The sequence below is a fragment of the Vibrio sp. 1F279 genome, from assembly GCF_041439815.1.
Lineage (GTDB): Bacteria > Pseudomonadota > Gammaproteobacteria > Enterobacterales > Vibrionaceae > Vibrio > Vibrio tasmaniensis_A.
Window position 1 is genome coordinate 1 of sequence record NZ_JBGOOU010000006.1, and the last position, 115,343, is coordinate 115,343.

General features: G+C 43.5%; 89 protein-coding genes, 1 rRNA gene, 1 pseudogene and 2 other annotated features (1 of these 93 running past the window's edge). Of the genes and pseudogenes, 39 read left to right on the forward strand and 52 right to left on the reverse strand.

Going from position 1 to position 115,343, the window contains the following annotated elements; all coding sequences use genetic code 11:
• From ACED60_RS06390 to rluD, 4 genes are all read right to left on the reverse strand, one after another.
• A 16S ribosomal RNA gene (locus tag ACED60_RS06390) occupies positions 1-156 on the reverse strand; the annotation flags it as partial.
• Between the two features lie 568 nt (positions 157-724).
• The gene (clpB, locus tag ACED60_RS06395; RefSeq protein ID WP_017098368.1) at positions 725-3,298 is read right to left on the reverse strand and encodes an ATP-dependent chaperone ClpB; all 2,574 of its coding nucleotides are present in this window, start codon (positions 3,296-3,298) and stop codon (positions 725-727) included.
• 142 nt (positions 3,299-3,440) lie between these two features.
• Positions 3,441-4,175 (reverse strand): peptidoglycan editing factor PgeF, encoded by a 735-nt coding sequence (pgeF, locus tag ACED60_RS06400; RefSeq protein WP_032499186.1) that lies wholly within the window; start codon positions 4,173-4,175, stop codon positions 3,441-3,443.
• Between the two features lie 8 nt (positions 4,176-4,183).
• The gene (gene rluD / locus ACED60_RS06405) at positions 4,184-5,158 is read right to left on the reverse strand and encodes a 23S rRNA pseudouridine(1911/1915/1917) synthase RluD (RefSeq protein ID WP_371727167.1); all 975 of its coding nucleotides are present in this window, start codon (positions 5,156-5,158) and stop codon (positions 4,184-4,186) included.
• 137 nt (positions 5,159-5,295) lie between these two features.
• On the opposite strand from rluD, the gene ACED60_RS06410 reads away from it, so the two are divergent.
• From ACED60_RS06410 to yjjX, 6 genes are all read left to right on the forward strand, one after another.
• Positions 5,296-6,024 carry an outer membrane protein assembly factor BamD gene (locus ACED60_RS06410; protein WP_009848466.1) on the forward strand — a complete coding sequence of 243 codons (729 nt, stop codon included), beginning with the start codon at positions 5,296-5,298 and terminating at the stop codon, positions 6,022-6,024.
• 157 nt (positions 6,025-6,181) lie between these two features.
• On the forward strand, positions 6,182-7,606 hold the full coding sequence (locus tag ACED60_RS06415; protein ID WP_309598818.1) for a lytic transglycosylase F: 1,425 nt from the start codon (positions 6,182-6,184) through the stop codon (positions 7,604-7,606).
• A gap of 424 nt (positions 7,607-8,030) precedes the next feature.
• Positions 8,031-8,366, forward strand: coding sequence for a ribosome hibernation-promoting factor, HPF/YfiA family (hpf, locus tag ACED60_RS06420; protein WP_004735034.1), 336 nt, complete (start codon positions 8,031-8,033; stop codon positions 8,364-8,366).
• 110 nt (positions 8,367-8,476) lie between these two features.
• Positions 8,477-8,598, forward strand: a sequence feature (Phe leader region).
• Positions 8,599-8,610: 12 nt separating this feature from the next.
• Positions 8,611-9,786, forward strand: a complete 1,176-nt coding sequence (gene pheA, locus ACED60_RS06425) for a prephenate dehydratase (protein WP_009848464.1) — start codon at positions 8,611-8,613, stop codon at positions 9,784-9,786.
• A gap of 353 nt (positions 9,787-10,139) precedes the next feature.
• Positions 10,140-12,518 (forward strand): EAL domain-containing protein, encoded by a 2,379-nt coding sequence (locus tag ACED60_RS06430; RefSeq protein ID WP_371727168.1) that lies wholly within the window; start codon positions 10,140-10,142, stop codon positions 12,516-12,518.
• Entirely contained in the window at positions 12,481-13,002 is a 522-nt protein-coding gene (gene yjjX, locus ACED60_RS06435) for an inosine/xanthosine triphosphatase (RefSeq protein WP_009848462.1), read from the forward strand. The genes ACED60_RS06430 and yjjX overlap by 38 nt, the downstream gene beginning before the upstream one ends.
• A gap of 117 nt (positions 13,003-13,119) precedes the next feature.
• Here yjjX and trpR read toward each other — a convergent pair whose 3' ends face one another.
• Both trpR and ACED60_RS06445 read right to left on the reverse strand, forming a co-directional pair.
• Positions 13,120-13,416 (reverse strand): trp operon repressor, encoded by a 297-nt coding sequence (gene trpR, locus ACED60_RS06440; RefSeq protein ID WP_009848461.1) that lies wholly within the window; start codon positions 13,414-13,416, stop codon positions 13,120-13,122.
• Between the two features lie 172 nt (positions 13,417-13,588).
• Complete coding sequence (locus ACED60_RS06445; RefSeq protein ID WP_371727169.1) at positions 13,589-15,538, reverse strand: transglycosylase SLT domain-containing protein; 1,950 nt, start codon at positions 15,536-15,538, stop codon at positions 13,589-13,591.
• Positions 15,539-15,801: 263 nt separating this feature from the next.
• Here ACED60_RS06445 and ettA point away from each other — a divergent pair, with 263 nt between their 5' ends.
• From ettA to ACED60_RS06460, 3 genes are all read left to right on the forward strand, one after another.
• Positions 15,802-17,469, forward strand: a complete 1,668-nt coding sequence (ettA, locus tag ACED60_RS06450) for an energy-dependent translational throttle protein EttA (protein ID WP_009848459.1) — start codon at positions 15,802-15,804, stop codon at positions 17,467-17,469.
• A 90-nt stretch (positions 17,470-17,559) separates the two neighbouring features.
• Positions 17,560-17,928 carry a PilZ domain-containing protein gene (locus tag ACED60_RS06455; RefSeq protein WP_371727170.1) on the forward strand — a complete coding sequence of 123 codons (369 nt, stop codon included), beginning with the start codon at positions 17,560-17,562 and terminating at the stop codon, positions 17,926-17,928.
• Positions 17,929-17,977: 49 nt separating this feature from the next.
• Entirely contained in the window at positions 17,978-18,988 is a 1,011-nt protein-coding gene (locus tag ACED60_RS06460; protein WP_017103007.1) for a M23 family metallopeptidase, read from the forward strand.
• A 156-nt stretch (positions 18,989-19,144) separates the two neighbouring features.
• On the opposite strand, the gene tyrA is transcribed toward ACED60_RS06460, so the two are convergent.
• The 3 genes from tyrA to nagZ all read right to left on the reverse strand — a co-directional run bounded on the left by tyrA (position 19,145) and on the right by nagZ (position 22,699).
• Entirely contained in the window at positions 19,145-20,272 is a 1,128-nt protein-coding gene (gene tyrA / locus ACED60_RS06465; RefSeq protein WP_371727171.1) for a bifunctional chorismate mutase/prephenate dehydrogenase, read from the reverse strand.
• A 117-nt stretch (positions 20,273-20,389) separates the two neighbouring features.
• The gene (locus tag ACED60_RS06470; RefSeq protein ID WP_017100675.1) at positions 20,390-21,463 is read right to left on the reverse strand and encodes a 3-deoxy-7-phosphoheptulonate synthase; all 1,074 of its coding nucleotides are present in this window, start codon (positions 21,461-21,463) and stop codon (positions 20,390-20,392) included.
• A 246-nt stretch (positions 21,464-21,709) separates the two neighbouring features.
• Positions 21,710-22,699, reverse strand: coding sequence for a beta-N-acetylhexosaminidase (gene nagZ / locus ACED60_RS06475; RefSeq protein WP_017103005.1), 990 nt, complete (start codon positions 22,697-22,699; stop codon positions 21,710-21,712).
• 121 nt (positions 22,700-22,820) lie between these two features.
• Here nagZ and ACED60_RS06480 point away from each other — a divergent pair, with 121 nt between their 5' ends.
• Both ACED60_RS06480 and murQ read left to right on the forward strand, forming a co-directional pair.
• Positions 22,821-23,936 (forward strand): anhydro-N-acetylmuramic acid kinase, encoded by a 1,116-nt coding sequence (locus tag ACED60_RS06480; protein ID WP_009848453.1) that lies wholly within the window; start codon positions 22,821-22,823, stop codon positions 23,934-23,936.
• 45 nt (positions 23,937-23,981) lie between these two features.
• A complete protein-coding gene (murQ, locus tag ACED60_RS06485; protein WP_032555324.1) occupies positions 23,982-24,902 on the forward strand; it encodes an N-acetylmuramic acid 6-phosphate etherase in 921 nt (306 codons plus the stop codon).
• 116 nt (positions 24,903-25,018) lie between these two features.
• On the opposite strand, the gene ACED60_RS06490 is transcribed toward murQ, so the two are convergent.
• On the reverse strand, positions 25,019-25,369 hold the full coding sequence (locus ACED60_RS06490) for a DUF2799 domain-containing protein (protein ID WP_009848451.1): 351 nt from the start codon (positions 25,367-25,369) through the stop codon (positions 25,019-25,021).
• A 334-nt stretch (positions 25,370-25,703) separates the two neighbouring features.
• On the opposite strand from ACED60_RS06490, the gene ACED60_RS06495 reads away from it, so the two are divergent.
• The 3 genes from ACED60_RS06495 (at position 25,704) to btsR (ending at position 29,963) form a co-directional block, all read left to right on the forward strand.
• On the forward strand, positions 25,704-27,197 hold the full coding sequence (locus ACED60_RS06495) for a carbon starvation protein A (RefSeq protein ID WP_009848450.1): 1,494 nt from the start codon (positions 25,704-25,706) through the stop codon (positions 27,195-27,197).
• A 258-nt stretch (positions 27,198-27,455) separates the two neighbouring features.
• Positions 27,456-29,126, forward strand: coding sequence for a sensor histidine kinase (locus tag ACED60_RS06500; RefSeq protein ID WP_017103001.1), 1,671 nt, complete (start codon positions 27,456-27,458; stop codon positions 29,124-29,126).
• A gap of 105 nt (positions 29,127-29,231) precedes the next feature.
• Positions 29,232-29,963, forward strand: coding sequence for a two-component system response regulator BtsR (gene btsR / locus ACED60_RS06505; protein WP_009848448.1), 732 nt, complete (start codon positions 29,232-29,234; stop codon positions 29,961-29,963).
• 154 nt (positions 29,964-30,117) lie between these two features.
• Here btsR and ispH read toward each other — a convergent pair whose 3' ends face one another.
• The 6 genes from ispH to murJ all read right to left on the reverse strand — a co-directional run bounded on the left by ispH (position 30,118) and on the right by murJ (position 38,025).
• Positions 30,118-31,074, reverse strand: coding sequence for a 4-hydroxy-3-methylbut-2-enyl diphosphate reductase (gene ispH, locus ACED60_RS06510; RefSeq protein WP_029222924.1), 957 nt, complete (start codon positions 31,072-31,074; stop codon positions 30,118-30,120).
• A 175-nt stretch (positions 31,075-31,249) separates the two neighbouring features.
• On the reverse strand, positions 31,250-31,681 hold the full coding sequence (gene fkpB, locus ACED60_RS06515; RefSeq protein ID WP_009848446.1) for an FKBP-type peptidyl-prolyl cis-trans isomerase: 432 nt from the start codon (positions 31,679-31,681) through the stop codon (positions 31,250-31,252).
• A 194-nt stretch (positions 31,682-31,875) separates the two neighbouring features.
• Positions 31,876-32,376: a signal peptidase II gene (lspA, locus tag ACED60_RS06520; protein WP_009848445.1), complete on the reverse strand. Its 501-nt coding sequence runs from the start codon at positions 32,374-32,376 to the stop codon at positions 31,876-31,878.
• A 158-nt stretch (positions 32,377-32,534) separates the two neighbouring features.
• Positions 32,535-35,393 carry an isoleucine--tRNA ligase gene (gene ileS / locus ACED60_RS06525; RefSeq protein WP_017102999.1) on the reverse strand — a complete coding sequence of 953 codons (2,859 nt, stop codon included), beginning with the start codon at positions 35,391-35,393 and terminating at the stop codon, positions 32,535-32,537.
• Between the two features lie 63 nt (positions 35,394-35,456).
• On the reverse strand, positions 35,457-36,392 hold the full coding sequence (gene ribF, locus ACED60_RS06530) for a bifunctional riboflavin kinase/FAD synthetase (RefSeq protein WP_371727172.1): 936 nt from the start codon (positions 36,390-36,392) through the stop codon (positions 35,457-35,459).
• A 70-nt stretch (positions 36,393-36,462) separates the two neighbouring features.
• Entirely contained in the window at positions 36,463-38,025 is a 1,563-nt protein-coding gene (murJ, locus tag ACED60_RS06535; RefSeq protein ID WP_009848488.1) for a murein biosynthesis integral membrane protein MurJ, read from the reverse strand.
• A 250-nt stretch (positions 38,026-38,275) separates the two neighbouring features.
• On the opposite strand from murJ, the gene rpsT reads away from it, so the two are divergent.
• Complete coding sequence (gene rpsT / locus ACED60_RS06540) at positions 38,276-38,536, forward strand: 30S ribosomal protein S20 (protein ID WP_012603273.1); 261 nt, start codon at positions 38,276-38,278, stop codon at positions 38,534-38,536.
• Between the two features lie 220 nt (positions 38,537-38,756).
• Here the strand turns inward: rpsT and ACED60_RS06545 are convergent, their stop codons facing one another.
• The gene (locus tag ACED60_RS06545; protein WP_009848443.1) at positions 38,757-39,050 is read right to left on the reverse strand and encodes a metalloregulator ArsR/SmtB family transcription factor; all 294 of its coding nucleotides are present in this window, start codon (positions 39,048-39,050) and stop codon (positions 38,757-38,759) included.
• A 100-nt stretch (positions 39,051-39,150) separates the two neighbouring features.
• Positions 39,151-40,041, reverse strand: a complete 891-nt coding sequence (gene nhaR / locus ACED60_RS06550) for a transcriptional activator NhaR (protein ID WP_009848442.1) — start codon at positions 40,039-40,041, stop codon at positions 39,151-39,153.
• Positions 40,042-40,430: 389 nt separating this feature from the next.
• Here nhaR and ACED60_RS06555 point away from each other — a divergent pair, with 389 nt between their 5' ends.
• Positions 40,431-41,576 (forward strand): Na/Pi symporter, encoded by a 1,146-nt coding sequence (locus ACED60_RS06555; RefSeq protein ID WP_017102996.1) that lies wholly within the window; start codon positions 40,431-40,433, stop codon positions 41,574-41,576.
• 306 nt (positions 41,577-41,882) lie between these two features.
• Here ACED60_RS06555 and ACED60_RS06560 read toward each other — a convergent pair whose 3' ends face one another.
• From ACED60_RS06560 to rppH, 7 genes are all read right to left on the reverse strand, one after another.
• Entirely contained in the window at positions 41,883-42,359 is a 477-nt protein-coding gene (locus ACED60_RS06560) for a hypothetical protein (RefSeq protein WP_009848440.1), read from the reverse strand.
• 217 nt (positions 42,360-42,576) lie between these two features.
• Positions 42,577-43,968, reverse strand: a complete 1,392-nt coding sequence (locus tag ACED60_RS06565; RefSeq protein ID WP_009848439.1) for a winged helix-turn-helix domain-containing protein — start codon at positions 43,966-43,968, stop codon at positions 42,577-42,579.
• A gap of 140 nt (positions 43,969-44,108) precedes the next feature.
• Positions 44,109-44,960 carry a thymidylate synthase gene (locus ACED60_RS06570; RefSeq protein ID WP_009848438.1) on the reverse strand — a complete coding sequence of 284 codons (852 nt, stop codon included), beginning with the start codon at positions 44,958-44,960 and terminating at the stop codon, positions 44,109-44,111.
• A 9-nt stretch (positions 44,961-44,969) separates the two neighbouring features.
• Entirely contained in the window at positions 44,970-45,791 is an 822-nt protein-coding gene (gene lgt, locus ACED60_RS06575; RefSeq protein ID WP_004735021.1) for a prolipoprotein diacylglyceryl transferase, read from the reverse strand.
• Between the two features lie 58 nt (positions 45,792-45,849).
• Positions 45,850-46,641 carry a sulfite exporter TauE/SafE family protein gene (locus ACED60_RS06580; protein ID WP_371727173.1) on the reverse strand — a complete coding sequence of 264 codons (792 nt, stop codon included), beginning with the start codon at positions 46,639-46,641 and terminating at the stop codon, positions 45,850-45,852.
• 8 nt (positions 46,642-46,649) lie between these two features.
• Positions 46,650-48,899, reverse strand: coding sequence for a phosphoenolpyruvate--protein phosphotransferase (gene ptsP / locus ACED60_RS06585; RefSeq protein ID WP_009848436.1), 2,250 nt, complete (start codon positions 48,897-48,899; stop codon positions 46,650-46,652).
• A 2-nt stretch (positions 48,900-48,901) separates the two neighbouring features.
• A complete protein-coding gene (rppH, locus tag ACED60_RS06590) occupies positions 48,902-49,420 on the reverse strand; it encodes an RNA pyrophosphohydrolase (protein WP_009848435.1) in 519 nt (172 codons plus the stop codon).
• A 616-nt stretch (positions 49,421-50,036) separates the two neighbouring features.
• Between rppH and mutH the strand changes: the two genes are divergently transcribed.
• Entirely contained in the window at positions 50,037-50,702 is a 666-nt protein-coding gene (gene mutH, locus ACED60_RS06595; protein WP_102249744.1) for a DNA mismatch repair endonuclease MutH, read from the forward strand.
• Positions 50,703-50,817: 115 nt separating this feature from the next.
• Here mutH and ACED60_RS06600 read toward each other — a convergent pair whose 3' ends face one another.
• The 8 genes from ACED60_RS06600 to xerD all read right to left on the reverse strand — a co-directional run bounded on the left by ACED60_RS06600 (position 50,818) and on the right by xerD (position 60,276).
• Positions 50,818-51,129, reverse strand: coding sequence for a DUF6482 family protein (locus ACED60_RS06600; protein WP_009848433.1), 312 nt, complete (start codon positions 51,127-51,129; stop codon positions 50,818-50,820).
• A gap of 194 nt (positions 51,130-51,323) precedes the next feature.
• Positions 51,324-51,575, reverse strand: coding sequence for a hypothetical protein (locus tag ACED60_RS06605; RefSeq protein WP_004735015.1), 252 nt, complete (start codon positions 51,573-51,575; stop codon positions 51,324-51,326).
• Between the two features lie 572 nt (positions 51,576-52,147).
• Positions 52,148-53,482, reverse strand: a complete 1,335-nt coding sequence (gene vpsR / locus ACED60_RS06610; RefSeq protein ID WP_135444429.1) for a cyclic-di-GMP-binding transcriptional regulator VpsR — start codon at positions 53,480-53,482, stop codon at positions 52,148-52,150.
• Positions 53,483-53,758: 276 nt separating this feature from the next.
• Positions 53,759-55,291: a lysine--tRNA ligase gene (gene lysS / locus ACED60_RS06615; RefSeq protein ID WP_009848430.1), complete on the reverse strand. Its 1,533-nt coding sequence runs from the start codon at positions 55,289-55,291 to the stop codon at positions 53,759-53,761.
• A 98-nt stretch (positions 55,292-55,389) separates the two neighbouring features.
• Positions 55,390-56,488 (reverse strand): peptide chain release factor 2 gene (gene prfB / locus ACED60_RS06620; protein ID WP_371727174.1). Its coding sequence is split into 2 segments (ribosomal slippage): positions 55,390-56,412 and positions 56,414-56,488, totalling 1,098 coding nucleotides; the frame shifts between segments, so codons are not numbered across the junction.
• A gap of 251 nt (positions 56,489-56,739) precedes the next feature.
• Positions 56,740-58,476 carry a single-stranded-DNA-specific exonuclease RecJ gene (gene recJ, locus ACED60_RS06625; RefSeq protein ID WP_009848428.1) on the reverse strand — a complete coding sequence of 579 codons (1,737 nt, stop codon included), beginning with the start codon at positions 58,474-58,476 and terminating at the stop codon, positions 56,740-56,742.
• Between the two features lie 79 nt (positions 58,477-58,555).
• On the reverse strand, positions 58,556-59,335 hold the full coding sequence (locus ACED60_RS06630) for a thioredoxin fold domain-containing protein (RefSeq protein WP_009848427.1): 780 nt from the start codon (positions 59,333-59,335) through the stop codon (positions 58,556-58,558).
• A 26-nt stretch (positions 59,336-59,361) separates the two neighbouring features.
• Positions 59,362-60,276 carry a site-specific tyrosine recombinase XerD gene (gene xerD / locus ACED60_RS06635; protein ID WP_009848426.1) on the reverse strand — a complete coding sequence of 305 codons (915 nt, stop codon included), beginning with the start codon at positions 60,274-60,276 and terminating at the stop codon, positions 59,362-59,364.
• A 150-nt stretch (positions 60,277-60,426) separates the two neighbouring features.
• Between xerD and fldB the strand changes: the two genes are divergently transcribed.
• Complete coding sequence (fldB, locus tag ACED60_RS06640) at positions 60,427-60,948, forward strand: flavodoxin FldB (RefSeq protein WP_009848425.1); 522 nt, start codon at positions 60,427-60,429, stop codon at positions 60,946-60,948.
• Between the two features lie 154 nt (positions 60,949-61,102).
• Here the strand turns inward: fldB and brnQ are convergent, their stop codons facing one another.
• A complete protein-coding gene (gene brnQ, locus ACED60_RS06645) occupies positions 61,103-62,416 on the reverse strand; it encodes a branched-chain amino acid transport system II carrier protein (protein ID WP_032555323.1) in 1,314 nt (437 codons plus the stop codon).
• Positions 62,417-62,730: 314 nt separating this feature from the next.
• On the opposite strand from brnQ, the gene ACED60_RS06650 reads away from it, so the two are divergent.
• Positions 62,731-63,459, forward strand: coding sequence for a tRNA1(Val) (adenine(37)-N6)-methyltransferase (locus ACED60_RS06650; protein ID WP_371727175.1), 729 nt, complete (start codon positions 62,731-62,733; stop codon positions 63,457-63,459).
• Between the two features lie 107 nt (positions 63,460-63,566).
• Positions 63,567-64,832 carry an ATP-dependent RNA helicase SrmB gene (gene srmB, locus ACED60_RS06655; protein WP_009848422.1) on the forward strand — a complete coding sequence of 422 codons (1,266 nt, stop codon included), beginning with the start codon at positions 63,567-63,569 and terminating at the stop codon, positions 64,830-64,832.
• A gap of 163 nt (positions 64,833-64,995) precedes the next feature.
• On the opposite strand, the gene yaaA is transcribed toward srmB, so the two are convergent.
• Positions 64,996-65,772, reverse strand: coding sequence for a peroxide stress protein YaaA (gene yaaA, locus ACED60_RS06660; RefSeq protein ID WP_371727176.1), 777 nt, complete (start codon positions 65,770-65,772; stop codon positions 64,996-64,998).
• A 278-nt stretch (positions 65,773-66,050) separates the two neighbouring features.
• Positions 66,051-67,481, reverse strand: coding sequence for a sodium:alanine symporter family protein (locus tag ACED60_RS06665; RefSeq protein ID WP_009848420.1), 1,431 nt, complete (start codon positions 67,479-67,481; stop codon positions 66,051-66,053).
• Between the two features lie 710 nt (positions 67,482-68,191).
• Here ACED60_RS06665 and ACED60_RS06670 point away from each other — a divergent pair.
• On the forward strand, positions 68,192-68,380 hold the full coding sequence (locus ACED60_RS06670) for a DUF3545 family protein (RefSeq protein WP_009848419.1): 189 nt from the start codon (positions 68,192-68,194) through the stop codon (positions 68,378-68,380).
• A 151-nt stretch (positions 68,381-68,531) separates the two neighbouring features.
• Here the strand turns inward: ACED60_RS06670 and ACED60_RS06675 are convergent, their stop codons facing one another.
• From ACED60_RS06675 to nfo, 3 genes and pseudogenes are all read right to left on the reverse strand, one after another.
• Positions 68,532-69,083 (reverse strand): hemerythrin domain-containing protein, encoded by a 552-nt coding sequence (locus ACED60_RS06675; protein WP_371727177.1) that lies wholly within the window; start codon positions 69,081-69,083, stop codon positions 68,532-68,534.
• Between the two features lie 92 nt (positions 69,084-69,175).
• A complete protein-coding gene (ung, locus tag ACED60_RS06680; RefSeq protein WP_371727178.1) occupies positions 69,176-69,850 on the reverse strand; it encodes a uracil-DNA glycosylase in 675 nt (224 codons plus the stop codon).
• Between the two features lie 662 nt (positions 69,851-70,512).
• Positions 70,513-71,109 (reverse strand): annotated as a pseudogene (gene nfo / locus ACED60_RS06685) (deoxyribonuclease IV); the annotation flags it as partial.
• A gap of 434 nt (positions 71,110-71,543) precedes the next feature.
• Between nfo and ACED60_RS06690 the strand changes: the two are divergent.
• From ACED60_RS06690 to ACED60_RS06705, 4 genes are read left to right on the forward strand one after another with little or no spacing between them, the layout of a single operon-like run.
• Positions 71,544-72,533: a cyclic GMP-AMP synthase DncV-like nucleotidyltransferase gene (locus tag ACED60_RS06690; RefSeq protein ID WP_371727210.1), complete on the forward strand. Its 990-nt coding sequence runs from the start codon at positions 71,544-71,546 to the stop codon at positions 72,531-72,533.
• Positions 72,530-74,236, forward strand: a complete 1,707-nt coding sequence (locus tag ACED60_RS06695; protein ID WP_371727179.1) for a ThiF family adenylyltransferase — start codon at positions 72,530-72,532, stop codon at positions 74,234-74,236. The genes ACED60_RS06690 and ACED60_RS06695 overlap by 4 nt, the downstream gene beginning before the upstream one ends.
• The gene (locus ACED60_RS06700; protein ID WP_371727180.1) at positions 74,226-74,717 is read left to right on the forward strand and encodes a Mov34/MPN/PAD-1 family protein; all 492 of its coding nucleotides are present in this window, start codon (positions 74,226-74,228) and stop codon (positions 74,715-74,717) included. Before ACED60_RS06695 ends, ACED60_RS06700 begins: the two co-directional genes overlap by 11 nt.
• Positions 74,707-75,810 (forward strand): SAVED domain-containing protein, encoded by a 1,104-nt coding sequence (locus ACED60_RS06705; protein WP_371727181.1) that lies wholly within the window; start codon positions 74,707-74,709, stop codon positions 75,808-75,810. The genes ACED60_RS06700 and ACED60_RS06705 overlap by 11 nt, the downstream gene beginning before the upstream one ends.
• A gap of 190 nt (positions 75,811-76,000) precedes the next feature.
• Here the strand turns inward: ACED60_RS06705 and ACED60_RS06710 are convergent, their stop codons facing one another.
• Genes ACED60_RS06710 through ACED60_RS06730 form a run of 5 tightly spaced genes read right to left on the reverse strand, consistent with a single transcriptional unit; the run spans position 76,001 to position 83,220 of the window.
• Positions 76,001-77,413 (reverse strand): tyrosine-type recombinase/integrase, encoded by a 1,413-nt coding sequence (locus ACED60_RS06710; RefSeq protein ID WP_371727182.1) that lies wholly within the window; start codon positions 77,411-77,413, stop codon positions 76,001-76,003.
• 1 nt (position 77,414) lies between these two features.
• Positions 77,415-77,936, reverse strand: a complete 522-nt coding sequence (locus ACED60_RS06715; protein ID WP_371727183.1) for a hypothetical protein — start codon at positions 77,934-77,936, stop codon at positions 77,415-77,417.
• Between the two features lie 10 nt (positions 77,937-77,946).
• Positions 77,947-80,328: an integrase gene (locus tag ACED60_RS06720; RefSeq protein WP_371727184.1), complete on the reverse strand. Its 2,382-nt coding sequence runs from the start codon at positions 80,326-80,328 to the stop codon at positions 77,947-77,949.
• A complete protein-coding gene (locus ACED60_RS06725; protein ID WP_371727185.1) occupies positions 80,319-82,757 on the reverse strand; it encodes a hypothetical protein in 2,439 nt (812 codons plus the stop codon). Before ACED60_RS06725 ends, ACED60_RS06720 begins: the two co-directional genes overlap by 10 nt.
• A 58-nt stretch (positions 82,758-82,815) precedes the next feature.
• The gene (locus ACED60_RS06730) at positions 82,816-83,220 is read right to left on the reverse strand and encodes a TIM barrel protein (protein WP_371727186.1); all 405 of its coding nucleotides are present in this window, start codon (positions 83,218-83,220) and stop codon (positions 82,816-82,818) included.
• 326 nt (positions 83,221-83,546) lie between these two features.
• Here ACED60_RS06730 and grcA point away from each other — a divergent pair, with 326 nt between their 5' ends.
• Complete coding sequence (grcA, locus tag ACED60_RS06735) at positions 83,547-83,924, forward strand: autonomous glycyl radical cofactor GrcA (RefSeq protein WP_009848415.1); 378 nt, start codon at positions 83,547-83,549, stop codon at positions 83,922-83,924.
• A 78-nt stretch (positions 83,925-84,002) separates the two neighbouring features.
• Here grcA and thrC read toward each other — a convergent pair whose 3' ends face one another.
• From thrC to thrA, 3 genes are read right to left on the reverse strand one after another with little or no spacing between them, the layout of a single operon-like run.
• Positions 84,003-85,286, reverse strand: coding sequence for a threonine synthase (gene thrC / locus ACED60_RS06740; RefSeq protein WP_017098329.1), 1,284 nt, complete (start codon positions 85,284-85,286; stop codon positions 84,003-84,005).
• Complete coding sequence (thrB, locus tag ACED60_RS06745; protein ID WP_009848413.1) at positions 85,283-86,239, reverse strand: homoserine kinase; 957 nt, start codon at positions 86,237-86,239, stop codon at positions 85,283-85,285. Before thrB ends, thrC begins: the two co-directional genes overlap by 4 nt.
• 17 nt (positions 86,240-86,256) lie before the next feature.
• A complete protein-coding gene (gene thrA, locus ACED60_RS06750) occupies positions 86,257-88,716 on the reverse strand; it encodes a bifunctional aspartate kinase/homoserine dehydrogenase I (protein ID WP_009848412.1) in 2,460 nt (819 codons plus the stop codon).
• Positions 88,717-88,745: 29 nt separating this feature from the next.
• Positions 88,746-88,864: a sequence feature (Thr leader region), on the reverse strand.
• Positions 88,865-89,181: 317 nt separating this feature from the next.
• Here thrA and ACED60_RS06755 point away from each other — a divergent pair.
• Positions 89,182-89,658, forward strand: a complete 477-nt coding sequence (locus ACED60_RS06755; protein WP_009848411.1) for a hypothetical protein — start codon at positions 89,182-89,184, stop codon at positions 89,656-89,658.
• A 29-nt stretch (positions 89,659-89,687) separates the two neighbouring features.
• Here the strand turns inward: ACED60_RS06755 and ACED60_RS06760 are convergent, their stop codons facing one another.
• Entirely contained in the window at positions 89,688-90,173 is a 486-nt protein-coding gene (locus tag ACED60_RS06760; RefSeq protein WP_017098326.1) for a putative 4-hydroxy-4-methyl-2-oxoglutarate aldolase, read from the reverse strand.
• A 576-nt stretch (positions 90,174-90,749) separates the two neighbouring features.
• Here ACED60_RS06760 and arcA point away from each other — a divergent pair.
• Positions 90,750-91,466 carry a two-component system response regulator ArcA gene (gene arcA / locus ACED60_RS06765; protein ID WP_004741534.1) on the forward strand — a complete coding sequence of 239 codons (717 nt, stop codon included), beginning with the start codon at positions 90,750-90,752 and terminating at the stop codon, positions 91,464-91,466.
• Between the two features lie 186 nt (positions 91,467-91,652).
• Here arcA and ACED60_RS06770 read toward each other — a convergent pair whose 3' ends face one another.
• The 4 genes from ACED60_RS06770 to ACED60_RS06785 all read right to left on the reverse strand — a co-directional run bounded on the left by ACED60_RS06770 (position 91,653) and on the right by ACED60_RS06785 (position 97,519).
• Complete coding sequence (locus ACED60_RS06770) at positions 91,653-92,096, reverse strand: hypothetical protein (protein WP_012603236.1); 444 nt, start codon at positions 92,094-92,096, stop codon at positions 91,653-91,655.
• A gap of 7 nt (positions 92,097-92,103) precedes the next feature.
• Positions 92,104-94,491, reverse strand: coding sequence for an aerobic respiration two-component sensor histidine kinase ArcB (arcB, locus tag ACED60_RS06775; RefSeq protein WP_371727187.1), 2,388 nt, complete (start codon positions 94,489-94,491; stop codon positions 92,104-92,106).
• Between the two features lie 230 nt (positions 94,492-94,721).
• The gene (locus ACED60_RS06780; RefSeq protein ID WP_012603234.1) at positions 94,722-96,473 is read right to left on the reverse strand and encodes a diguanylate cyclase; all 1,752 of its coding nucleotides are present in this window, start codon (positions 96,471-96,473) and stop codon (positions 94,722-94,724) included.
• 92 nt (positions 96,474-96,565) lie between these two features.
• On the reverse strand, positions 96,566-97,519 hold the full coding sequence (locus tag ACED60_RS06785; protein ID WP_371727188.1) for a TIGR01212 family radical SAM protein: 954 nt from the start codon (positions 97,517-97,519) through the stop codon (positions 96,566-96,568).
• A gap of 530 nt (positions 97,520-98,049) precedes the next feature.
• Here ACED60_RS06785 and gltB (ACED60_RS06790) point away from each other — a divergent pair.
• The 11 genes from gltB (ACED60_RS06790) to ACED60_RS06840 form a co-directional block, all read left to right on the forward strand.
• Positions 98,050-102,597, forward strand: coding sequence for a glutamate synthase large subunit (gltB, locus tag ACED60_RS06790; RefSeq protein ID WP_009848405.1), 4,548 nt, complete (start codon positions 98,050-98,052; stop codon positions 102,595-102,597).
• The gene (locus ACED60_RS06795; RefSeq protein WP_371727189.1) at positions 102,597-104,066 is read left to right on the forward strand and encodes a glutamate synthase subunit beta; all 1,470 of its coding nucleotides are present in this window, start codon (positions 102,597-102,599) and stop codon (positions 104,064-104,066) included. Before gltB (ACED60_RS06790) ends, ACED60_RS06795 begins: the two co-directional genes overlap by 1 nt.
• Positions 104,067-104,512: 446 nt before the next feature.
• Complete coding sequence (gene gltB, locus ACED60_RS06800) at positions 104,513-108,976, forward strand: glutamate synthase large subunit (RefSeq protein ID WP_371727190.1); 4,464 nt, start codon at positions 104,513-104,515, stop codon at positions 108,974-108,976.
• A gap of 16 nt (positions 108,977-108,992) precedes the next feature.
• On the forward strand, positions 108,993-110,405 hold the full coding sequence (locus tag ACED60_RS06805; RefSeq protein WP_009848402.1) for an FAD-dependent oxidoreductase: 1,413 nt from the start codon (positions 108,993-108,995) through the stop codon (positions 110,403-110,405).
• A 171-nt stretch (positions 110,406-110,576) separates the two neighbouring features.
• Positions 110,577-111,005: a DUF1499 domain-containing protein gene (locus tag ACED60_RS06810; protein ID WP_009848400.1), complete on the forward strand. Its 429-nt coding sequence runs from the start codon at positions 110,577-110,579 to the stop codon at positions 111,003-111,005.
• Positions 111,006-111,132: 127 nt separating this feature from the next.
• Positions 111,133-111,828: a 5'-methylthioadenosine/S-adenosylhomocysteine nucleosidase gene (gene mtnN, locus ACED60_RS06815; RefSeq protein WP_009848399.1), complete on the forward strand. Its 696-nt coding sequence runs from the start codon at positions 111,133-111,135 to the stop codon at positions 111,826-111,828.
• Positions 111,829-111,838: 10 nt separating this feature from the next.
• On the forward strand, positions 111,839-112,792 hold the full coding sequence (locus tag ACED60_RS06820) for a cobalamin biosynthesis family protein (protein ID WP_017098318.1): 954 nt from the start codon (positions 111,839-111,841) through the stop codon (positions 112,790-112,792).
• Between the two features lies 1 nt (position 112,793).
• Positions 112,794-113,663, forward strand: coding sequence for a vitamin B12 ABC transporter substrate-binding protein BtuF (gene btuF / locus ACED60_RS06825; protein ID WP_012603224.1), 870 nt, complete (start codon positions 112,794-112,796; stop codon positions 113,661-113,663).
• Between the two features lie 74 nt (positions 113,664-113,737).
• A complete protein-coding gene (locus tag ACED60_RS06830; protein WP_009848396.1) occupies positions 113,738-114,355 on the forward strand; it encodes a TRIC cation channel family protein in 618 nt (205 codons plus the stop codon).
• Between the two features lie 246 nt (positions 114,356-114,601).
• Positions 114,602-115,183, forward strand: a complete 582-nt coding sequence (locus ACED60_RS06835; protein WP_102571749.1) for a flavodoxin family protein — start codon at positions 114,602-114,604, stop codon at positions 115,181-115,183.
• 126 nt (positions 115,184-115,309) lie between these two features.
• On the forward strand, positions 115,310-115,343 hold the 5' end (the start) of the coding sequence (locus ACED60_RS06840) for a LysR family transcriptional regulator (RefSeq protein WP_102453233.1). It continues 812 nt past the right edge of the window; the window shows 34 of its 846 coding nt (coding positions 1-34); its start codon is at positions 115,310-115,312; the stop codon falls past the right edge of the window.

Consider the following 115,343-nt stretch of genomic DNA (forward strand, 5'->3'; position numbering starts at 1 on the left):
CCCACATCAAGGCAATTTCCTAGGCATTACTCACCCGTCCGCCGCTCGACGCCCATTAACGCACCCGAAGGATTGTTAGTGTCGTTTCCGCTCGACTTGCATGTGTTAGGCCTGCCGCCAGCGTTCAATCTGAGCCATGATCAAACTCTTCAATTTAAGATTTTGTGACTCAACGAATACTGACTTCAAAACTACTATGTAATTTTAAAGCTATTACCATTCCAACAGAATGGTAATGAATTGACTGTGCCAAAATTAAGTAAACTTAATTTTGTATTGGTCACTCAGTTCATTGAAATCAATTTTGATTCGGAAGAATCTGTTTTATCTAACGATAAAACGTTTTGATATTCATCAACGAGTGCCCACACAGATTGATAGGTTTAAATTGTTAAAGAGCTTTACTTATTGAGCGTTCCTTTTAGTAAAGAGCCTCTCTAAGTGGACGGCCATTCTAGCGAATTGGGTTCCAGTGTCAAACACTTTTTCCAGCTAATTTTTCAAAGCATCTTAAATGCTTAACGTCGTCTCGTTACTTAGTTCAAACCGCTTGGTTATCCCTGGCAACGGAGGCGCATTATAGAGAGAATCCCCCTTTGCACAAGACCAAAAACGGAAAAAAATCGCCACAGGCGATCGTTCGGACACTATTCACACAAAGCGTTCAAAATAGGTACGATTACGTCTTAATTTCGACTAATCGTACCTATCGTTCTTACCTTTATTATTGGTGAGCAATAATTCGGTCGTTATTCACTAATAGCTGCACTTTCTTATCCGGATTGATTTTCCCTGCAAGTATCGCTTTCGCTAACGGGTTCTCAACAGTTTGTTGAATTGCTCTTTTAAGAGGCCTTGCACCATATACAGGGTCAAAACCAACTTGAGAGATTAGCTTGAGCGCTTTTTCTGAAACTTCGAGTTCATAACCATTGTCTTCCATTCGCTTTTTCAAATGATCAAGCTGAATAGCGGCAATTGACTCGATGTGCTCTTGGCCTAATGGATGAAACACGACACTTTCATCAACTCGATTCAAAAACTCAGGTCGGAAATGTTTACCCACCACTTCCATAACCTCATTTTTAATCCCTTGGTAATCCAATGTATTAAAGTTCTCTTGAATACGAGTTGAACCTAAGTTCGATGTCATGATTACCACGGTATTTCTAAAATCAACCGTACGACCTTGTCCGTCAGTTAATCGCCCATCATCTAAAACTTGCAATAGAATATTGAAAACATCTGGGTGAGCTTTCTCTACCTCATCAAGCAGAATGACAGAATAAGGTTTTCGACGAACAGCTTCGGTTAAGTACCCACCTTCTTCATAACCCACATAACCAGGGGGAGCACCAACTAAACGAGCAACAGAGTGTTTTTCCATAAACTCAGACATATCGATACGAACCATGGCATCTTCACTATCGAACATAAAGTTAGCTAATGTTTTACACAGTTCCGTTTTACCTACACCTGTTGGCCCTAAGAACAAGAACGAACCAATCGGCTTATTCGGATCAGACAAACCAGCACGGCTACGACGAATCGCATTCGATACCACTTCGACCGCTTCCGCTTGACCGATAACCCGCTTATGCAGAACACCTTCCATTTTCAGAAGCTTCTCCTTTTCTGCTTCTAGCATTTTAGAAACAGGAATACCGGTTTGCTTTGAAAGGACATCGGCGATCTCAGCGTCGGTCACCTTATTACGTAATAAGGTCATTTCTTGCATTTCAGCTTGAGTCGCGAGATCTAACTGCTTCTCCAATTCTGGGATTCGACCATATTGCAATTCAGACATACGGTTAAGGTCACCAGCGCGTCGTGCAAAATCCATATCCATTCGAGCTTGTTCTAGCTCTGATTTAATATGTTGCGTACCAGACAGCGCCGCTTTTTCAGCGTTCCAAACTTCTTCAAGCTCTGCGAAATCGCGTTCTTTCTCAGAAAGTTCGCTTTGTAACGTACGAAGCCTCTTTTCACTGGCCTCATCATTTTCATTCGTCAGAGCTTGCTGTTCGATCTTCAATTGAATGATTTTGCGCTCTAACTTATCCAATGACTCGGGCTTTGAATCTATCTGCATTCGAATACTCGAAGCCGCTTCATCAATGAGATCAATCGCCTTATCTGGTAACTGACGATCTGAAACATATCGGTGAGATAGCGTTGCCGCCGCTACGATAGCAGGATCGGTAATTTCTACATGATGGTGGAGTTCATAGCGCTCTTTCAAACCACGAAGAATCGCTACCGTGTCTTCAACGGTGGGTTCATCCACGATCACTTTTTGGAATCGACGCTCCAAAGCCGGGTCTTTCTCTATATATTGTCGGTATTCATCGAGCGTTGTTGCGCCGACACAATGCAGTTCACCACGAGCTAATGCTGGTTTCAGCATATTACCCGCATCCATAGAGCCTTCGCCTTTACCTGCGCCGACCATCGTATGAATTTCATCGATAAAGAGAATGACATTGCCTTCTTCTTTCGATAATTCATTAAGCACTGATTTTAGACGCTCTTCGAATTCACCACGATATTTAGCACCCGCAACTAATGAGCCCATGTCTAATGAAAGCACTCGTCGGCCTCTTAAGCCTTCAGGCACTTCATTATTGATAATACGCTGAGCCAAACCTTCGACAATCGCAGTTTTACCTACACCGGGTTGACCGATAATGACAGGGTTGTTCTTAGTACGACGTTGAAGGACTTGAATCGTGCGACGAATTTCATCATCACGACCAATCACAGGATCTAGCTTGCCTTGCTCTGCTCGCTCGGTCAGATCAATGGTGAACTTCTCTAAAGCTTGGCGTCTATCTTCCGCATTCGGGTCATCAACCTTTTGACCACCACGAACTTGCTCGATAGCTTGAGATAGTTTTTGCTCAGTAAGGCCTAACTCTTTAAGTAAGTTACCTAGAGGTCCTTTGTCTTCTATTGCAGCGAGTAGGAATACTTCTGAAGATATGTAACTGTCTTGACGCTTTTGCGCGACCTTGTCACATAGGTTGAATAGCGTTCCCATTGCGTTAGAGAGCTGAACATCACCACCGATACCGCTTACTTTCGGCACTCGGTCTAATATTTCGCTCAATTTAGAACGCAATTGAACAACGTCAATATTCAGCATAGTGAGCAATGGACGAATCGCACTGCCATCTTGATTAAGCAAAGACACCATTAGGTGTACAGGTTCTATATATTGGTGATCACGACCTAATGCGAGCGACTGAGCATCAGATATCGCAATTTGGAATTTACTAGTGAATCGATCGAGACGCATGCCAACCTTCCTACTCTTAGATATGTTTATCTTATGGTTAGAAGATGGATACGGTAACGCAGATTTTCAAGGGATAAGGATGAAGAATAGAGCTGATATGAAAATATAAATGAACTGGATGAGTGGTTATGCTAGTCAGAGATTACTCTAACCAAATAAATGTTGCCTGACGCCCAGTAATACCATCACGACGATAAGAATAGAAAGCATCTGAATCTGCGTATGTACATAGATTCGAATCTGTCACCGAAGTCACGCCAACTTTCATTAATCGTTGAGTCGCAAGTTGAGACATATTTGCTAACCACTTGCCGGGTTCAGATTTAGCTTTAAATGCTAATTTCGCTTGAGGGTCAAAACGAGCAAAAGCGTCCAACACATCGTTGCCAACCTCAAACGCATCTTTACCAATAGCAGGACCAAGCCAAGCAATGATCTGATTATCTGAATCTAGGTTTGAAAACTTTGCGACGGCATTTTCAAGAATGCCACCAGCAAGACCACGCCAACCCGCATGAACGGCAGCAACTTGAGTGCCTTTGGTATCGCTAAGGATGACCGGTAAGCAATCGGCTGTCATCGCAGAACACACAACCCCCTTTGCAGTGGTAAATGCACCATCCGCATCAAGCACATTCGCCACAGGTTCTAAAACCGTAACGACATCCGTTGAGTGAGTTTGATTTAGCCATACTGGAGCCGTGGGCATCTTAGATTGTTGCTTTAGCCATGTTCGATTACTTTCAACAAGTAAAGCATCATCCCCAACATGCATACCAAGGTTTAACCCTTGATAAGCACCTGTAGAACAACCATCAAAACGAGTCGAAGCAAATGCTTTCACGTTTTTTGGTGCATTCCAGTCAGGGATGATCATTGACACGATTAAATGTCATCTTCTATGTTTTCGCGAGCATCAACACGCAACGCTTCAGCCATTACAACCATGTCATTTGGCACAGGTGCGTGGAACTCTACCTCTTTACCAGTAATCGGGTGAACAAACTTCAGCATAACCGCGTGTAACGCTTGGCGATCAAAAGAACGAATCATTGTCGTTAGTTCTTCAGATGCACCTTTAGGAATACGAGCACGACCACCGTACGCAATATCACCTAACAACGGGTGCTGAAGGTATGACATGTGAACACGAATTTGGTGAGTGCGACCCGTTTCTAGGCGCAGACGAATACGAGTATGTTCGCGGAAGTGCTCAGCAACACGGTAGTGAGTTACCGCAGGCTTACCCAGTTCATTAACGTCCATTAACGTACGCTTAGTTGCATGACGGCTAATGCCTTTCTCAACCACACCACCCGCTGTCATTTTACCAATAGCAATTGCTTCATATTCACGAGTAATACGACGTTTAGCAAGAGCTCGTACAAGGCGAGTTTGAGCAGGAACCGTTTTAGCCACCACCATAAGACCAGTTGTGTCTTTATCAAGACGGTGCACAATACCCGCACGAGGTACTTCAGCAATCTGAGGGTAATGGAAAAGCAATGCGTTTAGTATGGTTCCATCCGGCGTACCTGCACCTGGGTGTACAACCAGATCGCGAGGTTTATTGATAACCAATAAATCATCATCTTCATAGACAATGTCTAACGGAATATCTTGTGCTTCCCAGCGCTCTTCATCCGCAAGCTCTGCTTGTAAGATGATCGCTTCACCGCCCAAAACTATGGTGCGCGGTTTAGTGATAACTTCGCCATCCACTTGGATTTTGCCGTCAAGAAGCCACTCTTTAATACGAGAGCGAGAAAAATCGGTAAATAGTTCAGCGACAGCTTGGTCTAAACGTTGACCTAACTGGCTGCTTTTTACTGTGTCTGTTAATGTTATCTGCTGAGCCATATCGAACTTTTTTAAAAACCGTGAGACTAATACCCATTAGTATGGATAAAATAGAATAATTGCATCATTGTATCTGTTACTGGTTAGAAAGTAACGGAAGCTTACGAAATATTTAATTCAAGGAATCGACGCCTGACATGAAACACCTTACTTTAACGGGTCTATTAGCCGTATCACTCTTAGTTGGTTGTTCAAGTAGTGAAGAAATAGTACCGGATGTACCGCCATCGGTTCTTTACTCTGACGCGCAAGAATCACTGCAGAGTGGTAGCTGGCTTTCTGCAATCGAAAAGCTAGAAGCCTTAGACTCACGTTACCCATTCGGCGCCTATTCTGAACAAGTACAACTGGATCTGATTTACGCTTACTACAAAAATGATGACTTGGCGCTTGGCCTTGCGACTATTTCGCGATTCCTACGTTTAAACCCAACTCATGAGAAACAAGATTGGGTTCTTTACATGCGCGGTTTAACGCATATGGCACAAGACCGAAACTTCATGCATGATATTTTTAATATCGATCGTAGCGACCGAGATCCAGAGCCAGTGAAACTTGCATTTGCTGATTTCAAACGACTGTTAGAACGTTTCCCTGCAAGCCCATACGCTGAAGATGCACAAAAACGCATGTTCGCACTGAAAAACCGCCTAGCGGAGTATGACTTAGCAACCGCTGATTTCTACCTGCGTCGTGAAGCTTGGATTGCAGCTATAAACAGAACACAAGAGTTACAGAAGACTTACCCTGACACCATTGCTGCACGTAAGTCTTTAGACATTCAATTAGAAGCTTATGAACAACTAGGCTTAGAAGACGCAGTGTTACGAACAGAAAAGTTAATCGAGCTCAATCCACTGCCTTAGTCAGCGAATCACACTCGTCGTTAACTAAAACAATCACTTCAAAATCGCGCTAATTTGTTAGCGCGATTTTTTTTGAACTTCGTCTGGTAAACTTGATGAATGGCAACATAAGCAGTATCTTCAATAGATAACTTTTAACAAAACATCAACATGGAGTGTGGATGTGAGCAGGATGTTATTATTTATCTGGATCGGGTTATTTAGCCAACTTTCCAACGCATTAGAACTGTCCCCATTGAGCAATCAACCTTACATGGGAGACTTAGATGTACTCAAAACAAAAGGAACAGTGAGAGTATTGGTTTCGGCTGATCTGGGCTTTTACTACATAGAAGATGGCAAGCCAAAAGGTATTGTGGCAGAAATGCTCTACCACTTTGAGAAAAGTCTTCGTAAGAAGCACCCCTATCTCAACGTTCAAATCATCCCCGTGCAACGAGATGATCTACTCCCCTCGTTAGAATCTGGTTACGGTGATGTCGCTGTCGCCAACCTAACGATCACCGACAAGCGGTTAAGTGTCATCGATTTTTCCGATCCAATGATCAAAGATGGGAAAGAACTGATTATCACCGGAAAAAATTCTGCCCCTATCACCGAAATCAAGCAATTGAGTGGTCAAGAGGTCTGGATCCGAGCTAGCTCAAGTTACTTCGAGAGTGTTCAAAGAGTCAACAAAGAGCTTAACGCACTAGGTTTACCACCACTGCATGTCCACTTTATCGAAGAATCATTGCAAGACTACGAGCTGATAGAACTGGTTAATCAGGGTTATATACAAGGTACAGTTCTAGATAGCCACAAAGCTAAGCTCTGGCTCGATGTTATGGAAAACATTCAGGTACACACTGAGTTGCCGCTGCGTGAAAATGGTCAAATTGCTTGGGCACTGAGAAAAGACAGCCCTCAGCTAAAGAAAGAGATCAACAAATACGTAAAGACCGCACGAACAGGAACTCTACTTGGGAACGTTATCTATAATAAATACATCGACAACACTCGTTGGTTAGGACGAGCACTCAACCCAAATAAAGTAGACCGAGTGGCAAAACTGGCAGATGTCTTTGAAAAATATTCGAATGAATACGAATTCGACCCTTTGATGATGTCAGCTCAAGGTTTCCAAGAGTCTGGACTTGATCAAAGCAGGGTTTCTCACCGAGGCGCCATCGGTGTAATGCAGGTGTTGCCAAGTACCGCCAAAGACAAAAACGTCAATATAAAAAACATACATAAGGTGGATAACAACATCCATGCTGGTGTGAAATATATGCGCTTTATCAAAGACCGATATTTTGACGATCCAGCGATATCGCCTGACAATCAAATCTACTTCACTTTAGCTTCTTACAATGCCGGCCCCGCTAAGATAAGAAAGATGCGGAACATTGCTAAAAAAAAGGGTTATAACCCAAATATCTGGTTTAAAAACGTGGAAATCATCACTCGTAAGTACGTGAGTAAAGAACCCGTAACCTATGTCGCCAACATCAATCGTTACTTCGTCATTTACAAACAATTGCAAGCAATCAATGCCATCCGAGAGGACGGTACAGCGAGATTACTGAACACTAACGATTAACTTCGCCCTTAACATCAGAGCTTGAGGAACAAAGGTGTTAGATAAGGTTAAAAACATAAAAGCCGCATAAGAAAACTTATGCGGCTTTTGTTTATCTAATTCTGAAGAAGCTTACGCAGAGAGCTACATCATGATACCTATATCACAAAACACTATTGAGTAAATTTCAATCAAGCACTTTCTATAGGCTGTAGTCCGCCCCTAAAAACTGGTTTAATTTTTAGCGAAGCCTTGCCTCCAACTTATCGTTTTTCATAGGGATAACAAGTATTTTTCGACAAAAAGATATCAAGACTTGCGTGAGATCACATTTGATTTTAATGCTTATCCCACCCAACCAAAACAAGATCTAAATCACATTCTTTATTCCTAAAAGTCGTAATCTGAAGTTAACCCATGAGGGATACAACAGAGGAAAACTTCTATGAAAATGAACATCACTGGTAAAAATATCGACATTACCTCTGCAATCCGTGATCACATAGAAAGCAAATTTAAGAAGCTGGATAAATGGCAAGTAGACATCATTGGCTGCCAAGCGAGCTTTAGCGAAGAACCAAATAAAAAGAAAAAATTTGAAGCCGTTCTAACGGTACCAAAAGGCCAACTTGTTGCTTCATCAATTCATGACGACCTCTACGTAGCTATTAACGAAGTAGAACAAAAACTAGAGCGTCAACTCAACAAGCTGCGCCATAAACCAGAAGCGCGCCGCGCTGAAAAGCCTGAAATCGAAGAGCTAGAAGCTGAAGTAGAATAAGGAAATATGACAGATTAAAAAATAGCGCCTCAGGGCGCTATTTTTTTGCTTGACGCTCGTAGCTCGCTTGCTTATTGTGTTTAAACATTCATAAAACAATCACTTTTTATGCACTCTCACTCTTTGTTTATTTTTGACTTCTTTTTTCTTCCGTAAATCGGAGGCTAAGTCGTTTTAGAAAAACAAGTCAAAAACGAACAAGAAGCCTCCCACACTAGGGGGGCTTTTTTATAAGGACACATTTATGACTGACCGAACAATTTCACTAGATGATATCCGCCTTCGTCTCAATGATTTAGACGACGAACTCCTAAAATTACTTTCAGAGCGTCGTAAGCTGAGTATCGAAGTCGCTAAAAGCAAGGTAGAAACGTCAAAACCCGTTCGTGATGCAGTACGAGAGCAACAACTACTAGTCAAATTGATCAACAACGGTAAAGATAAATACGAGCTTGATGCGCAGTACATTACTAAGTTGTTTCATACCATCATTGAAGATTCGGTTCTGCTGCAACAGTCATACCTGCAAAACCTTGCGAATCCACAAAGCCGTAAACCACTAGCTCGCGTTGCATTCTTAGGTTCTAAGGGATCGTATTCTCACCTTGCGAGCCGTGAATACTTCAGCCGCAAGAATATGGAATTGATTGAGCTGAACTGTAATCACTTCAAAGAAGTCGCATCGACTGTAGAATCGGGCCATGCCGACTACGGTGTACTGCCGATTGAAAATACCAGTTCAGGGTCAATTAACGAAGTCTACGATCTGCTACAACACACAACGCTTTACATCGTTGGTGAACTTTCTCAACCGATTGAACACTGCCTTGTCGCGAAAAATGATATTCGTTTAGAAGACATTAAAACGCTCTATTCGCACCCACAACCTCATCAACAATGCAGTGAGTTTTTAAGCCGCCTTAAAGATGTCAGCCTTGAATCTTGTGCAAGCACAGCTGATGCTATGAAAAAGGTAAAAGATCTAGACGGTGATGATGTGGCAGCGATTGGTAATGCATCGAGCGGCAAGCTTTATGGACTTCAACCAATCCAAGGCAACATTGCAAATCAAACTGAGAACCACACTCGTTTCATCGTGGTCGCTCGTAAGCCTGTTGAAGTATCGACTCAGATCCCAGCTAAGACGACACTCATCATGTCGACTTCTCAAGAAGCCGGTTCTTTGGTTGAAACACTGCTGATTCTGCAACGCTTAGGTATTAACATGACCAAGCTGGAATCTCGTCCTATCATGGGTAACCCTTGGGAAGAGATGTTCTATGTGGATTTAGAAGCACACTTAGATTCAGATAATATGCAGCAAGCGATAACGGAACTAACAGCCATAACTCGTCACCTAAAAGTGTTAGGTTGTTACCCAAGTGAGAACATTAAGGCTACTCAAGTTAAGTTGTCTTAACTTTTTATTATCTGTTCCCCCATTTTAACTGCTATAAGCTTTTCACTAATACAAGCATTTGGCCTACTGCAGGCCAAATGCTAAAAGAAAGTAACTAATGGAATAAAACTCGAACTAAGGAATACGCAAAGTCTGTATACTTAAAAAGGAATTGGTTGTGTTACTGATTCTCACTCCTATCCACTTCAATCACCCCCACCGTACTTAAACACTCATTACTGATAATTTAATCATTAAATACAAAAACTTAAAACCCAAACAAAACTCTTCAAACACAATATAATCGATGGCAAGAACTCTCGAAATAACATAAACTTGCGCGCTAAAATTTATAAACCATGTTGTGAATAACCATGAAGCTAAGTACTAAAATATTACTTGTGATTGCCCCCGTAATACTGTTCAGTACAGCGGCTTCTAGCTATATCATCTATTCCACGCAAAAAAACAGCTTTATCAAACGTGAAGACAATGCACTGCAATTAAGCATGGAAAAATTAGCAGGCTATTTTCAACAGTCTCGTTCTTTCCTCAACAATTACTCCTACACCCTCACCAATAGTGACCTGGTTAAGCGTTATTTTATGGTTGATGAAAATGTCGACCACCAACGTGAACTGACTGATAACCTAAACGAAACGATTAAGTTACTGCAAGATGGTAACGACAGTTTTACAAGGGTCGCGTTGCTTGATAGCGATCGAGCTCTTAAATATTACGCTGACAATACCAATGATCCTTTCGCAAAAATGGATCCCAAGATATTAGAGTTCATTGAGCATCAATATCAAAAAACGTTAGCAACTTCGAGTACGGACTACATACAGAATTCCCAAGGTGAAGGGGTATTAGTTCATTATGATGTTATTGATAAAAAAACAGTTTCGACACCAATAAACGATCCACCCAACAATGTGTTTTTTGTGGTTGTATCTGTCTCTCTTGATAAGTTTAATTCACTACGAAAACAGATAGAGTTCGACTATCAAACTAGTTTGTTTTTTACCCCTACGTTAGTGACACAGGGGCGTGAGTTAACACAATCTATAAAGCTAGCACCTGGCCTCTACGCCACGCTCGATCCTGCACCATTCTTATTAGACAACAAACTCAAATCTATCTGGAATGAACTGAGCCTATCCTTTGCCCTATCTGCATTTGTCAGTGTTACCTTACTGCTGATCCTGCTATCTCGCTGGGTGATAAACCCGATCACCCGTTTAGATAGGCAGCTTCAAGAGGTTGAGAAAAAACAGAGAAAAAACATTGAGCGCCTAGGAACAAATGATGAGTTGGGGCGCTTATCCCAACGCTTTTATGATATGTACCAAGAGTTGGATGACACGTACCAACAGACTAAGTTGTTGGCAGAAAATGATCAGTTGACCCAAATAGCCAATAGGCACCAGTTTCAAACCTTCGTGCAGCAGTCGTTGTCAAAACCTAATTCGAACACCGAAACCTGGGTTCTCTACTTTGATTTAGATAACTTCAAATTTGTGAACGACAAATACGGGCATCAGATCGGCGACTCGATTCTCGTCAGTTTTGCTCAGCGTATCTCCAATATTTGTAACCACTACAAAACAGAATTAAATGCCCACTGTCTGCCAGCCCGACTTTCTGGGGACGAGTTCGTTGTATACATTAATGCTCCAAATCACCAAGAAAATATCGCACATCGATTTTCGAATGATTTACTCACCCCACTACAAAAGGGGTTTGTCACCGAGTCAGGTAATTTCCCGATTACGGTCAGTATTGGTATTGCGACCCACCCTAATGATGGCGATACAATCGAGAAGCTTCTTTCGAATGCTGATACCGCGATGTATCAAGCCAAACGTGCAGGTAAAAACCAATTCGCAGATTACTCGTTAGACTTAGATAAAACCATTCAGCGTCAAGCCAGTATTGAGAGCGCCCTCAGAGAAAATAATTTTGATGAAGAGTTTAAGCTCGTTTACATGCCTTATATGGACTCAACAGGAAGTTATATTATTGGTGTAGAAGTGCTATTACGTTGGCACTCAAAACACCTTGGTTTAGTGCCACCCGATGAATTCATTCCTATCGCCGAACAAACCGGATTATTTGAAATAATTGATCGCTGGGTTATCCAGAATGCATTTGCTTCATTCCATCAACTTCAAGCTCAATTCGATCACTCTATTCAGCTATCGATTAACTTATCTTCAGCCGGGATTAAAACCACTCACCTTGCTGATTTCATCAAAGAGCATGCGAAAATCAATCAGATTCCGCCCAATTTGATCGATTTTGAAATCACAGAAACCTTTTACTCAAACTCTCAGGGGTTCCCATTACTTAACCAGTTATCATACATGGGCTATAGATTAGCAATCGACGACTTTGGTTCTGGTTACACCTCGATCACTCAACTGGTTCAATATCCAACTCAGAAGATTAAATTGGATAAAACCTTTTTGGACACCTTGATTGAGACAGATAACCAGAACATAGTGAAACCCATTATCGGGCTATGCCATGCTCAAGGGAAAAAGGTCACAGCCGAAGGAATTGAAACTCAATGCATGCATCAGTGGTTACAAGATGCGCAGTGCGATATGCTACAAGGCTATTATTTTGGTAAGCCAATGCCATTAGAAGAGCTGACGGAATGGTACCGACAGCATCAACTCAATTTTATCGATAATAAAAAGAATCAACCACATGAAATCTGTAATCATCGCATCGCTGAATCCAGCTAAAATTAGCGCCGTTAAAAGTGCATTCTTATCGGCTTTTCCTGATACTGAATTTGATTTCAAAGGCATCAGTGTCCCTAGTGGCGTCGCCGATCAACCCATGAGCAACGACGAAACCTATCAAGGTGCGGTAAATCGTGTTTACAACACGATCCAAGCTCAGCCTAATGCAGATTTTTATGTGGGATTAGAAGCTGGAATAGAAAAAAACGTTACCTTTGCATGGATGGTGATCGAAGCAAATGGCCTACGTGGAGAATCGCGTTCAGCAAGTTTGATGTTGCCACCTGCAGTACTTGAAAAGTTAGAACATGCGAACGAGCTAGGGGATGTGATGGATGAAGTGTTTGGCACCGATAATATCAAACAAAAAGGCGGTGCGATTGGCCTACTAACGCATAACCAACTAACACGCAGCTCTGTCTATCATCAGGCTTTAATTTTAGCGCTGATCCCATTTGTGAATCCAGAGCACTTTCCTATCTAGATCTTCGCTAAACTTCGAAAGCCTCAGAGAACAATCACCAGAATTAAAAAACGCTAACATTCAGTTAGCGTTTTTATCGAATTAATAGACACACTACTCAGAGGTTGCTTAACTCAGTTATTGTTTGAGCAAAAGGTCGGCGATCACGGCTTTCTCTTGTTCAGATTTGGCCTTTAGCTCATTTGAGCCTCTGGTTATCGTCGCGACGCCTACTCCCAGCATTTGGCTAACCTGTCGTTGAGACATCTCACCTTTCATCAACTCACAAAAGATGTTAATTCGAGCAACTAAAGCATCTCGCTCGTCTGGTGTCATCATCATGGTCAACAATAGTTCATGCTGATCTTTTTCGACAGCCGTCTTTACCAAGTCCATCAGTTGTTGCCAATTCTCATATTCAGGTTGTGATGCCATATCTCTACACTTACTTTTAAATTCTGACTTTAAAGAGTCGCTTAACGATTGAAAGCGTCGAACACTTTATACCGAAACACTTGATGTGATCCAATGTAAAAAGGCAGTAAGTGGAAATGGTTCGCACTCACTGCCTTTAATATTACTCAGCTTGGAGAAAAATACAGAAAGCTTAGTATTTCGTTTTTGCCTCGTGAGGTGCTAAAAACGTCCCTTTCTCACCCAGGATATCTCGATAGTAAGTCTCAAACATCAAGATATTCTGAACGTAACCACGAGTCTCTTTGAATGGGATCATCTCGATAAAAGCAAATGCATCGAGCTTTTCATCGCTGCGAGATCGCCACTGTTTCACACGACTAGGGCCAGCATTATACGCGGCAAATGCGAAGATGCGGTTATCATCATATTGAGCGAGTAGGCCATCTAAATAATGACTGCCTATCTCAATATTCTTACCTACATCATAAAGATCATCGCTGCCCTGGTACTTAATCTTATGTTTGTTAGCCGTGTATTGCGCCGTCTTTGGCATAATTTGCATGATGCCACGCGCGCCAACTGGAGAGCGAGCCTCTGAATCCATCGCACTCTCTTGTCTTGCTAAAGACATCAAAGTAATTGGATCGAGATCGTGCTTCTCGGCATAGAAATTAAACCACCACTTATGAGCGACAGGGAAACGTAACGCAATGTTATCCCACATCTTCGCAGAAATACTCGCCGTTACCGTAAAGTGATTCCATCGCTGTGTCGCAGCATGAGCAGCAAGCATCGCTTTTTGCTCTTTATCTGCATGACTTAATAACCAGCGCCACTCACTCTTTGCAGCCGCTATTTTATCTCGCTCAATCAGCTCACCTATGCGAACCAAAGAAGTGTCGAATGGTTTCACCATTTCTGCACTGTATTTAAGGGTCGACGTTGGATAGCTAACAGGCTTATTTAATTGCTTAGCGGTAGCCACACTATAGAAATTACGCTGACCCAAAATGTCTGACAATCGCTTATTACCTTCAGCAGTATCGCCTAGCGCAATCTCAGCTCTACCCTGCCAATACTGCCAGCGAAGCGAAGCTTGATGTTTACCATCTAAGCGCGCAATCCACTCTTTCAAACCCGTCCAATCGGCATGTTGAATAGCTAAGCGAGCACGTCTTTCCAGCAAAACTTGCTTTGATGAACTCGCGAGCATTTTGTCTCGCCACGCCATCAACTCTTCAGAGTCGGTATTGATCAAGCGGAACGCTAGGTAATCCGCGAGCTCTTGGGATTTTTCTTTCGAAAATTTTTGAGCTTTCACAACATCATCAAAAACCTCTTGAGCGCTGCTTGCGGATTTCCTTACTAGCTTCTCGAAACCAAATTCGGTTTGTGCTTGGTAGAATTCATTCGCTGGGTGCTTCTTAGCAAACGCGAGTACATCTTCAGGCTTGTTGTACAACGCCTTCATCTGCTTCGCTTGAGTAATTGACTCATCATGATCTAATTGCTTAACCAAGTAGCTCATTAACTTACCGTTTCGACTCTCGAACGCTAAAAGCATTCTGTCCAGAATCAGCTGATCCGTTCTTAAGCCCGCTTCATCCCAACTTTCGAAAAGTGAATCACAGTTATCATCAACACCACGGCCACTTAACCAAAGTTGTTTCGCACCTTTAAAGGCGAGATCTTGATTACCTTGTTCATAATTAGCGCGGTAATAGATACATTGATATTTTTCACCAACAGGCTCTTGGGTTTGAAACTCAAGGATCGTCTTCCACTGTTTTTGAGCCGCCAATAAATCTAAATAAGGCGCTCGTATACGATTGGAAAACGGCAGTGCTGTGTTCTCTTCAATAAAAGCATCCACCTCGCTTGGCGTTCGATCACCTAAGCCCAGTAAAAAGGCGCGATAGTCAGTGTAAGGTGTTAACGGGTATGTTTGAATTTTGTTACGAAGTGCTGAATAAGCTTTTAGATCACGGTTGTCTAAAACCTCTTGCGCTCTGTCATAAACATCACGCTGCATTTCAAGCTCGGAAGCATTGCTGGCCATAGCCATTGGAGCCTGTGAAAATGAAAACAAAATTGCCGATGCAGCGACAGCAATTTTCGTATTACCAATGCGGAAAAACATTCGCTCTTTCCTTAGTGCGTGTATAAATACGTGAAGTCTATTTACGCCCGACATCACATCAAATGTAAAGAGTTTGAGTGTAAATATTGTTAATATTTAACACATCGCCTCGAAAGCTTATTAAATATAGTTTTAATGACCAATGTGACAATAATAGGTGAGGATTAGTTCAAGAATGGCTTTTCTGTCCTAGGAGTAACATCTTTGAGGATATTGGTATAAAATAGCAAACAATTTTGAACAATAATTAGGATCGATCGGCAATGGCTGAATACGTATATACCATGTCTCGGGTGAGCAAAACTGTTCCACCTAAGCGTCAAATTCTTAAAGACATTTCTCTTAGCTTTTTTCCTGGCGCTAAAATCGGTGTTTTGGGTCTAAATGGTTCAGGTAAATCTACCCTACTACGTATCATGGCTGGTATTGATACTGATATTGATGGTGAAGCACGTGCACAACAAGGTCTAAAAGTAGGTTACCTACCTCAAGAACCTGTCCTAGACGAATCAAAAACCGTTCGTGAAATCGTAGAAGAAGCGGTTTCAGATGTTGCTGACGCACTTAAGCGCATCGACGCAGTATATGCTGCTTACGCAGAACCTGATGCAGATTTCGATGCATTAGCGAAAGAGCAAGGTGAACTTGAAGCACTGATCCAAGCAAAAGACGGTCATAACCTAGAAACAGCTCTAGAGCGAGCTGCAGATGCACTTCGTCTTCCTGAGTGGGATGCGAAAATCGAATTCCTATCAGGTGGTGAACGTCGTCGTGTTGCTATCTGTCGTCTACTTCTTGAGAAGCCAGACATGCTGCTTCTTGATGAACCAACCAACCACTTGGATGCAGAATCAGTTGCTTGGCTTGAGCATTTCCTTGTTGATTACAGCGGTACTGTTGTGGCGATTACCCACGACCGTTACTTCCTAGACAACGCTGCAGGTTGGATTCTAGAACTTGACCGTGGTGAAGGTATCCCATGGGAAGGTAACTACACATCTTGGCTAGAACAGAAAGATGAGCGTTTGAAGCAAGAAAAAGCAGGCGAAAGCGCACGTCAAAAAACGATTGAGAAAGAACTTGAATGGGTTCGTCAAAACCCTAAAGGTCGTCAAGCTAAGTCTAAAGCTCGTATGGCTCGTTTTGAAGAAATGACGACTGGCCAATACCAGAAGCGTAACGAAACCAACGAATTGTTCATCCCACCAGGTGAGCGTTTAGGTGACAAGGTACTTGAAGTTAAGAACCTAACGAAGTCATTTGGTGATCGCGTTCTTATCGATGACCTATCATTCAGCATGCCTAAAGGCGCTATCGTTGGTATCGTTGGTGCCAATGGTGCGGGTAAATCAACACTATTCAAGATGCTAAGTGGCGCAGAACAGCCAGATTCAGGCACAGTTGAACTTGGCGAAACGGTTAAGCTTGCTTCTGTTGATCAGTTCCGTGACAGCATGGACGACACAAAAACAGTATTCCAAGAGATCTCTGAAGGCGCTGATATCATTAAGATCAACAACTTCGAAATCCCTGCTCGTGCATACTGCTCTCGTTTCAACTTCAAAGGCAACGACCAACAGAAGATCATCGGTCAGCTTTCAGGTGGTGAACGCAACCGTGTTCACCTAGCGAAACTGCTAAAAGCGGGCGGTAACGTGCTGCTACTCGATGAACCAACCAATGACCTTGATGTTGAGACACTACGAGCTCTTGAAGAAGCACTACTTGAGTTCCCTGGCTGTGCAATGGTTATCTCGCATGACCGTTGGTTCCTTGACCGTATTGCGACCCATATCTTAGACTACCGCGATGAAGGCCAAGTTAACTTCTACGAAGGTAACTATACTGAATATACAGAGTGGCTGAAAAAGACTCTAGGTGCACAAGCGGCAGAGCCTCACCGCATCAAATACAAACGTATTGCAAAGTAAATAAGCTTGTATTTTGAACAAAGGCCGCGATAATAGCGGCCTTTGATATATCTGGCTTACTATTTACCTATTGATATAGAGAGATTACCTATGCTTGAAAGACGTAAATTTTCACGAGTTATTTATCAAGTTCCGACTGAGATTTCACAAGGACAAGTAAATGTATCAGGCTCAGTGCAAGACCTATCTCTTCATGGTTTACTCATTCAATGTGATAAATTACAGCAACTCAGAACTGACACTCCTGTTCAAGTCAGCTTTAAGCTCGAAAACAGTGATATCAATATTCAGTTAGAAGCAACGATAGTCTCGACCATCAATACCTCAATGCGTTTACGTATAGAGCATTTAGATATTGATAGTATCAGCCACCTTAAGCGCCTTGTGGAACTTAACGTTGGCGACGATGAACTGCTTTATAGAGAGATTGAACACCTTACCGATTTAGGTAGTGAGTGACGTCTCCATTCCCCTTTTTCTATTAGAAGCATTTAGTTAATACAGAACCATGTCTAAGAAAGTTTCCATTACAATCCCCTTAACCCAAGGGGATCAGACGTTTTATTTCGGTCGAAAAGCCGTACTACTATGTACTACCGCAATTTTTTCAGTACCTCTATTGATTGGCGGAGCTGCATACATGCACTTTGAGGGCAAGCAAGAACTCGCCCTACAAGCCGATGATGCACAACAATTGATTGAAACACTGATTGTTGAAAAAGAACAAACCGACTTTCTTTACGCTGAGCAGGTAGAAACCAATCACTCACTGTCTCAAGCATTAACCGAGAAAGAAGGCACTATTCAGTTACTTGGTAAGCGTGTATTTGATGTGGAATCAGTGCTTGGCCTGACCGATGAAGAGCCGCTGACTGATGACGTCTCTTTAGAAGACCGAATTGATGCAGCGGCAGTAGATTCGGCAGTCAGAGCCACAATGTTTCGTTTAATTCCAAATGACAGCCCTATGGCTTATCAACGCATATCATCCTCTTATGGTCGTCGCTCTAACCCTATAACAGGTAAACGCCACGTTCATACTGGTATCGACCTAACATGTAAGCGTGGTGAAGATATTGTCGCGCCAGCAGATGGCGTAATTGAAACCGTGCGCCCAAGTAAGAAAGGCTTCGGTAACTTTATAACTATGCGTCACTCATTCGGCTTCATGAGCTCTTATGCGCACCTACAGAAGTTCAAAGTACGTAGCGGTCAATTTGTGAGTAAAGGCGATGTGATTGCGAGCTGTGGTAACTCAGGTAACTCAACCGGGCCACACTTGCACTATGAGGTACGCTTCCTTGGTCGTTCATTGAACCCTCAATACTTGATGGATTGGACACCTGAGAACTTCAACTACGTGTTCGAGAAAGAGAAAAAGGTTAAGTGGGGTCCATTGGTTCAACTGATTGATAATGTGGTTCGCTTGCAGATCAACCTGACTAACGTGCCTTACATTAGCTCGACCATAGACACCGTATCGAGTGAAGATAGTAAGAAACCTATCACGACTAACTAGTTATTGGTTATTGGTTATTGGTTATTGAGGGATATTGATTTGGCCTATGATGATCTCATTGCTTTTAGCCTACAGTAGACCAAATGCTTTCATAGCGTTCAGCACAAACAAAAAGAGCGACCAAATGGTCGCTCTTTTTTATGATTTCAAATCGTATTAACCACGATGAATCGAGTCATGTGCTTGTTTTAGAAGACTTTGGCTCTCTTGCAAGAACTGCTGCGAGTAGTCGCCAAACCAATCACTGACTTGATTAAAGCTATCAACGAATTTAGCTTTATCTTTCCCATCCAAGATTTCCAATGCTTCACCGAAACGACTATGGAAACGTCGAATCATCTCAATGTTCTCATCTGAAGAAAGAATGATATCGCCGTACAAGTTCGGGTCTTGAGCAAACAGACGACCAACCATCGCAATCTCAAGTCGGTAGATTGGCGAGCTTAACTTCAAAAGTTGATCAATGTTCGGGTTCTCTTTACTTAGGTGCAAGCCGTAAGCAAAAGAAGTGAAGTGACGAAGAGCTTGAATCAGAGTCATGCCGTGATCGTGTTCCGCAGCATCCATCTGGCAAAGGCTCGCGCCCCAAATACCAAATTGATTCAGCAACCATTGGTAGCTTTCAGAGCCACGCCCATCACTGTAAACAATCACTTGTTTCGCAAGGCTTGGAACATCAGGACCAAACATTGGGTGTAATCCAACCACAGGGCCTTGGTGCATGTCTAACATAGCTTGTAGAGGCTTTGATTTTATCGACGTCAAATCACACAGAATACAATCGCTTGGTAGGTTACCCAACTTCGCAATCACACCTTCTGTCAGGTGAATTGGAACCGTTACAACCACAAGGCCAGCATTATCTAAGATCTCATCGGCTTTGTCCCAATCTTGGCTGCCAAGGATTTTCACTTCGTAACCAGAAAGCTTGAACATACGGCCAAACAGACCACCAAGTTGACCATTACCACCAACGATAACCACTGAACGCAACTCTGGGTTAAGACACTTAAAACCAGAATCTTTTTCACTGGCATAAGACTCACGCATAGTACGACGCAAAATATCTTCGATTAACTGTGGCGGAACCCCTATTCTCTCGGCTTCTTGACGGCGAGACGCCAGCATCGCAGCTTCGCGTTCTGGTACATAAATAGGTAAACCATGTTCACTTTTTACTTCGCCGACTTTCTCTACTAGAGCCAGTCGTTGAGCCAGTAAATCCAACATTTGTTTATCGACAGCATCGATTTGGTCGCGTAATTCGTTCAGTTCAACGGCCATTTTATTCCTTACTCATCTATAAGCCCGCGCTAATCTAAAAGCCCGCACTGACGCAGGTTCGTTAGCGACAGATCTTAAAATGCCCCATTAGATGAGGCACTTAAATTTAAACTCTGACTAACCTTTCAGGCGGTTCTCTAAAAACGGGACTAACTCCGTATGTGCATGTTTCAATAGTGCCTCAGTTGACTCCCAATTGATACACGCGTCGGTAATAGAAACGCCGTATTTCATCTCATTTAGAGGAATATCTGACGGCTGATTACCTTCGTTAATGTGGCTCTCAATCATCAGGCCAATAATCGATTTATTGCCTTCACGCACTTGGTGGATAACGTCTTCAGCCACCAGCGGTTGGCGGCGGAAATCTTTACGAGAGTTCGCATGGCTGCAATCAACCATCAACGCAGCTTCTAAACCAGATTTACCCAATTCTTGTTCACATTCATGTACTGATACTGAATCGTAATTCGTTTGCTTACCGCCACGTAAAATAACGTGACCGTTTGGGTTACCTTGCGTCGTTAGCAGTGCAACCTCACCTTCACGGCTGATACCCATGAAACGGTGACTAGAAGAAGCAGCCTGCATCGCATTAATTGCAGTACCTAAGTTACCGTCAGTACCATTCTTAAAGCCGATTGGCATTGAAAGACCACTCGCCATTTCACGGTGAGTTTGTGATTCAGTCGTACGAGCGCCGATTGCAGCCCAGCTGAATGTATCTGCTAGGTATTGCGGACTAATTGGATCTAGCGCTTCCGTCGCTAGTGGGATTTCCATCTCCGCAAGTTCAACAAGTAACTCACGACCAACATGCAGACCATGCTCAATATCGAACGTACCATCTAGATGTGGGTCATTGATCAAGCCTTTCCAACCAACAGTCGTACGAGGCTTCTCAAAGTAAACACGCATTACAATATACAGTTGGTCGCTAAGCTGCTCAGATAAAGCTTTTAAGCGTTTCGCGTATTCTTTCGCAGCTTCAATATCATGGATAGAACATGGGCCACATACTACAAGCATGCGATGATCTTTCTTATGAATAATGTTTGCTATAGTTTGACGAGACTCTTGAATGAAACGACGAGCATTATCACTCAAAGGCAGTTTTGCTTTTAACTCCTCAGGAGTAATCAGTACCTGTTCGTCGATGATATTGACATTGCTTAATTCACTTTTCTGCATAACTCAACCTGTATATTTATTTTTACACCCACGATTTCCATTTGGGCTGACAATCTTTAAAAACACAATAACAGCTACAAAAACGATTGCAAGTGTAAACAATAAAAAACATTTACTGTAAATTAAAACTTACACATCTTCTTTAATTCACTCTGATACACAAACCAGCTTAAACTGCACCTCACACATACAAAAAAGGCGATATTTCTCATATCGCCTTCTTCAAACTTATAGAGTGTTTATTTATCACCCAGCGTTTAACATTCGCTTAATTTGCTCTGAGGCCTCTTTCCATCGACTATCCGAGTGAAGCGTCGATAAATCAAAGCTGTGCTTTTTAAGCAATGAGTTGGCTAAAGGCACCTCTTGAATCGCTAAATGATCAAGAGCCTCAATTTGTGCATCTCGCTTATTACACATCAGCACCATGTCACAGCCAGCATTCAAAGCTGCTTTCGCTCTGTCTGCTGGTCCGCCCATAATGGCCGCGCCTTCCATCGTTAAGTCGTCAGAAAAAACTAAGCCTTTGAATCCAAGCTGCTGCTTCAATACTTTCTGCAACCAATACTCAGAGCCGCTCGCTGGTTGATCATCATAGTGAGAGAAAACCACGTGTGCTGGCATCATGGCATCCAATATTCCGGCTTCAATTTGCGCCTTGAAAATGGCCATGTCTGTTTCAAAGATATCATCTCTAGGATCGTAAGGCGTTTCTAAGTGCGAATCAGCAATTACACCGCCGTGTCCTGGGAAGTGCTTCCCTGTTGTCGCCATTCCAACCGATTTCATGCCTTTAATAAAAGCACTGCTGTGGCGAACGATGGTATCAATATCTTCACCAAACGCTCGGCTACCAATCGCTTTACAGTCGTGACCTTTATCTAATACAGGCGCAAAGCTCAGATCGATATCATGGGCAATCAATTCCGCCGCCATCAACCAACCGGCTTGTTCTGCTAACTGCTCACCATTATTCTTAGTCGCGAATTCTTGAGCGGCAGGGATAATTGAAAAGCCATCGCGAAAGCGCTGAACTCGGCCACCTTCTTGGTCAACGCCAATCAAAATAGGACGTTTCGCGACCTTGCGGATCTCTTTATTTAACGCCGAAAGCTGTTTGCTATCGTGGTAGTTTCGAGCGAATAAGATGAGACCACCAACGGTTGGGTGCTCTAAAATTTCTCTGTCTTCAGCTGTCAGTTCGTAGCCCGCGACATCTACCCACAACGGTCCCATATTTATCCCTTATTAAACCTAATTTCATAAACTTCCCGAGATTATTCTCTTTAAATTTGCTTTACAATGTTTTTAAACCAATCTTTGGAAGACTTTAAGAATGCAGTGCAAGAGCTTAGGAATGGATCGTAAAGAACTGTATATCGGTGTGATGTCGGGGACGAGTATGGACGGTGTTGATACCGCCTTAGTTTCGATTGAAGATTCGCGCATCACATTGCTCGCTCATGATGAGTTCCCAATGCCTGATGATCTCAAAGCGCGTCTGCTTGAAGTTTGTATTGGTCAGAAAACGGATTTGATTGCCATTGGCGAACTAGACCACCAGCTTGGTCATCTATTTGCTGATGCTGTTCTGCAACTTCTCGATAAGTCAGGTACGCCTGCATCTTCTGTGACTGCGATTGGGAACCATGGCCAAACAGTATTCCACCAGCCAACCGGTACTTCGCCATTTACCATGCAGTTGGGTGACGCTAATATCATTGCCGCTAAAACAGATATTCAAACTGTTGCCGACTTCAGACGCAAAGACATGGCGCTTGGCGGACAAGGTGCGCCATTAGTCCCCGCGTTTCACCATACGATTTTTCACCCGCGAGACAGCTCGGTTGTAGTCTTGAATATTGGTGGTATCTCGAATATTTCAGTACTGCGCCCGAATCAGCCTACTCTTGGTTATGATACAGGCCCGGGCAATATGTTGATGGACGCTTGGGTTGATACGCACACGGGTGAGAAGTTTGACCGTGATGCGCAATTCGCACTTAAAGGTCAACTCAATCAAGCCTTGCTCGAACAGTTATTAAATGAATCTTATCTATCTCAAATGCCGCCGAAAAGCACTGGCAGGGAGCTATTTAATCTACCGTGGTTAGAGCAACAATTAACAGAATTTAAAGACCTTGCGGCAGAAGATGTTCAGCACACACTTTGTGAATACACTGCATTGACGATAGCGAATGAAGTGGAGACTTATCGCTTGGGTAACCAACCTGCGCTCTATGTGTGTGGCGGGGGTACGAGAAATCCACTGTTGATGAAGAGACTGTCTGAACTGCTTCCTGGCTGGGAGGTTGAGTCAACCACCAGTAAAGGCGTTGATGCCGATTATATGGAAGCTATGGCCTTTGCGTGGCTTGCTCAACGTCATGTTCATCAACTGCCAAGCAATTTACCAGAAGTGACTGGCGCGAGCAGAGCGGCCTCTCTAGGCGTTCTCTATCGTGCTGACTAAACAACTTTAGAACCATCATTTTAGAATCACCATTTAAGGATCATTATGAGTAACGACGCTCTCATATCAGCGCTCTCGCACCTCGTTTCGGAGGGGAGAAACCCTGACACTATGGATATTGATCTACTCACCTCTCTCGAAGTGGTTGAAAAGATTAACCAACAAGACAAACAGGTACCACTGGCGATCGAAGCCGAATTACCACTGATCGCGAAAGCGGTTGACAAGATCGCTCACGCCTTTCAAAACGGTGGCCGACTGATCTATATGGGTGCAGGCACCAGTGGTCGATTAGGTGTATTAGATGCCTCAGAGTGCCCTCCGACTTTCGGTGTTTCAGACAAAATGGTTATCGGCTTAATCGCTGGCGGACCAGAAGCGATTTTAAAAGCCAAAGAGGGAGCGGAAGACTCGCTGACTCTCGGTATTGAAGACCTGAAAGCCATTCAATTTACAGAAAACGATGTCGTGGTAGGCATTGCAGCCAGTGGCCGTACACCTTACGTGATTGGTGCGCTCAACTATGCGAATCAGATTGGTGCGGTGACGGTTGCGCTGTCTTGTAACCCAGGCTCTCCAATTGCTGAGATTGCTCAAATCGCAATTAGCCCAGTGGTTGGCCCAGAAGCATTGACTGGTTCAACACGACTCAAATCAGGGACAGCACAAAAGCTGGTGCTTAATATGCTCACCACTGCGAGCATGATTCGTATTGGTAAGAGCTATCAGAACCTGATGGTCGACGTAAAGGCGACCAACGAAAAACTGGTTGCCCGCGCAGCTCGTATCGTAATCCAAGCAACTGAATGTGATAAAGCCCTTGCAGTTTCGACACTTAAAAACACCGATTATGATGTGAAGCTATCTATTTTAATGATTCTGACAGGGCTAGATTTAGAACTGGCCAAGGCTCAACTTGATCAACAAAATGGCTTCTTGAGAAAAGCGGTCGAGAATAATCAGTAATCTCAATTCTGTTTGTAGCTTCTCATTTAGAGAGTGACTTTAACGACATACAACAAGACCAGTACACATGCAGTACTGGTCTTTTTTAGTTTTAATTTGTTATCGCTAGCTTGGGCTTAATAGTCGTTTGAGAACTCATCCCAGCCACGTTGCCATTCCATACGGAAACGTTGAGCGTCTTCCGTACCAGAACACACGCCTTCATACACCTGACCAGATAAACCAATTTGATAAGCATGGTTCGGATTACAATATTCCGTCACACCTAAATGGTAACCTTCTGTATAGCTAGCTTGATCGACTCCGCCAAGCTCGGCCATATCTGAATAAGAACGCTGAGTGTGGCCTTTGATACCATCACGATAGCCAATCTCTTGCCAATTGCCTTCGGCCGCTAAATCTTGAACATTGGCGCTGCATCCTGCAAGGCTAAATGCCACGGCGAATAATGCGATTATTTTTTTCATTTCAATCCTTTATATTGTTACTTCATCACTTTCTGACGAAGCGCTGCCTTTGTGGCGATTCTCCGCTGAACACTGACTGATGTCCACTTATGTCTGTTATCTGCCGTTGATATTTATTGATTACCGCTTAAAGCTGATAAGTCACCACTAACTAGAAGCATGACACTTCTCAACACCAGTAACCAACCGCTCCGCAAAGGTCACAAACCACTAAACCGGTTATAACACCACTTAATTAGCTATTCGACCACTCACTCCAGTAGCGGAAGTTTCTTCTCATACACTCCTTTAATATACACCCTGACTTAATTAATACATTCAGGGATAACAAATTATGATGTGGTTTCTTACCTGTGTTGCAGCACTCATTGGTGGCTACTTTATTTACGGTGCCTTTATCGAAAAGATATTCGGTGTCAATGAAAAGCGTCAAACACCCGCTCACACCAAGCAAGACGGCGTGGACTACGTTCCAATGTCAACACCAAAGGTTTACCTAGTTCAGCTGCTTAACATTGCAGGCGTCGGTCCAATCTTCGGCCCTATCATGGGTGCTCTTTACGGCCCAGCAGCAATGCTTTGGATCGTTCTAGGTTGTATCTTCGCAGGTGCAGTACACGACTACTTCTCAGGTATGTTATCTATCCGTAATGGTGGTGCTTCGGTTCCAACCATCACTGGACGTTACCTAGGCAATGGCGCAAAACACTTTATGAACATCTTTGCCATTGTTCTACTGCTTCTTGTTGGTGTGGTATTCGTTTCTGCTCCAGCAGGCATGATCACTAACCTCGTCAACGACCAAACTGATTTCGCAATGTCTGCAACAACCATGGTTGTTATCATCTTTGCTTACTACATCATCGCAACGATTGTCCCTGTCGATAAAATCATTGGCCGCTTCTACCCACTGTTCGGTGCACTACTTATCTTTATGTCTGTTGGCCTAATCACTGCGATTGGTCTATCTGACGAGCACCAAATCATGGGTGGCTTCGAGATGAAAGACATGTTCACCAACATGAACCCGAATGACCTACCACTTTGGCCTGCTCTATTCATCACTATCGCTTGTGGTGCTATCTCTGGCTTCCACGCAACTCAGTCTCCTTTGATGGCGCGTTGTATGGAAAACGAGAAGAACGGTCGCTTCGTATTCTACGGTGCAATGATTGGTGAAGGCATCATCGCTCTAATCTGGTGTGCGCTTGCTCTGTCATTCTTCGGTTCAGTTGAGTCTTTATCTGACGCGATTGCAAACGGCGGCCCAGGTAACGTGGTATACAGCGCTTCATTTGGCCTACTGGGTGTATTTGGCGGTATCCTTGCTTTCCTTGGCGTGGTTATCCTACCTATCACTTCTGGTGACACAGCGTTCCGTTCAAGCCGTCTTATCCTTGCTGAATACTTCAACATGGAACAGAAGACACTGCGTAACCGCCTACTGATGGCTCTACCACTGTTCGTTATCGGTGGTATCCTGACTCAAGTAGATTTCGGTATCATCTGGCGTTACTTCGGTTTTGCTAACCAATCAACAGCAGTAATGATGCTGTGGACGGCTTCAGCTTACCTACTTCGTCACAATAAACTGCACTGGGTAACAACGGTTCCAGCTGTGTTCATGACTTCTGTGTGTATTACATTCATCCTGAACAACAGTCAGCTAGGCTTCGGTCTGCCAATGCAGCTTTCAACCATCATCGGCGTAGTGAGTGCATTCGGTATCGCAGCTTACGTTATCAAAATTTCAAAAGGCAAAGGCGATATCGACCTTGCTGATGAAGAATCAGAAAAGGAAGCAAAGCCCGTAACAAAAACAGCTTAGCTTTCCCCGAAACATTCTCACTCTTCATAGAAAGAGGAGAATAAGAAAGCCAAAAACACTTCGCTTGTTCCACCACATCTTTGATGAACTGGAATCTAAGATCAAAGCCCATCATGTATGATGGGCTTTATTATTTTATCCATAACCACTGAATACGTTAGTTTCCACTTTACAAAAGAAAGACAACCAGCAAAAAGCAAAGCTACCTTTCAGCCTCAATGAGCTTTACACTTAACAAGCGTCTCAATAGGTGAAAATATGGAACTCATTCTCTCTCTGCTGCAACAAACCTGTGTCTACTTAGTAATAGCTTACATGCTAAGTAAAACCCCGTTGATTCTCCCTTTGTTGAGCATCTCTTCACGCTTAAGTCATAAAGTCAGCTGTTATGTTCTGTTTTCTCTGTTCTGTATTATGGGCACCTATTTTGGACTGCAGATTAATGACGCCATAGCCAACACTCGCGCGATGGGTGCGGTAATGGGAGGTCTGTTTGGCGGTCCTGTCGTTGGTTTTGCCGTCGGCTTTACTGGCGGTATTCACCGTTACTCATTAGGCGGCTTCACAGACTTAGCTTGTGCGATTTCGACCACAGCTGAAGGCTTGATTGGCGGCCTATTGCACGTTTACTTGGTTAGAAAGAACAAAGCTAGCCAACTGTTTAATCCGTTGGTGGTGTTCTCGGTAACCCTGTTTGCAGAAATTATTCAGATGCTAATTCTGTTAGCGGTCGCGAAACCATTCGAGCAGTCCTATGCTCTGGTTTCTGATATTGCCGCGCCAATGATCATTGCTAACTCTGTGGGTGCGGCACTGTTCATGAGCATCATCCAAGATCGGAAAACCATCTTCGAAAAATATTCGGCAACTTTCTCACGCCGCGCATTAACCATTGCCGAACGTTCGGTGGGTATTTTGCATGGTGGATTCAATTCAGATAATGCGCAAAAAATCGTGCGCATCATTTACGAAGAGACCAACGTTGGTGCGGTGGCGATCACCGACCGAGAAAAAATTCTCGCGTTTGTTGGCATTGGCGATGAACACCACATACCTAACACTCCGATTTCATCGCAGAGCACGCTTACCTCGATGGAACAAAACGACATCATCTACCTTGATGGCAAAGAAAACCCGTACCAATGTTCTCTATCGCAAGATTGTAAATTGGGTTCTGCGCTTATTATTCCACTGCGCGCGGGTAATGAAGTGGTCGGAACCATCAAACTGTATGAGCCAAAGCTGAAACTATTCTCGACCATCAACATGTCGATGGGTGAAGGTATCGCTCAGCTATTGTCGAGCCAGATATTGTTTAGTAATTATCAGCAACAGCAAACGCTGCTCACCCAAGCGGAAATCAAACTGCTGCATGCACAGGTGAATCCTCACTTCCTGTTTAATGCACTCAACACCATCAGTGCAGTTACACGCCGTGACCCTGATAAAGCACGAGAACTAATTCAGCATCTCTCTCACTTCTTTAGAAGTAATCTGAAGCAGAACATCAATACAGTGAAACTCAAAGACGAACTGGCGCACGTCAATGCGTACCTAACTATTGAAAAAGCACGTTTTACTGACCGATTAGAAGTCGAATGGGATATCGCCTCACAACTATACGAGTCGCAACTGCCGAGCTTTACCCTGCAACCGCTGGTAGAAAACGCCATCAAACATGGGATATCTAATATGTTGGAAGGCGGTAAAGTGAAGATCTATAGCGAGGCTTTCGAGGGTGGATTCAAGTTAATCGTTGAAGACAATGCTGGTAATTATCAGAAGCCATCCCAAGATCACGTTGGATTAGGCATGGAGATTGTTGATAAACGACTCACTAATTTCTTTGGACAAGATTCAGCACTAAAAATAGAATCTCAACCACAGCAATTTACTCGAATGAGCTTTATCATACCTATACTGAAATAAAGGCATTTTCGGAGACGAATCACTCCGAGTTGAAACATTTAGAAGCCGACATTTAAAAGAAAAGCGTGAAACAAGCAGGGATAGAACCAAAATGAAGATTGTAGGATGTTAAAGGCATTAGTTGTCGATGATGAGCTTTTTGCTCGCGAAGAGCTGATTGAACTACTGACTGAAACCGGACAAGTAGAAATCATTGGCCAAGCGAGTAACGCGATCGAAGGACTGAAACAGATCAATCTGCTCAAGCCTGATGTGGTGTATTTGGATATCCAAATGCCGCAGGTTACCGGAATTGAACTGTTAAGCATGCTTGATCCAGACACCATGCCCTACGTGGTATTCGTCACCGCCTACGACCAATATGCGATTCAAGCATTTGAAGACAATGCCTTTGATTACCTACTCAAGCCGGTTGAACCTTGTCGATTAAACAAGAGTGTTTGTCGTCTGAATAAGGTCATCAAGCTGAACCAGAAAGCGCCAGAACAAGATATATCTGCGATTGCTCCCTGCCACTTAGAGCAGATCCCGTGTATCGGCCACAACCGCATTGTGATCATGGCGAGCCAAACGGTCGAGTGCGCTTATTCAGATATCAGTGGTGTCCACGTACGCAGCTCATCACAAACGGCAACCTCGCAGTTGACGCTAAAGATCTTGGAAGAAAAGACCGATTTGATCCGCTGTCATCGACAGTATTTGATCAATATAAAATCGATCCAAGAGATCAAACTGTTAGAGAATGGATTAGCGGAGATCATCACACTGACCGGCTTTGAAGTACCTGTCAGTCGTCGTTACTTAAAGGCTTTAAAGGAGCAACTCGGTCTCCAGTAACCCCATAAGTTTCGACTTTTTTCCAAAATACGATCAAAAAAGCCAACGCATCAACGTTGGCTTCCTGCTGTTTACAAATCAATAGTGTTTGCAAATCGATACTGTTTGCGAATCGATAAAGTTACGAATCGATCTTGTCACCAATCCATAGAGACTAGTCGACTTGCTTAATCTGCAGCTCTTTTGGTACTTCGAAGAACATGTTCTCTTCACGACCTTGAATCTCTTCAACCTCGGTAGCACCCAACTCACGAATACGATCTAAGATTTGGTTTACTAGCTCTTCAGGCGCTGAAGCACCCGCTGTCACACCAATTTTCTTTTTCCCTTCAACCCATTCAGTTTGAATGTCTTCAGGACAGTCGGTTAGATAACCTGGCGTGCCTAGCTTCTCAGCTAGCTCTTTTAAACGAGTAGAGTTCGATGAGTTCTTAGAGCCAACAACTATCACGACATCGACATCACCAGCCATCTCACGAATTGCGTCTTGACGGTTTTGTGTTGCGTAGCAAATATCATCTTTACGTGGTCCTTGGATCTCAGGGAATACGCGACGTAACTCTTCAATCACGTCTGCAGTTTCATCAACTGACAGCGTGGTTTGACTAACATAATGTAAGTTACTTGGATCGTTCACGACTAAGTTCTGTACATCTTCTGGTCTTTCAACCAAATACATACCACCAGCTTGGCTAGCGTATTGACCCATAGTGCCTTCCACTTCAGGGTGACCCGCGTGACCAATCAATACTACTTCCATATGTTTGCGGCTCGCTCGAGCAACCTCCATATGAACTTTAGTCACCAAAGGACACGTCGCATCAAATACCGTTAACTCGCGTTCTTTCGCTTCTTTGCGAACCGCTTGAGAAACACCGTGAGCCGAGAAGATCACGATGTTATCGTCTGGTACTTCACTTAACTCTTCGACAAAAATAGCACCACGTTGCTTGAGCCCTTCAACAACAAAGCGGTTATGCACCACTTCATGGCGAACATAAATCGGTGGCTGATACAGTTCAAGAGCGCGCTCTACGATGCTGATCGCACGATCGACACCGGCACAAAAGCCACGAGGGTTAGCTAACATTATTTTCATTTCATTGCTCATCATTTACCGCGGTACTAAGGTTGTTTCTATAGAGTTCGCTGTCAGCGAGGTTCGCATTCTACAGTGAAGCGCCTAGACAGTGAAGCTCTGGGTTGCATCACACCTGTAAGGCGATGTTATTCTACTGTTAAGATAGTGATTAGCCGCTAAGATAGCTACTCCACCGTTAAGACACTTAGTCCACAGCTAAGATGTTAACGTCAAACGTAACGTCTTGGCCGGCTAATGGGTGATTAAAATCAACCGTCACTGAATCACCCGCGATCTCAGTGATAATACCTGGAATTTCCATACCGTCAGGACCAGAGAAAGCCATAATAGTGCCAACTTCGACTTCAGAGTCGCCAACAAACTTAGCACGATCCATATGATGGATATGATCTGGATTTGGCATACCAAACGCGTCTTCCGCCTTCAATTCGATAGATTTTTCAGTCCCCGTTTCAAGGCCAATCAGGCACTGTTCAAAGTTCTCACTTAGGCTGCCATCACCCATCACGAACTTAGCGGGCTTACCCATATTTTCGGTGCTATCGGCAACTGAACCATCCTTCATTTTAATCGTAAAATGTAGAGTTACTGCTGAATCATTTTTAATTGCTGCCACGTTACTTTCCTTAGATTTCTTTATTATTTGAGAATGCATTTTGCTTTGCTCTCATATTACTTGCAGCATAAAAAAAAGCGCCGTCGGAATCAACCGACAGCGCTTAGGGCTATTCTATTCTGTGAGTCATAGGCTGACTTTAGGACAATCTATTACAAAGCGATTTGCTTGATACTCATTAATGTCTGAGTAGTCTATTGGCTTTCATCTTTCTTACGGAAACCATCTAAGATGATCATCGCGGCGCCGATACAGATTCCCATATCCGCTAGGTTAAATGCAGGCCAGTGGTAAGTACCCCAATAGAAGTCTAAGTAATCGACGACAAAGCCATGTACAACACGGTCGAACACGTTACCAACAGCGCCACCAATGATGATCGCATAAGCAATGTTGTTCCACTTATCTGTTGCTGGTAGCTTGCTCATCCAGTACGTCAGCATCCCCGTTACCGCAAATGCGATACCAGTAAATAACCAGCGCTGCCAACCACTTTGATCACTCAAGAAGCTAAATGCTGCACCGTAGTTATGCACGTACAAAAAGTTAAAGAATGGCAACACCTCAATGCGGTTTGCCCAGCCATAACCCATGTTGTCCATAACAAAGAGTTTGATACCGATATCAGCAAGGAAGACTAGTAGGGCCAACCATAACCAACGCACACCAGATTGTTTTAACGAAACTTCACTCATTTCTATTCCTAGTATTTACGAAGTTGGTATTCACTGTTACTCAATTTAAGTGACCTTGATTACCAAACTTGGCTAAACACATTTCCTATAATTAAAAATAACCCCAGTTGGTACTGGGGCTATGATTTTTACAAAAAGTTCAGTATTTCTCTGAGTCGTTATGCGTACTTACGCACTTCGCCTTCACCGTCGATGTTCGACACACAACGACCACAAACTTTCTCGTGACCTTCAATTGTGCCTACATCTGGAGTGTGGTGCCAGCAACGGTCACACTTCTCAGCTTCAGTTGCTGCAACTTCAACGTACAGACCTTCAACGTCTGTCGCTTGAGCTGTATCAGACTTATCGCTAAGTGGTTTAACAACCGCAGCAGAAGTAATAAGTACGAAACGTAGCTCATCTTCTAGCTTGTTGATTTTTGCCGCTAGTGCATCGTCAGCGTATAGAGTAACTTCAGCCTGCAGAGCGCCACCGATTGTTTTCTCTTTACGAGCATCTTCAAGAAGCTTGTTCACTGCGCCACGAACTGACTGGATTTCAGTCCAGAATTCGTTGCTTAGCTCTTCGTCGTCAGCAAGACCAAATAGGCCTTCGAACCACTCGCCTGTGAATACAAACGTGTCGCGTTCGCCTGGCATCTCGTTCCAGATTTCATCTGCAGTGAACGACATGATAGGAGCCATCCAACGAACTAGAGCTTCTACGATGTAGTAAAGCGCCGTTTGGCAGCTACGTTGAGCATGGCTGCCCTGCTTCGCTGTGTACTGACGGTCTTTAATTACGTCTAGGTAGAAAGAACCCATTTCGATAGAACAGAACTGCATTAGACGTTGAGTTACACCGTGAGTATTGTACTCACCGTATGCTTTAACGATCTCTTCTTGTGCAGCTTGAGCACGGCCAACAGCCCAGCGATCAAGTGCTACCATTTCTTCAGCAGGAACTAGGTCAGTTTCAGGGTTGAAACCGTTCAAGTTCGCTAGGAAGAAACGAGCCGTGTTACGAATACGACGGTAAGCATCAGCAGAACGCTTAAGAATCTCGTCAGAAACCGCAACTTCGTTAGTGTAATCCGTAGAAGCAACCCATAGACGTAGAATATCTGCGCCTAGTTTGTTCGTTACATCTTTAGGAGCAACAACGTTACCGATAGATTTAGACATCTTACGGCCGTTACCATCAACCACGAAACCGTGCGTTAGCACTTGCTTGTATGGTGCTTCGTCTTTCATCGCGATAGATGAAATCAAAGAAGACTGGAACCAGCCACGGTGTTGGTCAGAACCTTCAAGGTAAAGATCAGCACTGTGCGTTCTTTCTTCATTCGGGAAGTTGTACTCTTCACGAGAATCCACAACAGAGAAGTGCGTTACACCTGAGTCGAACCATACGTCTAACGTATCAAGTACTTTCTCGTACTTGTCAGCGTCTTCAGCACCCATCAGTTCAGCAGCATCTACATCCCACCAAGCTTGAATGCCTTTTTCTTCCACAAGCTTCGCTACTTTTTCAATAAGAGTTGGGCTATCTGGATGAAGTTCTGATGTTTCTTTATGAACGAACAGAGCAATTGGCACACCCCAAGTACGTTGACGAGAGATACACCACTCGGGGCGACCTTCGATCATACCTTCGATACGGCTTTGACCCCATTCAGGCATCCATTCAACACTCTTTGTTGACTCTAGTGCTTTTGCACGTAGGCCAGCTTGATCCATAGAGATGAACCATTGTGGTGTTGCACGGAAGATGATTGGAGTTTTGTGTCTCCAACAGTGTGGGTAGCTGTGCTCGTAAGCGTGGTGATGCAGTAGTGCACCCTTCTCTTTTAGAACTTCTAAAACAGAGTCGTTCGCTTTGAATACGTGCTGACCAGCAAATAGCTCAGTATCTGGCAGGTAAACGCCGTTTGAACCAACTGGGTTAGCGATTTCTAGGTTGTACTTCTTACCAACCACGAAATCCTCTTGACCGTGACCAGGAGCGGTATGAACCACACCAGTACCAGAGTCAGTTGTAACGTGGTCACCAAGAACAGCAGGAACCGTAAAGTTGTAGAACGGGTGGTTGAATTGAGAAAGCTCAAGATCAGCACCAGTAGCAAAACCAAGGTTATGGAAGTGCTCGATACCCGCACGATCCATTACGTCTTTTGCTAGTTCAGAAGCAACAACGATACGTTGAGCTGGCTGTTCGCCATTCGCTTCAACTTGGATAAGTACGTATTCAAGATCATCACGTAGACATACTGCGCGGTTAGCCGGCAGAGTCCACGGTGTTGTCGTCCAGATAACAATAGAGATTTCGCCCTGACCCGCGTGACCTTCCGCTAGAGTAAATTTCTCTAGTAGAGCCGCTTCGTCAGCTGCAGAAAATTTCACATCGATAGATGGAGACACTTTATCTTTGTATTCAACTTCAGCTTCAGCCAGAGCAGAACCACAGTCAGTACACCAGTGAACAGGTTTGAAACCTTTTAGTAGGTGACCTTTGTCTGCGATTTTACCTAGAGAACGAATGATGTTCGCTTCAGTGCCAAAATCCATAGTGCGGTATGGTTTATCCCACTCGCCCATGATACCAAGACGTTTGAAGCTCTCTTTCTGACCTTCAACTTGGCCCGCAGCGTACTTACGACACTCTTCGCGGAATTCAGCCGCTGAAATCTTCTGACCAGGCTTACCTTTCTTCTTCTCAACCATCAACTCGATTGGAAGACCGTGACAGTCCCAACCAGGGATGTACGGTGCATCAAAACCAGAAAGGGTCTTAGATTTGATAATAATGTCTTTAAGAATCTTGTTCAGCGCGTGGCCAATGTGAATGTCGCCGTTCGCGTATGGAGGGCCATCATGCAGTACGAAAGATTTTTTACCTTTCTTTGCCTTACGGATCTCACCGTAAAGGTCTTCTTTGTACCAACGCTTCAGCATTTCTGGTTCACGATTTGCCAGATTGCCACGCATTGGGAACCCTGTTTCTGGTAAGTTCAGGGTATCTTTATAATCACTCATCGATTCTTAATTCCGTTATATTGGGCGAAGTTAGACATTATGTTAATCGGTGGAATTATCCGACTAATTCTTTAGCTGAAGCAGCCACACCCTTGCGGCTTCAGCATCCAATTCTATTTGATTCTTTAATGCGTCAAACGACTCAAACTTTATCTCGTCGCGCAGTTTGTGCAAAAGTCGCACTTCTAACTGTTTACCATATAAATTGGCTTTAAAGTCAAAAAAATGTACTTCTAATTGCTGCCTTACACCATTAACTGTTGGCCGTTGTCCAATATTAGCAACACCACCGACAGGAACACCGTCGATATCTAATGCTTCAACAACATACACTCCCGACACAGGAGAAACACAACGTTTTAATGGAATATTAGCGGTAGGGAAACCGATAGTTCTCCCTAGTTTACGACCATGAGAAACACGACCACTGATACTGTAGTCACGCCCAAGCATGGTAGCACTAGAAACCAAGTCATTGGCCGCTAACGCATTTCGTATCTCAGTGCTGCTTACTCGTAATTGGTTTAAGCAATAACTTTGGGTGCTCACCACCTCAAAACCATATTTTTCGCCCGCTTCTTTAAGCATAGCGAAATTACCCGTTCGGCCTTTGCCAAAGCAAAAATCGTCACCAACCACCAAGAATTTCACACCAAGCTTATCAACCAAAAGCTCCTTAATGAACGCTTTCGCAGACAAGCTTGCAAAATACTGATTGAAATTCACACACAATAAACGACTAATCTCTAGCTTGCTCAATTGCACGTACTTATCTCGTAAGCGAGTTAAACGCGCTGGCGCTCGACCTTCAGCAAACAACTCCATAGGTTGCGGTTCAAACGTCATGACAACAGAAGGGAGTCCCAGTGCTGTAGCTTGTTTAGAAACCTGACTCAGAACCTCTTGATGCCCTAAATGAACACCATCGAAGTTACCTATGGTTAATACACAGCCATGATGCTGTGCTTTAATATTGTGTATACCTCGGATCAGTTCCATTGTGATCAGCTAAAACCTGTTATTTGCATCATTTATTGTGTGAAACCGACGGATTATATACTAATCAGTATTAATCTGTCGCTGCTTTTAAATGTTTTACTCGGATACCTAAAACCAGTACCGACACAATATAAGCAAAGCCACCAAGTGCGATCAACCCTGTTAGCGTCAACGCTCTTTGGTTGAAGCTCCAATCAAGCCACAGCTGCATATTGTCTAGTTGCCATAAAATCACGCCAACCATCACAGTTCCAGATACTAATAATTTAAGGCTAAACAACAATGTAGTCTTGGTTAAACGATAAACACCCGCTATATGCAGACCACGATAAAGTAGAGTCATGTTCACGAACGCAGATAACGCCGTTGCGATTGCCAAACCAACATAACCATAGAAATAAGCGAAGATCGCGTTGAACACCATGTTAGTGACCATCGCAATGATGCCGTACTTCACAGGAGTTTTAGTATCTTGACGTGAGTAATAGCCCGGAGCCAACACTTTAATCAACATGAAGTTTAGCAAGCCTGAAGCGTATGCCACCAAAGACATGGAAGCCTGCTGTACATCGTGTGGTGAAAACTCGCCACGCATGAAGAGCACCATCAGCATCGGCTTCGCTAAAACAATAAGACCTAACATCGCAGGAATGCCTAGCAATAAAACCATGCGCACGCCCCAGTCCATTGTATGAGCAAACCCTTCCCCTTGAGCATCTACGTGTTTACGCGACAAAGCAGGAAGAATAACCGTCGCAATAGCAATACCAAACAAACCGAGTGGGAATTCCAATAATCGATCCGAATAATATAGCCAACTGATAGAGCCGGTTGCTAGAAAGCTGGCAATGAAGGTATCGAACAACAAGTTGATTTGGCTCACTGATACACCAAACAAGGCAGGGATCATTAGCGTGCGAATCTTAACCACACCGGGATCTCTCCACCCCCACTTCGGCTTAACCAACACACCCGCTTTAATCAAGAAAGGCATTTGGAAAAGGAACTGGACTAAACCACCAAGAAACACACCGATGGCCAAGCCAATTTCGGGTTGTTCTAAATTAGGAGAGATAAACCATGCTGAACCTATGATCATTACGTTCAGGAACACAGGGGTAAATGACGAAACCGCAAATTTGCCCATGGTATTGAGGATTGCACCAGATAAAGCAACAAAGGTGATAAACCATAAATAAGGAAAGGTAATCTTGAGCATAAAGCTCGCCAGCTCAAATTTTGGTGCTGCTGGGCCATCATTTAACCAATCGATAAACCAACCTGCGCCAAACATCGCAGTGATGACACCCGAGCCCAACACCCCGATAACGGTGACGATAGAAACTAGTACCCCGAGCGTGCCCGATACTTTGGCAATTAAATCTCGAGTCTTATCTTTATCACCAGCAGCGTGATATTCTGTTAATACAGGAACAAACGCTTGAGAAAAGGCACCTTCTGCGAAAAGTCGACGTAAGAAATTAGGGATTTTATTAGCGAAGAAAAATACGTCGGCACTCGCTCCTGCTCCCATCAAATTTGCTACTACTACATCACGTACTAGCCCCAATACGCGGGAAACAAAAGTCATTGCACTGACAATCAGGCCTGACTTTAATAGTCGTTTACTCACACAAACCTCTGACACTGGTTGATTACTTTCAAGCGAGGATAAATACTATCCTGTCCTAAGAAGCATATTTATTAGCATTGGTCTAAAAATGCTGTTAGAATCCCCGCCATCTTAACCGCGATGACCTTTCCATACCAAAGTTTGTTTGGCTACGATTGGTTTTTGCACAAATCATTTGACAATTAAGCGCCTATGAGGGATAGTCCTCGCCCTTAAATTGTCACCGAACTAAGTTTTTGGGAGTTAGACCTTGGCAAACAGTAAATCTGCTAAGAAGCGCGCTATCCAAGCTGAGAAACGTCGCCAGCACAATGCTAGCCGTCGTTCTATGATGCGCACTTACATGAAAAAAACTATTGCAGCTATTGAAGCTGGCAATAAAGAAGCTGCAACTGCTGCTCTTGTAGAAGTTACACCTCTTCTAGACCGCATGGCGACTAAAGGCCTTATTCATAAGAATAAAGCTGCACGTCATAAGTCTCGTTTCGCTGCTGCAATCAAAGCTCTTTAATAGAAATTTGATTACAACGCAAAACGAAAAAAACCGGCCTCGGCCGGTTTTTTTATATCTAAATTTTGAGTAACACAGAGATTTTTCTTGCTGAGCGTTACTTGGTTTACTTAAAGATATGCGGTTTGCTGATAGGCACTAACGTTCGACATGAAATACTGACACTTCCTTGTGTCGACCCTACCCCTGGTAAGAAATCACTTCCCCCACCAGCAATAAACTACTTGCAGTACATACCATGCAGTAGGTTAATCATCGCTTTTACTTCTTCACTGCTCAATGTGTAATACACTGTTTGAGCTTCTTTGCGAGTTTCGACCAAACCATCTCTTCTCAACCAAGCAAGATGTTGAGATAAAGCAGATTGACTCAATTCCAACTTGCCACACAACTCCCCAACCGACAGCTCAGTACCATGCAATAGGCACAGAATCTGTAAGCGACGCTCATTGGCCATGGCTTTGAGTAGAATCACAGCTTGTGCTGAATTCTTCTCCATCTCTTTTAAGTTCATAGTTTGGCTCCATACAACCTTTACGCCAAGTCCGGGTTATCAGTATTTCCGGCAGATTATGAAGTCATGATAATCGATATCAATTCATTAACAAACAAGCTCACTCGAACAATTTGCTAAAATCTGCGTCACATACATTTTTTACTGCTGGATGTTGGATCATCCTCTCAGCAAATATGACGTAGTACTCCTCTTTTAACTCCTCGATTCCCCCCAACAATTGCAATGACGTATCTTCCTCAACCTCTGACATATATAGCGTAGGCGCTAAGAAAATAGCGTCGTGGTGGTAACGAGCGAAAGCCTTCATCAATGCCGCGTCATCAAACTCACCCAAAATATCAGGCTTAAGTCCTTGTCTATCAAACCATTGCAGTACTTTACGCCCCATCGAAGTTCGACTTCCTGGGATTAACAGTTTCTTTTGTTCTAATACAGCAGGAAAGTTAACACCTTCCACATTACCTGAACTGAAAAAGCTCATACCACTCTCACCCAACTTTTTACTAAACAGGCCTGGGCTTTGGCTAGAATCCACCGGGCAGTCTGACAAAATCATATCGAGCTTATGCTGAGAAAGTTGTTCAAGTAGCATTTCATGAGTCGATTCAAAGCAGCGTAAATGAATGCTGTTATCGGGTGGGATTGTCGACATCAATATCTTGCTGACTAATCTTTTGGACAGTGCATCCGCGACGCCAACATCAAACAGAATATTGGAGTGCTGGCTATAATTCACGATATCCAGCATCTCGTAACTCAGGCCAAACATACGATCGGCATATTTAAAGACCAACTGCCCAAGCTCTGTCGGCTCAACACTGCGACCATTACGCTTAGTTAGCTTGCCGTCCATACGCTCTTCTAAGGCTTTTATCTGACCAGTTACCGTTTGTGGTGTTAGGAATAGGGCTTCTGCAGCTTTAGTAACAGAGCCTTGCTTGCAAACCATCCAGAAGTAATAAAGGTGGTTATAGTTGAGATGCGACATAAATGTGCCGTAAAAAAAGAGAAGATAACCTGTTATATCAAATATGCCCTCCCCACTCAACAAACTCGGAAAAACCACACCTAACTATCAATTACCACTTATTTTTACGAAGTGTCTAATTTCATAATGTAATATTTCAACGATTATTTTCAATTTTTCTCTAACTTTTAAGATCTATATCACCTATCAAAAACACGAACAAAAAACTTTAAAAACAACAAGTTAAACCACCACCATTTCAAGACCAAATATTTAAAGAGCAAATCATCACAAAAAAGTCTCACCTAAACCAAAATGTAATATTACTGAAATATTTGTTCTCTAACATCACGCTCAGATTAAACAAACAGACCAAACACAGACTAAAACGGTCCAATGGAGAAAACATTATGAACCAAGCTACTACTGCAGCAGCGCCTATCTCGAGCACAACTCGTTGGCTACGCTGGGCTAACTTGGCATTCATGCTTTACCTACTATTACTTTCAGTTTCAATGGTTGGTACAGGCTTCAAATGGGCAACAGGCGAGCAAGCAAAAGTTCTTTTCGAATTTGCTTCACATCCAGTTGCAGGCTTAATGATTGGTTTAGTGGCAACAGCCCTTATTCAATCATCAAGTACAGTTACTTCAATTATCGTTGGCCTTGTGGCAGGTGGTTTACCTGTTGAGCTAGCAATCCCTATGATCATGGGTGCAAACATTGGTACTACAGTAACCAATACGCTAGTTAGCCTTGGTCATGTTCGTTGTAAAGATGAGTTCAAACGTGCATTCGCAAGTGCGACGATTCACGATTTCTTTAACCTATTAGCCGTTGCTATCTTCCTACCACTAGAGATGGCGTTTGGTATTCTAGAGAAAATTTCTCACTGGTTAGTATCACCGATGCTAGCAACAGGTGATATGAGCATGGGTGGTCTTAACTTCATCAAGCCAATCACTAAGCCTGTTGTAAGTGCGATTAAAGAGCCACTATCAACGTTTGGCGACACTGTTGGTGGGGTTATGCTTATCGTTCTAGGTATCGCGACTATCTTCGTAGCTATCACGGTAATGGGTAAGCTAATGAAGAGCCTAATGGTTGGCCGTGCTCGTGAGATTCTAAAGAACGCAATCGGTCGTGGTCCTATCCACGGTATCGCTTCTGGCTCTATCGTGACTATCCTTGTTCAGTCTTCTTCAACGACAACAAGCTTGATGGTTCCACTAGTTGGTTCAGGTGTTCTTAAAGTACGTGACGTTTACCCATTCACTTTAGGTGCAAACATCGGTACGTGTATTACCGCGCTATTAGCAGCGACAGCAGTATCTGGTGAGTTCGCAGTATTCGCGCTACAGATTGCTCTAGTACACTTGGTGTTCAACATCATGGCAACGGTATTCATCTTTGGTATTCCGTTCCTACGTGAACTGCCAGTGAAAGCAGCTGATATCATTTCAGACATGGCAGTGAAAAACAAAGCTGTAGTAGCTGGTTATCTTGTTGCGGTATTCCTTGTACTGCCTGGTAGCGTGTTAGCACTGACAGCTTAATAGCAAAACAAACATCGCTTATAGCAAAGCCCGCAACCTCCTAGGTTGCGGGCTTTTTCTTTTCTGAAAGGCAGATGTGGGAAACAAAAAGAAGATTGGAGTAGCGAGTGACAAGTTGAAAGCAGATACAGGATGGATGCGAGTGAACGAGTAACGAAAAGCCCGTTTTACTCGCATCTATATATCCCCGTCATTCCCTACAGCGAGGAACGAGCGTGATAGGGAATGACGGGGGTTTTTGATCTTAGTATCCCGAATCTCTTCTACTTGTATCTAACTCCCCTTATCTCGCATCTAAAGAAACGCTTACTTACCTTGCTCATTACGCAGATACATAATGGCAACCATGCCAAAGCCGATAAGTTGCCATAGATACTGCCCATCGCTTGCACCTGTGATGGTTTGAGTGAAAGCCATACAAGCAGTCACAAATAAAGAAGCAAAGGCAGCATAGAGTAACCACGGACGCTCCTTGCCAGACATGAACTCACCTGCTAGTACTGAACGAAGAACCAATAAAAATGGCACACATTGCAAAGCAATCAGAATAGGGAACATAAAATCGAATGTTGGACTCAGTAGAGCATGACCGATTTGGCTCTTATCCCAAGTACCTACAATATAGCCTTTCCAGCCAGCCCAAGTATCACCTGAATAAGCGGTATCTGGCGTAATAAAGCCAAGCACAACGCCCATCACTTTATCGACAAAGCCATTTTTGAACCAAAAGACGAATAAGAAGATCTGAATTGGAATGATCTGAAAAGCAAACTTCTTCAACATGTGTGTACCCCAAATAATTAATGATTTGGTTACCAGTATGTGGAAGTCGATGTTTTTACGCTTGATGCAAGGCAATCGAGCCTGACTCCAAACAATAATCAAACATGTTGAGAAGCCTGTCGGCACAAGAAAACCTTGCAGAAGAGCCGTTACTATTAGCGGTAACTCAACGTCTTCACTTCAAAGAGAATTATGTGGTTTAGGAAAGGTTTGTTTTTTATAAAGATTCAATAAGATCAAACAGTTGGCCATTATACTCTTTTTTCACTTCGGTATAGCGCTGATAGTTGTATTGCGAACCTTCTGGGTTATCCGACAGCTTGTCAGCCACACTAAGTAGATAAAAACTGATAGGGCTCGGTGTACTTTCGGCCGCATAAAAAAGGTAAGGGAAAGCTTGATTGGCATGTTGGTTGATTAACAGTGCAAGACCCAAGGTAAGGTTGGCAATATCACAACGTGGGTTCATCTCAAAGGCTTGCTTTGCCAGTTGCAGTGCATGTTCGCGATCTTCTTGCTCATGACTTTGCAAATAAGCCAAAGATTCCGAATACGACAATAAGGCATTGACCAAATAATTGTCTCTTCCTTGCTGTTGAATCGTATCCAACTGAAGTGCGATCTCTGCAAATGGCTGTCCACCTTTGCCTTGGTAGAAAAGCGATATTCCCTCTGAAATAACCTTCCAATCATCGTAGTTATCAATAGAAGTCACTCGATGACTGACGACACCGTATTCTGAACTCATTGGGGCAATAATGGCTTTGATCTCAAGAATCACATCCCCAATGGCATCAAAGAAGTTATCTTGGCTAAAGCTCTTTTCCACTTTCTGGCTTTGATTGGGCTGGCGGTTGTTTTGTATCAGCACGCTCAGTATATAATTACTGCCCTTTTGCTTGAGCCAACCTTTGAGTTCGACACCATTATTGGCAAGTGATTGCTTGCCCTGTTTCGAGAGCTGAGAGAAGTGGTAACCCGATAAATTTCTCGCTGAGTTCAGCCCGTAGAATAGGTAGTTGTACACGCTTTCCGACATCTCATAATCGTCCGCAGAATCGAGTGTTATGTCATGGATATAAACGGGAATCACATCACTTTGAGGCGCAGAAATAACAGCTGTGTCATTGGTTGGGATATCGCTTTGCCATGCCCAAGTTGCTATTAAGCCAATAGAGAATACTGCGGTTGTAATCAGGGCGATGGTTTTATTTTTAGGCTTAGAAACAACTTTGATTTCAGGTGGGGGAATTTCTACTACGGGAGTAGTCTCAACGCTAGGCTGAATTATCTCAATATCGAACAGATAACCTTGCTTAGGAATGGTCTGAATGATGCGATACGGACGTACTTTATCCTGAAGCTGACTGCGCAGTAAACTGATGACCTGTCTGACCAAGTTGTCAGACACTTGAGTTCGTTGCCAGACATCAGCAGCTATCTGCTGCGTACTAACCACTTGCCCGCGCTTGTCGATGAAATAGCTGAGCAGCCTTGCTTGTAGTGGCTCTAAATGAATCTCTTCACTATCAATCACCAACTGGTTTTTATCAGGGTAGAAAGAAATAGGAAAGTCGTGTTGCAATACAAAGCAATGCGAGCGAGTCATAGTAGTTCTGTGGTTAGAAAAGACCACTCAAGATTATTGGTTTTACGAATAGTAAGCAAGCCAAGCATCAGAAATAAAAAAGGCTGCGCAGAGGCAGCCTTTCGATCAATCAGTCAGTCAGTCAAACAAAGCAGATTAGATTAAACCGAGAATGGGTACTTAATCGCTTCGTGGCATTCGTAGCCTTCAACCCAGAAGTCATCCATCGTCACCCACGTTTCCAAATCTTCTAAAGACTTAATCTCAGGATTGATATGGAATGTTGGCCCCGCTAAAGGCTCACGCTTCAACTGGATATCACGCATAGGTGCGAGTTGATCTTCGTAGATATGAGCATTAACCAGCTTGTGGTAAGCCACACCCGCTTTCTTACCAGTAATTTGCGCCATGATTGCTAGGAACACATACACTTGAACCATGTTGAAGTTCAGGCCTAATGGAACATCACAAGAGCGCTGAGTACTGTTTAGGTACAAAGTGTCACCAAGTAGAGAGAAGTGGTGGCTGTACATACACGGACGTAAACAACCCATGTGGAACTCACCTGGGTTATAGAAGTTTAAGATCTCGCCGCGGTCATCAATGCCGTTCGTTAGATCATCAACAATCTTCTTCAGTTGGTCGATATGACCGCCATCAGGTTTTGCCCATGCACGTCCTTGAACGCCATAAACACGGCCCATGTCGTCTTCACCCTTGCGGTAAGGGTTATTTAGCCATGCTTCATTCAGGTTAGAATTCGCATCCCAAGTTTTAGTCCCTAGCTTACGAAAATCTTCAGCATTGTCGTAACCACGGATATAGCCAAGCAGCTCAGCAACTGCGGCTTTCCAAAAACTTTTACGTGTTGTTACCAGTGGGAATTGGTTATTACCTACATCATATTCAAGGTCAGCATTGATTACGGTTAGGCAGCGCTTGCCTGTGCGTTCATTTTCAATCCAAGTACCGTCATTAACGATACGCTGACAGAGATCTAAATACTGTTTCACACCAATTCCTTACTTCGTTTGTTGTGGTAATTCATCTTTGTAGTGACCACGCTTGTATGCCCAAACCATCATCAGCACACCGATGATAACCATTGGCAGTGACAAAATTTGTCCCATAGAGATAAATCCACCGAACAAACCTAGCTGAGCATCAGGTTCACGTACGTATTCAACTAGGAAGCGGAATGTACCATATCCTGCTAGGAATAACCCTGATACAGAACCAAGAGGACGCGGCTTTTTGATGAACCAGTTCAAGATGAAGAACAGTACAATACCTTCAAGCGCCATTTCATAAAGCTGAGATGGGTGACGAGGGAGTGGACCACCGTTAGGGAATACAATCGCCCATGGCACATCAGTCACACGACCCCATAGCTCACTGTTCATGAAGTTGCCCATGCGGCCCATACCTAAACCAAATGGAACCAATGGTGCAATCATGTCAGCGACACCAAAAAAGGTTCGACCGTTCTTTTTGGCATACCAAAGCATCGCGGTGATCACACCAAGCAAACCACCGTGGAAAGACATACCGCCAGTCCATACCTTAAATAGGTAGAGTGGATCATCAATGAAAAGGCCAAAGTTGTAGAAAAGTACGTAGCCAATACGACCACCAAGCACCACACCTAGAAAGCCAGCAAACAGTAGGTCTGATACTTGCTCTCGAGTCCAACCACTACCGGGTTGATCAGCTCGGCGATTTGCTAACCAAAGAGCAAACATAAAGCCGACAAGGTACATTAGGCCGTACCAACGAACTGAGATTGGTCCTAGTTCAATAAGAACAGGATCGATATTTGGGAATTCGATAAAACCCTGAGACATACTTGGCTCTCTATCTAAAATTGAATAACGGTTAACTCAACAGCTAACAGAAAAGACACTACAGCAGCATAGTGGCTGCTATAAACATTAAAAATACCGCAAAGAACTTCTTCAGCACGGGGGTTGGCAATTGAGTGGCCAGTTTCGCACCCACTCGAGTGGTCAACACTGAGGTACAAGATATCGCAATCAAAGCCGGCAGATAAACATAACCTAAGCTATACGCAGGAAGATCATCGACAGAAGATCCATGCCAAATGAAACCTAGCATTCCCGAAATCGCGATAACACAACCGCATACCGAAGATGAGCCGACGGCTTTACGCATTTCCACACCGTGATGGTTGAGGAAAGGTACCGACAAAGACCCACCGCCAATGCCCGCTAAACTTGATACCAAACCAATACCGCCACCACACAACACGGCTTTAGCTGAACCCGGCATCGACTTTTGACTCTTAGAGCGAATCGACAACAGCATTTGCAACGCCAATACCAAGACAATCACACCAAAGACTTTTGGTAAGTATTGAGCTGGAATCACATCGGCCACGAAAGAACCTAGGAAGCCACCTATCACGACACCTGGTATCAACCATTTAACGACAAAAATCTCTACATTACCCAATTTTAAATGGTTAATCGCAGACGATCCCGACGTAACGATAATGGTTGATAACGAGGTAGCCAATGCCATTTGCATCGCAAACTCTTGAGGGATACCCGCTTTAGGAAGCAAAAAGAGTAAGGCAGGAACCACCAGCAAACCACCACCAATGCCCAGCAAGCCAGCTAAAACACCAACAATAGCACCAAGGCCTGCTAGCAAGCCTATCAGTTCATATGACACGTTAAATCCTATTTTTTACCCGCTCGAATGAAGCCTGTAAATTCACGCTCTTCGAAATAGTTGAGCATCATACTATAGATGTCACTTCCATACGGTTTTGATAGCGCCTCATTTGCCAAATCTTGCAGTTCACTAAGCTTAGATTGACGAATCAAATACTTAGTCCTTGCGACATTTGAGGTGTTCATACTTAACGTCTCATACCCTAACCCAATCAAGAGCAATGCACCCATTGGATCACCCGCGAGCTCTCCACATATACACACAGGCAATTGATATTGCTTACAAGTATCATGGATGTGTTTCAATGCCATGATCACTGCAGGGTGCATGGATTCATAGACATCAGAGACGCGGGAATTGTTCCGGTCAACCGCCAATAAATATTGAGTTAAGTCATTGGTGCCCACCGAAACGAAATCAACTTTATCCGCAATAAGCGGAAGAAGGTAAAGCATTGATGGCACTTCAATCATGATACCGATACGCGGCATACGAACTCGACTGTCGAGTTCATGCACTTCATCGTAGGCTTGCTCGATAAGTTGAACAGTATCATCCAGTTCTTGAGTGCTAGAGATCATCGGCAACAAGATACTCAAGTTCTGGCTATCACAACTCGCACGTAACATGGCACGTAACTGAATAATAAAGATGTCAGGATGATCGAGCGTAAAACGAATACCACGCCAACCAAGGAATGGATTGTCTTCTTCTATTGGGAAGTAAGGTAACGCCTTATCTCCACCAATATCCAAGGTTCGCATCACCACTTGCTTCTCAGGGTAACTCGCAAGCACAGAACGATACTGCTTGAATTGTTCGTCCTCTGACGGAAACCTTTGCTGCAACAAGAAAGAAATTTCGGTTCGATACAGACCAACCCCATCAACCCCTTGGTTGATAGCGATGTTAGTGTCTGCACTCAAACCCGCATTAAGCAGAATCTCGACTTGCTTGTCGTCTTTCGTTTTTGCCGGTAAGTACAGTTCTCGATTGACCATAGAGGAGAGCTCACTCTCTTCTAGAATCAGCCCCCGATACTCTTTGAGCAGGTTTTTAGTCGGCTCAATAAAGATCTCGCCGCTATACCCGTCAACAATCGCTTGCTTACCATTAGCTTGCGAAAGATTAAGGTTAACTCCCATAACAGAAGGAATACCCAAAGCTCGAGATAAAATCGCTGCGTGCGAGTTCGCCGCCCCTTCCAAGGAAATAACCGCTAATAGTTTTTCTTTAGGAATAGACGCTAATACAGAGGCCGTTAACTCACGAACCACCAAAATAATCGGTTTATCTAACGTGCGAAGTTCATGTTCAGAATTGTGGAGGAAATAGAGCAGTCTTTGACCAAGCTCTCGGACGTCTTGCGCTCTCTCCCGAAGGTACACATCTGACATACGAGCAAAACGGTTAGAGTAACTCTCAACAACCTGTCTCAATGCCCAATCGGCTTTGTCGCCTTTCTGAATTTGACTCTTGAGATCCTTACGTAACATGGGATCGTTGAGTAAGTGAGTAAACAGATCAAAGATCGCCAACGCGTCTTTATTGATTTCACTATCTAAACGCTTTCGCATTCGCTTAAAATCATTGAGAGCATTTTCGACAGCGACTGCCAACAGCTCATGCTCCCTTTCAACATTGAGCGTCGAAGCAGGGTAAACATCGGTGAGTTCAGGCTGAGTGTTGTCCCACCATAAGTCACCAATCGCCACACCCGATGAAGCTGCAATACCTTTGGTCGCAGGTAGCTTCTGTTGCTCTAACAGCCAATGGCCTTGAGTTTGGGCATGCGCCACAATAACCGCAAGTTGTGCTGAGAGTGTAACAAGGAAGGATTCTTCCATCTCACTGAATAAACGGGGGGACTTCTGTTGAATGACCAATACGCCAAGCACTTGCTTGCGATAGATAATCGGAGTGCCGAGAAAAGAGTGATAAACCTTTTCTCCAAGCTCGGGAAAAAACTTATAAGCAGGGTGAGCAGACGCTTGTGCAAGGTTGATCGGTTCAGCACTTCTTTTAACAAGGCCAACCAAACCTTCGTCAAAACCAATGTGAATACTATTGCCTTTGAAGATCAGGCCTTGAGTTGCCATCAACTCAAGACGCTGCATATCATTATTTGCCAAATACACGGTGCAACATTCCGTCTGCATCGCGCTGCATGTCTCTTTAACCAAAATATCAAGAGCCGTCGACACATCTTCAACTCTTGATACGTGTTCAACTATTTCCCTTAGTTGGCTGAGCATGCTTAACCTCTACGCAATTTGCGCTTTCCTTTTGTTTTTCGCTCTTTAAACGGCATTGCTAAAGATGCGAATTCTTTCATCGCTCGACGGTAAACATCTCGCTTGAAAGATACAACTTGTCGAACTGGGTACCAGTAACTCACCCAACGCCAACCATCAAACTCAGGTGTGCTTCCACGCTGCATATTGATATGCGATTCATCGCAATCTAAGCGTAAAAGAAACCACTTCTGTTTTTGTCCAATACAGACAGGTTTAGAATCCCACCGAACCAGTCGTTTGGGCAGCTTATAGCGTAACCAATGACGACTTGTCGCGACGATCTTTACATCCTTTTTAGTAAGGCCAACCTCTTCATATAACTCGCGGTACATTGCCTGTTCCGGAGTTTCACCTTCATCTATTCCCCCTTGAGGGAATTGCCATGAATGTTGCCCGTATCGTTTAGCCCAGAAGACCTGACCATGGTTGTTACAGATTACAATACCAACATTTAATCGGTAACCATCGCCATCTATCACTGGCCAACCTCTATCTAAATTTTTAATTACACTGATTTTTCCACATATCCCCAATCGGAGCAAACTTAGTGACGTGACAAGCGCTATATTTATGAATAATAACTACGAATATGGATAAGTTTTGCTCAAATCTTAGTTACCCACACAAGAGTGAGACATAGACCACATTTATTCACCTTTTCTGTGAATAACTATGTGAAGAATTACCCTCAATCGTTTTTTTTAATCCATAGATTCATCAGAACCAAAAACAAAAAATCACCCACACCAAAAGAAAACAATTAAAAATCAATAAATTAAAATAAATCCATCAATTTTAAAAACATGAAAAAAGCAAAAGATCTTTTAAAAATCACCCATGGTTAAAGATCAACCACTCCGATGTTTATCCACACTAGTAAGTGAAAGATTCATTTCAAACCCTATTTAGCAAGCATTTTATCCCCTGCAAACCCCTGTTTATTTATCCACTAAATTAATATTTCAATTAATTACCTTCATGTCCTGTGGATAACCATGAGTTTGATCCCTTCTCTAGCTAGGCGACCATTTCTTAACCAGTCGTCATATGGTGATAACTTCTGGTAAAATCATTTTTTTGATCATGCCTTTTATTATGAAACCAGAACCACAAACACAACAAGAGCTGTTAGACAGAGCATATGCTATTGCAGGAATGACCTTCAAAGAGCTCGCCGATGAAGCCAATATGGTTGTACCAAACGACCTAAAGCGAGATAAAGGCTGGGTTGGACAACTATTGGAATGGCACTTGGGTGCGCCAGCTGGCAGTAAACCAGAACAAGATTTTGCCAAGCTCGGGATCGAGCTAAAAAGTATCCCGATTGGCTATTCAGGGAAGCCACTCGAAACCACCTTTGTTTGTGTCGCGCCATTGATGGGCGTGCAAGGCATAACTTGGGAAACCAGTCACGTTCGAAACAAGCTGTCTAAAGTGTTGTGGATCCCAGTAGAGGGAGAAAGAGAGATCCCGCTGACAGAAAGGCATGTAGGATCCCCTTTATTGTGGACACCAACCCAAGCGGAAGACGAGATCTTAAAAAGGGATTGGGAAGAGCTCATGGAGCTGATCGTGTTAGGTAATGTTGAACAGATAACAGCAAGACACGGCGAAGCACTGCATTTGCGACCAAAAGCCGCCAACAGTCGAGTGTTAACAGAAGCTTACGGTGCAAGTGGAAAACCAATAAAGACCAAACCTCGTGGTTTCTATCTACGAACTCAATTCACCCACAGATTGCTGACAACCCATTACGCATAGAAAGCCATTACGCATAGAGGTTTTATCTAGCATAGATAGGCTAAAAGATCAGTACGTTATAAACCGTCTCAATTTAGAAGTAATTTCTCACTACAACGCTCGTTAAAAATACTCTCTAATGAGGTTTGAGCGCCAGTTCAATATCGCAGTAGCTTTGGTTGGGTTCATTACCAAACTCATCATACGCGTTGTGCAAGCGAAGGTAGGCCTTTTCAAAGCCGAGCCGGAGTAATTCCTCTTTCACTTGATCCAAGGATCCAAAGTGAAGCGGCTCGCCGTCTTGCTTTACCGGTTCTAGCTTGTGTTTGTACTCCACCGCCAGCAAATATTCAGAGATATCAGAGCAACCAATAACGTACACTTTCGGTGTCTGATAAGAGTCTTTGTGCTCTCCATGTAACCACATGTCTAATTGATGCTTCTGCATAGTCAGCCTCCCTTGCTCTGTAAAGCTTAGCCGAACTATTTACCTTTACTAGATAACGACTTAAAAAAGCAAAAAAAGAGAAGCAAGAGCTTCTCTTTTTTTGGCCAGTTCTAGTTCAAAAATTTGCATTTTCGACGCCATAACTATCGCTGATGTTTATCTTGTGGGGTGAAAGGCGCTATCACCCCACAAGATTACGTCGGTATTCGCGCGCTTAAGACTCGACGAAGATGACGAACTCGGCGCTCAATCGTGACAACTTCAGGCTCAGAAAAACCAATTGGTCGACCATCGGCTTCAAGGCCAATATCTCTCAATAAATGGGTGTTGTTCCATGGTAGATCATATGAACTACGACGAACTTTTCGTTGCCATTCACGCTCTTCACGACGAAGGTCTGCACGGATAAGAACTGTTGCTAGTTTTAAATATACTGAGTGACGCATAATAACTCTCCAGTTGTGGAATAAACTGAGGAAAAATAGCGTTCTAGATAGTATGAGGGCTTCTCACTTAGCTGCTATTTTTCCGCAGCCAAATAAGGGTACGGATCTATTAGTTAGGTTTATCTTGGGTGTTTCGATCGGCCATGGCTGATGTGTGTGACATATCAGTCACCATGTCAGTACACGGATCAAACGACGCGCAAATATGCTGTATAAAATCGAAATGTTTCATTTGCGCCTCCAAGCTAACTAAAAAATCCAAAAAGAAATGGGGTCGTAAAAGCAGACAAGTCTTTGTTAAATCGTTGCTTTCACGGTTAAAGTCTAACCAAGTGAGTATATTATTCAACCGATAATTGGTTAACATTTTTAAAACAATGCATTCGCCTGAAATATCAGTTGCATATTCATTTACATATAACATATTCACTATGATTATATAAAATCACAGCATATCTATCTTAGGGCTCTCTCTATAGAACAGCGGACTATCCTTCAGAAACAAAAAAGCCACGTATGATACGTGGCCCTTGAATTTTCACTCACCGGATAGAGTCAATGAATAGAACGTTCTAAACAACGCCCTCAGATATAAGACCATGTTTATTGAGTAAGCGGTACATAGTTGCGCGTGAAACTCCAAGCTCCTTAGCGGCCAAAGACACTTGACCACCATAAGATTCCAACACAATGAGTAAAGCATCTCGCTCTGAACGTTCACGTATACTTTTCAGACTGCGGCGTTCATCATTCTGTTTTGGTAAATCCAGTTGATGATCCTCAATGATGACAGCATCAGACATCAACACAACACGCTTAATCTGATTCATCAATTCACGAACGTTGCCAGGCCAATGGTAGCGACTCATCGAGCGGATAGCATCGTCTGAGAAGCTCTTCGCTTGCGCATTAAACTCTTTTGAGTACTCACGCAGAAAATGATTCGCTAGCACTGAAATATCACTCACACGTTCTTTTAAGCTAGGAACATGAATACGCAGAACATTGATGTAATGATAAAGCTCTTCATTGAAGTCGCCCTCGATCAATGCCTTTTCAATATCAGAAGAGTTAGCAGCCAAAATGCGAACATCAACCGACTTAGCTCCCTTCGAGGTTTCAATTTTCCCTTCTTGTAAAAAGCGTAAAAGGTTCAATTGTTGATTACGAGGCATCGCTAGGACATCGTTGAGTAAGAGGGTTCCACCATCGGCTTCTTCCAACATACAAGGCGCTGCCGTCGGTGGGGCTGAAATACCAAACATCTCAGTCTCTATCCTCATTTCAGATAGAGCACGGCAATTCACAGTTAAAAATGGTTTCTGAGCTCGCGATGAATTTTGATGAATGGAACGTGCAATTGTCTCTTTTCCTGTCCCACTCTCACCGTAAATCAAAATACTGACATCTGTGGGGCCAATTCGCTTTACTTGGTCTCTCAAGCGTTTCACCGCCACAGAATCACCGAGTAGGCCCATATTGTTGTTAATACCGTAGTTTGGCCATACTTTCTGCTCAAGTTTGAGCATACCCAGTTGATGACCAATGGTACTTAATAGCTGAGCATCAGGGATTGGTGCCGTGAAAAAGTCGATACAGAAGTTAACGATAAATTGGCAGATTGTATCTGAGCTCAATTGCGATTCACGGATAAAAGCAAGCCATCGAACTTGCTTGTTGTTGCTCACGAGGTTAGCGATACCATTAAGGCTAAACTCATCATGACTAAGATCCACAATGCCAATGCAGGGGCCAATATCAGTAATTAAGGCATCGGCTTTTCGTAAATCTGCACACTGGGTACATTGCCAACCCACTTGTTCTAACACTGATAACCAGGGTTCGTACGCACCACCAACGACGATAAGAGAACCTGGTAAGGAATCCATCTTAAATTGAGTTCCCATCCTTCTTCCTTATTCTGTTTTTATTTTTTCAATCAGGCTAACACGAGTTAAACGAATCATACGGGTACAAAGTTGCCGCAAGATCGTATTCAGATCCGATACGTATAGTAATGAGACTATCTTAGATTTTTTGTCTCAATGGTAAGACTATGTCATAAATAATCATTTTTCGAATCAAGAGTGCGGTACGAGCTAGGTTTTGACGCTAAAAACCGAAAAAGCCACCCGAAGGTGGCTTTTAAATTACACGGGCAGTAAACACCCCATAAGCGAAAATTACGCTTGTGGGCGCATTGCCGGGAACAAGATCACGTCACGGATTGTGTGGGTGTTAGTAAATAGCATCGCTAGACGATCGATACCAATACCTTGACCCGCTGTTGGCGGTAGGCCGTGCTCTAGTGCAGTAATGTAGTCCGCATCGTAGTACATAGCTTCGTCATCACCCGCGTCTTTTGCGTTAACTTGTGCTTTGAAACGCTCGTCTTGGTCTTGTGCATCGTTAAGCTCAGAGAAACCGTTCGCTACTTCACGGCCACCGATGAAGAACTCAAAGCGGTCTGTGAAGAATGGGTTGCTGTCGCTACGACGAGCCAGTGGAGAGATGTCCGCTGGGTAACCCGTGATGAACGTTGGTTGAATTAGCTGAGGCTCAGCCGTTTCACCAAAGATCTCTTCAAGAAGCTGACCACATGTCCAAAACTTCTCAACGTAAAGACCCACTTCTTCTGCAATTTTAACCATCAATTCTCTGTTCTGAAGATCGTCTTCAGTCAGAGCTTGAATGTTTGCATTTTCAGGTGTGTAGTGTTTGATTGCATCGAACATGCTCATGCGAGCGTAAGTGCCACCGAACTCAACTGTTTCGTCACCGTAAGGCATAGAAGTAGAACCAAGAACGTCCATCGCCGCTGTGCTTAGCATCTCTTCCGTTAGATCCATTAGATCTTTGTAGTCAGAGTACGCTTGGTAGAATTCCATCATTGTGAATTCTGGGTTGTGACGTGGAGAAAGACCTTCGTTACGGAAGTTACGGTTGATCTCGAATACACGGTCAAAACCACCAACTACTAGACGCTTAAGGTAAAGCTCAGGTGCAACACGTAGGTACATGTCGATGTCTAGTGCGTTGTGATGAGTGATGAATGGACGTGCTGTTGCACCGCCTGGGATCACGTGCATCATTGGCGTTTCAACTTCTAGGTAGCCTTTTGAGCTCATGAAGTTACGGATTGAAGACACAAGCTTAGAACGCACGATGAATGTGTTACGAGAGTCTTCGTTCACGATTAGATCAACGTAACGCTGACGGTAGCGCATCTCTTGGTCAGTTAGACCGTGGAACTTCTCTGGCAGAGGACGAAGTGCTTTGGTTAGCAATTCAAACTCTTCCATGTTCACGTAAAGGTCACCTTTACCAGACTTGTGAAGCGCACCTTTAACACCGATGATGTCACCGATATCTAGGCCTTGGTACTTCTCTTTCAGTACTTTTTGTACGTCTTTCGCTGCGTACGCTTGGATACGACCAGAAGTTTCTTGAATCGCAAGGAATGGACCACGCTTCGCCATAATACGACCTGCGATCGCAACGATGTGGTTAAGCTCTTCTAGCTCTTCCTTAGTCTTCTCACCGAATTCCGCTTGAAGATCGCCAGCTAGGTGCTCACGACGGAAATCATTTGGGTGACCGTTCGCTTTGCAGTTTTGGCGGATATGATCCAGCTTGCTACGGCGCTCAGCGATTAGTTTGTTCTCTTCAGGTGAAGAAGCTTCTTGTGCATTTTCGTTTTGAACAGCATCAGTCATTTGAGATGTACCCTGCTTTTATAATTTGGACAGCTATATTTTTGAAAATATAGGCATTTTTACCAATATTATTGGTAAAGCTTAATAGTTGATAAAGCTTACAGACCTGATTTCAGGCTAGCTTCAATAAACTTGTCTAAGTCACCGTCAAGAACCGCTTGAGTATTACGGTTTTCGATGCCGGTGCGTAAATCTTTGATACGTGAATCATCCAGCACGTAAGAGCGGATCTGACTGCCCCAACCGATGTCTGATTTCGTTTCTTCGCTCGCTTGTTTTTCAGCATTTTGCTTTTGAATCTCAAGTTCAAAAAGCTTAGCACGTAGCTGCTTCATCGCTTGATCTTTGTTCTTATGCTGCGAACGGTCATTCTGACACTGAACCACGGTGTTAGTTGGAACGTGAGTAATACGTACCGCCGATTCCGTGGTGTTTACGTGCTGACCACCAGCGCCAGAGGCACGGTATACGTCAATACGTAGGTCAGAAGGATTAATGTCGATCGTAATGTTGTCATCAATCTCAGGATAGATAAACGCAGAAGCAAATGAAGTATGACGACGACCACTTGAATCAAATGGTGACTTACGAACTAGACGGTGAACACCAGTCTCTGTGCGTAACCAACCGTAAGCGTACTCACCAGAGATACGTACCGTTGCGCCTTTAAGGCCAGCAACATCGCCATCAGACACTTCGATAACTTCAGTCTTGAAGTCTTTCGAATCTGCCCAACGCAAGTACATACGCAACATCATTGAAGTCCAGTCTTGAGCTTCTGTACCGCCCGAACCTGACTGTAAATCGATGTAGCAATCTGATGCGTCGTGATCACCAGAGAACATACGACGGAATTCCAATTTCTCTAACTTAGCTTCAAGCTCAGCTAGTTCTGGCACAATTTCATCGAACGTTTCTTGATCTTCTTCTTCAACCGCAAGCTCTAATAGGCCATCAACATCCTCAACACCTTGGTCAAGTTGGTCGATCGTTTCTACTACCGCTTCCAATGCTGAACGCTCTTTTCCTAGCGCTTGAGCACGCTCAGGTTCGTTCCATACATCCGGTTGTTCTAATTCTGCGTTTACTTCTTCTAGACGCTCTTTCTTTGCGTCATAGTCAAAGATACCCCCTCAGGATATTTGTGCGCTCAGACACATCCTGCAGACGGTTTTTTATAGGATTGATTTCAAACATTTTAGCTCATCATTTATGAGTAGAATTTAACCGGAGAATTGTACTCAAAAGTGTGACGGAGATACAGAATTTTTTAGAGTGGTACACCAAGATTCAATAACTTAATCGGATATAAAATTGACGGGCAGAAAAAACACGTAAAATTTGTAAGGCAATAAAGGAAAACAAGCCCTGTTTTTGAACAGAGCTTGTTGGATTAGGTACTAAATGATGAACCTCATTCAGTGAACGATAACGCTATTTGGCTTCAACTATTTCGCTTCGATATGATCAATCATCAACTGCAACGATTGATTGCCACGAAACTCGTTAATATCAAGCTTAAACGCAAGATGTACCGTTTTCACTGAGGCATCAGGCCAGCGACGTAGGTCAACATTAAAGGCAATACCATCAATCATCACATTGGTCGGGTGGCCTTTATACAATGGCTCAAGCATTAACTTTAGGTGCTTTTCACCCACTAATTTTTGATGCAGAACTTTAAACTCACCATCAAAGATGGGCTCAGGGAAAGCTTGTCCCCACGGACCACCTGAACGCAATGTTTCAGCGGTATGCATTGAGAACTCTTCAGGTAGCAGCTCACCATCAGACAAGATAATGCCCTTAAGTGCCGTCTCACCGAGTTCTTTACGCACAACGTCATCAAACATCTTGCTGAATCGCTCGAAGTCTTTTTCCATAATGGTTAACCCGGCTGCCATTGCGTGACCACCAAACTTCAAGATCAGGCCAGGGTTTTGAGTGTCGATTCTGTCTAGCGCATCGCGCATGTGCAAACCTGGAATCGAACGACATGAACCCTTAATGCTACCTTCACCACCATCAGCAAATGCGATCACTGGGCGGTGATATTTGTCTTTGATACGCGAAGCTAGAATACCAATTACGCCTTGATGCCAATCACGTTGAAACAGAGCCAAACCAGAAGGCAAATCGTCTTTACCAAATTCAAGGCGCTCACAAAAAGCCATCGCTTCTTGTTTCATGCCCTCTTCGATCTCTTTACGTGTTTGGTTCAAGCCATCTAACTCGCTGGCCATTCGACGCGCGGCATGGATGTTATTACTCATTAGCAGCTCAACACCAAAGGACATGTCATCCAATCGGCCAGCCGCATTGATACGTGGACCAAGCGCAAAACCAAAATCGGAGGCAACTAAACGCTTAGCATCTCGCTTAGCAATTTCAATCAAGGCTTGAATACCCGGACGAGCTTTACCCGCACGAATGCGTTGTAGCCCTTGGTGTACCAAGATTCGGTTGTTTTCATCAAGTGGTACCACATCTGCAACAGTACCCAGAGCCACTAGGTCAATCAGTTCCATCAACTTGGGTTCTGTCATGCCGTGTTGAGCAAACCAGCCCAACTTACGCATATGAACACACAATGCCATCATCAGGTAAAAGGCGACACCCACACCGGCTAGCGATTTTGAAGGAAATGCGCAGCTTTCTAGGTTGGGATTGACCATTGCATCTGCAATCGGTAATTCAGAACCAGGCAAGTGATGATCAGTAACCAGTACATCAAGGCCTTTCTCTTTAGCAAAGCGAACACCGTCAATTGAAGATACACCGTTGTCGACTGTCATGATCACTTCAGCACCAAGTTCGATCGCCTGTTCGACAACCTCAGGGCTCAAGCCATAACCATCTTCAAAACGGTTGGGTACCAGATAATCAACATTAGAGCTACCCAACATTCGCAGAGCAAGCACAGACAACGCGGAGCTTGTCGCGCCATCGGCATCAAAGTCACCAACAATGATGATGCGCTTTTGCTGCTGAATGGCTTTGAACAACAATTCAACTGCAGCATCAATGCCGCCCAGTTTTTGATAAGAGTGCAAACCTTTCGCAGCTGTCTCTAGCTGGTCAGCACTGTCGATTCCGCGACTCACATAAATGCGCTTTAACAAGTCAGGTAAATGAGCAGGTAAGACTGAAATGTCGACCTCAGGACGGCGTTGGATCTCTATCATATAAAAATGGGCCTGATATCAATCAGGCCACTCCTTAAATCAAAAACAGGGGGGAATAATAGGTAATAAAAAATGAAGATTACTGCTCTAAACGCTGAATAAGTTGCGCCGGAGGTAAGTAACCACTCACCAACTCACCACTTGCTAGCACGATAGCCGGAGTGCCATTGATGCCAAGCTCACGACCGAGTTGGTATTGTTTAGCAATGATCTGCTTTTGCTCTGCTAGGTCTTTACCAGACGCTGGCATTTGACGATTGACTTTAGCATCATGCATAGCTGTTTTTGGATCATCAGACGCCCAGATTGCCGCCATTTGATCGGCAACTTGCCCTGTCGCACCTTGGCGTGGGTAAGCCATGTAACGAACGGTGATACCCAGATCGTTGTAGCCTTGCATTTGGCTGTGCAGACGAACACAGTAGCCACACGTAATGTCAGTAAATACTGTCACAACGTACTTTTCGTTATCTGCTTTGTATTCGATAACCGTATCCGACATCGCTGCGACTTTTTCAGCATTCAGTGGAGCTTGACGCTCAGCCAAAACATCACTGAACTTACCGTTTTCATCCAAAGAGTAAAGTGTACCGGCTAGAAAGTGATCGCCCTCTGGAGAAGAAAAGATAATACCGCTGTTGGTTTGAACTTCTAAAAGACCATCGATATCCGAAGGAACAATCTTATCGACCTTAATACCGATTTTTTCAAAACGCTTAGTTAACGCAGCTGTATCAATAGCTTGAGCTGGAGCAGCTTCTACGGCTGTTGATGTTGTTTCTACTTTCGCTTCTGATGCATTACATGCAGTAATCATGAGAGGAAGCGCTAGTAGAGGAAGACGGCGTAATACGCTCATTAGGTTCACCTTAAAAATAAATGGATTTAAGCACGTGGGTGATGCTGAGCGTGAATTTGCTTCAGCCTTTCAGTCGCCACGTGAGTATAAATTTGGGTGGTCGATAAGTCACTATGTCCAAGCAACATCTGTACGACCCTGAGATCGGCACCATAGTTCAGTAAATGAGTGGCAAAAGCATGTCTCAATACGTGTGGTGACAATAGATCCGTATCGATACCAGCAATAACCGAATAATGCTTAATACGGTACCAGAACGTTTGACGAGTCATTTGCTTCGCGCGTTTACTCGGAAAAACCACATCCGAGCTGTTATCACCGAGTAATTGTGGACGACCTTGTTCAATAAAAGTCTCTATCCAATCGACGGCGTTTTCGCCCATTGGCACCAAGCGTTCTTTACCGCCCTTACCAATAACACGCACCACGCCCTGTCTTAGGCTGATGTTTTCCATCGTCAAACTGACGAGTTCCGTAACACGCAAACCAGTTGCATAGAGTAACTCAAGCATCGCCTTATCGCGAAGCTCAATAGGGTCGTTTGGATCTGGCGCTTCAAGCAGCGAATCCACTTGTTCTTCACTCAAATCTTTTGGCAAGCGCTTCGGCAGTTTGGGACTGATCAACAATGCACTAGGGTCGTCGGCTCTTACTTTCTCGCGGTGTAGATATTGAAACAAGCGACGAATAGCCGACAACATACGAGCGCGAGAAGTCTGCTTAAAGTCAGCATCGGCTAACCAACCTTGATAATCCTGTAGTCCTGAAAGACTAATAAAATCGAGGCGGTAATTGTTCTTTTCCATCCACGTTAGAAGCTTAGACAGGTCGGTACGGTACGAGACAAGCGTATTCTCCGATAATCCTCGCTCCATCCACATAGCATCTAAAAACTGTTCTACTAGACCGTGGTCTGCGCTCTGCCCTTGAGGCGACTGCATAGTGTTACTCACAATATTGGAAACTGTTTTGAGAGTATGCCAGAGCAAATATGAATGCCATAAAAATTACGACTTGAGCGGATAATCGCTGCAATCGAAGTCGATTTATGGTTAGAATTCGCCATCTGAAATTAAAATTGAACGTTTGCTATGAAAATTGGATTATTTTACGGCTCAACCACCTGCTACACAGAAATGGCAGCAGAGAAAATTCGCGGCATTATTGGTGAAGACCTAGTTGATATCCATAACGTGAAAGAAACCCCTCTTTCATTGATGGCGGACTACGATCTTTTACTGCTCGGTATCTCAACTTGGGACTTCGGTGAAATCCAAGAAGATTGGAATGAACTGTGGGAAGACATTGCAACCACGCCAATGAAAGGCAAGGTTGTAGCGCTGTTTGGTTTAGGTGATCAAGAAGGCTACGGCGAGTGGTTCTTAGATGCGATGGGTCTATTACATGATGAGCTGAAAATCGCTGGCGCTGAGTTTGTCGGTTTCTGGCCAAACGATGACAGCTACGAGTTCGAAGCGTCTAAAGCTCTCACTGAAGACCAATCTCAATTCGTTGGTTTGGCGCTTGATGAAGATTCACAATACGAACTGAGCGACGACCGTATCGCTAGCTGGGTTGAACAAGTACTGGTTGAGTACAGCGAAAAGCTATAACCAAACAGAAGTACACTCAGCTAAGTAACTCAGTAGCGAAGTAGCGAAGTAGCAGAATATTAAAAGATCACAGAATACAAAAAGGCCTCATTACTGCGAAGTAATGAGGCCTTTTCTATTTCATGTCGAAGGACAATGTCATCTCAACGGAAGATTAAACAGTCTCTTCAGCCATCTCTTGCTCTGTTGATTTACCAACGAAGAACATACAGATGATTGCGGCAGTTGTTGGAAGCAACCAACCCATACCGATTTCGAACAACGGCAGCATGTTCATTGCAGATACATCTATACCTGCAACTTTAGCACCATCGATAAGAGCAAACAGTAGAGACACTAATACCACTACGCGGTAAGCCGCTTTTGGATTAGGAAAGCGGCTGCGCAAGAATGTCAGTGCGACCAATGCGATTGCTACTGGATAAAGTGCAAACAGAACTGGAACAGACAGAGAAATTAACTGAGAAAGGCCAACGTTCGCTACGGTTGCACAAGCTACACCGTTGATGATTACCCAGGTCTTGTAAGACAGAGGTGTTAGCGAGCTGAAGTAATCAGAACATGCTGATACAAGGCCAATCGCCGTCGTTAGACAAGCCAATAGTACGATCACAGAAAGCACGAGTTGACCTGAAGGGCCAAACAAAGATTGGACGTATAGGCTTAAGATAGCGCCGCCATTATCTGCACCCGCTGCAACTGTTGCGCTTGTTGCGCCCAGGAAGAACAGAGAGATGTAAACAAATGCTAGACCCGCAGCGGCAATACAGCCCGCACTGATTAGGTACTTAGTTGTTGCTGCGCGGTCAGTCACGCCTTTACTGCGAATTGCGTCAACAATCAGCATGCCAAACATCAAAGCAGCAAAAGTATCCATGGTGTTGTAGCCTTCAAGGAAACCTTTGGTCAGTGGCTGAGTGATGTACTCACCGTGAGCCGCAAGGACATCACCTTGTGGGTTAATGAACACAGCAACTGCCAGTACAACCAAACCAACGAATAGTGCAGGCGTAAGTACCTTGCCAATAACGTCAATAAGCTTACCTTGTGACCATGAGAAGAACATCGCTACCACAAAAAATGCAATCGAAAAGAGAGTTAGATGAACTTGAGTCGCATCAATGAAGAACGGCTTCACCGCCATCTCATATGCAACAAGGCCAGTACGCGGTGCAGCAAATGCAGGACCGATAATGATAAAGATCAGCACAGCCATGATGGTTGCAGCTTTCTTAGGAAGATCTTTAGTTAAGTGACCCCAAGAGCCACCAGCCACTGCAACCGCGACGATAGTGATTAACGGCAGACCAACGGCAGTCAGCAGAAAACCAGACATCGCTGGAAGAAAGTGATCACCAGCTAATTGGCCAGCTAGAGGTGGGAAGATGATGTTACCCGCACCTAAGAAAAACGCAAAAAGCATAAAGCCCAATGCCATTATATCTGTTAGTTTTAGACTCTGTTTCACAGATAATCCTTAATTATATTTATGAGTTTATGTTGTGCTTACATGAATGTTACAGCGAGAAGCTGCCAATCAATCTTTAAAATAGTCGCGCATAATGACGAAACACTCGGCTAGCTGCAAGTCACCATAAAAAAACACCATATAAATTTGCATATATAAACAAAAAGTAGTGAATTAAACTAAATATATGCAGATTAACATAATTATCAACCGATCATTATTAGCAACAATAGATAAGCAATTAGAATATTAATTTACACAAATAGTTAACATTAGAGCTAATCACTTAAAATATCTCGATAATCAGAATATTCATGAAAGACAAAACGATAAATACTAAAAGCTTCAATTTTAAGAGGTTCTCTATTTACGGAGGACAGAGCGGCATGCCTGTTAGCACCGATGGAATACTACTCGGCTCATGGATTAACCTTGCCCCTGAATCATTAGTACTCGATATAGGCACTGGAACAGGGTTATTAGCCTTAATGGCAGCACAACGTTTTGAGGATGCTTCAATCTCTGCGATCGATATTGATCAGCACGCCATTGATGCTGCCACAGTCAATATTGAGCAGTCGCCTTGGCAAGATCGCATCTCCCTTCATCATGGCAGTGTACTAACCACGGATTTCTCGCAACGATTTGATGCAATAATTTGTAACCCGCCCTACTTCAACTCTGGAGAGCAGGCGCAGCAAAGCCAAAGAGCCACCGCTAGACACACCGACAGCTTGGATCACCTTCAACTTGCCCAGTGTTGTTTCGAGATAACAACTGATGCCGCCACCGCCAGTTTTATACTGCCGACGCCCGAAGGAGAAGGCTTCATCAAACTTGCCGAGCAATGTGGTTGGTACCTAGCAAAGCGCCTTGATGTGAAAACAACCGACAAAAAACCGCCAAGCAGAATCCTGTTTGAACTATCTAAAGATCCTGTTAGCGAGCAAGATTTGCAGCGTGAATCGCTTACGATCCATCACGATGGCGGTTATAGCGAGGCATTTATTGCCCTTACTAAAGATTTTTATCTCAAGATGTAGCAAATACCATGTGATCCTAATCACTAATGCTTCTATAATGTCCGACTACTCTTTTTTATCGTCTGCTTTTTGAGGCAGAAACATTTATTGCTTGTGGAGAAACAACAGTGATCAGAACCTTTGCAGAACTCGATCTAAACCAAGAGCTGCTTAAAGCAATTGACGAAATGGGCTACGAACGCCCAACACAGATACAAGCTGAAGCAATCCCACAAGCGTTAGATGGAAGAGACGTTTTGGCTTCTGCGCCAACAGGTACTGGTAAAACAGCATCATTTGTATTGCCAGCACTGCAATACCTACTGGATTTCCCACGTAAGAAATCTGGCCCTGCACGTATGCTTATCCTGACGCCAACGCGTGAGCTAGCAATGCAGATCACCGAACAAGCACGTGAACTTGCTAAATACACCAGCCTAAATATCTTTACGATCACGGGCGGTGTGATGTACCAAGAGCACGCAGATATCTTAAGCACGACTCAAGATATCGTAGTCGCAACACCTGGTCGTCTGATGGAATACATTGAAGGCGAGCGTTTTGACTGCCGTGCGATTGAATGGTTAGTTCTCGATGAAGCAGACCGTATGCTAGACATGGGCTTTGGTCCTGTTGTTGACCGTCTGTCTGCAGAGTGTCGCTGGCGTAAACAAACTTTACTTTTCTCAGCAACGCTAGAAGGTAAAGGTATTGAAGGTTTCACTGAAGACCTTCTGAAAAACCCAGCAGAGATCGATGCAAAATCGTCATTGCGTGAACGTAAGAAGATCACTCAATGGTATCACCGTGCCGATTCAGCTAAGCACAAGCTTGATATCCTAAAACATATCATCACAGAGCAAGCTGAACGCAGCATCATTTTCTTGAAGACTCGTGACCGCCTAGGTGACCTACGAGCTCAATTAGAAAGTGCACAGATCCCGTGTGTATGGATCCAAGGTGAAATGCCTCAAGATCGTCGTAACAACGCGATTTCTCGTTTCCGCGATGGTTCTATCAACGTACTGCTGGCAACTGACGTCGCAGCTCGTGGTATCGACCTTCCAGATGTGAGCCACGTTATTAACTACGACATGCCGCGTACAGCAGATGTTTACCTACACCGCATCGGTCGTACGGCTCGTGCAGGTAAGAAAGGTAACGCGGTTTCTATCATTGAAGCGCACGATCAACTAATGATTGAACGTGTTGCTCGTTACACTGAAGATGCGATCAAAGAGCGCTTCATCGAAGGCATGCGCCCAACGCACAAAAAAGCCGCGGTAACGAAGAAGAAGAAACCGAAGAAAGAAGACAAGAAAGCGGTAGCGAAGCAAAAAATTGCTAAGAAAAAGAAAATCGCTAAGAAAAAGAAAGCCGTTAAGAACAAGTAATCTAACCGCCTTTCAATGATTCAATAAAAAGCCCCATGCAGTTATCTGCATGGGGCTTTTCTTTGTATGGCTTATTATTGTCTGGCCTGTTATCAGGCTAAATAATTCGTCTCTAATTTTAATTACAGGCTAAAGTCGAGACTAACTCGTTAGCCAAGGTCTGCTAGTTTTGCTCTTCACGCTTGAAGACTAACTCTTTCGCATTCGACTCTTCTTCAACGAAGTAGTAACCCGCAGTATCAAACCTGGTCAACGCTTCAACTGAATCGATTTTATTCTCAATGATGTAGCGAGCCATCATGCCACGCGCTTTCTTGGCGTAAAAACTGATCACCTTGTACTGGCCATTCTTGCAGTCTTTAAAAACTGGCGTGATGATTTGACCATCAAGGCTCTTCGGCTTCACCGCTTTAAAGTATTCGTTCGATGCTAGGTTGATCAACACATTATCGCCTTGAGCATTCAACGCTTCATTCAGCTTATCTGTGATGATATTGCCCCAGAACTGGTACAAGTTAGTGCCACGAGCATTGGCTAAGCGTGTACCCATCTCTAGGCGGTATGGCTGCATCAGATCTAACGGCTTAAGCAAACCATATAATCCAGAAAGCATACGCAGGTGATTCTGTGCGTAGTCAAAATCATCGTCCGACAGTGTTTCAGCATCTAAGCCTGTGTAGACGTCACCTTTGAACGCCAAAATAGCTTGGCGAGCATTCTCTTGGGTAAAGGTCTCACTCCATTGCTCAAAGCGCGCTACGTTCAGCCCAGCAATCTTATCGCTTACCTTCATCAATGCTGATACATCAGCAGGTGTCAGCTTACGACACACTTCAATAAGCTCTGCAGAGTGCTCAACAAACTCTGGCTGGCTGAAGCGCTCAGTCGCTAATGGTGATTCGTAATCTAATGTCTTGGCTGGAGAAACGACAACTAACATAACTTTACCCTAATCGGTTATCTAACTGGATGCAGCTAGAGTATAGAAAAAACATCAACTTGTCTTTATGACTCTTCCTATTACTTTGATAGACAGATCTAGCTGTAAGTCGCTTACAAAGAAGAATCGCTAATAAAGAAAAGATCGCAGACAAAGCAAAAATTACTCACCAAGAAAAATCGCAGACAGATAGAAATTGCAGGCAAAGAAAAAGGCTAAGGTCGAAACCTTAGCCTTTCTAATGATTTTAGGATGAGTGATGAATCACTCCAACAAGATTACTTCTTCTTGTTGTTAACCCAAATACCATCTTCCAATTGAGCCTTAAGCTCTGGGAAATCATCCGCATCGAACGTGGGTACTTTACCCGCGTCTAATTGACGGTTGTAGTCTTTCGCTAGCTTAATCACGATACCCGATAGCAAAATGATCGCTACCAAGTTCACAATCGCCATTAAGCCCATCGATACGTCAGCCAATGCCCATACCGTTGGCAGTGTCGCGAGAGAACCGAACATAACCATACCCAGTACAACGATACGGAACAGCACTAGGCCCTTCTTGTTATTGTGCTCTAAGAAGATAAGGTTTGTTTCTGCGTACGAGTAGTTTGCAATGATTGAAGTGAAAGCGAAGAAGAAAATCGCTACCGCTACAAAGATACCACCCCATTCGCCGACTTGTGCTGTTAGTGCACGTTGCGTTAGTTCGATACCCGTTACTTCACCGTGTGGTACATATTCACCAGACATCAAGATGATTGCTACTGTTGCAGAACAGATAACAATTGTGTCCATGAACACACCTAGCATTTGCACATAACCTTGTGATGCTGGGTGTGGTGGGTAAGGCGTAGCAGAAGCTGCTGCGTTTGGCGCAGAACCCATACCCGCTTCGTTCGAGAACAAACCACGTTTGATGCCGTTAATCATCGCTTGTGCGATTGCGTAACCTAGGCCACCCGCTGCTGCTTCTTGCAGACCGAATGCACTCTTGAAGATAAGAGCCAGAACTTCAGGCACTTTCTCAATGTTCATTAGCATTACGTAGATAGCGATAGCTAAGTAAGCCAGTGCCATAATTGGAACAATGATTTCTGCAGTGCGAGCAATCTTACGGATACCACCGAAGATAACGAATGCAGAGATAATTACGATACCAACACCAACGTAGCTGCGCTCAAAGTCGAATGCCGTGTTCATTGCGCTTGCAATCGCGTTCGCTTGAACCGCGTTGAATACAAGACCGAATGCAATGATTAGGAAGATAGAGAATAGAACCCCCATCCAACGCATACCTAGGCCTTTCTCCATGTAGTATGCAGGGCCGCCGCGGTAGTTACCGTCGTTATCACGCGTTTTGTATAGCTGTGCTAGTGTGCTTTCAGCAAATGATGTTGCCATACCTAGCATGGCGATTAGCCACATCCAGAAGATAGCGCCAGGGCCACCAGCGGTTAGTGCTACAGCAACACCAGCCATGTTACCCGTACCGACACGTGCTGCCAGACTAGTGCAAAGTGCTTGGAAAGAGGAGATACCTGCACTGTCTGCTTTACGGCTGTTTCTAAGAACAGAGAACATGTGGCCGAAATGGCGGAATTGAATGAAACCTAGTCGTACAGTGAAGTAGATACCCACACCAACGAGTAAGTAAACTAAGATAGATCCCCAAAGGAGATCGTTCATCAAATTGATTAAGTCTGTCACGTGAACCTCGTAATTGAGTTTAAGCACCGATCTTGCTTCCTAGCCTTCCTCTAGATCACCTATGCCAGTGTCAATAGTTGTGTCGGCATTAGATTTATATTTATTTGTTGCGATCTAGATTGTAAATGTCGCTTCATGCATCCATTTTACGTATCGGTGTATTTTTTGACGGGCGGATAATGCAGCGAGACGGTCTAAAAATCAATATGCAAATAAACACACATCAAATGACATTTCACTAATAAGACACCTTTTGTTAACACAGCTTTCAACAATAGCGCCTAATAAAAGTCACATTGTCGGGACATAATATCAACAATAACTAAGGCACCATAAAAACAAAAACACCATCCCGTAAAAATGACATCAGCCTAGGTTTTACAAGGTATAGTGAAGATCTGTGTTTTTTTCTAGGGTAATGAGATCCCTATACTACACGACACAATGCGCACTTAAATGCACTGTAGTCAAAATGCTATTCCATTTGCACAATGAATTAACATTCAATCCCCCCTAATTTAATCGTTTACTTAAGTTTGTTTGCTTGTTTTTTGTACACAAAAATCCCCGAAATGTGTGAGCATGCATAATAAAACAAAACAAAATCTTCATACACTTGAAACAAATGAGAAACAAATCAAGGTTATTGTGAACCTAAATATGCTATTTAATGGTTCGTAAGAACGAATCCCACGGAAGGAGATATGCTTATGGATAGCTTTCAATTCGATGAATTATCAGAACTAGAAATGCCTCGTACCACTCAAAAAACACGCTCTAAACCACTCAAACGTAAATGGCGTGAAATTGAGGCAATCAATGATCGTAGACAGCTTGAGAAAGAGCTTAGAGAGATGAACCTAGGTCTCGATTTTAGCCTTGACGATATAAAGCTTTAATCAGCACGATAAGAAATCAGATAGCAAAAAGCACCTGTATAGGTGCCTTTTTTATTTTACGAGGTATTTAATCCGCTCAAAGCGTCATTTGGGAACTAGCCCTCTAAAATAGAGAGCATCTAAAATAGTCACGCTTCAACATGACAACTGGCTAAACGCACTCTTGTTCATTTTGTCGAACACGAGCCGCGAGTTGGCGGTACTCATCAGCAATTGTCTCTCCAAAGACAGGGTCGTCTTCAGGTTGAAGCCATTGAGACTCCACCTCTTGCCAATCTTTAACTGTGAACGACTCAACAATCATTGGTAACACATGCTTCTCTTCATATTCCATGTGTTTTCGTTGAGCTTTAACAAAAGCTTCAAGCTGCTCAATAAATACTTGTTGAGGAACCACCGCATCTTGAAGGATCATATCGACCACACCTAAAAAGTCCGCCGTTTTCTCAGAAAGCAATTGATGCTCCAGTTCCAAGTCTTCAATCACTTGATTACTGCCATATTGCTTAAGGTAGTAACGATAAATAACATCTTCTTTCGGGTGATGCACCTTGTCTGAATGGTCCATCAGATAATGCACCACCTCTGCGATCAGGCTATAGTTTATTTCTCGCTCCTGTTTTAGAAACTCTAACTTACTGTTGAGTATCGCGAGCAAACGAGCCATATAGCCATGCTCTCGTCTTATCCTTTCAATCATCATAGTATTGCACTCCATTACACCTACTGTTTATAAGTGTATACGAAGATGCTGATTTATGATTTGACCCTGCTCAGAAAACCACCAACCTATACTTATGTTGGTAAACGCCAGTCGATAGATTGTTGATCCATAGAAGAAAGTAGCTTGTTGGTTGTTGAGAAGTGCTGACAACCGAAGAAACCACGGCGTGCTGATAATGGTGATGGATGAGGTGCAACCAACACATGGTGCTTGTCTGCATCAATCGCTTGGCCTTTCTTCTGGGCGTGTGCGCCCCACAACAAAAAGATGATCGGTTCAGAGCGCTGATTGAGCTCAGCAATGATGGTATCGGTAAAGGTTTCCCAACCACACTTAGCATGTGAGTGGGCTTTTGCCTCTTCTACTGTAAGGACAGTGTTCAACATCAACACCCCTTGCGATGCCCAAGCATCAAGGTAACCATGACTCGGGATCTCAAAGCCCTCTATATCTTGTGCAAGCTCTTTGTACATATTACGTAGAGAAGGAGGGATTTTTACACCTGGCAGTACAGAAAAAGCTAAGCCATGAGCTTGGTTAGCGCCGTGATAAGGATCTTGCCCTAGGATAACCACGCGTACGGACTCGAAAGGCGTCATATCAAAAGCACTGAACACCAGCTCTTGAGGAGGGTAGACGGTTTTCCCACTATTGCGTTGCTGTTCAACAAACGCGAGGACACTCTGAAAGTACTCTTTGTCACGTTCATCATTAATAATGGATTCCCAAGTCTTTGGTGCGCTCATCGTTTTACTTCCCAATCATCAAGGTTTCTAGCGGCTTTCGCCAGACAAAAAATAGCTGTATCGGCTAACTGTCCTAAATAAGGCTTTAGGGCGTGTTGACCTTTCGTGGTTAAATTTCGTTCGAGATAAAAGCGTTTTAATCGCGGCGAGGGAGAAGTAGCATAGTCATTCTAAGCAAATCTCCCTCAACAAAGAGTAAAACGCTTTTAGCCGAACCCTCCGGGCAGCGTTTGCTGGTCATTTCTACTGCGTTAGCGGCTTCTCATGTAGGCTAGCTACACGTCAAAGCCTCTGCCTTGTATAAATACCCAGCAACTCGATGCAAAAATCAGCTCGAAAGATCAACACGCCCTATTTATACCTCATACAGCTATCAATAAACATGATGTGTAGGGTTCACTTGTTGATGAATCATAATAATCAGTTCAAGTTGTGTTTATCTCGATTAACCACTTTTCTGCTGTGTACGATGGTGACCGTGGTTATGCACATGACGGTTTGGGGTTGGTAAACGGCGAGCAGCAGATACAGTTGAAGTTTGGGCTTGTGAATACATAAAGGCACCTCCTCTAAGACATCGTGAACTACATATTCACTTTAATACTATGAAAGAAAGGTGCCAATTTTTAGGAGTAGAAGGAAATTAATTATTCCCTCTATTATTACGCTTCTTCGCTCGCTAGCGTTGCTGAGCGATGAAACATTCTAAGTTGTTGAATTTCCTCTTTCCAGATCGTCGAATCAATGGTTTCCAAGATAAGAGGGATACCATTAAAGCGAGAATCCGAGGCAATATACTCAAAACAATCCCAGCCAATCTCGCCTTTTCCTAAAGAATGATGTCGATCGACTCGGCTCGCAAACTCAGCTTTTGAATCATTGATGTGCATTGCTCTTAGATAGTGCATACCCACAATGCGCTCGAACTCAGCAAAAGTCTGCTCACACGCTTCTTTTGTTCGTAAGTCATAACCGGCTGTAAAAGTATGGCAAGTGTCTAAACACACACCAACGCGTGATTTATCTTCTACTTGGTCGATGATCTCTGCTAGTTGCTCAAACTTCCAGCCAAGGTTCGTCCCCTGCCCTGAGGTATTCTCAATCACCGCAATCACATCAGGCACCGCTTGATGAGCCAAGTTGATAGACTCAGCGATCTTGGCCAAACATTCGCTTTCTGAGATTTTCTTCAAATGACTCCCAGGATGAAAATTCAAAAGCGTGAGTCCTAGTTGGTTACAACGCTCCATTTCATCAATTTACCAGATATCCCCAAAAGAGCAGATTGTTATCAATCATAGCACTTCTTCGCATGCAACTTGGCCGTAGACAACCACCTCCCTTACCCTGATGAAGAGTGGGAGAGGATTAAAGCTTTATATTGAATCAACTTGCATCCTAACTTTATAGCATCTAATTCAATAGCAATGAGAAATAGGGTTTCATACTCAACGCGCAATTTACTTAATGAAGTGTCCAGTCTTAAAGAAGCAGAATACTTGCCTGTGTGTTAGGTCATTTAGATTTATCATGCTTAACGGATTAAAAGTAACACTGCACGTTCTGGAAAAGCAATATTAATGATAGTTCAATCATTAATTAAATCATGATCTTATGGTTGAATTTACTCCAAAAGACCCCATCTAATTTATGACTAATACTTATTATTTATTGGGGAGCTGTTGTGGCTAATATGCAGGAAACATTTTTAGATTATCATGATCAAATAAAACTAGGCACCTATGACGAAGATGAATCATTGCGAGATAAGCGAAATCTTTTAACTGATACACTAACAGAGCTACTCAAAGATGAGAAGGTGCCTGACTCTGACAAAAAACTAACTTTTAAAACTCTTGATCAAGGCTCATACGCTATGCGGACAGGAGTGAAGCCGCTCAATGGAGATTATGACATCGATGTAGGTATAGTCTTCGATATCACGATTGATGAATATGACTCAAAAAAACTGAAAAATCTTGTCTACGATAAGCTAAATAAGCAACACAATAGGACAGTTGATTATAACCGACCATGTATTACTGTACCTTACGCTACTGGCTATCATGTGGATTTCCCAATTTACGCAAAAAAAGGGGATGATTTATACATCGCTTGGGGTAAGAAAAACTCAGAAGAGCATGAGTGGTATGAATCAGACCCTGAGGGCTTAAAAACTTGGGTAAAATCCGTATCCGAGGATGCTGAAGAGCGAAGACAATTTAGACGATGTGTAAAATACTTAAAGCGCTGGAAAAACAAGAACTTCTGTTCATCAGGTAACGCTGCTCCTCCATCTATTGGCTTAACTATACAGGCAAGGCGTTCTTTTAACTTCAAGAAGGATAGCGATCTTTCTTGCCTTATCGGAATCACGAAAAGCATACGTAACAAGTTTATTAAATCTTATTGCTCAGATGATAAAAAAGATTACTACACAGTAAAGATAACGCTTCCAGTCAAACCAAAGAAAAATATTTACTACAAAATGACAAAGAAGCAACTTGATAATTTCTACCACAAAGTCGATGAGTTAGTTGAAGCATTAGAAGCGGCTAAAGCAGAAGAAAGTCTTTCAGAGAGTAGTAAGATTTTGAAAAAGGTATTTGGTGACTTCCCTTTACTCAATGACGCTGTTAAATCGGAAAAAAAACCTTACGTTCCAACAGGCATGAGTGCATGAAGCCAGAAGTAATAGCTAACTTAATTGAAGGAGTTTCATTTAAACAGCTAATTTCGAAACAACAAGTCAATGGAAGAACCTTTGATTTTGAACTACAAGGACGTTCCATTAGATGGAACGTCCGTTTGTCCTTCTCCCTAGCATTCCCTTTTAGCCTGCCTCATGCAAAACTTCTCAATGAAGAATATGTAGGCGTAATACCACATGTAAATTCGAAAGGGTCTGTATGTGTTGAAGAGGGAGATACAATACTAATTGATTACCATTCACCAAGTGAAATCATCGAAGCGTTCTTGTGCCAAACTTTAAGAACTCTGGATCGATCTTCTTTGCGGGTCTTCAAAGATGAATTGCATGATGAAGTAGAAGGCTTTATACATGGCGCAGATACTATCAACTCCTTCTACAGAGCATGTAGCCTGCCAGAAAAGTTGGTTTTGCGTATAGCACCATCAAGCAACATATTAGCTCCATACGACGTAAATCCTATCGCATTAGCCAAAAGCGCAAGTGATATCCCTTGCAGGTTCAGCAACACCCAAGAACTAAATAAACACCAATTAGTTAATATCGTTCACATCCCTCTAGGTGCTCCAGTTGTTCCGTCTACAAAAAACGAATCCGCGCCCCGTTTTATCTCAGAGTTAAAACAGCAAATATCAAAAGAAAACTCAAAAATACTTATAGAGCTGTTGGGGAAAAGTCCTAAGAAACAACGCCAATTTTTTGTTTTGTTAAGTATGCCAAGAAGCTCTGGTGAGAGAAGTGAGTTTATCTGTCAGTTCAAATCTAAAGCTCAAGCACTACATCCAATTCTCACTAATAGAACAGATTGGCAGCTGAAGTTTTTCCTTTTGAATAGGCATAACAAAGAATACCTACTCGAAAGAGGCGGAGCCAGTTTAAGCATAAACAACAAGACAGTAGCGGTAGTAGGGTGTGGTTCTGTAGGTAGTGAAGTTGCTATGTTAATAGCCAAATCAGGTGTAGGAACTATTAAACTGATAGATGGTGACTCACTTGATGCTGAAAATATCTACCGACATAGTCTCGGAGGGCGGTATCTAAATTTCAATCCTTCAGCCAAAGATAGAGTAGTACGAAAGTTCTCTAAGGTAAGTGCATTAGAAAGTGAAATTAAGACAAATATCCCTCATATTCACGTTGATACTTTCCAGTATCCATTGTCAGATCACAACGTAAAAAGCATTATGAGAGGGGTAGATATTGTTATTGTCGCTATTGGAGATCCATCCATCAGTCTATTGCTCAACCGTAGTTTAAAAGAGCATCAATTCAACAATGTTATTTTCTGCTGGAATGAACCCGATGGTTACGGGGGGCACTCTGTTGCCTTAAATCTAGATCAAGTTTGCCTTGAGTGTATTTTATACAAAGGAAGTGATCCGAGTACCTCTATACATTTAGTTGAGTTTGGACAACCTATATCCAAAAACTTAACAGGTTGTGCAGGTGTCTTCACACCATTCTCTTACTTAGATTCAACTAAAACCGCCTCATTAGCAGCCCAACAAGCTATTACATTCTTAACATCGGGCAATATGGAGACAAAAGTAACATCATGGAAAGGTATTGATAAAGGCTCCTTACAAACAACCAATAGATTTGAAAGTATGGCATTGATGGAAGAAATGAGTTTAACAAAAAACGATGAGTGTAGGTGTTGTGACAGTGGTAACTGAGAATTGGTTAATTGAGTCAGAAGATTATGGGAATTTTGTAATTGACTCAGAAGTAATAAATATCCTCATCAGCTACCGACAACTAGGTAAGCATGATTTTGAGGCTGGAGGGGCACTTATTGGTTGCATACGCACAGGCAATATAATGGAGGCAAATGACTTAACTTTACCTCAGCCAAGTGATAAACGAACCAGATACTCATTTTTTAGATCTAACGCTCATAACAAGATTCTAAATGACAAATGGAAAGCTAGTAACGGAAACGCCTACTTGGTTGGCCTTTGGCATACGCATCCAGAATCAATACCTAAGTACTCAAATGAGGACAAGAAAGACTGGCATAGAGTCTTAAAGCAAGGGCAATATGAAGGCCAATCTCTTATGTTTCTTATCGTTGGGCAACAAAATATTCGAATTTGGGTTGCCGACAACAAGAATTTCAAAACGTCACTGATAGGAGAGTACCCTCTTGAAAAGTAGTTTATGGGAAAAAATAAGATGGTTATGGAGAACATTTTGGAGCCTGAAAAGAACTCCTTACCCTAGAACCAAATGGGGAACAGGTATAATACTAGCCTCACTAGGGATTCCTATCGTTAACTTAGGATTGGTTGTAATAGAGTTAAACTTCGATATACCTATATCCATCTCTTATATTGACAGAGAAAGTACGTTCTTATCAGGTGCTTTAGTGTTGCTAAGTTTGCTCTCGGGAATAGCATTAATTTATTCAGAATGGAATAATGCATCCCGAAACATCGCAAAAGTTCTCATATCTTCCATGCCTAACACAAACTTAGAATTTCCAGAATACCTTCTCGATCCAGCCGAGAAGGCGTTCTTCAGAGAGCCTGTAATACTTGGAGTACCCTCTAGCAACACTGAAGATATTCAAGATCAGATTAAGCTATATAATGCTGAGCTTACTGCTAATATTTTCAATAGATTTATTATTCACGATCAATGTAGAAAACTATATATCGGAGGACTAGCGAGAGTTCCCTTCCTAGTTTCTTATGGTTCCCTACTACGTAACACAGGGATTGACATCCAATGCTTTGATAAATCTCATACAGGTCAACGAGAATGGACTTTATTAAACGAAGAAAAAACAAATCTTACATACAACGTGGAATCTGACGATATCACTGCAAATAAAAATGGAGATATTGCTATCGCAGTATCATTTTCTAGCAAAATTACTGAAGATCAGATACCTCAAAAACTTATTGGACATACGCTTTTCATCAATCCAAATATTTCACCTGAAAGAAATCTAATAAAAAACCAAGAAAATCTTAGCGAAGCAGCTCGTTTCATATCTTTGAAAGTTGACGAGGTCTCTAAACAGATAAACGTTAAAAGGATACACTTATTTCTCAGTGTTCAAGCTCCATTAGCGTTAGCAATTGGACAACGGTTTCAGGAAGGAATGCATAAAAAGTGGGTGATTCATAATTTCAATGCTGAAAATTGGCGATATGAATGGGGCTTAGAGCTTTCAGCATCAGGAGTAAGACCTTTCAATTCACTAGAACTTACTGAAGTGTTAGCACAAAAAAAGGTAAGTTAAGATTTTCTATGGAGGGGACTAATGTCCCCCCCTCACTCTCCATGGACACATTGCTTGCATTAAAATAACTAGGCCGATAACCTTTCATTGAAGTGAGAGATAGAGAGTCACTAGCTTGTTTTGGGGAACTTACGAGTTAGACAAAGTCAGCAAGTTAAGATCTAGCTGCGTTTATTACTCTCCCACATGATCATGTATGGCTCAATGCTTCATTAATATCACTCTCAAATGCAGATAGCATATCTTCAATCATTAATAACCCTTCGGTTGTTGTGACCTCTTTATTCTTTAATTGCAGCTTCATTCGTTGAACTTGACTTTGAACAATTCCCACAGACTTTCTTAGATGAATTGCACTGTATGTTTTGCTGTAACCATGTAGATCAGCAAATACAAGATTAATATAAGTATCAAGTGAACTAAGCCGAGTTTGACCAGTCCATTGCTGCAATTCTAATTTAAAACGTTCAGTGTGAAGTAAGTGCTCTCGGAACTTATCAGCCGATGTAATTTCTTTGTGCTTTAGAATAATTTCCTTGAGCTTGTTACTAATAAATGCATGACGGTATAAATGCGGGTGAAGCTCGCCTTTAATACCTAACTCTTCTTTCCACTCATTCATATACCTAGTTAGAGTGCTACTTTTCAGTGGCAGCCCCGTGGTCAGGGATATAAATAAAAAATCATGTTCTAAGGGTGGAACGTTCCGTTCTTTTGCTGCTTTTTCAAGACGCCTAAGTACCTTTTTCCGTACCTTATTTATATATAGTTTGATATCAGTTAAAAGTGTAGAAGAAACAGGAATGCTTCGAGTAGCACTCGCGTCTCTGCGCTTTAATGTTGTCAGGACTAAGTGTGGATTAGATCCACTTTTAAGTGCATTTTCTATATCTAAGACAGTAAGGAGGTGTATTTCAGTTATACGAGCACCTAACTGCTCCAGACACTGATATAGAGCAATATCACGAAGTCGCTTTTCTCTACTTTCTTGGTTCTGTATATAGTTCCAGACCTTTAGAGCATCATCTTCACTAACTGGTAATTTTTTCTTTACAGCATCCTTACTGGGAACACTCGCATGAGTAATAACTTCGACTTCTTTTTTATTTTTACTTCCTTCAATCGAAATTTTATACTTTTCCATTTTAACTATTATGGCATTCTCTTTCCCAACACCAATAAAATTATTAAGGTCATGACAATCCTGAACAAAATTTAAAAAATCGAGACATCTATGAGCAATTTTTATTACCGTATTATTCCTACGCAAAAGCTCACCAAATTTGTCACGATCTGCCTGTAACCCATGCACAAACATTGTGAAAGTCGCATCGGTAAGCTGGCTAAACCGCATCTGGTTTTTATAGCAATAGTGTACTAGGTGGACAATCTGATGGGCATAAGTCCTTAGCGTGCCACCTTTTATACGCCTTGATCTTGATGCAACCAGCTGCTTATGCATATACATGTTAGCTTCAAAGCACGGTATATGATTATCATATGTAACAAATGGTGTATCGCTAGCATCTACCATCATCAATTTGTGTTCAATTGGCGAATAATAATCCCAACGTTCAAATTCTTCTAATCGTGTTACTGGCATATCACAACTCACCATGCAGAGTGTAATGTAATTTAGCCTTTACTTTCCGATTTACTTCTTCATATGCATGTTGCCTTTCTTCAATATTGTCACTTGATTCAGACATTCTTTTAAGCTCGCCACGAAGCTCACTAATAATCATACTAAAGTGGAAGTTATTTTTTTTCATTACGCTCAATTGATACTCAAGATCATCAACTTTATGTCGCAATTTTTGTCGTGTAGACTGGGTTGCCTTCCTACCTGCAACAGTCTCTTCAATCTCATTCTTAGCGTTTATTCTCAGTTCATCAATCTCAGCGAACCCCCTATCGAGCAGTGAATTAGAAGCGTTTTTGAGCGTATTTAAAGAGCAAGATGCAATTCCTCGCTCGCTGTCAATATATTTTGCCAGAGCACCTTGTGATTTGAGTGATAATTTGAGGGCTTCGTTATCCCTAAAACTTAAAGGATTCTTAATGACTTCAAGTAATAATGATTTTGTATCAATGACTTTACTTTGATTTTTTTCAAACGTACTCATTACTTCCCCCTTAAACTAATTCATTTACTTGAAGTGTCAGTGAAAAATCGTTTAATTTCTCTCCATCTCTCATAACCGTGAAGAATTCAGGCTCTAGCTTTATAACGTCATTAGCCAATAGTTCTAGTATTTGCGACTCCAGATTTTCACGTTGCTTTACCTGAGCAATATGAGGTGTAGTCTTGTATATATCAACGTCCTCGTAATCACTCAGTGTATCCGTAAGCGTTGAAAGCGAAATATTTTCTTTTTGAACCCCATAACGCTTAGCCAGTATGTCAGCCAATTCTTGTATATTTTCAATTTTCTTTTCTTCTATTGCACTAAGAATATAGCTAGCCTTTACACCATTAAGAACTGCACCTGATTCACTTTCCGTAATATAGTGATACAAGTGCTCTATATCAGTATGACCTAGCATCCACCGAAGTGAATCTAAACCATCAAATCCCCTAGACCAGAAGAATAGCATCGCAAAGAATCGACGAAGTTGATGCTGACGAATATAGTGGCGTCGGTGCTCTCCACCGTCATATATGACGGTAGGTGTCTCAAAGTAATCGCAGGCGGCTTTTAGGTGATTGTTGTAATAGACTTGCGAAGATTTTCCTAATTTCAACATGTTAAAATCTAAATTAGAAAATAAATCTATTTCATTTTTGGTGATTTTGGATTTTGTCGCTGCCTTGTTGAATTGCTCTAATTTCCAGATAATCAAAGCCAAGGAGCGTGGTATGGGGCGCTTAATCGTTTCATTTTGGCTATGCTCTCCGCCAATACCTGATTTTTTCAAATTGAAGACAAGATGATAATCGGTTTTCTTTCCAGGCTGACTAGCAGGGTCAATATGGGGAGACAAATTACCGAAAGACTTTAAGCTAGAAAGTTCATCTTGTCGTCTTGCCATAATAGCACCAGTAAGTGTTTGTATAGAGCCTATCAGAACGGCGTATAGGTCAAATAACCCTTCGTTCTTACGTCTTTTCTCAAACAGTTTCGCATCATTAGAGTCTATTCTTAAGCTCTTCACACCCATTTTTAATAATTTACTATCAATCAAATTTAAAGCTTCTGTTTGCTCCCATGCGCCTCGCTCCGTACTGGGCACACTCCCGTTATAATATTTAGAACGGTAATCGACATAACTCTCATTGGAATGAGGGGCTGAACTCTTAGTTCTCGCGTCTTTGAGAACAGACAACATAGAATCAAGAATTGCATCTTGGTTCTCTTTGGTAAACTCATAACAGTCCCTAATTAAATCCAAAACTAATTGAGGCGGTAACGTTTTAAAGCGCCCTAGTTTTTTCACTTTAACGCCATGCTCGGCTATTCGCTTGGTTGTAATATTCTTCATTACGCTTGGTAAAAACTGGCTTGCACCCATTTTTCCATGCACAACATTAAGTAACTTCAAAGCGCTAATAAATGATCCCAACCCTTTCGGGCTAATTCCCTCACCTGTTTCTACATTAGGAATGGCTCTGAATTCGGTCTTTTGATTTTTTTCGACCAACTTTAGCTCTTCAAATCTGGGAGCTATAAAAACAAAGGGGATAATTTTACCTTTGTAAATGTGCTGAGAGAGAATGTTACTATTTCCCAACGGTTTTACGTTAGATTTTCCAGTACTGGTTGGTCGTTTGTAAAATCCAATAGTACTTAACCAAAAACAAGCTTTTATTCGTTCTTCAATGGAAAAACCAAGTTGTTTTTCTTCTTCAAGAAGTTGCCTAGTAATATATGGATTTTCACTAGCAAACTTTTCGGCTTCACTGATATCTATAAATTGCATTCGTTGACTTAAAAGCGATTTCACTTTATTTTTATAATCGTACACCCCATTAATTACGTGACCACCTGCCAACCTAACCAACAAATCCATTATAAAATCTTCGGATAGACCCGATAGGTGTCGCTTAGAAAGAGCAATGCTTTTGCCGTGAATAAGTAGAGCATTCATAAAAGTAATGATTTTATTTATAGTATTGTAGATCGTTCTACCTTTACAAAATTTACCACCGTTTTCTAAGGGGTTGTCTGATGCCGTAATCCAGTATTTGAAGGAATTCAAAAGTGGTGCGTGTCTCAAATTAGTAAGCTGTAAGCCATCATCTAGTGTCACCGCTTCCCATTCGATGGTTTTGGTGATGATTTTTTTATCATCTATAAACTTAAGATTCCACGTAGGTGCCTCAAATTCATCAAGCAACCAATAGGGTTTTCTATCGTTGTAGTTATATATACCTGTGACATTATTGGATACCACTTTCAATGCTCTAAAATCACCACTGACTATAGATGTATTTTGCAGTTCAATGAGTTCTTCTTTTGTTAATTCCGACAAAACTCTAGAGCCATCTACTATATTATCTATTAACTTTAGTGACATAATAAATTCTCTTTAAAAAGTTGAATGTCCAGTGGGTTATTAAGTGCTTCTTCATAAAGTGGAATACATTCTTGTTCAGGGCGACGATAACTGGTAGAGCGTCCATCAAGAGAAAAATGACTCAAGATGAATATTGCAGATTGATACCATCGTTCTACAACTGGCTTAAACTCATCATACAGAGAGGCTTTATCTATCACTGTTTGGATTGCGATAAGAACTTGAAATAACGGTATAGACAACGTAAACACTAGTTCATCCATGTTTTCTGTAAAAGATTGATTTTCCTGATTACTAGGACAAGAACCTGCTTGTTTGAGATTTTCTGGTAGATCATGTAATCCATGATTACAGAGAAATTCTTCTAACTTACTTTCATCAAAATCTAACGCATCAAACAAGTAAGGTGATTCTTTTAGCGCCTCATAGATAATGCCGTTCTGGAATTGACGAATCCAACGCTGATTAAAGAAGTCCATTAGAGGTCTAGGTAGGTATCTCCCTAATAATTCCAATTTTACATCTTTATGTCCTAACGCTTCAGAAACCGCTTTTAAGGACTGGGTTTCAAGATAGATCTGTAGACCTCTTGCCTTGCGAATACTGCGAGGAGTAACAATGGAGGCTAATTCCTCAGCTTCTGTGATTGTTAATACTCGGTTTAGCACTGTGGGGGGGATTCTATGTATGGTTTTAAACTGAGGATAACTCGACCTATAAGGAGTAAGCGTCGGTTTGTTAGAGTAGGAATTTACAGCTAGTGCCTGTTGATACGCCCCTTGGGCTGCAAAGCCCTTTCCTAACGTTATAGGGCGTTCTGGCCTCTTTAAATTTGAAGTAAGTAAAACATAGCGCCAATTATCCCCTCCTTTACCTTTAAGGCTCTCCCTTGCAAAACATGTATGCTCAATCAACAACTCTACAATAGATCTAGAGTAAGCGTTTAAGATAACCTCCTGCTGCGCTTTAGTGGCTCCTTTTCGATTTTTAAAGCTCACAGCTAGCCACTGGTTACTGACTTGCTTAAAACCCACTTGGTTGCCATGTCTGTCAAATAACTCCCACGATTCAAGCCAGCTTGGTGTGATCTTGGGGTGTTCTAAAACCAAGAGAGAAATCAAAGCATTTAAAGTAGAGATAGTGGGAAGGTTAAGCTCACGAACCAGAGATTCTGTTTGTGCAGGAAACCCATAAAACGTAGGAAGATTAGTAAGTTCAAGTCCATATGCATAATGATAAAAGGTTGCAACTGTATTATCTAGATGCTCCACACCCATAGGGAAAAAACGTTTCAGAGACCCCTTTATTGGCAGAGGCTTAACTTCACCTTGATCGATATAGCGTAAATTTCGCTTGTGGCGTTCTAATATATCAATAAATATTTTGTGACTAACAATGCGGATATGGTCAAGATCACGAGTCAGACGCTTACGAATTAAGTTTAATGCCTCTTCATCTTTAATTTCTAAAGGAATATCAACTAGCCATCGCTGTTCCTCTTTATCATTCAATTTACCACCAATAGAAATAGAGTGCCTATCATCTTCTGGAGATTTAAATTCAGGAATTAGAAAGGGCTTTAATGGCTCTTCAAATATATTGGTGTTGATAAAGCAATTAGTAAAATGATTAACGTTATTGGACCATCGAATTGTATATCCTTTAATATCCAGCCCATTTATCATTGCTGTAAAAATCATTGAATTAAAAATGTTCTCCATGAAAGCTGTAGAGTTTTCAGATTTCAATGCATGCTCTAGCTCTTCAACTGATTTGCAGTGCCTTGTGAACTCATTTAGTAGTGAGGTTAACTCTGATAAAACGGAGTTAACAACCTTATGCTTCAATGTTTTTGTGTAGTTTCTGATAGCTGAATGAATGCGTTCAGTGAATACTTTGCCATAGCAATCATGAATAGTTGCAAGGTGGATGTTTTGTTGTTTGCCCTCTTTACTTTCGCAACTCCATACATCGTAATAAGACAGAATTTCTTGACTAGGGTTGAGTGCTCTAAACGAATCAATACAATCTAAAGCGTCTTCTGACACTTTACCTGTGGCTAATTTAATATCCCTCAACATTAAGCCATAACGAGATGCAAACTCACTAAAGACTCTGAAAGCTTTCCGAGCATAGTCATAGCGAGTAGTAATAGAAAAATCTAAATAATCTTCATAGAGAAAACCAATAAACGAAGATAGGTGGAAGTTCAGTTTGTCTACATCATTCCGAATATCTAGAGCACTGTAGGCGACATTCGAAGATGTCGAGGGGTTCACTGCCACATCAACAAAAACTGAGTACATATTCACAAGTGATAGGCTGGGGCTTTTTAGGTATTTCTCAGTTATTTCTAATAGTTCTTTGCGGTACTTACTCGATAATACTGTTTGAAGTTTAGGGTAGAGTGCTAGTGCCTTAGAATCCATGCCTGACAACCTGTTCACATATAGTTATCAATCTAGACTAGCACCCAACTGACACCTGTCAATTGTAGAAACGAATAAAACCACTAAAACTAATTGTTTTATATTGATTAATTAATAATTTGATAATATATAATATCTGGAAAACGGCCTTAAAAGCCGCACGTGATTTCTCTAGCTTCTCTTCTTCTGGTGCTCCTAGGTTAATAAGGTAGGAGTCATGAGGAAGAATATTCTCAGCACTAAAGCCCAACATCTTACAGTTGGCTTTAAACGCACTAATGGTTTTCGCTTCCAGCGGCTTTGCTGCCCACTGTCTTTGGTTTTTGGTGAACAGTGCAAAAGCATTGGCGCCAATCTCTCTTGCGCGCATTGGCGCCTGATCAACACCGCCCGCAGCAGACACATGCGCACCAATAAACTTAATATTAGTTTCAGGTTTTGAAGATGAATTATTGTTTGTCATTAAATCACTTTACACTTTCAGGATGCTTAATAATTAAAGGGTCGTATCACTTACAGGTCAATAAAAACACAACAAATGTAGTAAATTTACAACAGATTCCACTGTTAAATATTTTTTATACTTTAAAATATTTTGTAATTAATTTGTTTTCAAAGGTTTTATTGATTTAACTCAAAGTAATCACCTTGAAAAAAATGAGGTTTTTGGTTGTTTTTTGACTTAAATCAATATTAAACTACCACAAACTAGGTATACATTACTCAGCTCAATAAAATTCGAAAGTTAACACCATAATCAAACCACATAAAGTGGACTAGGAGATAGTTATGATCCAAGGTATTCAAATTACTAAAGCAGCAAACGACGACCTACTAAACTCAATCTGGCTACTAGACAGCGAGAAGAACGAAGCTCGTTGTGTTGTTGCTACTTCAGGTTTCGAAGCTGACCAAGTTATCTCAGCAGCAGACCTAGGCGAGTACGAAAGCCGTGAAGTTGCTATCGAAGCAGCACCACGCATCGAAGGTGGTCAACACCTAAACGTTAACGTTCTTAAGCGTGAAACGCTAGAAGATGCCGTTGCTCACCCAGAGAACTACCCACAGCTAACTATCCGTGTATCGGGTTACGCTGTACGTTTCAACTCTCTAACTACTGAACAACAACGTGACGTTATCGCACGTACGTTCACTGAGTCTCTATAATTTTTAGAGCTTGAATTAGAATACAAAAACGGCGCTCATTGAGCGCCGTTTTTATTTGTTCAACAATACCGGTGTAGGTTACGGTTGAACTCGACGAAGCACTGCTTTTAGCGCTTCAAAATCGTTATCTAGATCTTCAGACAACAACTCCATCACCGCGTGTTTTGCTAGCGGACCTGGCAGTTCAATGTCAGTACCTAAGATGTCATCAACCACTTCTTTGAATTTCGCAGGGTGTGCCGTACATAAGAACAGGCCTGTCTCGTTCTCTTGCAGTTGCTCTTCCAATAGACGGTAAGCAATCGCACCATGAGGTTCACACAGGTAACCTTGAGCTTTTAGATCACGTACTGATTCAGCACTCTGCTCATCAGATACTTTACCTTTACCCAAAGTATCCAGTCCCCAACCTTTCAGTTGGCAAAGCTCTTCGATACGTGGCCAGTTGTTTGGTTGGCTCACGTCCATCGCGTTCGATGTTGTCGCAACCGTTGGTTTTGGATCCCATTGACCTGTTTCTAGGTAACGGGGAACCGTGTCGTTTTCGTTGGTTGCTGCAATGAAGCGTTTAACCGGTAAGCCTAGCGCTTTCGCTAATAGACCCGCAGTTAGGTTACCAAAGTTACCACTTGGTACAGAGATAACCAGATTTTCACGTTGCTCTTTGGTTAGCTGAGAAGCCGCCTCAAAGTAATAACAGATCTGAGCCATCAAACGGCTGATGTTGATTGAGTTTGCTGAGTTTAAGCCAATTTCTTTACGCAATTCAGCGTCGTCAAACGCGTCTTTTACGAGTGCCTGACACGCATCAAAATCGCCATCAATCGCTACAGTGTGAATGTTCTTACCTAGCGTACAGAATAGCTTTTCTTGCAGTGGGCTGATCTTGCCTTTCGGGTATAGGATAACAACGTTGATGTTTTCCATGCCGTAGAATGCGTGTGCAACCGCAGCGCCAGTATCACCCGATGTTGCCGTTAAGATTGTGATTTGACCGCCATCAGAAACCGCAGCCAAAGATTGAGCCATAAAACGGCCACCGAAATCTTTAAATGCTAACGTTGGACCGTGAAACAGTTCAAGTGCGTAAACACCGTCTTTCACTTGGTTGATCGGTGCTGGGAATTGGAATGCCGCATCCACTAGTTGATCGATCTGTTCTTTTGGTAACTCATCACCAATTAGAGCAGAAAGAATCTTTGAACTACGAGGGACAAAGTCCTCTGCAAGTAGTGCATCGATGTCATCGAACTTAGGCAGCTCTGATGGGAAAAATAGACCTTGATTACGACCTAGACCTTGACGAACGGCTTGGCCAAAAGAGACTTGCTCATCGTTTTCTTTGATGTTGTACAGCTTCATAACTCACTTCCTGTAACGATCGAACCTTGTTTATCTAAGCGACAAACGTGGACGAATCCTTCTTCATTTTGTACGTAGTTTTGTTCTAACCAGCGTGCAACACGCTCGGCGACATCTTGTTCTTTGCAAATGCTAAATAGCGTAGGGCCACTACCAGAAATTCCAGTAGCTAATGCTCCTGCTGACGTTGCATATTTGCGAGCATCAGCAAACCCTGGAAGCAGTTTCTCACGATATGGTTCAGCAATCACGTCTTTGATCATCTTAGCGGCTAGCTCCGGCTGACCAGAGTGACAAGCATGAATAAAGCCCGCTAAATGACGACCATGGGCAATCACATCTTGACGGCGATACTGAGAAGGCAAGATCTCTCGCGCTTCGGCCGTTGAAACCTTGATGCCCGGGTAAGCCATTACCCAATACCAATCGTCAAAACATGGAACCTCTTGGCTAATAATGCCAAGCTCTTCCAACATTAATTGCACACCACCAAGGTAACATGGCGCTACGTTATCGTAATGTATGCCACCTGAAATCTTACCTTCCATTTCACCCATCAGAGCAAGCAGTTCAGTTTCATTCAACGGTTGGCCATGAAAACGGTTCAAGGCATCAAGCGCCGCGACAATTGAACATGCACTTGATCCTAAACCAGAGCCGATAGGCATGTTCTTCTCTAGCGTCATCTCTAGAGACTTAACTGAGATACCTTTCTTGTCTAACTCGCGAGAGAACACAACCCAGCAGTCGTAGACAATATTTTCTTTGGTTTCAGTTGGCAGCTTAGAAACAAAGCTGCCTGCTGTTTTTAGCGAGAATGGTTCATCACCGGCTTTAACCATTACTCGGTCACCAAGCAATGTGCCATCCACTGGAGACACAGCGGCCCCCAGCACATCAAAACCTACACTGACATTGCCGATTGATGCAGGAGCATAAACGACAACATCCATATCACTTGAACTCATTCCTAAACTCCTAATTTCCAACCAAGAGTACGCATCACATCAGAGAATACGCCTGCTGCTGTAACTTCAGTACCTGCACCGTAGCCACGCAGAACGAGTGGGATTGGCTGGTAGTAACGGCTGTAGAATGCCAGAGCGTTCTCGCCATCTTTAATCTTAAACATTGGGTCATCGCCATCAACAGCTGCGATACGAACCTTACATTTACCTTCAGCGATCTCACCTACATAACGAAGTACTTTGCCTTCTTCTGCTGCGATAGCTGACTGCTCTTTGAAGTATGCATCCGCTTCTGGCAAGCGAGCCATGAACTCGTCAACCGTACCTGAATCATCAAAACCCGGTGGTAATGCTTGGTCAACTTCAACATCTTCAAGCTCAAGTGCCATACCCGCTTCACGAGCAAGAATAAGCAGCTTACGCGCAACGTCCATACCAGACAGATCATCACGAGGATCCGGCTCAGTGAAGCCGTTATCTTTAGCAATGTTGGTTGCTTGGCTGAGTGTCATACCCTCATCAAGCTTACCGAAGATGTAAGACAGTGAACCAGAAAGAATGCCGTTGAACTTCTCAAGCTCATCACCTGCAGAGATTAGGTTCTGTAAGTTTTCGATTACCGGTAGACCTGCGCCTACTGTTGTCTCGTACATCAACTTACGACGAGAGTTACGCGCCACTTCACGAAGCTGATGGTAGTAAGCCATGCTTGCTGTGTTGGCTTTTTTGTTTGGTGTTACAACGTGGAAACCAGCCGCGAGGAAATCTGCGTATTGTCCTGCAATACCTTCGCTAGACGTACAATCAACCAACACTGGGTTGATGATGTGGTTACGTTGAACAAGTGCCGCTAAACGCGCTAGGCTAAACTCTTCTGTCGCACTCGACATACGATCACGCCACTGTTCTAGCGGTAGACCGTCGCTGTCTAGTAACAAACCTTTGCTGTTTGCTAGGCCGCATACGCGAATCACGATGCCTTTTTCAGCCAGTTTGCCTTGTTGACGTTGGATTTGGTCAACAAGCTCACCACCGACACCGCCAACACCGACGACGAATACGTCAAGGAAGTGCTTAGAGTTGAATAGGTTTTCGTGACACGCTTTGATTGCTTCTGAGATTTTATCTTCAGGGATAACCGCAGAGATAGCGCGCTCTGAAGAGCCTTGAGCAATAGCAACAATGTTGACGTTTACTTCAGCTAAAGAAGAGAAGAACTGAGAAGCGACACCACGTGAAGTACGCATACCGTCACCCACCAGCGTCACAATCGCAACATCATCCATGAACTCAACAGGCTCTAATAGGCCATCTTTAAGTTCAAGTTCAAACGCATCTGACAACACTTGCTTCGCTTTCACTTTGTCAGCAGATTCAATACAGAAGCTGATGCTGTATTCAGAAGAAGATTGAGTAATAAGGACAATAGAAACGCCTGCAGAAGACATCGCGCCGAATACACGACTCGCCATGCCTACCATGCCCTTCATACCTGGGCCTGATACGTTAACCATCGTTAGGTCACTTAGCGTAGTGATACCTTTGATCGCTAGGTTATCTTCGCCAGTGTCTTGGCCAATCAAAGTGCCCGCACCCTGTGGGTTGAAGCTGTTTTTGATCAGACATGGAATATGGAATTGTGCGATAGGTGCGATTGTTTTCGGGTGTAGAACTGAAGCACCGAAGTAAGAAAGCTCCATCGCTTCTTGGTAGCTAAGTGATTTAAGAAGACGGGCATCATCTACTAAGCGTGGGTCACAGTTGTAAACACCATCGACGTCAGTCCAAATCTCACAGCAATCAGCACGTAGACATGCCGCTAGAACTGCAGCTGAGTAGTCAGAGCCGTTACGGCCAAGCGTTACTAGCTCGCCTTTTTCATTACCAGCAGTAAAGCCCGGCATGATATTTACGTGACCTTTAGGAAGCGGTGATTGGCGGAAGTTCTGAGTTGAAACATCCACATCCACCATAGCTTCAAGATGATCACCTTGAGCATAGAGGTATTCCACAGGGTCAATCAGGCTTGCTGGTTGGCCTTTCGCTTCCAGCACCGCTTTCATTAGCTGGATTGAAACTCGCTCACCTTTACTAATGATACGAGCATTTACGTGATTCGGGCACATGCCCAGTAGGTTAATACCATTCACGAACTGCTTAAGTTGAGCAAGAGAGGTATCGACTTGCTCTTGAAACGCAGAGCCATCTACTGACGGCAATACCGCTTGAATCTCTGCAAACAATGCAGCGAATGATGATTCGATCTCGGTGATCTGTACGTCTGCTTCACCATTTTTTAGTGCTGCTTCAATAACAGCAACCAGCTTATTGGTTGTTTTTCCTGGAGCCGATAGTACAACGGCTAGCTCTTCTTGCTGGGCATTATTAGCGATGATATCAGCCGCTCGTAAAAAACGATCTGCATCAGCTAATGATGAACCTCCAAACTTTAAAACGCGCATCCCTTTCTCCATAAGTCATAAAAATGGTACAAAAAAAGGCCTGTATCTTGTTGGATACAGGCCTTTTTTTTAAAATCCGTTACTTAGCAGCCTGCCCCAACAATGTGAATGTCGGTAATAATAATGGTGGTGGTCATTACTAGGTGGCTTACATGCTGCATATCAAATTCTCTGCTTGTGCTTTACTCTACGTGTATCAATTTTTACTACTATGCGTCAATGAAAAGTTGCGTTTTTTTTACATTCACACCGTTTTTCAGAGCAAACCTTCATTTAAGAGATAAAACACCCTGCATCAACCTGCCATTCAGAGACTGGATTAACTCATCAAACAAACAGAAGTAATCAGTTGCATATATAGTCATAACAAAATGCTCTATCGATAGTACAGCGAACATACAAGTCCTGTGCTTTAATTAAACAATAACGTTCGAAAAACAATAATAATGACATCAGGAGTGGGAAATGAAGAGATTACTTATTCTTTTAGTCTTTGCTATGCCTGTCGTTTGTTCAGCGAACAGTTTACCGCTACTGAGCAGTTTGCCTTTGCTCCCCAGTCAAATCGATAGCTCTGCCCATAAGTTTTTTATCTCCACGCAAAGTGCATCGAGTGAAAGCTTTGATACTTGGACAGTAGACAGTGGTTATTCTTATAGCTTGTTTTCTGATGTGGATCTTTATGTCGGTACACGAATCAACACTGCTGCACTGAAATATGAGAGTGGATTCTTGAGTGGTGTTAGTTATCAGTTTTCCGAAAGAGTCTCTTTCAACAGCTCTCTACACACCTATAACAATGAAACAGAAGACAGTGATAAATCGGTAGCCGCAGAGCTTTCCAGCCGCGTGCAGCTAACCGACAATCTAGATATGCATGCCACCCTTGATTATGAAGAGTGGCAACAAGGTGTTGAGGTAGGATTAGGGTTTCGCTTCTAATCTATCCCACTTCTTTATTGATGAGCCCGTTAAGATTCAATCAACAATTCCGTTGAAATTAACACACCATTCCAATCGGCATAAATGTAATCACCGGGCTGAATCAGTTGATTGTGTATAGAGAGCGTCACATTCACTTGCCCAACACCGTGCTTCTCGGTTTTAAATGGAGAAGCTCCGAGAGCTTGAATACCAAGATCCATCTGCGCCATCATCGCAACATCACGCACCGCACCATTCACAATGACGCCTTCCCAACCATTTTCGATGGCTAGAATAGCCAATTGGTCGCCAAGTAACGCTTTTTGACACGAGCCATTACCGTCTACAACGAGTACTTTGCCGCAGCCATCGGTCTCTAAAACCTCACGAACCTTGGAATTATCGTGATAACAACGAACTGTTACAATTTTTCCCCAGAACGCACCACGCTGGCCGAAGTTCTGTAATGGCATATTCAGTAGCGTGACTTTGCTTTCAAACTCATCACATAAGTCAGGTGTTATATCGTGCATATATCCTCCGTGAGTAAGGCAAACCTATTAAGTCAGGTGAGCCTCTATGCTTTTATATATTATTAAAATTAATCCTTTGTTTTCATTGCTCTATGCCCAATTTAATACGAAATAAAAGTTGATTGAGCATATTTATCTACTAGACTCTAAGGATAGCTTTCAGCTTCCTTGGTTCATAGTCCGGTCTTTAGCAAGCAAGATGTGCGAAATATCTCGAATAATCATTCTTATTTTGGTGCTAAATAGTCACCATAACATTGGTTAAGTTGTAGCCATACTATTAAAGTTTGTTGCGATACGGCAATTGATGTAAATCAACAAAGTGAATGGAATTAACATTCTCGCGTTGTTAGCATGCTGTTAACATTATAGAATCCTCTTAAATCACTAAAAGAATGATTGAAAGGCGTACTGGATCTACGTTATTGGGCAATACTTCAAGGAAGGCAGATAGCTGGAAGTAAGTGTTTTTTTGAAAACTTTAAGTTATCATCAAAAATACATTACCTGTATGTTATGTTTTGCCTAGAATTTATTCTATTAGCACAGTTTCGTCACAAATTTAGGTACCGCCAAATGCAAACCCCGCAGATTCTTATCGTTGAAGATGAGCAAGTAACTCGTAACACTCTAAAGAGTATTTTTGAAGCAGAGGGATATGCTGTTTTTGAGGCTAGCGACGGTGAAGAGATGCACCAAGTGCTATCTGATAACCAAGTTAACCTTGTAATTATGGACATCAACCTTCCAGGTAAGAATGGCCTACTACTTGCGCGTGAACTACGTGAGCAAGCAAATGTAGCGCTTATGTTCTTAACTGGTCGTGATAATGAAGTTGATAAGATCCTTGGCCTAGAAATCGGCGCTGATGACTACATCACTAAGCCTTTCAACCCTCGTGAGCTGACTATCCGTGCACGTAACCTTCTTAACCGTTCAATGAGCACAAGCTCTGTTCAAGAAGAAAAGCGTAGCGTTGAGAAGTACGAGTTCAATGGTTGGGTACTAGATATCAACAGTCGTTCTCTGGTTAGCCCAGATGGCGAAGGCTACAAGCTACCTCGTTCAGAGTTCCGTGCTCTACTTCACTTCTGTGAGAACCCAGGTAAGATCCAAACACGTGCAGACCTTCTTAAGAAGATGACTGGCCGTGAGCTTAAGCCACACGATCGTACTGTAGACGTAACAATCCGTCGTATTCGTAAGCACTTTGAATCTGTTTCTGGTACACCAGAAATCATCGCGACGATTCACGGTGAAGGCTACCGCTTTTGTGGTGACCTAGAAGACTAATTCGATTCGCGCTTCTGGCCGTTTAGTTCTTGCCGTCGATTAGCACTTCTAAACCGATAGCACTCTAACCAGTTAGTACTTATAAACAGTTAGTACTTCTAGCAATCGAAGCGTGAACAATCGTTATTAAAAAGGGAGAATGCCAACGCATTCTCCCTTTTTTATTGTTCATTGTTCGCTAAGGTTTTAGTAAACCGTATCTACCTTCACGTCTTTCTCGACTAACCACTTCACGGTTTCGCCATCTTTGAGTTCAATCGCAACATCAACAGGCTTATCACTGTCGATCTCTAACTGCCATACAAAAGCGACTTCCCACTGCGTTTCACTATGTGTTCTTAAATCTAGATCGTCAGCAGTTACCAACAAGGTATCTGCGCCCTGTTTAACCGTCACACTCTCAACCGCAAGTGTTGCTGGTAATTGTGAGTCAGACTCTAGGTAGATAGCACCATGCAAAGTCTTATCTTGAGCCTCCCCAATCGTAGGCATTTTGTTGTGCCACAGGTTGCTTTTCATTGTGACTGTCGCTGCAGATACTTCGACTTGATTATCTTGCTGCCATTCTACTTGTGGCGCAGAACAACCCGCTAATGCTACTACACATGCGGCAAATGCTAATTTTTTCATCATTCTTCTACCTTTGATTTAACCAACTCTTTAAGACTTCAATATCATTTTGGTATTCGTTATTTATTTCATCAACCCAATCTGAAATGTTCTCCCACCACGCAGGCATATCTGGAGATTGAGCTTTCTGAGCAACTTGCTGTATGCGTTTCAGGCCAATGGAACCTGCTGCACCTTTAATCTTGTGTGCCTCAGAAACGATACTGTCTTGATCTTTCGCAACCATATTGGAATTCAATATTTCCATATATTCCGGCATCATATCTTCAAACATCACGATACTATCCAAAACAGGTTTCGACCCGACAATGTCAACATAAGACTCTAGCATATCAATATCAAGCAAAGTGGTATCAATCGTTGAAAGAGCCGGCTTACTCGCTGTTACTTTCTCAACACCTGCTACTTTTTCAACATCCTTTACTGTATCAATGCCCTCGGCTTTCTCAATAACCTCTGGGGCATCCTCAATCAACTCGCTGATGACATCCTGGATTGCACGAACCGACAGTGGTTTACTGATCGCTTCATCCATGCCTTTCTGGAAATACTCTTGCTTATTGTTTAATACATTCGCGGTTAATGCCACCAAAGGCGGCAATTGGCTATATTTCTCGCGGTAGTATTGGGCAATGTCGAAACCAGTCATATCTGGTAACTGGATATCCAGTAATACCAAGTCATAATCTTTCGGGTTGAAAACGATTTGTGCCTCTTTACCCGTCATTACGACTGTCACTTCATGCCCTAGGCTTTCAAGTAAAGAACGAGCTACTGTGATATTGAGCTCAATGTCTTCGACCATGAAAATCTTAAGGTTGGACTGCTTTCTTGGCGTTTTGATCAAAGCCTGAGTATCGTGATTAACTGGAACTCGAATCGAAATCGTAAAGGTACTACCAAACCCCTCTTCACTGGTGACTTCAATGTGACCATCCATCATCTTGATCAGCTGTTGAGATACAGCAAGACCAATTCCGGTACCGACAGCGTGTAAATTGTCTGTTCCCGACTTTACCTGATAGTACATCGCGAAGATCTTCTCGATTTCGCTTTCAGGGATACCAATCCCGGTATCTTCTACTTCCATCGTGATGTTGGCAAAGTCGCCATCAATTTCAGCGCTGACCGTCATCACGACACCACCATCTTTGGTGAACTTCATCGCGTTGCTTACAAGGTTCCACAATACCTGTCTAAGACGAGTACCATCCACCTCAACTGCAGATGGGAGATCGGACAATCTTTCTAGATCAAACCTCAACCCTTTCTGCTCTGCCATTAACGCAGAAATGCTTTCGATCTCAACAACGAAATCTTCAAAATTGATAGGGGTTGGGAATAGCTCAAGCTTACGGCGGTCGAACTTATCCATGTCGATAATATCGTTAAAGATATTACCCAGTGTCACCGCACTCACCTTGATGGTTTGCATCTGCTTACGCTGCTCGGTCGTCAGCTGGCTATCCAATAACATGCGGCTCAAGCCGATGATGCCATTGAGCGGTGTTCTTAACTCGTGGCTAATGGTTGAGATAAAGGTGGTCTTATCGCGACTGGCTTTCTCTAGTGATTCTTGGTGCTCTTTACGCTCGGTAATATCACGACCAAAACCAACCAAGCCAAGGTGGCGACCATCTTTACTGTAGAAAGGCACCTTACGCAGCTCGAAGTAACTCTTACGTCCATCGGGGTATTCAAGCCATTGGTCATAGGTCAAAGCTTGGTTGTCAGCAAAGACTTTCTTATCGGTTTCAACAACTTGCTGGGCTACCTCTTTGCTGTAGACATCCCAAGGCGTCAAACCAACTAGCTCTTTTTCTGTTTTGCCCGTGAGTTCTTCAACCGCTCGGTTGCAACCTGAAAACACACCATCTTCATTGCGATAATAAATGAGGTCAGGCGAGGCATCGATAAACGAACGCAACAGCGCCGTACGTTCTGCTAATTCAAGCTGAGTTCGCTCACGCTGAAACACTTCGTTCTCAAGATCATGCATTGCTTCTGCACGCGCTTCTTCGGCTTTTTCACGATCTTCAATTTCTTGGTTGAGCTTTTCGATATTGAGTTGCAGTTTATTGTTGAGTTCTTGATCTCGCTCTCGCATGTCACCCAGCTTAGAGACCAATTTAGCCAACCTTTGGCGAGACTCTTCCAGTTGATCGACCACGACTGAGAGAAAATAGACCGCCCAAGGTGTGATCACTAAACCGAAGAAAACCGAACGGACAATGTCGATATCATCAACATTACCTTTGAGTGCGAGGGTGATACCGACTTGTACAACAACAGCAAGGGCAACAAGCGCTAGGGCGAGTAAGATAGAAAAGCGGACAATCCCCAATTTTACGAGCAGATCCACGTAATACTGGGCAAGATTTTTCATGGGTTTCATTTAGCGCTCCACGCGATAAGACTAGCAACATTCTACCTTGTTTGAAGAAAGTAGGTAAGCTAGCTACATCACACGCAGCAAGAGATTAGCGGTAATATCGAAGGTTAATCAACCAATATTAATACTAACCAAGCAATATCAATACTAGCCAAGCCACATAAATATTAGCCAAGTAATATAAATGCTAAACAAGAAAAAGACGGAGTCACTAAGTTACCCATTCTATAAAGTTAGTGAATAGAGTATGGATGCACTATCGAACGATTTCGACCATCAGATTTCGCTTGATACAACGCACTGTCAGCCAAGGCAACAGCAGACTCCATTTCGTCATCAGGTGTTGGTATATAAGAGACAATACCAATACTCACCGTGATGGAGTCAGACACTGTAGACTTCTCATGAGCGAGTCCTAGTTTTTGCACTTCATCATGAATTCGACGAGCGACCATAAGCGCACCTTCTGTGGTTGTGTTTGGGAGAATAAAGCCAAACTCTTCACCACCGTACCGAGCCACGCAATCCGAAGAGCGATTCAACACCTGCTTAAAGGCTTGTGAAACCTGAATCAAAGCATCGTCTCCTTGTTGGTGTCCATAGAAATCGTTATAGCCTTTAAAGAAGTCGATATCACACAGCATGATCGTCAACGGCAACTTCTCACGCACATGATGATGCCACAATGTAGACAGCTGCTCATCGAAGCGACGTCGATTGGATACCTGAGTTAAACTATCCATAAAACTGAGGCGCTCAAGCTCTAAATTGGCTTCTTCAAGTTTCTGCTCGGCGAGGTAACGTTCTGTGATATCACGTGCCATGATCAGTACACCATTGGTACTCGATGCAGGGTCTCTAAAAGGCGACTTCACTACATCATACCAAGTAAACTCTCCATCACTTGAAACCAGTTTGTCGATGTAACGCAACGAGTTACCTTGATGAAGTACTTGGTGATCACTCTCTGATACGCGCATATAAATGCTATTTGGTACTACGTCTTGTAGACGTTTACCCACTAAGTCACTGACTTCAGAAATACCCAACGCTGCCACAAATGGCTTATTACACGCCTGGTAAACCATATTTTCGTTGAAGATACCAATCGAGTCAGGGCTCGCTTCCAAGATGTTTTGTAAAATGGTGTCACGTTGTGCAAGTGCAACTTCAGTATCTTTACGCTTTTCCATTTCCCCACGCAGTTGTTGCTGCATGTCATGCCAATCCGTCACATCGTGACTTATCGAGAGCGTACCTATGGTTTCCCCACTTTGCGAGAGCAAGACACTTTGATAGGTTTCAAGGAGACACCCCTTACCATCTTGGTCTGTGGTCCATGAGCGCTCACTGACACGACCTTTTAAGGCACCACTAGACACACTTAAAGTGCCCTCTTCAGGGCGACCATGCCAAAACTTTTTAAACGCACGATTACTCGCGACCAATTCACCCTTTTGATCGATGACATAGACCAACTCAGATAAAGAATCCAAAGCGGTACGAGCAACATTGAGATCACGAACCTCTTGGGAAATCTCTTCGTTGGTACTTTTATAAGGGGAAGCATGTATCATCCAAGCCTTTCTACTTCTAAAGTGGATCTTACGACCCACCAAGTTGATCTTAAAAGATTCAAATTCAGAAAGAACCCAGGACGAGAGATACTCAAACGTTCGAGAGTTGATGTGATCAGTGAGGTAATGACGAAAACTATTCTCAGCTTCCACTGTTGGAAAACGAAAGTGAGTACCGATTTGGCGGATACCAAGCAGCTGCATGGCTTGGCGATTGGCGTACAAGATCTCGCCACTTCGGATGTCAACAAAATAAAGAGGTGAAGGCGTAGCGAGAAGAAGCTGTTCAATATATGACTGGTAACGTAAATAAATATGCCAGCAGATGAGACCTATCAGCAATAGAACAACGATATATATACCGTAGCCATACGCCCTATCCCATAACCAAGTCATTACCAGTTCCATCTGCTCTCAATCTATGCTTATAAATTCTGTGAGGGAAATGTTACCACTATTTGTTGGTTTTATCTGCTGTTACCTACAGTCACCCATTCCTATCAATTGGTCGCGTTTAAAACAGGTTGCGTGTACTCGAATGCAAAGCCTGTTTTAATGCCTTGTGCGCCGGTTTTATCAAGCGAACGACCAATCTCAGTCATCGCCAACCAGCGGTTCTCACACCATAAAGGGGAGAGTAGTGTCGGGCGTCTCGCCGCAGAAGATACACGATGATAAACCACGTCCGCTGGTGTGCGTTGAATGATCTCACTCGCGATATCAATGTACTCCTCAAGGCTTGGTGCTTCTAGCTTTCCTGCCTTCCAGGCTTTAGCCATGGTACTGCCTTCAACAATATGAAGCCCGTGAAGCTTGATACCATCAGTGCCAGCCGCTAATACCTTATCTAGAGTTTCAAGGTTATCCGCTTTGGTTTCTTTGGGCAGGCCGACAATAAGGTGAGTACATACCTTGATTCCTAAAGCACGTGCGCGCTGGGTGATCGTTTCATACACAGTGAAATCGTGTCCGCGGTTAATTCGCTTGAGGGTTTTGTCATTGGCTGTTTGCAGGCCGAGCTCTAGCCAAATTTCGTAACCTTGCTTAACGTACTCCGCGAGCAGATCGAGTACCTCATCCGGCACACAGTCTGGTCTCGTGCCAACACAAAGGCCAACAATCTCTGCTCCAGGTGCTTTTAGAGCCTCTTCATACATATTCTTGAGTACCTGCACCTCAGCGTAAGTACTGGTGTACGCCTGAAAATAAGCAAGATACTTCTTGGCACGAGCGATTTCACCCGCACGATCTGTTAATTGATCAGCAATACTTTGAACTTGAGTTTGTTCATCGGCAAAAGAAGCTACGTTGCAGAAGGTACAACCGCCACGGCCAATTGTCCCGTCTCGGTTTGGGCAACTAAACCCACCGTGAAGTGTCAGCTTGTGAACCTTCTCGCCATAACGACGTTGGAGATCTTGGCCGATAGTATTAACTAACTCGTGTAATTGCATATTTTCAAAGCACTCAAGTAAATAAGAATGAATATCAGTCTTTTTTTGAAAAAAAATTACATCCCTGCAAAATTCGACCAATTAGTTTACGCAAGGATTTTTGCGAGCAACCTATCAAATATCAATAAACATGCAAAAAATAAGCTCTATTTGCCTAATGTTGCACATTTGTTAGGCATTAAATTCAAAACAAAACGAAAAAAATGGTCTACATCGGTTAACTTTCATTGCAATTCGCCTAGACAAAATTGTAGGATACTTACACATATTGGCTATTTCTGAGTGTTTACTTACATCGAAAACTTGCCAATAAGTCGGTGATGTCCATACCCCACCTATATAAACCACTAGTTTGTGGTCAAAAACAAACGGATATCACTAAGGATTGTTTTTCTCGCAATACTTTTCCTGCGAGATACGGAAAGGATTCAAACCGCCAGCATAGGCAGGTTTAGACCCATAAATATAAAAGGACAAGGCTAACTTTATACAAAGAAGTTGCGCCTAGATTTAACTGGAAGGATGTATCTATGGTAGATCAAGAGCAGAACTCACAGGGTCTGTATACTCCTGAATTGGAGCATGACGCTTGTGGTATCGGTTTTGTTGCTCATCTTAAGAATCGCAAATCTCATGATGTAGTAACTCAAGCACTCGATATGCTTGCACGTATGGAACACCGTGGCGGCCAAGGCTGTGATCCGTGTTCTGGTGATGGTGCAGGTATCCTGCTACAGAAGCCACACGAATTCTTACTAGAAGAAGCCGTAAAGCTTGGAATTAAACTGCCATCTTTTGAAAAATATGGTGTTGGTGTTGTACTTTTCCCTAAGGATGAATACAAACGTGCACAGTGTCGTGACATTCTAGAACGCAATGCACAGCGCCTTGAGTTAGAAGTTATCGGTTACCGTGAACTTCCAACTGACAATTCAATGATTGGTGCTGACCCACTAAGCACTGAACCTCAATTTGAACACGTATTTATTTCTGGCGGCCCTGGTATCACACCAGAAGAGCTTGAGCGTAAACTGTATGTTCTACGTAACTACACTGTTCGTGTATGCCTAGAAAGCGTGTCAAACATCGGTGACGACTTCTACATCAACTCTATGTCTTACAAGACATTGGTGTACAAAGGTCAGCTAACAACAGAACAAGTTCCTCAGTACTTCCTAGACCTGCAAAACCCAACCATGGTGACAGCTCTAGCACTGGTACACTCTCGCTTCTCTACCAATACATTCCCTCGTTGGCGTCTGGCTCAGCCTTTCCGTTACATCGCGCATAATGGCGAAATCAATACGGTTCGCGGCAATCTAAACTGGATGAAAGCACGTGAAGCAATCCTAGAGTCGGATCTGTTTACACAAGCTGAAATCGACATGCTGCTTCCTATCTGTCAGGAAGGCAGCTCGGATTCATCAAACTTCGATATGGCACTTGAGCTACTTGTTCTTTCAGGTCGTACTCTGCCACACGCATTAATGATGATGATCCCTGAAGCATGGCAAGAAAACAAAAACATGGATCCAACTCGTCGTGCGTTCTACCAGTACCACGCGAACGTAATGGAACCATGGGATGGCCCGGCATCAGTATGTTTCACCGATGGTGTTCAAGTCGGTGCAACGCTTGACCGTAATGGTCTGCGCCCTTCTCGCTACACAGTGACAAAAGACGACTTCCTAGTAATGGCGTCTGAATCTGGCGTAGTTGAAATCGCACCAGAAAACGTTGAATACCGTGGTCGTCTACAGCCTGGTCGTATCTTCGTTGCTGACCTTGAGCAAGGCCGCATCATTTCTGACGAAGAAGTGAAAGACGGTATTGCTAAAGCACAACCCTACGAAAAATGGGTTGAAGAGAACCTTCTGAGCTTGAAAAAGCTACCGGATGCGAACAACGAATTTAACCAACCTTCTCCAGAAAAATTGCTTCATAAACAACAATCGTTTGGTGTGAGCTCTGAAGAAGTAAACGAAATCATACTACCTCTTGCGAAAACAGGCTACGAGCCACTTTCTGCAATGGGCGCTGACTGGCCGCTAGCGATTCTTTCTCATCAATCGCAGCACCTTTCAAACTACTTCAAGCAATTATTTGCACAAGTAACAAACCCGCCAATCGATCCGATTCGTGAGCGTATGGTTATGTCTCTGAACACTTACCTAGGTAAGGATCAGAACCTACTTGCTGAAACGCCTGAACACTGTCAAAAAGTAGAACTTGAATCTCCAGTTCTGTCTAACTCTGAGTTAGAGAAGCTACGTGCAATCGATAACGAGCACCTTCAAGCGAAGACGCTGGATATCGTATTCCAAGCAAACGGAGACAACGGTAAGTTAGAGCGCGCACTTAAGCGTATCTGCCAATACGCAGAAGACGCTGTGATTGATGGCTACTCTATCATCCTACTGACAGACCGTGCGGTTAACTCTACCCACGCCGCTATTCCAGCAATGCTGGCAGTTGGCGCGGTTCACCACCATCTTATCCGTAAAGGTCTAAGAGCTAAGTGTGACATTGTTGTTGAAACGGGCGATGCTCGTGAGACACACCACTTTGCAACGCTTATCGGCTACGGTGCGAACGCAGTTAACCCATACCTAGTTATTGAAACGATTGTTGAACTGCAACGTACGAAGAAGCTAGATCCAAACGCACACCCGCGTGAGTTATTCGATAACTACCGTAAAGGTGTCAACGGCGGTCTACTGAAGATCTTCTCTAAGATGGGGATCTCTACGCTACAGTCTTACCACGGTGCACAAATCTTTGAAGCACTTGGTGTAAGCAAGTCAGTGGTTGAAAAATACTTCACTGGTACTGTTTCTCGTATCCAAGGTCTAACGATCGATGATATCGCACGAGAAGTGCTAGTTCGTCACCGTGTTGGTTACCCAGCTCGTGAAATCCCAGCTCAGATCCTTGATGTTGGCGGTGTTTACCAGTGGAAACAACGTGGTGAGAAGCACCTATTCAACCCTGAAACCATTTCTCTACTTCAAGAGTCGACGCGTAACAAAGATTACGGTCAATTCAAGAAGTACGCAAAAGCAGTCGATGACCAAGGCGACAACGCAGCAACGCTACGTAGTCAACTGGATTTCATCAAGAACCCTGCAGGCTCTATTCCTCTAGCGGAAGTAGAACCCATCGAGAACATCCTTAAGCGTTTCGCAACCGGCGCAATGAGCTTTGGTTCAATCTCACATGAGGCTCACTCAACACTGGCTGTTGCAATGAACCGCATTGGCGCGAAGTCAAACTCAGGTGAAGGTGGTGAAGATCCAGCTCGTTTCGAACGTAAAGAAAACGGTGACTGGGAGCGTTCAGCAATCAAACAGGTGGCTTCTGGTCGCTTTGGTGTAACGTCTTACTACCTATCTAACGCTGATGAGCTGCAAATCAAGATGGCTCAAGGTGCGAAACCTGGCGAAGGTGGTCAACTACCTGGTGATAAGGTTGATGATTGGATCGGTGCAACACGTCACTCGACTCCGGGCGTAGGTCTTATTTCTCCACCGCCACACCACGATATCTACTCAATCGAAGATTTGGCTCAGCTGATCTACGATCTGAAAAACGCGAACCGTAACGGCCGTGTAAACGTGAAGCTAGTTTCGGAAGCAGGTGTAGGTACGATTGCATCAGGTGTAGCAAAAGCGAAAGCTGACGTAGTACTTATCGCAGGTTTTGATGGTGGTACGGGTGCATCTCCTATGTCTTCTATCCGTCACACAGGTCTGCCTTGGGAACTGGGTCTAGCGGAAACGCACCAAACACTACTGAAAAACGGCCTACGTAACCGTATCGTTGTTCAGTCTGATGGTCAGATGAAAACACCTCGTGACCTTGCAGTTGCAACACTGCTTGGCGCTGAAGAATGGGGCGTAGCAACAGCAGCACTTGTTGTTGAAGGCTGTATCATGATGCGTAAGTGTCACAAGAATACATGTCCTGTTGGTATCGCAACACAAAACAAGACCCTGCGTGAGCGTTTCGACGGCCGCGTAGAAGACGTAGTAACGTTCTTCCAATACATGGCAGAAGGTCTGCGTGAAGTAATGGCTGAACTTGGCTTCCGCTCTATTGATGAGATGGTTGGTCAATCGCACAAACTTAAAGTTCGTGATGACATCGGTCACTGGAAGTACAAGAACCTAGATCTAACACCAGTACTGCATATTGAGCAGGCTCGTGCAGAAGATGGTATCTACAACCAGACAACACAGAATCATAATCTTGAAGACGTTCTAGACCGTAAGTTGATTCAGGCTGCAATCCCAGCGCTTGAGAAAGGTGAAGCGGTTACCGCTCAGTTCCCTATCATCAACACGGACCGTTCAGCAGGCACGATGCTGTCGAACGAAATCTCGAAAGTTTACAAAGACCAAGGTTTACCACAACCAATGAACGTTAAGTTCTACGGTAGTGCTGGCCAATCTTTCGGAGCGTTCCTTGCGAAAGGCGTAAAATTCGAAGTAGAAGGCGACGCGAACGATTACTGGGGTAAAGGTCTGTCTGGCGGTACGTTGGTACTGTACCCAGATGCGAAATCTTCTATCGTTGCGGAAGATAATATCGTGGTGGGTAACGTATGTTTCTACGGTGCAACCTCAGGTGAATCTTTCATTCGCGGTATGGCTGGCGAACGTTTCTGTGTTCGTAACTCAGGTGCGAAGGTTGTAGTTGAAGGTGTTGGTGACCACGGTTGTGAATACATGACAGGTGGCGCGGCAATTATCCTTGGCTCAACGGGTCGTAACTTTGCTGCAGGTATGAGTGGCGGTGTCGCTTATGTTTGGGATAAAGCAGGCGACTTCGAAACCAAGCTCAACGCAGAACTGGTAGACCTAGATCCAATTGAACAAGAAGATAAAGATCTTCTACTAGATATGCTAACGAAGCATGTTGAATTCACAGGAAGTGAAGTTGCTCAGTCTTTCCTAGACAACTTTGAAGTAAGTGTCGCATCACTAGTTAAAGTAATGCCACGCGACTACAAAGCAGTTCTTGAGAAGCGTAAAGCTGAAGCACAACAGGCACAAACGGAAGAAGTGGAGGCAGTATAATGGGTAAGCCTACTGGATTTTTAGAACACGGTCGTGAGCTTCCAAAAAAGCTCGATCCGTCAGTTCGAATTGAAGACAACAAAGAGTTCGTACTTAACGAAGAGTTTGGTGAAAAGATCAATACTCAAGCCTCTCGTTGTATGGACTGTGGCGTACCTTTCTGTCACAGCGGTTGTCCGATTGGTAACATCATCCCAGAATTCAATGATGCGGTTTACCGTGACAGCTGGGAAGAAGCTTGGAACATTCTAAGCTCTACCAATAACTTCCCTGAATTTACAGGTCGTGTGTGCCCTGCTCCTTGTGAAAGCGCTTGTGTTCTTGGTATCAACCAAGACCCAATCACTATCTGTAATATCGAGAAAACAATTGTAGAAACTGCGTACCGTGAAGGGTACGCAAAACCTAAGACACCACGCTCACGTACGGGTAAAACAGTTGCGGTTATCGGTTCAGGTCCTGCAGGCTTAGCCGCAGCTGAGCAACTAAACAGTGCCGGTCACTCTGTGACGGTATTTGAACGTGACGAGAAAGTCGGTGGCCTACTGCGTTTCGGTATCCCAGATTTCAAACTGGGTATGGATGTGATTGATCGTAAGATCAACCTAATGGCTGAAGCTGGCGTTGAGTTTAAAGTGAACCAACACATCGGTGTTGATGTTAATGCTCAACAGCTACGCCAAGAGTTTGATGTGGTATTGCTAACAGGTGGTTCTACGGTTCCACGTGACTTGCCAATCCCAGGTCGTGAGCTGAAAGGCGTTCACTTTGCCATGGAATTCCTTGGTCAAAACAACCGCCGTGCCAACGACTTAGACCTAAAAACAGAAGAGCTTCACGCTAAAGATAAGCACATTGTGGTTATCGGTGGTGGTGATACGGGTTCTGACTGTGTGGGTACATCAAACCGTCATAAAGCAGCAAGCATTACTCAGGTTGAGATCATGCCGATCCCACCAGAGAAGCGCCCTGCTAATATGCCTTGGCCTCAATACCCAATGATCATGAAGACCACCACTTCTCACGAAGAGGGTTGTGAACGTCATTGGAACATCCTGACTAAAGAGTTCATCTCTGACGATAACGGTAATGTAACCGGACTTCGCATTGCTGACATCGTTTGGCAAGATGCGAAACCAGGTGAACGTCCAGGTTTTGATGAAGTAGCAAACTCTGAACGTGTTATCCCTTGTGATATGGCATTTCTAGCGATGGGCTTCTTACACCCAGAACCAACAGGTGTACTGGCTCAGCTAGACATTAAACTGGATGAACGCGGCAACGTGGCCTCTGAAGGTTATGCGACCAACCAAAAAGGCGTTTTCGCTGCTGGTGATATGCGTACTGGCCAGTCTCTGGTTGTACGTTGTATTAATGAAGGTCGTGAATGTGCAATTGCCATTGATGACTTCTTAATGGGTAACTCAAACTTAGAAGCGAAAGCTGATTCACTCATGCTTTCCGCATAATATTTCTCGGGCTAATGTCGTTGACGTTAGCCTAGGGAAAAAGCAACACCCTTCCTAACTTTTATATTTGGCTAGCACTCGATGCTAGCCTTTTTTCTATCTGGCCTTCCACTCTTTCTCAATCACTCCAGCAGTGCATGTTAAATCCCGTTAACATCTGGCTTTTATATCTCATTGATCTTCATCGACTATTTTAGATTATTACGTGGCTAATCGCGTTTACACATGATAATTAACCATGAACTTGACCTTAAACACAATTAGCTATACGTTGTAAAGCTGATGAAAATAAAACCAATCGGTTTTGTTAACACAACCAATAACGTTTTAGCTAGCTAAAAACAAACTATCAGTTTATATAAGAACAAGTTCATAAAAAATAACAAGTACATGAATAGTTAGTCATTTACTGTCTGGATGACAGCGAAGCAAAAGGGAGAATTGCAATGGCTCTATATGATCCTAGTCTTGAAAAAGACAACTGTGGATTTGGTTTAATAGCGCAAATGGAAGGCCAACCGAGTCATAAGTTGGTACGAACTGCTATTTCAGCCCTCGATCGCATGACACACCGTGGTGGTATCGCTGCGGATGGTAAAACCGGAGATGGCTGTGGCTTATTGCTACAGAAGCCCGACTCTTATCTCAGAATTATTGCTGAAGAGAATAACTTCAAGCTCGGCAAGCAATACGCTGTCGGCATGATTTTTTTCAGCCAAGACCCAATCAAAGCGCAATCGGCGCAAGACATCGTCAATAAAGAGCTCGCTCAAGAGACTTTAACCGTAGCGGGCTGGCGTATCGTGCCAACCAACACCGACGTATTAGGCCCAATCGCCAAAGATTCTGTTCCCAATATTCAGCAAGTGTTTATCTCGGCCCCTGCGGGTTGGCGTGAACGCGATATCGAACGACGCCTATACATCGCTCGTCGTCGAATTGAAAAGCAGATTACCGAAGACAAAGATTTCTATATTTGTAGCCTGTCGACTCAAGTCATGGTCTACAAAGGCTTGTGTATGCCCGCCGATCTTCCGCGATTTTACCTCGATCTTGCTGACTTACGTATGGAATCAGCAATATGTCTGTTCCACCAGCGTTTCTCAACTAACACACAACCGCGTTGGCCATTGGCTCAACCATTCCGTTATTTGGCGCACAATGGTGAGATCAATACCATTGAGGGTAACCGCCAATGGGCCAAGGCTCGTGCCTATAAATTCTCTTCACCGCTGCTGCCCGATTTACAAACGGCCGCACCTTTTGTGAATGAGACAGGATCAGACTCCTCAAGCTTAGACAACATGCTCGATCTATTCCTTGCCGGTGGTATGGATGTGTTCCGAGCGATGCGTATGCTTGTGCCGCCCGCTTGGCAAAACCACCCAGACATGGATCCTGAGCTTCGTGCCTTTTACGATTTCAACTCCAAGCACATGGAACCGTGGGATGGTCCTGCGGGTATCGTACTGTCTGACGGCCGTTATGCTGCATGTAACCTCGACAGAAACGGATTACGCCCTGCTCGCTATGTGATCACAAAAGACAACCTAATCACCTTGGCTTCTGAAGTCGGTATCTGGAATTATGCGCCAGACGAAGTGGCAGAGAAAGGACGTGTTGCCCCTGGTGAATTACTCGTTATTGATACTCGTCGCGGTAAGCTATGGCAATCGAACGAGATCGACAATGATCTTAAAGGCCGTCACCCATACAAAGAGTGGATGGATAAAAACGTTCACAAATTAACACCGTTTTCCGCACTAGAAGATGACCAAGTTGGTAAGCGTAATTTTGATGATGACACCCTAAAGACCTATCAAAAACAGTTTGCAATGAGCAACGAAGAGTCAGACCAAGTACTGCGCGTACTCGGTGACATGGGACAAGAAGCGGTCGGCTCGATGGGCGACGATACGCCAATGGCAGTACTGTCTTCGAAAGAGCGCCTCATTACCGACTATTTCCGTCAGAAGTTTGCTCAAGTCACCAACCCACCGATTGATCCTTTGCGTGAAAAACACGTTATGTCTCTGGCAACCAGTATCGGCCAAGAGATGAATGTGTTCTGTGAAACCGATGGGCATGCTTACCGTGTGACGTTTGATTCACCCGTTCTGCTTTATTCTGATATGCAGCAACTTCTGCAATTAAATCAAAAGCATTATGGCCATACGATTCTTAGCATGCACTATGACCCAGCAGAAAAAGAGCTCGAACAAGCCATCAATGACTTGTGTGATCGTGCGGTTCAAGATGTACGTGACGGCGCCGTTTTGGTTGTGCTTTCAGACAAAGGTTTAGAGAAAGGTAAGCTACCCGTTCCAGCAGCTATGGCTGTCGGTGCGGTGCAAACTCGACTCGCAGACACCAACCTACGTTGTGATGCTAACATCGTGGTTGAAACAGCAACTGCACGCGACCCACATCAATTTGCCGTACTGCTTGGCTTCGGCGCAACCGCGGTTTACCCGTATCTCGCTTATGAAGCTCTGGGCAAAATGTTGGACGATGGTTCATTAGATAAAGACTATCGCACTGCATTACAAAATTACCAAAACGGCATCAACAAAGGCCTGTATAAGATCATGTCGAAGATGGGTATCTCGACGATTGCTTCGTATCGCTGCTCGCAGTTATTTGAGGCGGTCGGTTTGCATACCGATGTCGTTGATTTGTGTTTCCGTGGCGTAACGACTCGTATCCAAGGCGCTAGCTTTAGCGACTTCCAACAAGATATCTATAATCTATCTCGCAAAGCATGGACTAAGCGTAAACCACTGGAACATGGTGGCTTACTCAAATACGTACATGGCGGCGAATACCACGCGTACAACCCAGACGTAGTCAGCACCTTACAAACCGCAGTAAAGACAGGTGAAACATCGGATTATCAATCTTTTGCGAAGCAAGTTAATGCTCGTCCTGCTGCTATGCTGCGCGACTTAATGAGCCTCAAAAAAGCCGATCAACCTCTACCTCTAGAACAAGTCGAGCCAAGTAGCGATCTCTTTAAGCGCTTCGACTCTGCGGCAATGTCGATTGGTGCCTTGAGCCCAGAAGCTCATGAAGCATTAGCAATGGCGATGAACCGCTTAGGTGGTTATTCTAACTCTGGTGAAGGCGGTGAAGATCCACGACGCTTTGGGACAGATCGTAACTCGCGTATCAAACAGATAGCATCCGGTCGTTTTGGTGTGACGCCACATTACTTAACCAATGCGGATGTTCTACAAATCAAAGTCGCACAAGGTGCGAAACCAGGAGAAGGCGGTCAACTACCGGGTCATAAAGTCACGGCAGAAATCGCTAAGCTGAGATACTCAGTTCAAGGCGTGACTCTGATCTCTCCTCCTCCACATCACGATATTTATTCTATCGAAGATCTGGCGCAGCTGATTTTCGACCTTAAGCAAGTTAACCCTAAAGCCTTGGTTTCAGTGAAGTTAGTCTCTGAACCGGGTGTAGGCACCATTGCCACAGGTGTAGCGAAAGCTTATGCCGACTTGATTACGATCTCCGGTTACGACGGTGGTACTGCAGCAAGCCCGCTGACTTCAGTGAAATACGCAGGTTGTCCTTGGGAGCTTGGCTTAGCCGAAACTCAACAAGCACTCGTCGCCAACGGGCTTCGTCATAAGATCCGCCTGCAAGTCGATGGTGGTCTGAAAACCGGCCTCGACGTCATTAAAGGCGCGATTCTAGGCGCTGAAAGCTTTGGTTTTGGTACTGCACCAATGGTCGCAATGGGTTGTAAGTTCTTAAGAATTTGTCACCTAAATAACTGTGCGACAGGTGTGGCGACTCAAGATGAAACCCTACGCCGCGAATACTTCAAAGGCCTACCAGACATGGTGGTGAACTACTTTACCGGCCTAGCCGATGAAGTTCGCCAGTACCTTGCAGAACTTGGCGTAGAGAAACTTACTGATCTGATTGGTCGTACTGATTTGCTTGAAGCCGTTCAAGGCCTCACGGCGAAACAAAGCAAGCTCGATCTCTCTTCGATATTGGAAGCTCCGGTATCTCCAGAAGGTCACCCACTGTTTTGGACAGAGCCAAACGCACCGTTTGATAAGGCTCAGCTCAACCAACAGATCCTTGATGACGCAATCGATGCGATTGAGAAACGTCAATCCACCAGCCTTTACTACAACGTGATCAACACCGATCGCTCGATTGGTGCTCGTATCTCTGGTGAAATTGCCAAACGTTACGGTAACCAAGGCATGGCCGGTTCACCAATTAAGTTGTATCTCGATGGCACGGCAGGCCAATCCTTTGCGGTTTGGAACGCTGGCGGCGTAGAGCTGTATCTGACGGGTGATGCCAATGACTATGTCGGCAAAGGCATGGCTGGCGGCAAAGTAGTGATCAAACCTCACCAAGGCACAGCCTTTACTTGTAACGAAGCGACCATCATAGGCAACACTTGTCTGTATGGCGCAACCGGAGGCAAGCTATTTGCCGCAGGTACTGCGGGCGAGCGATTTGGCGTGCGTAACTCAGGTACCGTTGCTGTGATTGAAGGTGCGGGTGACAACGCCTGTGAATACATGACTGGCGGTATTGTTGCTATTCTTGGCGCAACTGGCGTCAACTTCGGCGCCGGTATGACAGGTGGTTTTGCTTATGTGATGGATAAGAACGAAGACTTCCAAGGTCGTGTGAACAACGAATCAGTCGAAGCTCTTTCTCTGTCTGATCTATTTATCCACCAAGAACATCTACGCGGCCTGATTGCAGAGCACTTAGAAGAGACTGGCTCAGTACACGCTGAAGCTATTCTGGCGAACTTTGATGAATGGATTCCGAAGTTCTACCTAGTGAAGCCAAAGACGGCGGATCTTAACACCTTGCTCGGTCACCAAAGCCGTAGCTCTGCTGAACTTCGTGTTCAAGCGCAATAATTGGAAGGAGCCAATAATGAGCCAGAATGTATACCAATTTATTGATGTGAATCGCGTAGACCCAGCGAAGAAGCCAATCAAGATACGTAAAATTGAGTTTGTAGAGATCTACGAACCTTTCACTAAGCAACAAGCCAAAGCGCAAGCTGACCGTTGTTTAGACTGTGGTAACCCTTACTGTGAATGGAAATGTCCAGTTCATAACTACATCCCTCAGTGGCTTAAGCTTGCCAATGAAGGGCGCATTATCGAAGCCGCTGAACTGTCTCACCAAACCAACAGCTTACCTGAGGTGTGTGGACGAGTTTGTCCTCAGGATCGACTGTGCGAAGGATCTTGTACCCTCAATGATGATTTCGGCGCAGTAACCATCGGCAACATTGAAAAATACATCAATGACAAAGCGTTTGAGATGGGCTGGAAACCAGACATGTCTCACGTTGAATGGACCGACAAAAAGGTCGCGATCATCGGGGCTGGCCCAGCAGGTCTTGCTGCCGCTGATATCTTAGTTCGAAACGGTGTGAAGGCCGTGGTATTTGACCGCTACCCCGAGATCGGTGGCCTGCTGACGTTTGGTATACCATCGTTCAAGCTTGAGAAAGGCATCATGGAAAACCGTCGCCGTATCTTTAGTGGAATGGGCGTTGAATTTAAGATGAATACCGAAGTCGGTAAAGATGTTCAACTGCAACAACTGGTCGATGACTATGATGCTGTTTTCTTGGGTGTCGGCACCTATAAAAATATGCGTGCTGGGTTAGACAACGAAGAAGCACCGGGCGTTTATGATGCCCTACCATTTCTTGTTTCCAACACCTACAAGGTCATGGAGCTGGATAACCCAACGCCATTCATCGACATGAAAGGCAAAAAAGTGGTTGTGCTTGGTGGTGGTGATACCGCGATGGACTGTGTCCGAACGTCGATTCGTCAACACGCTGCTAATGTTGTTTGTGCTTATCGCCGAGATGAAGCAAACATGCCGGGCTCTCGCCGTGAGGTGAAAAATGCAAAAGAGGAGGGCGTGAAGTTCATGTTCAACCTTCAACCATTAGCACTGGAAACCGATTCATCCGGTCATGTGACTGGCGTTAAAGTGGTGAAAACAGCCTTGGGTGAACCAGATGAGGCAGGCCGCCGTCGTCCTGAACCGGTTGAAGGCAGTGAGCATGTTCTTGAGGCTGATGCCGTGATCATGGCATTTGGTTTCCAACCTCATGCAATGGAATGGCTAGAACCATTTGGTGTAGAGCTCGACCAATGGGGTCGCATCAAGGCTCCCGGCAAACAAGAGTTTCAATACCAAACCACCAACAGCAAGATATTCGCTGGTGGCGATGCCGTTCGAGGCTCTGACTTAGTGGTAACCGCTATCGATGAAGGCCGTAAAGCCGCAGAAGGGATCTTGGATTACCTAGAAGTGTGATTGGGTTTCCTTTATTACTCAGTTCGTTACTATAAAAAAGGATCCAATGATGGATCCTTTTTTGAATTAGATTCGTTTATCACAAGCATCACGAAAATACGTAAAACAATTACAAATAAGCCAATACCGATAACTACAATTAGAATTAAAAACAACGCCATAGGACACACTATGAAAAAAGCCGCTCTCCTTTCTCTATCTCTTTTGACTTTAACCGCTTGTAGCCAAGGAATCACGGACATGAAAGACAGAACTTCATCACCTTGTGGAGACAAACCAAACTGCGTATCAACTCAAGATGACCGTGAACAGTATACATTGGCCGCGTTTGAGTTATCAGGTTCAGCAAACTTAGATGCGATTGAGCAGGTTGCGCTGACCTTACCAGGAGCGAAAACAGCCAACAAAACCGAAGACTACCTACGTGTTGAATGTACTTCTCGCATCATGCGCTTTGTCGATGATTTAGAGCTTAAGATCACTGATGGCAAACTGATCGTGCGTTCAGAGTCTCGCACTGGCCATTCTGATTTTGGCGTAAACCGAAAACGAGCGGATCAACTTCGTGCTAGCTTGAAAAACGAAGGCTTCATCAAATAGATAAAAGAATACACAGATAAATCGTCTGTATTCGGATGAGAAGTGCTTCTGGGCAGTCGCTCGACACTTCTCTTCCATGCTACAATTTCGCTCTACTGTTTAAATATTATTTATTAAGAGACTACACATGAAAATCGGCATCATTGGCGCAATGGAGCAAGAAGTTGCGATCCTAAAAGCAGCAATTTCAGACATTACTGAAATTAATAAAGGCGGTTGTACCTTTTTCTCTGGTCAGCTAAATGGTGTTGACGTTGTTTTGCTTCAATCAGGCATTGGTAAAGTAGCAGCCGCTGTTGGTACTTCAATCCTGCTAAGTGAATACCAACCAGATGTCGTTCTAAACACTGGCTCTGCTGGCGGTTTTGATTCAACACTGAACCTTGGCGATGTGGTTATCTCTACTGAAGTTCGTCACCACGATGCTGACGTTACAGCTTTCGGTTACGAAATTGGTCAAATGGCAGGTCAACCAGCAGCGTTCAAAGCTGACGACAAACTGATGGCTGTTGCTGAACAAGCTCTAGCACAAATGGAAGATAAGCACGCCGTTCGCGGTCTTATCTGTACTGGCGACGCATTTGTTTGCACAGCAGAACGTCAAGCGTTCATCCGCAAGCACTTCCCATCAGTGGTTGCTGTAGAGATGGAAGCATCGGCTATCGCTCAAGCTTGTCACCAATTCCAAGTACCATTCGTGGTTGTTCGTGCAATCTCTGACGTTGCAGACAAAGAATCACCAATGAGCTTCGAAGAGTTCCTGCCACTAGCAGCACAAAGCTCTTCTGAGATGGTTATCAAGATGGTTGCCCTACTAAAGTAAGCGACTAGACATGCAAACACTGTTTGATCAGGTATTTGCAAATGGCGTGCTCCTTGTAATGTGGGGAGCACTGCTTTTTCATTTAATTTTACCTATCCCCCATGCCGCACATCCCACGACCTTATGGCATAAGTTTGCTGAACTTTTAGCAACCAAGGTTAATAACAATCAAAATTATTCCCAAAGCTTAATCTCAGGCACTTTAGCTTGGGGGTTAATGGTCTTGCCGACTCTGGTTATTCTATTGGCACTGCAGCCACTGGTTTGGCAATCACAACTGTTTGAATTAGCGCTGTTGTTACTCGCTATTGATTGGCGTAACAATGAAAAGTTGGCAAATCAGTTGATCAAAGCACTTGGCCGAGAAGATAAAGCCGCGGCTCGCCAGTTATTGGCTCCGATTGTTAACCGTCAAACTGAATCACTGTCATCACTTGGACTTGGCAAAGCCGCGGCTGAAACTATCATCATGGGTTACGCTCGTAATGTGGTTTGTGTTTTATTCTGGTACGCCATTGGTGGTGGAATCGCCGCGTTAATGTATCGCCTGATTGTTGAGTTAGCGCGTGCATGGTCACCAAGTCGAAAGCGATTTTCTCCATTTGGATCAACGGCAATCAAGATTGTCGCTATCCTAGAATTCATACCAATGCGCTTGTTTGCCTTGATGATTGTATGTGGCGATAAAGCGTCTCACACATTCAAGATGATGCTCGTTCAGAGTCGCTCTTGGCCATTGCCCGGCCCTGCATGGTTGATTACAGCTGTCGGCAACAAGCTTGAGCTGTCACTGGGCGGTCCTGCGATTTACGACAACACCAAAGCTATTCGAGCAAAATTAGGCGGCAGAGTCGCCCCTTCAGCGCTGCACTTGTCTCAAGTTCAAAAACTGCTGTTTGGTCGCATCGCTATCTGGATATTTTTACAAAGCCTAATCTTACTATTTGTTCACCAAGGGATTTAGAGTGAAACCATCAGCACTTGTTACAAGCCTTACTATTTTGTTTTCCAGCTTATGGCTGCCTTTGTCATTTGCAGAAGAAACACTACTGACTTCAGAAAAAGTTCAACCAGCTCAACGTGTGGTTAGCCTTGCTCCTCATGCCACTGAACTCGCATACAGCGCTGGTTTAGGTGATAAGCTTGTTGCGGTGAGTGAGCGAAGTGATTATCCACTACAAGCTGACAAACTAGAGAAAGTGGCGAATTACCAAGGCATCAAGGTTGAGAAGATCATCGCCCTGCAACCTGATCTCATTCTCGCATGGCCAGCTGGAAACCCGCCCAGAGAACTCGCGAAACTGGAGCAATTTGGTTTTAATATTTATTACTCAAAAACCAAGAGCCTAGATAACATCGCGACCAATATTGAGCAACTTAGCCAATTCGCAAGCGATCCAAGTATTGGCGAAAATAACGCTCAACAATACAGAGAGCAGCTCAACGCGTTGAGACTAAAATACAAAGATGCCGAGCCAGTAAACTACTTCTACCAACTCAGTGAGAAGCCGATCATCACTGTTGCTCAAGGGCACTGGCCAAGTGAGGTGTTTGAGTTTTGTGGTGGCCACAATATTTTCGAAGACAGTGCTTCCCCTTACCCGCAAGTTGGCATTGAACAAGTTGTGTTAAGGAAGCCGCAAGTGATCTTCACTTCTCAGCACGCGATTGAGAATGGAACCATGTGGCAAACTTGGGAAGATGAGATCCCGGCAGTTGCTCAAAATCAGATTTGGTCACTTAATTCTGACTGGATTAATCGCCCGACAACAAGAACTTTGAAAGCAATCCAACAAGTGTGCGATTTCTTCGATAGAGCTAGGCAAAATCACTAACTATTTGCAGCGTTTTTTCGTACAATTCGCCACCGACCTGTCCCTACAATTTTAACTATAAGAGCACCAGTATCATGGACTCCATGCTGCTTTATATTATCGATTTATTTGGCACCGCCATCTTTGCCGTCTCAGGCGTATTTGTCGCTGGCCGTCTTAAGATGGATCCCTTTGGTGTCGCCGTTCTAGGCAGTGTAACCGCGATTGGCGGCGGTACTATTCGTGACATGGCATTGGGCGCGACACCTGTGTTTTGGATCACTGATACCACATACCTTTGGGTTATCATCACCACCTGTTTGCTGACCATGATTATAGTAAGACGTCCAAAGCGTCTGGCTTGGTGGATATTGCCAGTATGTGATGCGATCGGCTTAGCGGTGTTTGTTGGTATTGGTGTAGAAAAAGCACTAATTTATCAAGACTCGGCATTAGTGGCCATTATCATGGGTGTTATCACAGGCTGTGGTGGCGGTATTATCCGTGACGTACTTGCTCGTGAAGTCCCAATGATCCTAAGAAGTGAAGTCTACGCAACTGCTTGTATCATTGGTGGTACTTTCCATACCATGGCGCTCAACATGGGACACGACTCAGAAACCGCCTTTTTGGCCGGCGTGTTCACGACACTATTGATTAGGCTTGGCGCCATTCGTTGGCACTTATCACTGCCGACCTTTGCTATCAAATAAGCTATCGTTACAAAGTGAAAGGCTCCGCAAAGGGGCCTTTTTTAATCACGTTTAAAATCACTGATACCCTCTATTTCCATTATTCAAAGATCCCCTCCTTTCCTAACACTCTAGTTAGCTCATTAACTCATTCACCACTAGGTTAGTAATTTTTTTTGTTTACTTATCTAATTCACAGGCTATATTAATAAACAAATAACTTTATAAATTGATTTATTTACTAACATTGGCAAAAGGGAGTTCAAGATGAGTATCAATAAAGTAGGCATTGTTTTCTTCTCTAAGAATGGAGCGACTAAGCAAGTCGCTGAGACAATCGCTGAAGGCATTAACACTCAACAATCTAACTCAGCACTGCTCATCGAGGTGCTCTCTTCTGAAATAGTCGAAGGAAGATATGACAATGACGATAAGCTCAGCGCATTAGACAACTGTGACGCCATTATCTTTGGCTCCCCGACTTATATGGGCTCACCAGCAGCTCAATTTAAGAGCTTCATGGATGCGAGCAGTGATAGCTACTGTAAGAAGGCATGGCGAAATAAGCTCGCTGCAGGTTTCACCACTGGTGGTAGCCTTAACGGTGAACAACAGCAAACTCTACTGAGCTTTTTCACTCTGGCTTGTCAGCATGGCATGATTTGGGCAGGGCTTGATATCTCAAAGCATATTGATGATTTAGGTTTGAATCGCACCGGTTCAAGTATAGGTTTGGTCGCCAGTGATGATCAGACGGCTGAGAGCAACGATAATCACATCAATAGTAATGATCTTAAAACCGCTTTCTATTTTGGCCAACGCATCGCGAGTCTAGTTAAGAAAACCTAACTAGCTAATTAACGAGCTAACGTCAAAACCCCTAGCTTGTCTGATATCTATGAGCTCAGACTAGAGAATGAATGGCGTTTGAGGTAACTTGGTTTAATCATTCCCAACTTTCATGAATATAACCCAATGCTACTCGAAGGAATCGAAACTCTATTGGTTT

What these genes read in the sequence shown, in the direction of transcription:
- clpB (WP_017098368.1), bottom strand. Translation starts at nt 3,298, where the DNA reads ATGCGTCTCGATCGATTCACTAGTAAATTCCAAATTGCGATATCTGAT.
- pgeF (WP_032499186.1), bottom strand. Translation starts at nt 4,175, where the DNA reads ATGATCATCCCTGACTGGAATGCACCAAAAAACGTGAAAGCATTTGCT.
- rluD (WP_371727167.1), bottom strand. Translation starts at nt 5,158, where the DNA reads ATGGCTCAGCAGATAACATTAACAGACACAGTAAAAAGCAGCCAGTTA.
- ACED60_RS06410 (WP_009848466.1), top strand. Translation starts at nt 5,296, where the DNA reads ATGAAACACCTTACTTTAACGGGTCTATTAGCCGTATCACTCTTAGTT.
- hpf (WP_004735034.1), top strand. Translation starts at nt 8,031, where the DNA reads ATGAAAATGAACATCACTGGTAAAAATATCGACATTACCTCTGCAATC.
- pheA (WP_009848464.1), top strand. Translation starts at nt 8,611, where the DNA reads ATGACTGACCGAACAATTTCACTAGATGATATCCGCCTTCGTCTCAAT.
- ACED60_RS06430 (WP_371727168.1), top strand. Translation starts at nt 10,140, where the DNA reads ATGAAGCTAAGTACTAAAATATTACTTGTGATTGCCCCCGTAATACTG.
- yjjX (WP_009848462.1), top strand. Translation starts at nt 12,481, where the DNA reads ATGAAATCTGTAATCATCGCATCGCTGAATCCAGCTAAAATTAGCGCC.
- trpR (WP_009848461.1), bottom strand. Translation starts at nt 13,416, where the DNA reads ATGGCATCACAACCTGAATATGAGAATTGGCAACAACTGATGGACTTG.
- ACED60_RS06445 (WP_371727169.1), bottom strand. Translation starts at nt 15,538, where the DNA reads ATGTTTTTCCGCATTGGTAATACGAAAATTGCTGTCGCTGCATCGGCA.
- ettA (WP_009848459.1), top strand. Translation starts at nt 15,802, where the DNA reads ATGGCTGAATACGTATATACCATGTCTCGGGTGAGCAAAACTGTTCCA.
- ACED60_RS06455 (WP_371727170.1), top strand. Translation starts at nt 17,560, where the DNA reads ATGCTTGAAAGACGTAAATTTTCACGAGTTATTTATCAAGTTCCGACT.
- ACED60_RS06460 (WP_017103007.1), top strand. Translation starts at nt 17,978, where the DNA reads ATGTCTAAGAAAGTTTCCATTACAATCCCCTTAACCCAAGGGGATCAG.
- tyrA (WP_371727171.1), bottom strand. Translation starts at nt 20,272, where the DNA reads ATGGCCGTTGAACTGAACGAATTACGCGACCAAATCGATGCTGTCGAT.
- ACED60_RS06470 (WP_017100675.1), bottom strand. Translation starts at nt 21,463, where the DNA reads ATGCAGAAAAGTGAATTAAGCAATGTCAATATCATCGACGAACAGGTA.
- nagZ (WP_017103005.1), bottom strand. Translation starts at nt 22,699, where the DNA reads ATGGGACCGTTGTGGGTAGATGTCGCGGGCTACGAACTGACAGCTGAA.
- ACED60_RS06480 (WP_009848453.1), top strand. Translation starts at nt 22,821, where the DNA reads ATGGATCGTAAAGAACTGTATATCGGTGTGATGTCGGGGACGAGTATG.
- murQ (WP_032555324.1), top strand. Translation starts at nt 23,982, where the DNA reads ATGAGTAACGACGCTCTCATATCAGCGCTCTCGCACCTCGTTTCGGAG.
- ACED60_RS06490 (WP_009848451.1), bottom strand. Translation starts at nt 25,369, where the DNA reads ATGAAAAAAATAATCGCATTATTCGCCGTGGCATTTAGCCTTGCAGGA.
- ACED60_RS06495 (WP_009848450.1), top strand. Translation starts at nt 25,704, where the DNA reads ATGATGTGGTTTCTTACCTGTGTTGCAGCACTCATTGGTGGCTACTTT.
- ACED60_RS06500 (WP_017103001.1), top strand. Translation starts at nt 27,456, where the DNA reads ATGGAACTCATTCTCTCTCTGCTGCAACAAACCTGTGTCTACTTAGTA.
- btsR (WP_009848448.1), top strand. Translation starts at nt 29,232, where the DNA reads ATGTTAAAGGCATTAGTTGTCGATGATGAGCTTTTTGCTCGCGAAGAG.
- ispH (WP_029222924.1), bottom strand. Translation starts at nt 31,074, where the DNA reads ATGAGCAATGAAATGAAAATAATGTTAGCTAACCCTCGTGGCTTTTGT.
- lspA (WP_009848445.1), bottom strand. Translation starts at nt 32,376, where the DNA reads ATGAGTGAAGTTTCGTTAAAACAATCTGGTGTGCGTTGGTTATGGTTG.
- ileS (WP_017102999.1), bottom strand. Translation starts at nt 35,393, where the DNA reads ATGAGTGATTATAAAGATACCCTGAACTTACCAGAAACAGGGTTCCCA.
- ribF (WP_371727172.1), bottom strand. Translation starts at nt 36,392, where the DNA reads ATGGAACTGATCCGAGGTATACACAATATTAAAGCACAGCATCATGGC.
- ACED60_RS06545 (WP_009848443.1), bottom strand. Translation starts at nt 39,050, where the DNA reads ATGAACTTAAAAGAGATGGAGAAGAATTCAGCACAAGCTGTGATTCTA.
- nhaR (WP_009848442.1), bottom strand. Translation starts at nt 40,041, where the DNA reads ATGTCGCATCTCAACTATAACCACCTTTATTACTTCTGGATGGTTTGC.
- ACED60_RS06555 (WP_017102996.1), top strand. Translation starts at nt 40,431, where the DNA reads ATGAACCAAGCTACTACTGCAGCAGCGCCTATCTCGAGCACAACTCGT.
- ACED60_RS06560 (WP_009848440.1), bottom strand. Translation starts at nt 42,359, where the DNA reads ATGTTGAAGAAGTTTGCTTTTCAGATCATTCCAATTCAGATCTTCTTA.
- ACED60_RS06565 (WP_009848439.1), bottom strand. Translation starts at nt 43,968, where the DNA reads ATGACTCGCTCGCATTGCTTTGTATTGCAACACGACTTTCCTATTTCT.
- lgt (WP_004735021.1), bottom strand. Translation starts at nt 45,791, where the DNA reads ATGTCTCAGGGTTTTATCGAATTCCCAAATATCGATCCTGTTCTTATT.
- ptsP (WP_009848436.1), bottom strand. Translation starts at nt 48,899, where the DNA reads ATGCTCAGCCAACTAAGGGAAATAGTTGAACACGTATCAAGAGTTGAA.
- mutH (WP_102249744.1), top strand. Translation starts at nt 50,037, where the DNA reads ATGAAACCAGAACCACAAACACAACAAGAGCTGTTAGACAGAGCATAT.
- ACED60_RS06600 (WP_009848433.1), bottom strand. Translation starts at nt 51,129, where the DNA reads ATGCAGAAGCATCAATTAGACATGTGGTTACATGGAGAGCACAAAGAC.
- ACED60_RS06605 (WP_004735015.1), bottom strand. Translation starts at nt 51,575, where the DNA reads ATGCGTCACTCAGTATATTTAAAACTAGCAACAGTTCTTATCCGTGCA.
- vpsR (WP_135444429.1), bottom strand. Translation starts at nt 53,482, where the DNA reads ATGGGAACTCAATTTAAGATGGATTCCTTACCAGGTTCTCTTATCGTC.
- lysS (WP_009848430.1), bottom strand. Translation starts at nt 55,291, where the DNA reads ATGACTGATGCTGTTCAAAACGAAAATGCACAAGAAGCTTCTTCACCT.
- recJ (WP_009848428.1), bottom strand. Translation starts at nt 58,476, where the DNA reads ATGATAGAGATCCAACGCCGTCCTGAGGTCGACATTTCAGTCTTACCT.
- ACED60_RS06630 (WP_009848427.1), bottom strand. Translation starts at nt 59,335, where the DNA reads ATGAGCGTATTACGCCGTCTTCCTCTACTAGCGCTTCCTCTCATGATT.
- xerD (WP_009848426.1), bottom strand. Translation starts at nt 60,276, where the DNA reads ATGCAGTCGCCTCAAGGGCAGAGCGCAGACCACGGTCTAGTAGAACAG.
- fldB (WP_009848425.1), top strand. Translation starts at nt 60,427, where the DNA reads ATGAAAATTGGATTATTTTACGGCTCAACCACCTGCTACACAGAAATG.
- ACED60_RS06650 (WP_371727175.1), top strand. Translation starts at nt 62,731, where the DNA reads ATGAAAGACAAAACGATAAATACTAAAAGCTTCAATTTTAAGAGGTTC.
- yaaA (WP_371727176.1), bottom strand. Translation starts at nt 65,772, where the DNA reads ATGTTAGTTGTCGTTTCTCCAGCCAAGACATTAGATTACGAATCACCA.
- ACED60_RS06670 (WP_009848419.1), top strand. Translation starts at nt 68,192, where the DNA reads ATGGATAGCTTTCAATTCGATGAATTATCAGAACTAGAAATGCCTCGT.
- ACED60_RS06675 (WP_371727177.1), bottom strand. Translation starts at nt 69,083, where the DNA reads ATGATGATTGAAAGGATAAGACGAGAGCATGGCTATATGGCTCGTTTG.
- ung (WP_371727178.1), bottom strand. Translation starts at nt 69,850, where the DNA reads ATGAGCGCACCAAAGACTTGGGAATCCATTATTAATGATGAACGTGAC.
- ACED60_RS06690 (WP_371727210.1), top strand. Translation starts at nt 71,544, where the DNA reads ATGCAGGAAACATTTTTAGATTATCATGATCAAATAAAACTAGGCACC.
- ACED60_RS06695 (WP_371727179.1), top strand. Translation starts at nt 72,530, where the DNA reads ATGAAGCCAGAAGTAATAGCTAACTTAATTGAAGGAGTTTCATTTAAA.
- ACED60_RS06710 (WP_371727182.1), bottom strand. Translation starts at nt 77,413, where the DNA reads ATGCCAGTAACACGATTAGAAGAATTTGAACGTTGGGATTATTATTCG.
- ACED60_RS06715 (WP_371727183.1), bottom strand. Translation starts at nt 77,936, where the DNA reads ATGAGTACGTTTGAAAAAAATCAAAGTAAAGTCATTGATACAAAATCA.
- ACED60_RS06720 (WP_371727184.1), bottom strand. Translation starts at nt 80,328, where the DNA reads ATGTCACTAAAGTTAATAGATAATATAGTAGATGGCTCTAGAGTTTTG.
- ACED60_RS06725 (WP_371727185.1), bottom strand. Translation starts at nt 82,757, where the DNA reads ATGGATTCTAAGGCACTAGCACTCTACCCTAAACTTCAAACAGTATTA.
- ACED60_RS06730 (WP_371727186.1), bottom strand. Translation starts at nt 83,220, where the DNA reads ATGACAAACAATAATTCATCTTCAAAACCTGAAACTAATATTAAGTTT.
- grcA (WP_009848415.1), top strand. Translation starts at nt 83,547, where the DNA reads ATGATCCAAGGTATTCAAATTACTAAAGCAGCAAACGACGACCTACTA.
- thrC (WP_017098329.1), bottom strand. Translation starts at nt 85,286, where the DNA reads ATGAAGCTGTACAACATCAAAGAAAACGATGAGCAAGTCTCTTTTGGC.
- thrB (WP_009848413.1), bottom strand. Translation starts at nt 86,239, where the DNA reads ATGGATGTTGTCGTTTATGCTCCTGCATCAATCGGCAATGTCAGTGTA.
- thrA (WP_009848412.1), bottom strand. Translation starts at nt 88,716, where the DNA reads ATGCGCGTTTTAAAGTTTGGAGGTTCATCATTAGCTGATGCAGATCGT.
- ACED60_RS06755 (WP_009848411.1), top strand. Translation starts at nt 89,182, where the DNA reads ATGAAGAGATTACTTATTCTTTTAGTCTTTGCTATGCCTGTCGTTTGT.
- ACED60_RS06760 (WP_017098326.1), bottom strand. Translation starts at nt 90,173, where the DNA reads ATGCACGATATAACACCTGACTTATGTGATGAGTTTGAAAGCAAAGTC.
- arcA (WP_004741534.1), top strand. Translation starts at nt 90,750, where the DNA reads ATGCAAACCCCGCAGATTCTTATCGTTGAAGATGAGCAAGTAACTCGT.
- ACED60_RS06770 (WP_012603236.1), bottom strand. Translation starts at nt 92,096, where the DNA reads ATGAAAAAATTAGCATTTGCCGCATGTGTAGTAGCATTAGCGGGTTGT.
- arcB (WP_371727187.1), bottom strand. Translation starts at nt 94,491, where the DNA reads ATGAAACCCATGAAAAATCTTGCCCAGTATTACGTGGATCTGCTCGTA.
- ACED60_RS06780 (WP_012603234.1), bottom strand. Translation starts at nt 96,473, where the DNA reads ATGGAACTGGTAATGACTTGGTTATGGGATAGGGCGTATGGCTACGGT.
- ACED60_RS06785 (WP_371727188.1), bottom strand. Translation starts at nt 97,519, where the DNA reads ATGCAATTACACGAGTTAGTTAATACTATCGGCCAAGATCTCCAACGT.
- gltB (WP_009848405.1), top strand. Translation starts at nt 98,050, where the DNA reads ATGGTAGATCAAGAGCAGAACTCACAGGGTCTGTATACTCCTGAATTG.
- ACED60_RS06795 (WP_371727189.1), top strand. Translation starts at nt 102,597, where the DNA reads ATGGGTAAGCCTACTGGATTTTTAGAACACGGTCGTGAGCTTCCAAAA.
- gltB (WP_371727190.1), top strand. Translation starts at nt 104,513, where the DNA reads ATGGCTCTATATGATCCTAGTCTTGAAAAAGACAACTGTGGATTTGGT.
- ACED60_RS06805 (WP_009848402.1), top strand. Translation starts at nt 108,993, where the DNA reads ATGAGCCAGAATGTATACCAATTTATTGATGTGAATCGCGTAGACCCA.
- ACED60_RS06810 (WP_009848400.1), top strand. Translation starts at nt 110,577, where the DNA reads ATGAAAAAAGCCGCTCTCCTTTCTCTATCTCTTTTGACTTTAACCGCT.
- mtnN (WP_009848399.1), top strand. Translation starts at nt 111,133, where the DNA reads ATGAAAATCGGCATCATTGGCGCAATGGAGCAAGAAGTTGCGATCCTA.
- ACED60_RS06820 (WP_017098318.1), top strand. Translation starts at nt 111,839, where the DNA reads ATGCAAACACTGTTTGATCAGGTATTTGCAAATGGCGTGCTCCTTGTA.
- ACED60_RS06830 (WP_009848396.1), top strand. Translation starts at nt 113,738, where the DNA reads ATGGACTCCATGCTGCTTTATATTATCGATTTATTTGGCACCGCCATC.
- ACED60_RS06835 (WP_102571749.1), top strand. Translation starts at nt 114,602, where the DNA reads ATGAGTATCAATAAAGTAGGCATTGTTTTCTTCTCTAAGAATGGAGCG.